This is a genomic window from Wolbachia endosymbiont (group A) of Rhinocyllus conicus (assembly GCF_947250775.1).
Lineage (GTDB): Bacteria > Pseudomonadota > Alphaproteobacteria > Rickettsiales > Anaplasmataceae > Wolbachia.
In genome coordinates, this window is the sequence record NZ_OX366349.1 from 980414 (window position 1) to 1095756 (window position 115343).

Annotated in this window: 92 protein-coding genes and 9 pseudogenes (2 of these 101 running past the window's edge); 42 read left to right on the top strand and 59 right to left on the bottom strand. The window is 34.3% G+C overall.

What is annotated here, in order from left to right; all coding sequences use genetic code 11:
* The 7 genes from OOK92_RS04935 to OOK92_RS04965 all read left to right on the top strand — a co-directional run.
* Positions 1-1616 carry the 3' portion of a phage tail tape measure protein gene (locus tag OOK92_RS04935; protein ID WP_264735411.1) on the top strand. The gene continues 676 nt to the left of window position 1, outside the view, so 1616 of the gene's 2292 nt are visible here — the last part of the coding sequence; the start codon falls outside the window, past its left edge; it ends in the stop codon at positions 1614-1616.
* The gene (locus OOK92_RS04940; RefSeq protein ID WP_264735412.1) at positions 1616-1963 is read left to right on the top strand and encodes a phage tail protein; all 348 of its coding nucleotides are present in this window, start codon (positions 1616-1618) and stop codon (positions 1961-1963) included. The genes OOK92_RS04935 and OOK92_RS04940 overlap by 1 nt, the downstream gene beginning before the upstream one ends.
* Positions 1964-1989: 26 nt before the next feature.
* On the top strand, positions 1990-2169 hold the full coding sequence (locus OOK92_RS04945) for a tail protein X (RefSeq protein ID WP_264735413.1): 180 nt from the start codon (positions 1990-1992) through the stop codon (positions 2167-2169).
* A complete protein-coding gene (locus OOK92_RS04950; RefSeq protein ID WP_264735414.1) occupies positions 2166-2357 on the top strand; it encodes a hypothetical protein in 192 nt (63 codons plus the stop codon). Before OOK92_RS04945 ends, OOK92_RS04950 begins: the two co-directional genes overlap by 4 nt.
* A gap of 212 nt (positions 2358-2569) precedes the next feature.
* Positions 2570-3466, top strand: coding sequence for a phage late control D family protein (locus tag OOK92_RS04955; RefSeq protein WP_264735415.1), 897 nt, complete (start codon positions 2570-2572; stop codon positions 3464-3466).
* 48 nt (positions 3467-3514) lie between these two features.
* Positions 3515-4033, top strand: a complete 519-nt coding sequence (locus tag OOK92_RS04960) for an ankyrin repeat domain-containing protein (RefSeq protein WP_262986489.1) — start codon at positions 3515-3517, stop codon at positions 4031-4033.
* A gap of 67 nt (positions 4034-4100) precedes the next feature.
* The gene (locus OOK92_RS04965; protein WP_264735416.1) at positions 4101-4319 is read left to right on the top strand and encodes a hypothetical protein; all 219 of its coding nucleotides are present in this window, start codon (positions 4101-4103) and stop codon (positions 4317-4319) included.
* Here the strand turns inward: OOK92_RS04965 and OOK92_RS04970 are convergent.
* A pseudogene (locus OOK92_RS04970) lies at positions 4310-4828 on the bottom strand (phospholipase D family nuclease); the annotation flags it as partial. The gene OOK92_RS04965 and the pseudogene OOK92_RS04970 overlap by 10 nt on opposite strands.
* On the opposite strand from OOK92_RS04970, the gene OOK92_RS04975 reads away from it, so the two are divergent.
* A complete protein-coding gene (locus OOK92_RS04975) occupies positions 4815-5726 on the top strand; it encodes a patatin-like phospholipase family protein (RefSeq protein ID WP_264735417.1) in 912 nt (303 codons plus the stop codon). The pseudogene OOK92_RS04970 and the gene OOK92_RS04975 sit on opposite strands and share 14 nt — an antisense overlap.
* Positions 5727-5778: 52 nt before the next feature.
* Here the strand turns inward: OOK92_RS04975 and wmk (OOK92_RS04980) are convergent, their stop codons facing one another.
* The 7 genes and pseudogenes from wmk (OOK92_RS04980) to wmk (OOK92_RS05010) form a co-directional block, all read right to left on the bottom strand.
* Complete coding sequence (gene wmk, locus OOK92_RS04980; protein WP_406722695.1) at positions 5779-6630, bottom strand: WO male-killing family protein Wmk; 852 nt, start codon at positions 6628-6630, stop codon at positions 5779-5781.
* Between the two features lie 113 nt (positions 6631-6743).
* Entirely contained in the window at positions 6744-7658 is a 915-nt protein-coding gene (wmk, locus tag OOK92_RS04985) for a WO male-killing family protein Wmk (protein ID WP_264735419.1), read from the bottom strand.
* Between the two features lie 65 nt (positions 7659-7723).
* Positions 7724-8866: a hypothetical protein gene (locus tag OOK92_RS04990; RefSeq protein WP_264735420.1), complete on the bottom strand. Its 1143-nt coding sequence runs from the start codon at positions 8864-8866 to the stop codon at positions 7724-7726.
* Between the two features lie 102 nt (positions 8867-8968).
* Positions 8969-9127, bottom strand: a pseudogene (locus OOK92_RS08415) (JAB domain-containing protein); the annotation flags it as partial.
* Positions 9103-10791 (bottom strand): recombinase family protein, encoded by a 1689-nt coding sequence (locus tag OOK92_RS05000; RefSeq protein WP_264735421.1) that lies wholly within the window; start codon positions 10789-10791, stop codon positions 9103-9105. The pseudogene OOK92_RS08415 and the gene OOK92_RS05000, both read right to left, overlap by 25 nt.
* Before the next feature lie 198 nt (positions 10792-10989).
* Positions 10990-11583 carry a JAB domain-containing protein gene (locus OOK92_RS05005; protein WP_264735422.1) on the bottom strand — a complete coding sequence of 198 codons (594 nt, stop codon included), beginning with the start codon at positions 11581-11583 and terminating at the stop codon, positions 10990-10992.
* Positions 11584-11754: 171 nt separating this feature from the next.
* Positions 11755-12681 (bottom strand): WO male-killing family protein Wmk, encoded by a 927-nt coding sequence (gene wmk / locus OOK92_RS05010; RefSeq protein ID WP_264735423.1) that lies wholly within the window; start codon positions 12679-12681, stop codon positions 11755-11757.
* A 97-nt stretch (positions 12682-12778) separates the two neighbouring features.
* On the opposite strand from wmk (OOK92_RS05010), the gene OOK92_RS05015 reads away from it, so the two are divergent.
* Positions 12779-13660, top strand: coding sequence for an Rpn family recombination-promoting nuclease/putative transposase (locus OOK92_RS05015; protein WP_264735424.1), 882 nt, complete (start codon positions 12779-12781; stop codon positions 13658-13660).
* A 370-nt stretch (positions 13661-14030) separates the two neighbouring features.
* Positions 14031-15034 (top strand): annotated as a pseudogene (locus OOK92_RS05020) (IS630 family transposase).
* A gap of 46 nt (positions 15035-15080) precedes the next feature.
* Here the strand turns inward: OOK92_RS05020 and OOK92_RS05025 are convergent.
* The 4 genes from OOK92_RS05025 to OOK92_RS05040 all read right to left on the bottom strand — a co-directional run bounded on the left by OOK92_RS05025 (position 15081) and on the right by OOK92_RS05040 (position 22713).
* Complete coding sequence (locus OOK92_RS05025; RefSeq protein WP_264735425.1) at positions 15081-15302, bottom strand: hypothetical protein; 222 nt, start codon at positions 15300-15302, stop codon at positions 15081-15083.
* Positions 15303-15307: 5 nt separating this feature from the next.
* Positions 15308-16169, bottom strand: a protein-coding gene (locus OOK92_RS05030) for an IS630 family transposase (protein ID WP_264735426.1) whose coding sequence is annotated in 2 segments (ribosomal slippage) — positions 15308-15845 and positions 15844-16169 — 864 coding nt in all. Because the reading frame shifts where the segments join, the coding sequence is not laid out codon by codon here.
* 57 nt (positions 16170-16226) lie between these two features.
* The gene (locus tag OOK92_RS05035) at positions 16227-16433 is read right to left on the bottom strand and encodes a latrotoxin-related protein (RefSeq protein ID WP_264735427.1); all 207 of its coding nucleotides are present in this window, start codon (positions 16431-16433) and stop codon (positions 16227-16229) included.
* Positions 16434-16497: 64 nt separating this feature from the next.
* A complete protein-coding gene (locus tag OOK92_RS05040) occupies positions 16498-22713 on the bottom strand; it encodes a tetratricopeptide repeat protein (RefSeq protein WP_264735428.1) in 6216 nt (2071 codons plus the stop codon).
* Positions 22714-22988: 275 nt separating this feature from the next.
* On the opposite strand from OOK92_RS05040, the gene OOK92_RS05045 reads away from it, so the two are divergent.
* The 3 genes from OOK92_RS05045 to OOK92_RS05055 all read left to right on the top strand — a co-directional run bounded on the left by OOK92_RS05045 (position 22989) and on the right by OOK92_RS05055 (position 27810).
* On the top strand, positions 22989-24197 hold the full coding sequence (locus OOK92_RS05045) for a leucine-rich repeat domain-containing protein (RefSeq protein WP_264735429.1): 1209 nt from the start codon (positions 22989-22991) through the stop codon (positions 24195-24197).
* A gap of 193 nt (positions 24198-24390) precedes the next feature.
* Positions 24391-26469, top strand: a complete 2079-nt coding sequence (locus tag OOK92_RS05050) for an ankyrin repeat domain-containing protein (protein ID WP_264735430.1) — start codon at positions 24391-24393, stop codon at positions 26467-26469.
* Between the two features lie 96 nt (positions 26470-26565).
* Complete coding sequence (locus tag OOK92_RS05055) at positions 26566-27810, top strand: ankyrin repeat domain-containing protein (RefSeq protein ID WP_264735431.1); 1245 nt, start codon at positions 26566-26568, stop codon at positions 27808-27810.
* 191 nt (positions 27811-28001) lie between these two features.
* Here the strand turns inward: OOK92_RS05055 and OOK92_RS05060 are convergent, their stop codons facing one another.
* Positions 28002-31643 (bottom strand): ankyrin repeat domain-containing protein, encoded by a 3642-nt coding sequence (locus tag OOK92_RS05060; protein ID WP_264735432.1) that lies wholly within the window; start codon positions 31641-31643, stop codon positions 28002-28004.
* Positions 31644-32019: 376 nt separating this feature from the next.
* Here OOK92_RS05060 and OOK92_RS05065 point away from each other — a divergent pair.
* Positions 32020-32782: pseudogene (locus OOK92_RS05065) on the top strand (transposase family protein).
* A 507-nt stretch (positions 32783-33289) separates the two neighbouring features.
* On the opposite strand, the gene OOK92_RS05070 reads toward OOK92_RS05065, so the two are convergent.
* A complete protein-coding gene (locus OOK92_RS05070) occupies positions 33290-35551 on the bottom strand; it encodes a hypothetical protein (protein WP_264735433.1) in 2262 nt (753 codons plus the stop codon).
* Between the two features lie 18 nt (positions 35552-35569).
* On the opposite strand from OOK92_RS05070, the gene OOK92_RS05075 reads away from it, so the two are divergent.
* Entirely contained in the window at positions 35570-35719 is a 150-nt protein-coding gene (locus OOK92_RS05075; RefSeq protein ID WP_264735434.1) for a hypothetical protein, read from the top strand.
* A gap of 142 nt (positions 35720-35861) precedes the next feature.
* On the opposite strand, the gene OOK92_RS05080 is transcribed toward OOK92_RS05075, so the two are convergent.
* The 26 genes and pseudogenes from OOK92_RS05080 to OOK92_RS05205 form a co-directional block, all read right to left on the bottom strand.
* Entirely contained in the window at positions 35862-38024 is a 2163-nt protein-coding gene (locus OOK92_RS05080) for a cell envelope integrity protein TolA (RefSeq protein WP_264735435.1), read from the bottom strand.
* 145 nt (positions 38025-38169) lie between these two features.
* Complete coding sequence (locus OOK92_RS05085; protein ID WP_264735436.1) at positions 38170-39660, bottom strand: recombinase family protein; 1491 nt, start codon at positions 39658-39660, stop codon at positions 38170-38172.
* A gap of 2 nt (positions 39661-39662) precedes the next feature.
* Positions 39663-40094, bottom strand: a complete 432-nt coding sequence (locus tag OOK92_RS05090) for a DUF2924 domain-containing protein (RefSeq protein ID WP_264735437.1) — start codon at positions 40092-40094, stop codon at positions 39663-39665.
* Positions 40095-40098: 4 nt separating this feature from the next.
* On the bottom strand, positions 40099-40572 hold the full coding sequence (locus tag OOK92_RS05095) for an ankyrin repeat domain-containing protein (protein WP_264735438.1): 474 nt from the start codon (positions 40570-40572) through the stop codon (positions 40099-40101).
* Between the two features lie 38 nt (positions 40573-40610).
* A complete protein-coding gene (locus OOK92_RS05100) occupies positions 40611-41330 on the bottom strand; it encodes an ankyrin repeat domain-containing protein (RefSeq protein WP_264735439.1) in 720 nt (239 codons plus the stop codon).
* A gap of 189 nt (positions 41331-41519) precedes the next feature.
* Positions 41520-42660: pseudogene (locus tag OOK92_RS05105) on the bottom strand (phage tail protein).
* Positions 42660-43460: a baseplate assembly protein gene (locus tag OOK92_RS05110; protein ID WP_264735440.1), complete on the bottom strand. Its 801-nt coding sequence runs from the start codon at positions 43458-43460 to the stop codon at positions 42660-42662. Before OOK92_RS05110 ends, OOK92_RS05105 begins: the two are co-directional and overlap by 1 nt.
* 2 nt (positions 43461-43462) lie before the next feature.
* Positions 43463-43798, bottom strand: coding sequence for a GPW/gp25 family protein (locus tag OOK92_RS05115; RefSeq protein WP_264735441.1), 336 nt, complete (start codon positions 43796-43798; stop codon positions 43463-43465).
* Positions 43799-43805: 7 nt separating this feature from the next.
* Positions 43806-44897 (bottom strand): PDDEXK nuclease domain-containing protein, encoded by a 1092-nt coding sequence (locus OOK92_RS05120; protein WP_264735442.1) that lies wholly within the window; start codon positions 44895-44897, stop codon positions 43806-43808.
* Positions 44881-45135 carry a PAAR domain-containing protein gene (locus OOK92_RS05125; RefSeq protein WP_226080738.1) on the bottom strand — a complete coding sequence of 85 codons (255 nt, stop codon included), beginning with the start codon at positions 45133-45135 and terminating at the stop codon, positions 44881-44883. The genes OOK92_RS05120 and OOK92_RS05125 overlap by 17 nt, the downstream gene beginning before the upstream one ends.
* Positions 45132-45596 (bottom strand): phage baseplate assembly protein V, encoded by a 465-nt coding sequence (locus OOK92_RS05130; protein ID WP_047759504.1) that lies wholly within the window; start codon positions 45594-45596, stop codon positions 45132-45134. The genes OOK92_RS05125 and OOK92_RS05130 overlap by 4 nt, the downstream gene beginning before the upstream one ends.
* The gene (locus OOK92_RS05135) at positions 45583-46056 is read right to left on the bottom strand and encodes a hypothetical protein (protein ID WP_253308731.1); all 474 of its coding nucleotides are present in this window, start codon (positions 46054-46056) and stop codon (positions 45583-45585) included. Before OOK92_RS05135 ends, OOK92_RS05130 begins: the two co-directional genes overlap by 14 nt.
* Complete coding sequence (locus tag OOK92_RS05140; protein ID WP_264735443.1) at positions 46053-46565, bottom strand: phage tail protein; 513 nt, start codon at positions 46563-46565, stop codon at positions 46053-46055. Before OOK92_RS05140 ends, OOK92_RS05135 begins: the two co-directional genes overlap by 4 nt.
* Entirely contained in the window at positions 46558-46875 is a 318-nt protein-coding gene (locus tag OOK92_RS05145; RefSeq protein WP_114517895.1) for a head-tail joining protein, read from the bottom strand. Before OOK92_RS05145 ends, OOK92_RS05140 begins: the two co-directional genes overlap by 8 nt.
* A gap of 96 nt (positions 46876-46971) precedes the next feature.
* Positions 46972-47283: pseudogene (locus OOK92_RS05150) on the bottom strand (major capsid protein); the annotation flags it as partial.
* A 14-nt stretch (positions 47284-47297) separates the two neighbouring features.
* Positions 47298-48300, bottom strand: a protein-coding gene (locus tag OOK92_RS05155; RefSeq protein WP_264735405.1) for an IS630 family transposase whose coding sequence is annotated in 2 segments (ribosomal slippage) — positions 47298-47789 and positions 47791-48300 — 1002 coding nt in all. Because the reading frame shifts where the segments join, the coding sequence is not laid out codon by codon here.
* A gap of 83 nt (positions 48301-48383) precedes the next feature.
* Positions 48384-49079: pseudogene (locus tag OOK92_RS05160) on the bottom strand (major capsid protein); the annotation flags it as partial.
* A 37-nt stretch (positions 49080-49116) separates the two neighbouring features.
* Positions 49117-49485, bottom strand: a complete 369-nt coding sequence (locus OOK92_RS05165; protein ID WP_264735445.1) for a head decoration protein — start codon at positions 49483-49485, stop codon at positions 49117-49119.
* Positions 49486-49552: 67 nt separating this feature from the next.
* Complete coding sequence (locus OOK92_RS05170) at positions 49553-50587, bottom strand: S49 family peptidase (RefSeq protein ID WP_264736360.1); 1035 nt, start codon at positions 50585-50587, stop codon at positions 49553-49555.
* Positions 50587-51994 (bottom strand): annotated as a pseudogene (locus tag OOK92_RS05175) (phage portal protein). Before OOK92_RS05175 ends, OOK92_RS05170 begins: the two are co-directional and overlap by 1 nt.
* Positions 51995-52219: a gpW family head-tail joining protein gene (locus tag OOK92_RS05180; RefSeq protein ID WP_174516715.1), complete on the bottom strand. Its 225-nt coding sequence runs from the start codon at positions 52217-52219 to the stop codon at positions 51995-51997.
* Positions 52209-54047, bottom strand: coding sequence for a phage terminase large subunit family protein (locus tag OOK92_RS05185; RefSeq protein ID WP_264735446.1), 1839 nt, complete (start codon positions 54045-54047; stop codon positions 52209-52211). The genes OOK92_RS05180 and OOK92_RS05185 overlap by 11 nt, the downstream gene beginning before the upstream one ends.
* Positions 54044-55519: an ankyrin repeat domain-containing protein gene (locus OOK92_RS05190; RefSeq protein WP_264735447.1), complete on the bottom strand. Its 1476-nt coding sequence runs from the start codon at positions 55517-55519 to the stop codon at positions 54044-54046. The genes OOK92_RS05185 and OOK92_RS05190 overlap by 4 nt, the downstream gene beginning before the upstream one ends.
* A gap of 3 nt (positions 55520-55522) precedes the next feature.
* Complete coding sequence (locus OOK92_RS05195) at positions 55523-56002, bottom strand: hypothetical protein (protein WP_262986513.1); 480 nt, start codon at positions 56000-56002, stop codon at positions 55523-55525.
* Between the two features lie 28 nt (positions 56003-56030).
* Positions 56031-57251, bottom strand: coding sequence for a DNA modification methylase (locus OOK92_RS05200; RefSeq protein ID WP_264735448.1), 1221 nt, complete (start codon positions 57249-57251; stop codon positions 56031-56033).
* A gap of 113 nt (positions 57252-57364) precedes the next feature.
* Entirely contained in the window at positions 57365-57829 is a 465-nt protein-coding gene (locus OOK92_RS05205) for a RuvC family protein (protein WP_264735449.1), read from the bottom strand.
* 217 nt (positions 57830-58046) lie between these two features.
* Here OOK92_RS05205 and OOK92_RS05210 point away from each other — a divergent pair, with 217 nt between their 5' ends.
* A complete protein-coding gene (locus OOK92_RS05210; protein WP_264735450.1) occupies positions 58047-59279 on the top strand; it encodes a hypothetical protein in 1233 nt (410 codons plus the stop codon).
* On the top strand, positions 59245-60360 hold the full coding sequence (locus tag OOK92_RS05215) for a hypothetical protein (RefSeq protein ID WP_264735451.1): 1116 nt from the start codon (positions 59245-59247) through the stop codon (positions 60358-60360). The genes OOK92_RS05210 and OOK92_RS05215 overlap by 35 nt, the downstream gene beginning before the upstream one ends.
* Before the next feature lie 1228 nt (positions 60361-61588).
* On the opposite strand, the gene OOK92_RS05220 is transcribed toward OOK92_RS05215, so the two are convergent.
* Genes OOK92_RS05220 through OOK92_RS05245 form a run of 6 tightly spaced genes read right to left on the bottom strand, consistent with a single transcriptional unit; the run spans position 61589 to position 67594 of the window.
* Complete coding sequence (locus OOK92_RS05220) at positions 61589-63670, bottom strand: AAA family ATPase (RefSeq protein ID WP_264735452.1); 2082 nt, start codon at positions 63668-63670, stop codon at positions 61589-61591.
* 35 nt (positions 63671-63705) lie between these two features.
* The gene (locus OOK92_RS05225) at positions 63706-64902 is read right to left on the bottom strand and encodes a helicase RepA family protein (protein WP_264735453.1); all 1197 of its coding nucleotides are present in this window, start codon (positions 64900-64902) and stop codon (positions 63706-63708) included.
* On the bottom strand, positions 64887-65378 hold the full coding sequence (locus tag OOK92_RS05230; RefSeq protein WP_065095312.1) for a hypothetical protein: 492 nt from the start codon (positions 65376-65378) through the stop codon (positions 64887-64889). The genes OOK92_RS05225 and OOK92_RS05230 overlap by 16 nt, the downstream gene beginning before the upstream one ends.
* Positions 65379-65410: 32 nt before the next feature.
* Entirely contained in the window at positions 65411-66217 is an 807-nt protein-coding gene (locus OOK92_RS05235; protein ID WP_065095313.1) for an AAA family ATPase, read from the bottom strand.
* Between the two features lie 23 nt (positions 66218-66240).
* On the bottom strand, positions 66241-67053 hold the full coding sequence (locus OOK92_RS05240; protein WP_065095314.1) for an ATP-binding protein: 813 nt from the start codon (positions 67051-67053) through the stop codon (positions 66241-66243).
* Between the two features lie 52 nt (positions 67054-67105).
* Positions 67106-67594, bottom strand: coding sequence for a sigma-70 family RNA polymerase sigma factor (locus OOK92_RS05245; protein WP_065095315.1), 489 nt, complete (start codon positions 67592-67594; stop codon positions 67106-67108).
* A gap of 251 nt (positions 67595-67845) precedes the next feature.
* On the opposite strand from OOK92_RS05245, the gene OOK92_RS05250 reads away from it, so the two are divergent.
* The 18 genes from OOK92_RS05250 (at position 67846) to OOK92_RS05335 (ending at position 81983) form a co-directional block, all read left to right on the top strand.
* Complete coding sequence (locus tag OOK92_RS05250; protein ID WP_264735454.1) at positions 67846-68529, top strand: hypothetical protein; 684 nt, start codon at positions 67846-67848, stop codon at positions 68527-68529.
* Positions 68530-68535: 6 nt separating this feature from the next.
* Complete coding sequence (locus OOK92_RS05255; RefSeq protein ID WP_264735455.1) at positions 68536-70464, top strand: DUF4815 domain-containing protein; 1929 nt, start codon at positions 68536-68538, stop codon at positions 70462-70464.
* 14 nt (positions 70465-70478) lie between these two features.
* Positions 70479-71663, top strand: a complete 1185-nt coding sequence (locus OOK92_RS05260; protein ID WP_264735456.1) for a hypothetical protein — start codon at positions 70479-70481, stop codon at positions 71661-71663.
* A 5-nt stretch (positions 71664-71668) separates the two neighbouring features.
* Complete coding sequence (locus OOK92_RS05265; RefSeq protein WP_264735457.1) at positions 71669-71869, top strand: hypothetical protein; 201 nt, start codon at positions 71669-71671, stop codon at positions 71867-71869.
* On the top strand, positions 71866-73122 hold the full coding sequence (locus OOK92_RS05270) for a hypothetical protein (RefSeq protein ID WP_114517475.1): 1257 nt from the start codon (positions 71866-71868) through the stop codon (positions 73120-73122). The genes OOK92_RS05265 and OOK92_RS05270 overlap by 4 nt, the downstream gene beginning before the upstream one ends.
* Before the next feature lie 10 nt (positions 73123-73132).
* Complete coding sequence (locus tag OOK92_RS05275) at positions 73133-73696, top strand: hypothetical protein (protein ID WP_264682431.1); 564 nt, start codon at positions 73133-73135, stop codon at positions 73694-73696.
* 33 nt (positions 73697-73729) lie between these two features.
* Complete coding sequence (locus OOK92_RS05280) at positions 73730-74896, top strand: phage tail sheath subtilisin-like domain-containing protein (RefSeq protein WP_264735458.1); 1167 nt, start codon at positions 73730-73732, stop codon at positions 74894-74896.
* A gap of 11 nt (positions 74897-74907) precedes the next feature.
* The gene (locus OOK92_RS05285) at positions 74908-75414 is read left to right on the top strand and encodes a phage major tail tube protein (RefSeq protein ID WP_226080574.1); all 507 of its coding nucleotides are present in this window, start codon (positions 74908-74910) and stop codon (positions 75412-75414) included.
* Positions 75415-75475: 61 nt separating this feature from the next.
* A complete protein-coding gene (locus OOK92_RS05290) occupies positions 75476-75676 on the top strand; it encodes a hypothetical protein (protein ID WP_007303020.1) in 201 nt (66 codons plus the stop codon).
* The gene (locus OOK92_RS05295; protein ID WP_226080572.1) at positions 75660-75941 is read left to right on the top strand and encodes a type II toxin-antitoxin system RelE family toxin; all 282 of its coding nucleotides are present in this window, start codon (positions 75660-75662) and stop codon (positions 75939-75941) included. Before OOK92_RS05290 ends, OOK92_RS05295 begins: the two co-directional genes overlap by 17 nt.
* A gap of 83 nt (positions 75942-76024) precedes the next feature.
* Positions 76025-76282 carry a phage tail assembly protein gene (locus tag OOK92_RS05300; RefSeq protein WP_007303022.1) on the top strand — a complete coding sequence of 86 codons (258 nt, stop codon included), beginning with the start codon at positions 76025-76027 and terminating at the stop codon, positions 76280-76282.
* 109 nt (positions 76283-76391) lie between these two features.
* A complete protein-coding gene (locus OOK92_RS05305; RefSeq protein ID WP_264735459.1) occupies positions 76392-78665 on the top strand; it encodes a phage tail tape measure protein in 2274 nt (757 codons plus the stop codon).
* The gene (locus OOK92_RS05310; RefSeq protein WP_264736384.1) at positions 78665-79012 is read left to right on the top strand and encodes a phage tail protein; all 348 of its coding nucleotides are present in this window, start codon (positions 78665-78667) and stop codon (positions 79010-79012) included. Before OOK92_RS05305 ends, OOK92_RS05310 begins: the two co-directional genes overlap by 1 nt.
* Entirely contained in the window at positions 79009-79218 is a 210-nt protein-coding gene (locus OOK92_RS05315; RefSeq protein ID WP_264735352.1) for a tail protein X, read from the top strand. Before OOK92_RS05310 ends, OOK92_RS05315 begins: the two co-directional genes overlap by 4 nt.
* The gene (locus tag OOK92_RS05320; RefSeq protein WP_264735460.1) at positions 79219-80169 is read left to right on the top strand and encodes a phage tail protein; all 951 of its coding nucleotides are present in this window, start codon (positions 79219-79221) and stop codon (positions 80167-80169) included.
* 33 nt (positions 80170-80202) lie between these two features.
* Positions 80203-80733, top strand: a complete 531-nt coding sequence (locus OOK92_RS05325; RefSeq protein WP_230609188.1) for an ankyrin repeat domain-containing protein — start codon at positions 80203-80205, stop codon at positions 80731-80733.
* 66 nt (positions 80734-80799) lie between these two features.
* Positions 80800-81027, top strand: coding sequence for a hypothetical protein (locus tag OOK92_RS05330; protein WP_264735461.1), 228 nt, complete (start codon positions 80800-80802; stop codon positions 81025-81027).
* Between the two features lie 20 nt (positions 81028-81047).
* A complete protein-coding gene (locus tag OOK92_RS05335) occupies positions 81048-81983 on the top strand; it encodes a patatin-like phospholipase family protein (protein ID WP_264735462.1) in 936 nt (311 codons plus the stop codon).
* A 39-nt stretch (positions 81984-82022) separates the two neighbouring features.
* On the opposite strand, the gene wmk (OOK92_RS05340) is transcribed toward OOK92_RS05335, so the two are convergent.
* The 6 genes and pseudogenes from wmk (OOK92_RS05340) to OOK92_RS05365 form a co-directional block, all read right to left on the bottom strand.
* Positions 82023-82916, bottom strand: coding sequence for a WO male-killing family protein Wmk (gene wmk / locus OOK92_RS05340; protein WP_264735463.1), 894 nt, complete (start codon positions 82914-82916; stop codon positions 82023-82025).
* Positions 82917-82965: 49 nt separating this feature from the next.
* Positions 82966-83880 carry a WO male-killing family protein Wmk gene (wmk, locus tag OOK92_RS05345; RefSeq protein WP_264735464.1) on the bottom strand — a complete coding sequence of 305 codons (915 nt, stop codon included), beginning with the start codon at positions 83878-83880 and terminating at the stop codon, positions 82966-82968.
* A gap of 95 nt (positions 83881-83975) precedes the next feature.
* Complete coding sequence (locus OOK92_RS05350; RefSeq protein WP_264735465.1) at positions 83976-85163, bottom strand: hypothetical protein; 1188 nt, start codon at positions 85161-85163, stop codon at positions 83976-83978.
* 107 nt (positions 85164-85270) lie between these two features.
* The gene (locus OOK92_RS05355) at positions 85271-85927 is read right to left on the bottom strand and encodes a JAB domain-containing protein (protein ID WP_264735466.1); all 657 of its coding nucleotides are present in this window, start codon (positions 85925-85927) and stop codon (positions 85271-85273) included.
* Positions 85928-86112: 185 nt separating this feature from the next.
* Positions 86113-86457: pseudogene (locus OOK92_RS05360) on the bottom strand (WO male-killing family protein Wmk); the annotation flags it as partial.
* 26 nt (positions 86458-86483) lie between these two features.
* Complete coding sequence (locus tag OOK92_RS05365; RefSeq protein WP_264735467.1) at positions 86484-87062, bottom strand: XRE family transcriptional regulator; 579 nt, start codon at positions 87060-87062, stop codon at positions 86484-86486.
* A 61-nt stretch (positions 87063-87123) separates the two neighbouring features.
* On the opposite strand from OOK92_RS05365, the gene OOK92_RS05370 reads away from it, so the two are divergent.
* Complete coding sequence (locus OOK92_RS05370; protein ID WP_264735468.1) at positions 87124-88017, top strand: Rpn family recombination-promoting nuclease/putative transposase; 894 nt, start codon at positions 87124-87126, stop codon at positions 88015-88017.
* 319 nt (positions 88018-88336) lie between these two features.
* Here OOK92_RS05370 and OOK92_RS05375 read toward each other — a convergent pair whose 3' ends face one another.
* The 3 genes from OOK92_RS05375 to OOK92_RS05385 form a co-directional block, all read right to left on the bottom strand.
* A complete protein-coding gene (locus OOK92_RS05375) occupies positions 88337-99301 on the bottom strand; it encodes an ankyrin repeat domain-containing protein (RefSeq protein WP_264735469.1) in 10965 nt (3654 codons plus the stop codon).
* 22 nt (positions 99302-99323) lie between these two features.
* Positions 99324-100637 (bottom strand): hypothetical protein, encoded by a 1314-nt coding sequence (locus OOK92_RS05380; RefSeq protein ID WP_264735470.1) that lies wholly within the window; start codon positions 100635-100637, stop codon positions 99324-99326.
* A gap of 630 nt (positions 100638-101267) precedes the next feature.
* A complete protein-coding gene (locus OOK92_RS05385; protein ID WP_264735471.1) occupies positions 101268-102689 on the bottom strand; it encodes an AAA family ATPase in 1422 nt (473 codons plus the stop codon).
* A gap of 114 nt (positions 102690-102803) precedes the next feature.
* On the opposite strand from OOK92_RS05385, the gene OOK92_RS05390 reads away from it, so the two are divergent.
* Positions 102804-102944, top strand: a complete 141-nt coding sequence (locus OOK92_RS05390; protein WP_264735472.1) for a hypothetical protein — start codon at positions 102804-102806, stop codon at positions 102942-102944.
* Positions 102945-103060: 116 nt separating this feature from the next.
* Here the strand turns inward: OOK92_RS05390 and OOK92_RS05395 are convergent, their stop codons facing one another.
* Entirely contained in the window at positions 103061-103735 is a 675-nt protein-coding gene (locus OOK92_RS05395; RefSeq protein ID WP_319803909.1) for a septal ring lytic transglycosylase RlpA family protein, read from the bottom strand.
* 26 nt (positions 103736-103761) lie between these two features.
* Here OOK92_RS05395 and murC point away from each other — a divergent pair, with 26 nt between their 5' ends.
* Genes murC through cgtA form a run of 3 tightly spaced genes read left to right on the top strand, consistent with a single transcriptional unit; the run spans position 103762 to position 107583 of the window.
* The gene (gene murC / locus OOK92_RS05400; RefSeq protein WP_264735473.1) at positions 103762-105303 is read left to right on the top strand and encodes a UDP-N-acetylmuramate--L-alanine ligase; all 1542 of its coding nucleotides are present in this window, start codon (positions 103762-103764) and stop codon (positions 105301-105303) included.
* A gap of 4 nt (positions 105304-105307) precedes the next feature.
* Positions 105308-106573, top strand: a complete 1266-nt coding sequence (gene eno, locus OOK92_RS05405; protein ID WP_264735474.1) for a phosphopyruvate hydratase — start codon at positions 105308-105310, stop codon at positions 106571-106573.
* Positions 106561-107583: an Obg family GTPase CgtA gene (gene cgtA, locus OOK92_RS05410; RefSeq protein WP_264688220.1), complete on the top strand. Its 1023-nt coding sequence runs from the start codon at positions 106561-106563 to the stop codon at positions 107581-107583. The genes eno and cgtA overlap by 13 nt, the downstream gene beginning before the upstream one ends.
* Positions 107584-108690: 1107 nt before the next feature.
* Here the strand turns inward: cgtA and OOK92_RS05415 are convergent.
* Together OOK92_RS05415 and OOK92_RS05420 are read right to left on the bottom strand one after the other, a co-directional pair.
* Entirely contained in the window at positions 108691-110781 is a 2091-nt protein-coding gene (locus tag OOK92_RS05415; protein ID WP_264735475.1) for a PD-(D/E)XK nuclease domain-containing protein, read from the bottom strand.
* A gap of 8 nt (positions 110782-110789) precedes the next feature.
* On the bottom strand, positions 110790-112262 hold the full coding sequence (locus OOK92_RS05420; RefSeq protein WP_182183394.1) for a hypothetical protein: 1473 nt from the start codon (positions 112260-112262) through the stop codon (positions 110790-110792).
* Positions 112263-112670: 408 nt separating this feature from the next.
* On the opposite strand from OOK92_RS05420, the gene OOK92_RS05425 reads away from it, so the two are divergent.
* Both OOK92_RS05425 and OOK92_RS05430 read left to right on the top strand, forming a co-directional pair.
* Positions 112671-113588: a DMT family transporter gene (locus OOK92_RS05425; RefSeq protein ID WP_264735476.1), complete on the top strand. Its 918-nt coding sequence runs from the start codon at positions 112671-112673 to the stop codon at positions 113586-113588.
* Between the two features lie 47 nt (positions 113589-113635).
* Positions 113636-114943, top strand: coding sequence for a UDP-glucose dehydrogenase family protein (locus tag OOK92_RS05430; RefSeq protein WP_264735477.1), 1308 nt, complete (start codon positions 113636-113638; stop codon positions 114941-114943).
* Between the two features lie 17 nt (positions 114944-114960).
* On the opposite strand, the gene OOK92_RS05435 is transcribed toward OOK92_RS05430, so the two are convergent.
* Positions 114961-115343 carry the end of an MFS transporter gene (locus OOK92_RS05435; RefSeq protein ID WP_264735478.1) on the bottom strand. Its footprint extends 763 nt past the window's final position, so only the last 383 of its 1146 coding nucleotides appear in the window; its start codon lies beyond the right edge, outside the window — the gene reads right to left on this strand; its stop codon occupies positions 114961-114963.

The window sequence follows — 115343 nt, forward strand, 5'->3', positions numbered from 1 at the left end:
CCTTGTCAGCTGCAGAATTAGCACAAATAGCTGCAAGTGGTGGTCAGCTTGGTATTGACAAAAATGATCTTATAAAGTTTACAACAGTAGTTGCCAAAATGACCACAGCGTTTGATATGTCGGCAGAAGAAGCTGGTAATGCTATTGCGAAAATATCCAACGTCTATGGAATTAAAGTTGATGGTATGGAAAATGTAGGTAACATAATAAACCATCTCTCAGACAATACCGCTGCTAAAGCACAAGAAGTGGTTCTTACATTAAATAGAATTGGTGGTAATGCTAAACAGTTTGGTTTAGAAGTTGATCAAGCAAGTAGCTTAGCAAGTACGTTCATAAGTTTAGGTAAACAACCTGAAAAAGCAGCAACTGCTATAAATAACTTTCTTAGTAAACTACAGACTGCAAGAGAGCAAAGTCCTGAATTTCACGATGCATTAGATGAGATGGGAACAAGTATAGAAGAGCTCGAACAAACCATTAAAAAAAATCCTCAAGAGGCAATATTACAATTCCTTGAAACTTTAAAAAGAATAGACGATCAAGAGCGTGCCGGTATTCTTATGAATCTATTTGGCGCTGGGTTTCAAGATGACATTGCTCTTTTAGTAGGAAGCTTAGACATTTATAAGAAAGCTATTGAACAGGTAGCTGATAAAGGAAAGTACCGCTCCTCAATGCAGAAAGAATTTGAAAATCGGGCAAACACTACAGCTAATAAATTACAATTACTTAAAAATGCAGTATTTGAAGCTGGCATGAATCTAGGGTCAGTGATGTTGCCTACTTTAAATTATGTAGCTGGAAGTTTGAAAGCAATAACAGAGCGTATAGCTTCTTTTGCAGAAAAATATCCAACTTTAACTACGGTAATCATGAGTACTTTAGCAGCTTTGATAAGTTTGAAAGTCTTAGTAGTGGGAGTAGGCTATGGAATTACTTTATTAGGAAGTACAATTTTTGGTCTTAAAGCAACGATATTGGCAACATTTTCATTTTTATCAGCTATAGTTTTTCCTGCAGTAATAACAGGGCTAAGAGCAATAACACTCGCTGTAATGACTAACCCAATCGGACTTTTAATAGCGAGTCTTGTTGCTGGTGCAGCTTATGTTCTAACTAACTGGCAAAAAGTGAAAGACTTTTTCTCTAGCTTTTGGAAATCACTCATTGAACCTATAGGAAAAGCTTTTTCATGGATGGGAAATACAGTTAGTAGCATATTTGCTGAGAATAACCCGATTAGAAAATTTGAAAATAATGGAAATTTTGTTAATAAGCTTTCTAAAAATAGCATTTTCAGTAACGGAAACCCATTGACAAGTAATAGTGCTATTAAACAATTTTCAGAAAATAGTAAAGGCAATTTTGAGAGTTTTAAAGTTAAAGGTGTTATAGAAGAAAAAAGAGCTATAGAACAAGAAGAAGTTGAGAAAGCATTCAAGAAAAGTAGATATGAAAATAGGGAATCTAAAGTATATAACCAAGCATTCTATCAAACGTTTAATATCAACATTAAATCTGAAGATGTGCGCAGTGTTGCTGATGCAGTAATAGAACGATTTAGAGAACAAGCACGTGGGGCACTTTTTGACATAGTTGAAGAGTTACATTGATGTTGCTTGGAAAATGTAAGCTTGAACCAACAAGCCTAAGATACAGTAAAGAAGAAAGGTGGTATACAATTGAATGTATTGAAAAAACGTCGCTACAAAACATTGGTTCAGGAATTGAATGTATTGATCTAACAGGAGTGATTTATTCACGTTATCAGAGTAATGGCTTAGAACAGCTAAAAAATATACGTGATACTCAAGAACCACACGTTCTGGTTGATAATTCAGGAAATATACTTGGGAATTTTGTTATTATTAATGTAGAAGAAAAACAGATATTATTTTTTCCTGATGGAAAACCAAGAAAAGTTGAGTTTATTTTGAAGTTAAAAAGTTACAGCAAGTGATTTATTATTACACTAAAGAAAACGAAATGTTAGATGAAATTTGCTGGAAACATTATGGATACAGTAGTGAAGCAGTGGAGGAAGTATTGCTTGAAAATCCAGGACTTGCAGAACATGGAAGTTTTTTGCCCGCTGGATTGAGAATTAAGCTTCCTAAAATTCAAAAAATACCGAAAGAATCTGTTATAAACATTTTAGATGAATGACACCAGATTTTGATATAGTAGCAAAAAATAACCCAGTAACAGAGCTTTTAAAAAAGAGTTTAATATTACTACGTGTCACTGATGGATGGCTTTGTTGCATCGCTACTTATGAAAGGCTAACTATAGCTAGGATTATAAGCAACCTATTGAAAATCTTGTTTTTTTGCAATCAATCTGATCAAATTTAAGAATAGTAATTTATTATTTATATTAATAAACTTAATTCTATTGAAAATAGCTAAAGCATTGAAATTCTTGAATTTTAGCCGGATTAGTGAGTGGTAGTGAAATTTCTTTTACTCAAATTTAGGTATTCACTGACCGTTCTTGTTATAAATACCAGAATAATAAGCTACTGATATTCTCCATCTTTTTTATCTTTAATCCATCATAGCTAGCGATGCAACAAAGCCCTGATGGATCAGGTACTACAAGTGACGAAGCTGAGATATGTATTAATTATAGTTCTAGCGCTTTAGAACTTAAGGGTAATTTACAGGTTTTTCTAGGATATAAAGAAACAGGTTTATTACCTATGGGGGTATATAAGGCAAATCAAATTACAATACAAAGTCCACCACAAACTTTAAGAATAAAATGTGACGCTGCAAGTTTAAGAGGATCATTAAAGGAAAGAAAATCAAAGGAATGGAAAGACATTACCTTGGGAGATTTGATTAAAGAAATAGCACAAGAACATGGGTATGAAGGTAAAGTCGCTGAAAGATTTGAAAATATATTTATACCACATACCATTCAAGCAGATGAAAGCGACATGAGTTTTTTGGAAGGATTAGGCAAAAAATATGATGCACTAGTAAAACCAGCAGGAGGATATATAATTTTTATTCCGAAGGGAGAAGCAAGATCAGCGACTGGAAAGATGTTAGGTACAACAGTATTAACACCTAAAGATATTATAAATTGGGAGGTAAATTTTAATGTGCGTAACAAATATGGATCTGTTATTGCAAAATGGCACAGTTATGAAAAGGGAGAAACTATAGAAGAGAAAGTGGGAAATGAGGGTCCAAGTTATACCCTGCAAACGCTTTACTCTACCGCAGAATCAGCAATTAGTGCAGCAGCAGCTAAGTTAAAACAACTAAAACGTAGTACATCAAATTTAAATGTAACTGTTCCTGGTAATCCAGAATTATTTGCAGAAGCTAAGATCAGCCTTTCAGGATTTTGTCAGGAAATTGAAGGTGAATGGGTAATTAGCAAGGCAGAACATATTCTGAATAATAGAGGATATCAAACTATAGTAGAGGCAACAGTGAGCAAAGCTGTTTAAGTGAAACTTAAGCAAATGGTCATTTAATTCCAAATAAATATATAATACATGAACATAAATTCGATCATATATAAAAATAGACTAATTTTATTAATAGCACTAGCAGTATGTATTGTAATCGTATGTATTTCCTTATCTGAAAAGAGATATAAAGATAGCATTACTAAATTAGAGATTGCATCTGAAACTTGTGACCTAGAAAATATCGAGCTCTTGATACAAAATAATGTAAATATTGGCGAAAAAGCATTGCATTATGCTGCAGAAAAAGGATGTTTAGAAATTATAAAATTTTTAGTAGAAAAGGATGTTGATATAAATACTGCCAATAAATTTAAGCGAACAGCACTACATTATGCTGCAGATAATGGACATTTAGAAATTGTCAAATTCTTATTAGATAAAGGATCAAATCCTATAGCTACAGATCGAGATGGAAGAAGACCAAGAGATATGGCTGTAGTGGAATTGCGATATGATAAAAACAAAGGCAAAACATATAGAGAAATCATAAAGCTACTTGCTAAAGCAGAGGATCAATACGAATCAACAAAAAGTAATCACTAAAGCTGTAAGTTTTCTATAATCTATACATAAATTTCTAAAACTATCCATAACAAGTTAATATTTTCACATGAAAAAGCAAAAAATCCCAATAGCGTTAATAATAACAATAGTTCTACAGACTGTAGGATTCATATGGTGGTTGTCCAAGCTAGACTCAAGGGTACAGCTTCACGATAAACTTATTGAATATGGTTTAATGGAAAAAGTGTTAGTACTTGAGGAAAGGGTAAAAAATCTTTCTGAGGAATTAGATGAATTCAAAGATAACTTAAAGTCTGGTGTATAATGCTTAGACTGCGATTGGCGATTTTTCCAATTTTTGACGTATTGTTCAACTAGTGGAGAATCTCCTGTTATGATCAGTAGGTTTTCAGCATTTCTTTGCTGAGCGGCATCTGAAAAGTTAAATGATCCGGTTATGATTTTTTGCTCATCAATAATAATTACCTTGCTATGAGCAATAGCGGGTTTAAAATCAATCCATATCGGGATTTTGTGCTCAAATAATTCGTTAATTACACTATGTTTTGAACTAGTTTGTGATTCATCTAGAATAACCTTAATATCAACTCCACGCTTTTTAGCTTGAACCAAGGATTCAGCAATAGGCTTTGAGGTAAATTGGTATGCCTGAACCAACACGGATTTTTTAGCATGATCCACAGAATCAATTATTAGATTGGTGCAATTTTCCCCAGGAGTGAAACATACAGTAGTAGTTGGACAAGAAACACAACCTGATAAAAGTGAGCAAGTTAATAGAACTAATAAATATCTAATCATGACTAAATACATCCTTTCAGTTGACGGAGGAGGCATAAGGGGCATAATACCAGCCATTATTCTAGCAGAAATAGAAAAAAGAACAAGAAGAACTATAGCTGAAATCTTTCACTTAATGGCAGGAACCTCAACTGGTGGAATTGTTGTAGCAGGATTATGTAAAAAAGATAAACCTCAATATTCTGCTAATGATTTAGTCGAGTTCTATCGGGAATATGGACCATATATTTTTAAATCTTCATTTTTGAGAAGATCAATATTTTCTTGGCTTAATTGCACACAATACCCACATAAAAATATTGAATCTGTACTGGATAAATATTTTGGAGAGGATATTCTAAAAAACACATTAAGTAAGGTACTGATAACAAGTTATGATATTCACAATAATCGTCCATTTTTCTTTAAAAGCTGGAAAGAAGGTAATATTAAGCTGAAAGATGCACTCAGAGCTGCAACGGCTGCACCCACTTATTTCATACCAAAACATCTAAAAATTGATCAGATAGACAGAGTATTAGTGGATGGAGGGATATTTGCCAATAATCCAGCGGCTTGTGCATATGCAAGTGGTAAGAAATTGTTTCCTAATGATGATATTCTACTGTTATCGATAGGTACTGGCAGAACAGATAGAAGCATAGAGTATGCCAATTCAAAGAGATTTGGAAAAATAGGCTGGATAAAACCTTTGTTAAATGTGATGTTTGCCTCTGGATTGGACTGCGTAAATTATCAGATGAATCAAGTAATAGGCAATAGATACGTAAGAATACAATCGCAATTGAAGCTAGCGTCGGCTGACATGGATAACATTACATCAAAAAATATCAAATTTCTTCAACAGGAGGCAAAGGCAATGATAGAGGACAATCAGAAAGTGATAGAAAAATTCTGTATAGAAATATAAAATATATAACTACTTTTACTTATATCTTAATATATTATTTCTCAGTAGCCAACTATCTTTTTTCACACTCACTCAACTCATCAGCAGTTAGGCCACTTGCTCGCACAATAATATCAATAGAAATATCTGCCTTTGCTAGATTTTTTGCAACCTTGATTTTTTCTGCTTTTTTAACTTTTTCCTTGCCATTTTTCATTTCTTCAGATAGAGATTTGACTAATGCATCTAATAATTCTTGTTCTCTGTACTCATCCATTAAACTCAATAGCTTTTTGCTTTCTCTTGTTTTAGGTAGCAGAGCTTTAATATTCACTGATAATTCTCCTGCTATTTCATATAATTTATCTAATGATATGGCAGTATACCCTTTTTCATATTCGTGTATTTCCTTGAGTGTTACACCAACTTTATCCGCCAAATCTTTTTGAGTGTATCTCCTTATCAATCTCCATTCTCTTATTCTTTGCCCTACTCTGTAGTATATAGAATCAGTGCAGACTTCTTTCTCTGTATTATCATACTCGTAAATAGATAAGCCGGTTGCTTGGGAAATTATGTCAACTGAAACTCCTTCTTTAACTAGATTTTTTGCTACTTCTAATCTTGCCTCCTCTTGATTGATTTTCTCGCTAATATGAACAAACCTGATTAATGAAGGTACTATTTTGCCTAACTTTTGATTCTCATATATTTTTGTTAGATAGAGTATTTCTTCGTCTTCATCTTTATACTCTCTTACTGTTATTGGTCTAGGTAATAGATCTACAGCATTAACTGATAATACTCTTGCTATTACATATAGTACTCCAATTGGAATAGGAGTATAACCATTCTCATAGCTGTTCACTTCTTGGTATGTTAAACCTACTTGACCTGCTAATCCTATTTGAGTATGACCTCGCATTAACCTACAATTTTCTATTCTTTGCCCTATTCCATAGCTAACATTGCTTGCAGAAACAAACACATATACCTCCTTTTAAGAAAAAAACTTTATTACTATAATTTTTTTACGAGCTATCCATCTAAAACCATATCAATAGATAAACCTACCGCTTGCAAAATAATATCAATAGAAATTCCCCCTTTTACTAAATCTTTTGCAACTTTGATTCTTTCCGCTTTCCTCACTTTTTCTTCACAAATCCTTATACCTTCAAACAGAGACTCTCTTAATGCATGACGTAGTTCTTGGCTCTCAATTTCTTTGTATTCTTTAATCAAATCCTGTAGCTCATTTTCTACTTTACTACCTTCATCTATTAGTAGATCTGTAATATTAATCGATAACGCTTCTGCCATTTCATATAATTTATCAAGTGGAACAGCAGTCCTTCCTTGTTCATAGTTGCTTATTTCGTGACGTGTTGTATTCATTTTCTCTGCTAAATCTTTTTGAGTATACTCTCTCACTAGCCTCCATTCTTTTATCTTCTTTCCTATTTTGTAGTAGATAGAACCCGTTTTTTCTTCAATACATTCATCAGCAGAGAGGCCAATTGCTTGTGAAACAATATCAACAGAAATTCCTGCTTTAACCAGACCATTTGCAATTTTTATTTTTTCCGATTTTCTACTACTTTTTTCACTGACTTGGACAAATTTGGTTAGCAAACAAAACATCTTACGTAACTCCTGATCGTTAATCTTCTTATATTTTCTTATTAGGTTTAATATTTCTTCTCCCTCATCTTCAAGACAGCTTTTTGATACAGGAATAAGATCCGTAATACTGATTGATAGTGTCTCAGCTATAGCATACAACCTTTCAATTGAAATTCTACGGTTCCCTTTTTCATATTGCAGTATTACCCAGTACTTTACACCAATTTTCTCCGCTAAATCCTTTTGAGTATACCCTCGCTCTAACCTCCAACTTTTCAATTTTTGCCCTACTTCATAGTCTAGACTTTTTTCCACGCAAAAAACCATATATATAATATTTTCTACTATAGCTCAAAGGCTCCAGTAAACTCTGGAACCTTAAAATAAATGAATTAAAGTTCCCTAAAGGTTTCTTTACTACCTCCAAATACCCTATTTACCCATGAAGACGGAGACAATACTTCATCATTGCTAATCTCTTTTATAGCATACTTTTCACTCCATATGCCACATCTAGTGAAACTACCTCTCTCTACTGCTTCTTTAAGTTTTACTCCCCCAAAGAGGCAATTTTTTCCTATTTCTTCGCCTCTTTTTTGTAACTCAGCCCACATTTCCTTGTTTTCTACTCTGACTTGTACTTGATCATATTTTTTTACATCGTGGTACAATATAACATTTAGCTTACCAATGCTCGTAGGAAATTCTAATACAATAGAGCTTCCATCTGACATATCAGTATAGTTTCTTATATCTCCTTTCTCGCTTTTAACCTCTACTGCATTATTGCCCATTCTTAAAATTAAACCTCTGTTTGCTTCCAGTATTTTGGCTACCTCTACCTTGCTATCATCAGAAAATTCTATATATGATGTTGTATTGTCTATCTCGAAATCTATTAAGGATCCTTCTTGAATAGCACTTTCGCCAGCTTTTTCTAGTTCTTCTAGTTGCTTATCTATCTGTGGCTGAACTTCTGATTGTAGCTCATCATAGATTTCACCTATCAGTTTATTCTGCAGTAAAGTATCATGAAACTCTGCACCGCTTAGCATTAATTTACGTATTAGCTTTTTTCGATCACTTTTTTCTAATCTGTGAAAATGTGTACCTAATACTACATATTCTGCGAAACTCCATTCCCCATCATTACATGCATTTAGCCTTGCTCCATCACCTATTACTTCATCTATAACTTTATTCATCTCTTTTAAACTTTTTGCTCTTACCACAGCACTTTTAAGCCAGCTCAACTTTTCTGCACTTGGCTTTATTTTTTGCAAAGCTGAAGCAAATGGATTCAACCCTTCTGGATAATCTGCTTGATTACTCAAAGGTTTTGTGCCATATATGTAGTCAAGTCCTTTTCCATAGTTGATTTTGTTTTCGTGAACGTTTCTGCTAGGGAAAGGCATTGTATCTTCCGGTTTTATCTCCTTCTGATTATTAATTTTGCTCACAAACTTAGACTGCTTTATATCAACGCCTTCAAGAGCACCAAATATTTTCTTCAATAACTTGTCTTTACTAGTCATATAACCCCCATATTAAAAATACTTTTTAAGTATATAAATCTTAGTTTATACATTCTATTACTCAGTATAAATTATAATGAGTAGATTTGCAAATACTTTCTACTATAACAATCCGTTCTCTCGAAAGCTGAAATAGCCTCCACTTGTGATGATAATATGGTCAAATAATCTAACGCTTACAGTACTACATGCTGCTGCTAAGCTCTTCGTTACTTCTTGATCTTCTTCTGATGGTTCTAAGCGTCCCCCAGGATGGTTGTATTACCCCGCCAACAATGTTGCAAATTTTTCTTTTCTTCTCGATTATTTCCAGGAGAGTTTGGTAGCTCTTTTACACGAAATACCACATTTACGTCCTCAAGGTTAATTTCAATTCTCTTGACTAACGTTCTAATAATATCACGTTTAGTTAGCCAGTCTGCGTTATCAAGGTTTGATGTAATATTGGAAGAAAAGTCTTCTAAATTGGTTACAACCAAAGTTAATTCCTGTTTTAATTTCTTTTGATCGAATATCCTTTTCTTCTCCTCTTCAATTGTTTTTAAACTTTGTTTCATTGCTTTAATTCGTGGTTCAAATTCTTCTTGATTAATATATTCTTGAGCATAACTATCAATAAGTCTAGCAATACCACGTTTTAATTTATTTTCTTGTTTCTCTAGTAAATCGCTTTTTTGATCCCATGATGATTTTTTAAGCTCTGAAAGTCTACGCCTGTATTCTTCTAAAACCCTATTTGGATTTTTCAATAAATGCTTAACCTCTTCCCAAACGGCTGTTTCTAATGCATCTGTACGAATGTGTTTATTATCACAAATTTTATTACCACCAAAACGGTAAGAATCTCTACCAATACAACGATAATAAGCATAATGATCAATTTTTTCTCCTCGCTTATTTCTTACAGGACTTCCGTAATATGCATAACGACAACGCTTACATACGATTAAACCTTGTAGTAAATATTTTGCTCCTCTTTCTCTTGTCCTTGCTATTTTTCTATTCTCAGCTAATTGTTCTTGAACTATATCAAATACATCTTCGTCCACTATATTTGGCACTTTAACATAAATCCAATTTGCTTTTTCAACAGAATAGGTAGAGTAATTATCTTTCGGTTGTTCACAAGAATGTTTCTGTGGTCTGATATGTTGTAACTTTATACCTACTTTTGTTTTACCAAAAGCCGCTTGTCCTTTGTAAGCAGGATTTTTTAACATACCCCAAATCACACTTCTATCCCAGTACTTTTTTCCTGTTCGTGTTATAATAGACATAGTGTTTAGCCGACGACACACTTCCCCAATACTTGTCCTTTCTCTTCCTATCCACAAAAATACTTTCCTAACAACATTAGCTTCTTCTTCGTTTATTTCAAATAAAGCTTGTCCTCCTCCCATATATTTATCTATATAACGATAACCATAAGGAGCTCCTCCCATTACGCTTACACAACCTTTATTAGCTGCATAAATCTTTCCGCGACGACTTCGTTCCATAATTTTCGCTCGTTCATATTCTGCTATCATACCTTGCATTTGTAACAGCAATTGAGATTCTGGATTATCGTTAATCTCATAATTTAAGAAAACCGTTTCTGCTCCTGCTTTCTCAAATTCTTCAAGTAATACCATTTGATATGCATATTTTCTAGATAAGCGATCAGGTGAATGAATGTAAATTCTATCAATTTTACCTTCTGTTACTTTATCACGTAACTTTTCTAGATCAGGACGGACTAGATTAGATCCACTGTAGCCATTATCAATAAATTTATACTCACTTAATAATTTGTATCCATCCGTACTAATTTGCTTCTCTAAAGCTGCAACTTGACTTGCTATTGTATTTTCTTGTGCTTGTTTCCCCGAAGAAACTCTTGCATATAAACTCACTGTTACCATTTGATCCTCCTTGAATCCCATTTTTATGTTTTAAATTTTTTTGGCTTACTTGCTTTGACACGGCTTTTTCATAAGCATCTAACAAATACTTTTCTGCCAACCGGTTAGTTTCATAGCTACAGCTAATCCGTATAGCTAATCTCTTATTTCCCATGAACTTTCCTTGAAATAATATGTTCATATCATTCATTGAAACTGATGGTTAATTGATTGTTGGCACTATAAATAAATGGCACTCTTGTTTTTGGACATAGAAGTTTTCGAGAAATGCTTTTCTCTAATTTTACGTTTTTTGCAACATTGTTGGCGGGGTAGTGACATTATTACTAATGTTGCATTCTTTATTAATGCTTTTCTTATAATTTCCTTTATGTACACCGGTGCTTTTTCCATTTCACCAATATAGGATTCTTCTCCGATTAATTGGCGCCTTTTATTCAAGTACAGTATTTTTACACATTCCCTCTCTGCATGACCTATACTTACGTTCAAGTATTCTACTAGCCCTTGTAAGTCCATGATTGGTTCTCCCTTGAGCTTTTCTCTCAGTACCCTTTCTAGTGTTTCCTTAACGCACATAATCATTGCTACTGCAGAATCAGTTACTCCTTCTATGACTTTCAGGTCATCCATTTCTCGACCTAAAATCCTTCCTACTCCTGCATAAGTATTCACCAGATTTTTAGCAATTTCTTGAGCTTGTGGCCTTTCATGTACTGCACTTAGAAATGTTTCCATTATTTCACGATCAAGTAGTGCTTTGCCTTTGCTTTCTAATATTCTGAACTCTATTTCCTCTTTAATTTTATTCATATAATTTACCCTTCACTAACAACAAACTTTTTTTAAATATTTACTGCTGTTTTTTTATCAGCATTGGCATAGAGCCATAGCTTCCGAGTGAAGTCAAATCAATTTTTCAATCTTTTTTACTTATTTTTTCATGAATAGGTGAAGATATTAATATATAGTGATTTTTTTATTTTAAACTTGTTGAATTTTGCCTAAAGAGAGGCCTGTTATTTGCAAAATAATATCGGTAGAAATTCCTTTTTTAACTAAGTTCTTTGCAATTTTGATTCTTTCTTCTTCTCTAATTTTCTCCTCACAAATTTGTATGCTTTTAAACATAGATTTTATTAGTACATTACGTAGTTCTTGGCTCTCAATTTCTTTGTATTCTTTAATCAAATCAGGTAGCTCATTTTCCACTCTACTACCTTCATCTTCCTCTATTAGTAGATCTGTAATACTAATCGATAATGTTTCTGCTATTGCATATAATTTTTCCAGTGGAATGGCCACACGTCCTTGCTCATAGTTGCTTATTTCATCACGTGTTGTAACCATTTTCTCAGCCAAATCCTTTTGAGTATACTCTCTCACTAGCCTCCATTCTTTTATCTTCTTTCCTATTTTGCAGTATATAGAACCTATTTTTTCTTCAACACATTCATCAGCAGAGAGGCCAATTGCCTGTGAAACAATATCAACAGAAATCCCTGCTTTAACCAGGCCCTTTGCAATTTTTACTTTCTCTGCTTTTTTACTACTTTTCTCACCAACTCGGGTAAATTTTGCTAGCAAGTAAAACACCTTGCGCAACTCTTGATCATTAATCGTTTTATATTTTCTTACTAGATTTAATATTTCCTCTTCCTCGTCTTCAAGGCGGATTTTTTCATTTGATACAGGAATAAGATCCGTAATACTAATTGATAACACCTTTGCTATAGCATATAACTTTTCAATCGAAATTTTACGTATTCCTTTTTCATATTGTAGTACTATTTGATATGTTACACTGATTTTTCCCGCTAAATCTTTTTGAGTATATCCTCGCTTTAGCCTCCAGCTCCTTACTTTTTGTGCTATTTGGTACCTTATGGAAACAGTAGTATACTTTGCCATACAGAAATAAATATTATATAGGTTAACATAAATCAAGATTGTTGAACATTTCTTCAAAATTGTGTATAATTATTAATGCTTTTTATCTTACTTTCTCATGGCTTTTTCTAAATTTCTTGATGCACGCAACGATTATGCCTTCAAAAGAATATTTGGCACTGAGAAAAACAAAGATATTCTCATTCATTTCTTGAACGATATTTTAGGCTTTACTGGCTTAGCTGCTATTCACGATGTTGAATTCTTAGCTACCATTTTGGATCCTGAGATTGCCGCTAAAAAGCAAAGTATTGTCGATGTTCTTTGTAAAGACTCTCAAGGTTCAAGATACATTATAGAGATGCAGTTCACTAAGACCAAGGGCTTCGAAAAACGTGCTCAATATTATGCTGCCAAAGCCTACTCAAGTCAAGCTGATCAAGGTGATGATTATCATAACCTTAAAGAAATTATCTTTATTGCTGTTGCTGATTGTATCATCTTTCCAGATAAGTCTGAGTACAAATCTAATCATGTCATTTTAGATCAAAATAGCTTCGAACATGACTTAAAGGATTTTTACTTCGTATTCATAGAACTACCTAAATTTACAAAGACAAAAGAAGACCAACTAGAAAATATAGTAGAAAAATGGTGTTACTTTTTTCGGTATGCAGGAGAAACGAGGGAAGAGGATCTAGATAAGATAGTTGGTAGTGACGTAATAATAAAACGAGCTTATGAAGAGATGAATAAGTTTAATTGGTCAGAAGAAGAGTTACTAGCATATGAACAAATGAAAAAACGCATAATGGATGAGGTAGCTGCTTTAGCTCAAAAATTTGATGAGGGTCTTAAAGTTGGTCAAGAAAAAGGTAGACAAGAAGAAAAAATCGAAGTTGCCAAAAACTCACTCAAGGCCGGTGTCTCTATAGATGTTATAGCTCAAATTACCGGTCTCTCTCATTCTGAAATTTCACAACTCAAAGAAAAAACATAAATACTACAACTTATTCACTTCAACATTTATGAAAATCTTTCTTAAGTTAAACATACCCCATAATTAAGAGTCTAATGAACTGTCTAAAACAGCTATAAAGATAGCACACAGAATTATATAAATTACTATCATAACGTTACCCAAACTTCTATATCAAAGCTACTTTAGTATTAGGACCATCAAACTTGCTACTGGTTTCCCTCATTATTTTGGCTACCTTTACTTTAAATTCTATTATAAGCTTTTCACTATTTGGCATATTATATCTTCCATATTCTCACCTACTTATACCAATTCCCACTATATAAAGAACAGATAGACAATAATGGGAAAGAAGTGATACTAAAGTAGATAAAATAGAGAGGTATAAATGGCATTAAGGTCAAAACTATTAGACGAAAAAGTTGTAAATTTGGCGAAAGAAATGTTAAAAAAGGTCAGAAATAACGCATATGTTTCAAAAAAGTTACAAGCGGTGATAGCAGGAAAAGAAAGTAGTATAAGCGCTGTTGCAAGAATATGTAAAATTTCAAGGACTGCTTTGACTGAATGGATAAAGCATCTAAAATTTGGTAGAGAAGAAAGATTATTTGCCCCGTCTCCAGCGGCGAAGAAAAAGCAAATTAAACAAAAATCAACGTGAGCAAATTGAAATATGGGTAGAAAGAAATCCAAATATTACTATTAAGGAAGTGCAGATAAAAATCTCAGAGGAATTTGGCCTAAACATTAGCAAATCAACAGTGCACCGTGAGATACAAAGGATGAAATTTTCTTATATAACACCGAGGCCAATGCACCATAAACAAGATAAAAACAAGCAAGAAGAGTTTAAAAAATACTTCAATAAAATAGTCAATTCCCACCCTGAAAAAGAGGTGTTTTTTTGATGAATCACGATTTGGAACTCATTCAAAAATCGGACACGGATGGTTTAAAAAAGGAGTCAGAACGCAGGTTAAAATGAAAATTGGTAGACAAAATTTCTATATCTACAGTGCGGTAAATCCAAGAATTGGTAAGAAAATTAGCCTACTTGCTCCATATGTAAACACTGATTGTATGAATATATTTCTGGAGCAGATGTCGAAAGATTTAGGCACGAAAAAAGCCTTTCTTGTAATGGATTGTGCAAGTTGGCATAGATCAAAAAGTTTGAAATTTCAGGAAAACATTACCATTATATACTTGCCTCCTTATTCACCGGAACTGAATCCTGTTGAGAGGTTGTGGCAATATATCAAACACAATACTTTACGTAACAGAGTCTACGATACCATAGGCTTACTTGCAGATGTTCTGTGTAATTTTATTGTCAGTATTTCCAGCACTACTATTAAACGAGTTTGTAATGTTTCTTATTTGTTCGATTAGTAATGGAATTTGGTATTACTCAAAGTATTTCCAAGCTTGGTTACTCCTACATCAGAAAGACAAGTTGATACTTTCTCCTTTTTGAATAGCTTTGAATAGAAGCATTACTTAAATAACTTTGAGGCTCTAAACTCATTTGCTTTACACCATCAACTTCTAATGTATCATCTCCATTGTGTAATACCTGCTCTATTGATTGATTTAGCAGCCCCTTATTAAATTGAGCTATAAACTTGTCAAATCTCTTCGGACTTATAGCTCTTCTCATAATAGTCAGAATAAAAAAGCAGAATCAACAGCTTGACGGAAAGACTTAAAAATAGGGATATTTTTTCTAGCTCTGTTCTTTATAGCAAACCACTGATGCTCAATTTCGTTAAAGTCTGGAGAATATGGAGGAAGATAAAGAATTTCAGCACCAACTCCTTTAGCAAGATTATCTATTTTTTTAGATTTATGGAATGTAGCGTTATCAAGAACTACAGTTTGGCCAGACCTTAAAATTGGAGTTAAAAACTGCTCAAACCAAGCCTCGAAAACATCCTTATTGCAATATCCTTCAAAGGTCAATGGAGCAATAATTTTCTCTTTATTTAGAGCTGCAATCATACTGACGCGCTGAGTTTTTTTACCTGATTTTAGTGAATAAAACCTCTCTCCTTTTCTGCAGTATCCGTATGGGTAGTCTTCTGTATTATCTATTCCAGATTCGTCAATATATACAAGATTTTCATGACGTTTTGTTGCTATAACCTTTGAAAAGTGAGCTCGCTTCTCTTCATTTCTTTCTTTATATCCGTAGGTCTTTTTTTCTTGTAAATCCAATATTTTTAAGTGCACGGTGAATCGTTTGTCTACTGATATTGCCCCAGAGTTTAGCCATCTCTGACTGAGTTTTGCCACCATAGTTTTTTGCAAATTTGCTAAAAACATTCCAGTCAGTAATTTTATGGTTATATCCTACGCTTCCAGGCTTTTTTGACTGAAAATCTCCCGTTTCCTTACGCCTTTTCTGCCACTCATATAGAGTCGTTTTCCCAATTTTAAATCTCTCGGCAACAGTTGCTCTACTTTCTCCTTCATCCAATGCTTCCATTGCTTTTTTCCTTAAGTCGTAACTATACGCTGCTGGCATACAAACCCCACTACCATAAATCCATATCTTAACTTATTTGGATTATTATGAGAAGAGCTATAATTTACCAGCTTCTTCACCAGGACATACTTTCTCTACATACGAGTTTAAAATCCCTGAAATCTCATCAAATTTACCACTCATGATTTTTCCTGTAACTTCTTTCTGTATTTCCATAAAATCAATATCCAATCGATGCGTTGATATTTCGCTATCCCTTGCAGCTTGCTCTATTACTTTCTCAAATCCCTTTGTAATATTCAATGCATAACCCTGTGCTTCTCGTGGAGATATAGATTGATCTGTTGTAGAAATATACTTTTTTTATCTACCTCTTTCCTATACTTCTAGAAGAAGCTGTATGCTTTTCTGTTTCTAAATTATCTAGACTACTAGAGGGACGAGAGCTAGATCTTGAAGGATGCATGTCACTACTTTTGTTTTTTACCTTCTGCCCTTTGGAAGTACATTTAGATATATCTGTAGCGCTAAACTCATCACTGACTGATTTACTAGTACGCAAACTAGTACGCGAAGATGATCGACTGAATCCAGATGTACTTCTACCCTGAGTTGAGGAAAAAGAACTTAATCTTTCTACTCTTCTACCACCATTGCCCAATCCTGCCACTGCAGAAACATTTTGCTGTGAACTACCGGAACTTTGTTTTTGTTCTGTTCTACCGGATACGCTACTCGGTAATTTGGCTATTTTACCTCCCTCACTGATACTCTGCTCTGAGAAAGCAGAAAGACCACTCTCGAAGCCAGATGATGAACTCAAACTTGAACCATAACTACTCTTACCTTTATCTACTATTGGTACATTTTGAAAATTATTTGATACAGATTTTGAGGAAGGTTCTATTTGTTTTTCGCCAGGTTTTATAAACAATTCTTTTCCCTGTTTTTTTGATACTATATCAATATTATGTTTAATTGATGCAGCATAATGATGACTAGGGCCTAACTTATTAAGCATTTCCTTGAAAATGTCTAAAGCCTGCTGAGATTCGTCTATTGTGTAAAGCAGTACTGCCATATTATGGCGAGCCATTATAGTACCATGATGATTATAACCTAGAACACTTTCTCTTCTGTCAAATACTTCCCCATAGGTTTCAAGAGCACCTTTGTACTCACCCTTTTCGCACAACTCTGCTGCAAGATTAAAACATTGACCTAGAAGCTTACCATTGTCTGGTATATCATGCACAAACAAAGATAATCGACGGCTAGATTCAAACATTCTGCTACCCCTGCTATTTAACGCAGTACTAGTATCTGAATCAGTATTGAAGAATTCACTAGCGTTGACAAAAGGTCCTAGCTCACTATCATCTTCAAAATTAACAGCCGTACTAGCAGCTCTTGGTCTAGATAATAGCGCTTGATTACTATTTGACGGTATAGTAATTTCCTTTACCTTTGAAGATGGAGTTGAAGGATACTTAAAAACATCAGACGTACTTTCATCCAGACTCTGTAATTGTAATGTTTCAGCAGCCGAACGTCGTCTACTACTTGTTGACTTAGTAGCACTGATAGATGAGAGACTACTAGAACGTCTTCTTTGTACATCAATACCCATTTTACTTAGCTCTGCTATTAGTGACAACATTTCCGCTTGTGAAGAACCATCTAGTTGTTTCTCAACTTCTTCTTCTAAATTGTAACATAGTTGCTGTAGTGGTAAAAGATCTTTCTCATTAGGAGATGATATGTTGTTTAGTTGTTGCAGCACAAGTAACAGGTTTTGCGATTGTTGAATAGTTATTTTGCTATCTTTTAAGTTCCTACGTAGCTGTTCTAGCATAGATGGTAACTTTTGAGCATATAACTTATCACTACCCTTTGTTTTAAGTACAGAACCCACATATTTTAATGTTTGTAGTACATCACTTAATAGATTTTTAGAACATTCTTTGCCTTTTTCTATTGCTTTTTCTAACTTTTCCAATTGATTTTTGTCACAATTGTTTTGTAAAATACCCCTAGCCTTTTGTTCATCATATTGTACATAAGGATTACTCTTGTTAATGTATTCATAAGCAACAAAAATCGATACTTTTTCTTTGAGATAATTTTGTTTCAAACTCTTATCATCATGCATTACATTTATAAAATCTTCTAAATAACTCCAATAATTATTGGATCTAACAAACTCATACCCCTTTTTAAAAAGCAATATCCCTAAGAGAAGCATTGCTTCTGGATGTTTACAACTAGCAGCTTTACTAAGCAAATCGTGAACTTTTTGTTCCTTTTTAACTTCTCTTTGATCAAGTCTACCGTTGAACAGCGCAACCGCATACGAATATTGCGCATCAGAAAAAGATTTGCTAGATAATTGTCGAAACAGATACCCTGCAGTAACAAGATCTGTTTTATTTGATACCATATCTTTTGCCAACTCATATTCTACATGATCGATCATCGATTCTAATTCTTTCATTCCTTTCTCTTTTCCTACCATCTCCAGATAATCACTTGAATCAGCAAAATCCAAATTAGCTGCTCCAACACAAGCCAAGAGATTGTGCTCTGCAATCGGACCTATAAAAGGGGTATTTTTAGTACTCCGCAAGACATCAGCGAAATGCATTTTCCATGACTTTTGCGATGTATGTTGAATCACTTTGCAATAATTTCCTACATTGTATAATTCCATAATTCCAAGTATAAAACTATTCAAAGGGGAAAAAGACCTTCCTGACTTAACCATACATTCAACAGCTTCTTTGACCACTTCTTGCGGAGCACAGTTTACTCCCAACATTGTTGTAGTGATATTACCTTCCATAGCTTCCTTAAACTTTATTATCGCATATGCGTACATTCCACATTCAAATCCCTTAACTGCCGACTCACGAATCTTATTTTTAGCTCGACTCTCGTCTCCTTCTTTTAGCAGATCAAGTCCTGTAATGTAATCTTGCATGCCATCTAGATAAGGATCATCTTCGCGCGATTCATCCCTTGAATCATTTATACTAACTGATGAAATATCTAGTGAAGTACTTGATGAATTATTCAATGATGAGCGATCCATTTCTGTATTTTGACCTTCCACCGATAACATAGAAGAATCTATAAATTTATTATAATTAAACACCTTATTTAGAAACGCTTTTCTATATCTCTCACAATGAGCATCCTCTAAGTAACTAACTTTTGGTAACCGATCATCAGATGACTTTTTTCGCAATGACTCCCGCTGCTTAGAGCGGATCTTATTTAATATTCCCCCTTGTTGCGATTTCTCCATTCTAACCCCCATAGAACTATTTCTTACATTCAGGTAGTAAAACTCTCTACCCGTATTTACGCTATAACAAGGATTTCCACCTTGTACACAATTATTTTGCATAACACCTTCATTATTTTTTTCTGCCACTCTTGAACCAGCTAGATTTGATGCAGAACAGCTCTTTTTTGATGCGGCAGAAGGTATAGATTTTCCTCCTTGACTTATAGGTACTGTACTGCTTTGTGGATCATGATCAGCAGATGATTGTCGACTTGATGAACTAATACTCTTCTCTGATCTATTGCTTAAAGTCTCTTCAACGCCTTGTGAATTTCTAACTAATGCATCATCACTATTTTCTAGTATACTTCTTTCTAGTAAAAAACCTTTTTCCACACCAAAAAACTGTAAAACATCAACCACATTTTCATGAACTTTCTCACCCTCTAGCAATTTTTCCATGGGCTTTTTACAGATAGCAGCACAAACTGCCTTTAACTTATCTAAATTCTCATTCACAACTTTTGCTAATACTTCTCTAAAGAACCAGTTATTAGACAAATGAGAACATGAGTTCAATAATTGGATTAATTCTAATATTGTGCCGTTTATAGATTCTCCACTATTTATCTTTTTATTTAATTCATTAAGTTTCTTTTCTTTTTCACTCTTCTCCAGTATTGTGGTTTTTAGTGTAAATGACTCGCCTTTCATCGCTTTATCTTGATGCTTAAAAAACAGTGTCGATATTAAAGCACCTACTACAATTGATCTTAGTCTTACTTCCCCTTTTTCCTTTCCTAGTTTCTTTAGCTCTTTCATTATTTTCTCTTTGCTAACAATGTGTTTATCCGTTATCTCTTTTTCTAGACATTCTAGTTGATACATGAGATCTTCTTTCTTCATTTCCTTCATGTCTGTCTCTATTCCTTGATCTAATAAATTTTGTACATAACCTTTGTAAAATTTTTTATCTTTCACCCATGAACTTATTATATCTGCTACTGTTTCTTTTATCATATCGTAGGCTGCAAGAAATTCTTGGTTCTTTTGAAACGCTTCCCATTTCATTAAGCGAATACAATGATAAATATCACCACCTAACATTACTAATACTGTATCTTTGTAACCTAACTTAATTGCTTTCTTTAAAAACTCTTCTACAACTGAAACTTGGTAACCAAGGATTCTTTTGTTGGTTCTAGCTTGGTTGCCATCAAGGTACTGCTCTCCATTACAAAAAACATGTGCGTTTCCATACATTTTTTCTGCAATACACAGCACTATTTCAGGAGAACATGGCTGGTTAATTACATATTGTAATAAGCCTATTAGTTTTGAATAACCAGTAAAAGTTTCACTCCATTTGTACTGCCCTTTTATACTTGTGTTTCTTTTTATATCTTTCTTCTTTTTTTGACAAATCATTTCCAATAACTGCACATTACCTTTTTGACACACAAATTCTACAATTTCTTTACGTTTCTCTTTTGTTATTCTGTCGTTAATAAGCTCAAAGCTTAGAAATATATCTTTTACATCTATATTAGCCGCGGTACCATCAGCAAGAATATCGATTCCTTTTTTTATCTCACTCACTGCCTTAGATATTAAATCCTCTTTATCTGTAAGCTCCTTCTTTTGCTCGAGATCACGTATAATCTTTCTCGTCAATCCACTAAAAGCTAATTCATCACTACTACAACCCTCTTTTGCTTTTTTTCTAAGATGCATCTCATTTACATCTTCCATAAAATAATCACCAATACTAGCACAACTACTTGGAATTTCTGACGTTGTAATTTGACTAGGTAATACTTTAACATCAGCAAACTTTAGAACATCGATCACATTTTCATGAATTTCCTCACCATTTAGCAATTCTTCCATTGACCCCTTACATATAGCAGCACAAACTGCCTTTAACTTATCTAAATTCTCATTCGCAACTTTTGCTAACACTTCTCTAAAGAACCAGCCATTAGCCAAATGAGAAGCTGAGTTCAATAATTGAATTAATTCTAATACTGTGTCATTTATAGATTCTTCACTATTTATCTTTTGATTTAATTCGTTAAGTTTCTTTTCTTTTCTTTTCTTTTCCCGGACTGTGGTTTTTAGTATAAATGACTCGCCTTTCATCGCTTTATCTTGATGCTTAAAAAACAGTGTCGATATTAAAGCACCTACTACAATTGATCTTAGTCTTACTTCCCCTTTTTCCTTTCCTAGTTTCTTTAGCTCTTCCATTAATTTTTCTTTGCTAATGTAGTCTTTGTTCATTACCTTTTTTCCTAGATATTCTAGTTGATATATGAGATCTTCTTTCTTCATTTCCTTCATGTCTGTCTCTATTCCTTGATCTAATAAATTTTGTACATAACCTTTGTAAAATTTTTTATCTTTCACCCATGAACTTATTATATCTGCTACTGTTTCTTTTATCATATCGTAGGCTGCAAGAAATTCTTGGTTCTTTTGAAACGCTTCCCATTTCATTAAGCGAATACAATGATAAATATCACCACCTAACATTACTAATACTGTATCTTTGTAACCTAATTTAATTGCTTTCTTTAAAAACTCTTTTATAGCTGAATCTTGGTAATCAAAGTTTCCTTTCATCTTTTCAACTTGCATGCTATCAAGGTACTGCTCTCCATTACAAAAAATATGTGCGTTTCCATACATTTTTTCTGCAATACACAGCACTATTTCAGGAGAACATGGCTGGTTAATTACATATTGTAATAAGTCTATTAGTTTTGAATAACCAGTAAAAGTTCCTTTCCATCTGTGTTGCCCTTCTATATTACCGCTTCCTTTTACATCTTTCTTCTCTTTTTGACAAATCATTTCCAATAACTGCACTTTACCCTTTTGACATACAAATTCCACGAAATTCTTACGATCTGATTGTTCTATCAGATCATTAGCCACTTCAAATAATGCAAATATCCTTCTTGTATCAAACTTTGCGTATTCTGTATTTTTAGCTAAACATAGTTCGTATGCTAGCCTAATTAGTAGTTCAGACTTATTTTGGAAAGCCAGATCTGGATGTTCTTTCATCCACTTTTTCGCATTAATATCCAAACCTATTTTTTTTTCTAATAACTCATACCAACGTTCTCCTTCTGCTTCTGCAGAACTTACAACTGGTGGTTCACATCTATCAGTAGATTTACTTCCAGTTTCTTTAGCAGATGTCTTGGAAGATTTTTGCCTTTTTTTGACCGGCTTAGATGCCTCATCTCCCTTGGAAGAAGAGGAAGTTTTTGAAGTATTTGGCATAGTTACCCCCTTGCTATGAATAAAAAAAACACTGTATATACCATAAAAAACTAATAACCCAATATACTTTAGGCATATCTTTAAACCCTGTCAATTAGCTTTGCAAACCCTCACTTTTTTGTGATTTTTGGAAAAAGTAAACAATAAAATCTTTTGTGAAGCTAATTAGCATGATGTTTTTGCTGAAAATATTTTTTAAAAAAGTGGTTGATTTATGGTTTTACTATCCTAATAATAGTATTAATATAAGTTATGTAATGTTGTGTGAGGATAAAATGGATTTTGATCAATTCGTTCAAGATGATTCTTTAAGAATAAATGCTAAAGGTACTGTAGTGGACATAGAAAGATTGGTAAGCTTTTTACAAAATAATACACACATTAAAAAGCTTTCTCTAGTCGATTTAGATATTGGTGATGAAGGTGTAAGAGCATTAGCTAATGCTAATCTTATAAATCTTACTTCTCTTCATCTGGAATGGAATAAAATTGGTAATGAAGGTGCAAAAGCTTTAGCTAACGGCAATCTTATAAATCTTACTTCTCTTCATTTAGAATGGAATAAAATTGGTAATGAAGGTGCAAAGGCTTTAGCTAAGGGCAATCTTACAAACCTTACTTCGCTTACTTTGGTAGGGAATGAAATTGGTTATATAGGTGCAAGAGCTTTAGCTAAGCTTTCAAATCTTACTTCGTTTACTTTGGTAGGGAATGAAATTGGTGTTAAAGGTGCAGAAGCTTTAGCTAAAGGCAATCTCACAAATCTTACTTTTCTTCATTTAGAATGGAATAAAATTGGTAATGAAGGTGCAAAGGCTTTAGCTAAGGGCAATCTTACAAAGCTTACTTCTCTTGCTTTAGGATGGAATGAAATTGGTTATATAGGTGCAAAAGCTTTAGCTAACGGCAATCTTACAAACCTTACTTCTCTTCATTTGAAATTGAATACAATTGGCGCTGAAGGTGCAAAAGCTTTAGCTAACAGCAATCTTACAAATCTTACTTCTCTTCATTTGATGGTGAATGGAATTGATCATAGAGGTGCAAAAGCTTTAGCTAACGGCAATCTTACAAATCTTACTTCTCTTAGTTTGGTAGGGAATAAAATTGGTGATGAAGGTGCAGAAGCTTTAGCTAAAGGCAATCTTACAAATCTTACTTCTCTTGATTTGGGATGGAATGAAATTGGTGCTAAAGGTGCAAAAGCTTTAAGTGAAGCATTAAAAGATGGTAAGCTTCCAAATCTTACTTCTCTTGATTTGGGATGGAATGAAATTGGTGCTGAAGGTGTAAAAGCTTTAAGTGAAGCATTAAAAGATGGTAAGCTTCCAAATCTTACTTCTCTTGATTTGGAATGGAATGAAAAAATTAGTAAAGAGAAGCAAAAGGATTCTAATGTAGGTAAATGGGCTATTGTTAAGAGTACACTTTCTGGTATATCTACTGCTAAGCATTCTACAACGTTGCAGGCTTCATCCAAATGATTAAGTATACACAACAAGCTCTTCTTTGTAGTAATCCAGCATAACGCAGAATTGGCCTACTTTTGCCATATGGACTGCTGATCTTCTATGAAAACTCAAACATTGCAAAATAATAAAAATATTATGTTGAAATTAGCTTGAATAATATTATATATTCTACATAATATATTATCTGTTTTGGTTAGGGAATGGTATGGCTTCTACAAAGTTAAAAGAACATTTTTTAAAATTTAAGCAAAGGTTAGAAACAATAAAAGAAGGAGAGGAATTAAGTACTGAGCAAGAGTATTTTGAAACAGATGAACTATTTGATGATGAATATGAGTTAATTAAATCAGAACATCTATTACAAGTTCTGTGTAATGATCCGTTAGAAACCTTAAGAAAGCGAGGATACTCAGAGAGTGAGATAGATGAAATATACAATCAGGGTGATTCTTGGTATACTCAAATGACTATGCCGACACTTAAAGATAATGTACCACCATCTTTAATGGATAGTCGAGATTCATTACGTAAACAAGTGTGTGTTTGGTTTACTGAAGAACATAAACTTACAGAAAGTGAAGAGGAGTTAAACAAAGAGCTACTAAATATTTTAAAGTATCTAGACTGGTATGATGAAAGTGTTCCCTTTGATTATGATAATGGTGGTGTTTATGAGCTTGAAGAATTTTTAAAAAATAATAAAAGCAATCCGGATCTAAAAGTTGTTCTTAACCTTAAAAGAGGGGAATCTGATGCAACAGTACTGCATGCGGTTTCAGGGGCTCATATATATGAAGTGGGTCGCAATCAGGAAGATCAAGCTGTAAGTTTGCTCTTGGCAGCAGGAGCAGATCCCAACGCAAAAAACATCGAAGGAGAGACGCCTTTGCACTATGCTGCTGCTAGTGGTAATAGTAAAGGTGTAAGCTCACTACTTCGGGGAGCAAATATATTTGATAGACAAGGAAAAACTCCACAACAGGTTGCAATTGATAATGGTCATTACAATGTGGCAGGGCTTCTTTTAACTAAAGAACAAGAGGAGTTGCGTAGAGAGTTATATAACATTCTTGTAATTCCTATATTCGGCCCTATTCACCTCAATAAAACTTTAAAAGAGTTTTTGGATAAACACAAGAGTAACCTGGATCTAAAAGTGGTGTTAAATATTCGGAGTGAAAGAGGTGAGTTAGAAGTTCTTGAGTGTGCTGGAAATATTACTTATATTGATAAAGCTATTGGTGCAGAAATAAGAGACTTATTTTTGAAGGCAGGTGCATCATGTGATGTACCTCATTGCATAGCAGAGGAAAAACGTCCCCTCGTTTTATGGCACCATTTAATGCCAGATCAAAAGAAAAAATTAGATGATTTTTTAGACAGGGTATCTAAAGCTGAAGATATGGACAAACTAGAAAAAGTTGTAGATGAGGCAATCAGATCTGGAGTGCGGCTAAATTTTAACAAAGACTTTTCTCCAGAAGACCCTATTGCATGTAACTGGTATAGTTTCACAGATTATGTGATAAAAAGAATTGGTGAGTTAAATAAGTTAAAAAGGAATTCTGAAGTTGCTAGTGATATAGTGTATAATTTGGTATCAGCAGGGGCAGTATTGTATAATGAAAATAGTATTGATGTAATTAACGAACTGGAATTAGAATTTAAGTATCATAAAAATAATATCTTTTATGCTTATGCGAGCTACGTCGATAATGCTTATAAACTTGTTAAAGTTGCAAGAAGTGCAGCCAATAATAAGCTGAATGATGTAAGAATGGATAACACTGTTCTTTATTTGGAATATTCAGAAGATAGCACAATAAATGTTGCAATGATCACAGATAAAGTAAGAGATCTAGAGCTAAATCAGAAAGAGGTAGGATATAGAAGAAGTATAATAAAGATCGGAAAAAGCGAGGTGGATATTATAACAGAAAATGGTATAAGGAATTACACTAACCTTGCAGATAATAGTGATATAGTGTTAACTTTCCCTACCAGTCAGGGAGAGTTAGAAGTTAGATTATATCCTGATAAGCAAAATGAAGGTCAAATAAGGGTAGAAGTAAATAATCAAGATCTGCTAGAGCAATTAAAAAATTGTGGAGAAAAATTAGGTAAGAATTGTTTACTTGGTGGATATTCGGTTTATGATGCTATTGAGCAGGGGTATTTTAAAAGGTATGGAAAACCTAGTCAATCTCATAGTACATCTAAAACTTGGGCAGATAAAGTACAAGAATCAAGGAAAAGTCAGCGTGAGGAGATATTAAATTTATGAGCAAAAAATGAAGCGAAAGATATTGGCTTTGCTATTTCAAAAACATCTTGCTTTATTTTATTATTTTAGTAGTAGTATAATATTTTGGGAGGATTTATGCATAATGCAATAGAACAAAACAACCTTAGTAAGGTTAAAGAGCTTGTTAGAAATGGAGCAAGTATTCACACTAGAGATGTAAGTGGCAGAAAGCCTATGCATTCAGCTGCCAAGTTTGGTCGTAATAATATTATAGAGTTTTTGTTAAGCAAAAAAGTAAGTATTGATGATGTTAACAGTAATGACAGTACACCACTACACTTTGCTGCTGGATATGGTCAGTTAGATACTGTAAAGTTTCTTGTAGGCAAAGGAGCTAACATTAATTTTAAGAATAGCATTGGTGGCAGAAAACCTATACATGATGCTATCATTGGAGGTCATAAAAATATTGTGGAGTTCTTATTAAGCAAGGGAGTGAGTATTAATGATGCTGATGAAATTGGTAGAACCACATTACACTATGCTGCATCCGAGAATAAATTAGAAGTGGCAAAATTTCTAATTGATAAAGGGGCTAATATTTATGCTAATAATACTTGTGGTCAAGAGCCTATGCATCTTGCTGCTTACGCAGGGCACGTAAATATTATAGATTTGTTCTTAAGTAAAGGAGTAAGCATTGAAAATACCGATAAAAATGGTTTAACTCCACTACACTATGCTGCTCGATTTGATCACTTAGATCTTACAAAATTTCTACTTAATAAAGGAGCTAATATTCATGCTAAAACCATTAAGGGTCAAAAACCTATACATCTTGCTGCCCGCGGAGGATACAAAACTGCTAATACTGCTAATATTGTAAAGTGCTTCTTAAGCAGCGGAGTAAGTATTAATGATACTGATACAAATGGGTTAACTCCGCTACATTATGCTGCTAAACATGCTGAATTGGAGGCTGTAAAACTGCTAATAGATGAAGGGGCTGATATTCATGCTCAAACTGTTGATGGTCAAAAGCCTATACATCTTGCCGCTCGCGGAGGAGGACGAACAACCCCTAATGTTATAGAGCTATTCTTAAATAAGGGAGTAAGCATTAATGAAATTGATGCAAATGGTTTGACTCCGCTACACTATACTGCTGGTGTTGATGGGTATTTTAAAGAAATCACTGCAAGGTTTCTAATTAATAGAGGTGCCAATACTCAAGTTAAAGATAATAATGGCAAAACACCTTTAGATCTTGCTAGAGAAACTGGACGTATGGGAATTGCAAGTATGTTAAGTACTACAAAAGTGACGGATGTATCGTTACAACAGCACTCTGCATCAAGTAAATTTCTCAGTAGAGTTTGAGAAGGATAACGGGAGAAAAACTTTATCTATTTAAAGTAGAAAATTATCATAAATTTTATGTTAATTTAAAACTAATTAGTGTTAAAAATTTAAGTGATCTAGCTGTTTCTAATAACCACAATCAGCATACGCGAGAACAAGTTTTTTTGGGATGGGTTGGTCTATTGCATAGCATCAACAAGTTTTTAGATTCAAATAATTTGTACTGATGGACATTGTTTTGACTCATAAGAAACATTAGATAACTTACTACTTACATACCATGATGCTAAACCTACAGCAGCTGCAAACACTGCGATTGAAGCTATAATAGTTAAAGTAGAGGGTACTGCAAGGTAAATTATTGCTAAACCTAATAAAACTCCACCAACTAATATACAACCACCAATTATATATTTCCTGTTAGATTTCTGAGCCAGGCTTCGATCTTCACTCGCAGTACTTCCTGGTTGTAGTATACTTACTGGTAGTGATTTACTTGTTGTAGTTACCTTGCTGCCCGAATTAGAAGTATTACTAGCTACTATAGATCTTGTTCTTTGAGGCTGGTTCACTTGAAAACTAGAAGTTGAGCGTTTTATGATATTCTTCTTACAAGAACTCCAATGTTCTAATAATTCTTTGTCCTCGTTAAGTAGAAGAGGCATTTCTATATTAGAATCTGCTTTTAATAGCCATTCAATTAAAAATTTAGCACAACTTAGGTCGTCATTTTGAGCGGCCAAGTATAAAGGTGTGTGACCTTCTTTATTTCCACCTGTAACATTTGCTCCATTTTCTATTAGGATTTCTGCAAGTCCCCTGTAACCATTCTTACAAGCAGCGTGGAGAGCTGTGTTCCCATGATCATCTTGAGCGTCAACTTTCGCTCCTTTTTCTATAAGCATTTCCAATACTTTATTGGCCTCTGGAGTAGCTCTTCTTTTACAAATAGAAATTACTAGATTAAGTTTATCATCACTAACATTTAATCCATTTTTTATAAAATAACTTAATATTTCTGGATATATAAGAGCAAGGCGTATAATAAATCCTCCGTTTTCGTCAGGATTTGCATAATTAATATCTAGTTTTTCTATTTTACTGATAGCTTCTTTTATATTACCTTCACCATCTGCCAAACCGTCAATAGCACAAACAGCTCGCATGTGGTATTCTTCCTGCAATTTAAATGCAGGAGATTCTTTTTTAACGTGAGGTAATTTAACTCTAATATCTCTAGATTTGTGTGCGTAAGATTCAATATCTTCTATGACTTTTTTATATTCATCCTTTGTATTCTGTTTTATAAATATAGGATCTTTATACCTCGAATCTGCATTCAATAACTCATCACCACAAATTGGCTGTGTTTGAATTATTTTCCTCACCCACAAGACTAATGAAGGAATTCCATCATTAATATAATCCCTAACTTGTATACTTGCGTTCTGAGACTCTAACATTTCTATAACCCCATCTATTACGTTATCAGCAATGATGCAATAAGTATGAAAATTTTTAAGTTTCGAGTAAGCACTCTTTAAAACTTTAGTAAAGAGTTTCATAGAAATTTCTTTATTGAAACCATAATTAATATTTATATTTTTAAACTCCTTTATAATATAAGAATCCACAGCATTAATATAATTCCAAACCCTTGGTTTTAGTTTCAGTATTTCTCTTTCTTCCTCATACTCATTAATGGTCCCCATTATGAAATCACAGAGAGCTCTAGATTTTGCTTCAATAATATAGTCCATACTTATTATATATTCTTGGTAGCTATCTAGTAATGCTTTACATAGATCTTTGCCTGAAAGATTAACGATATTAGAAACATTTAAGAAACTTTTAGTGGTTGTGAACAGATCGAAATAACACAAACCACTGCTACTTACATTCCTTCCAATTCTTCCCATAAGTTGAAGTAAAAACATAGGGTCTAAAATATCCGAGAAAGAAGTTATTATAGCAGCGGCACTGTTCAACCTTGGAGCATCAATGCCAATTCCTAACTCTTTAGAAAGAGTAACAGGAACAAACCCTGCTTTAACCATATTTAGAAGATTTGCATTTTTTTTACTTGTATAGCATAATCCAAAACTATCTTGAAAATAACTTAAGCATAGATCGTTTTCACAAAAGGCTGTGAGCTTAGGATAGGTTTTAAACATATGTTCGTGAAATTTTTTATCACCTGGATAATTACGTTCTATACTTTCTTGATATTGAACTTCAATAGTGTCTAATGTACATATAGATCTTGTAAGCTCTTTGTTATAAGGTAAATTATCATGTTGGTATTCATGGTCAACATAATCAACAATACCATATTTATCCTTAATAAATTTACTCACCTCCTCTTCTCTAACTTCCATTCCACTTTTCTTATACTCATTGAAAGTGTCAATTATGTTGTGCAGTTTAATTGATCGATATAATTTCTTGCCAACTTCAATGTTCAAATTTTCATTTACTAATGATTCTATCTCACTGTCTTCTAAACCTAATTCCAGTTCACGAATGGCACTCACAAATGATTTTCTCTTCTCTTCTTTTCGATTTTGTTCTCTTTTACTAAAAAAAATATTTTGTCTAATTTCGAGTGAATCTCTTTGTTCAACTGCAATAAGAGCGGTTTTATAAGCTTGACTATCCAGGCTCTCATTAATCAAATTTAGGAATGAATTAGACAAATCTGACATCTCTTTCCGTTCCTCCTGAAATTTAGCTATTGCATTATCACAAGAGCTAAGTTTTTCATGAGTATTATCTACTTTTTTTATGTATGCTTCTATTACGCTCTCTCCTAGAAATTTAATTGGATCAAGGTATACTCTAGGCAACTTTCCAATTCCAAGCTCTGCTCTTTCTTTTGGAGAAAGTAAGATTTGATTTCTGTCTGATATATTAAATTCTTCGCTTAAAAATTTATCAGGCGTTGCTGTAAAGATTGCAATAGGATTGTATTTTGATATTTCTTTTGCGCGAGCTAAATAAACCACGTTACCTTTTAAATTTGGAGCTTCATCGGTAAGAATCAATGCTGGTTTACTTTTATTTTTACCATATGTGTTATTAAGCAAATTCCATTCCGTGTTAAACACTTCAGAAAAAGTTGTAGTTGCATACTCAGCATTTGTTTCAGAAAAAGGTTCAGCAAATTCTTGTGCAACTTTATTAGGCAAAAACTCTTTATCAAAATTACTTGCTTGTTCTTTTAAAGCCTCTGTTGGTACTACTGTAATACATGGAATACTTGCAAGATAACAGGAAAGTTTCAACATTGCTATATCACCTGTTTTACCTGAACCTGTTGCCATATTATTTGCTAATCTCAGTTTTTCTTGCAGTTTTGTATTTGTATCTTTTAATATTTTTATCACTCTATAAAAATTTGCAAAACGCAAACTAAAGGGAACTTTCTTGCCCTGGCCGCCAATTTTTAAATCTTGATTTCTAGCTTTATCTTTTATTTCAACAGCAAATGCATGATTATTGTTTGAACTCTTTTCAAAAGATACTTTGCTCTTAGCCCATATTTCAATTACGTTCTTCCCGTTATATTGACTTATATCTTTAATTTTTGGACTATCATAATTACCTATAACTTCAAGATTATATTTGTTATTTTTATCCTCTTTTATAGAAATACTATATTCTTTACCTTCTAAACCAAATTTAACTTCATTTTGATTTTGATCAATTGCATAAGAGATTGCTGACTTCAATGATTCGCTGTTTTCTAGTTTTAATTCGTTTAACTTATATAAAAGTAAATAGTTATTGTATACATCCACCGAAGATTTGAGCAATTTATCATTAATGACCTGTTGTTCCGAAATTAACATAACACCCCCATTTTTATAGCCCTTCTCATAAGGGTTGTATATACTAATGATAGCAAGATTGAATTCCTTAGTCAATTAAACGAAACACCTTTCTTTAACATGTCAAAATTAATCTTATCAGAGAAAGTGGTGAAGAAGTTAGGAATATTTTTGTATCCATTTAGCGTAGATATGTTTTTTATAAAAAGGATGATATTTATCAGAAGAATCTTATTCCTTTTAAAGAATAAAACTATCATAAATTTCTCTAGACCTACTGCAAAAGAGAGAGATAAAATAGTCTGAGTGAGGTGGAAAGAGAATAGGCAAATTTGGTGAGGTAAAAAATGAACTTTAATTACTATAACATAAGGAAGTACCAAGGAACTTTCGTAACATAAAAGGCCTAACTACAGAAGAGTTTGAAAAGATGGTGGAAAAAGTGAGTCCTGAGTGGAAAAAGTTGAAAAACAGAAAAAGTGCCATGACAGAAGATCATAGCTAACAGCTTTGGAAGAAAAAATATTCTGCGTAATTCTGTACTACCGCACTTACATAACACATAGATTTTTAGAGTGCTTGTTTAACGCACACAACATAAATATATGTAGGTTACTGAAGAAAATGGAGCCATTGCTTGCAAAAAGAGTGACTATAACAAAAGATAGACGTATAACACCAGAAAAAATACTAAAGATTCTGGCTGATGTGATGGAACAACCAATGCAGAAACCAAAAAATAGTCAGAAACAGAAAAAATCATATTCAGAAAAAAAGAACCAACACTATGAAAACTGAGATTCTTATGGAAGAAGGTGGAAGAATTTTATCAGTGTCAAAGTCACACCGTGGCAGAATTAATAATTTTCGTGTAAGGAAACAGTTACCAATCGATAGCTTGAAATATGCTGATTCTGGATATTAAGGTTAGCAGAAATAATGCTGTAATTCCATACAAAAAGCATCATAAAAAGCCATTAACTCCACAACAGAAGGAGCATAACAGAAGGTTAGCATCTTTTAGAATGAGAGTAGAAAGATAAGATTCACGAAATAAAAATATTTAAAATTATGTCATATGTTTACCGAAGCTTTCAGAAGAAATACAATTTGAGTTTAATATTATTGCTGGCATCATAAATCTTAAGCACACCTTTTAGCTACCCTTGATTCTATCCTTCCTTTTTCTTACTACTTGATTCGCGGCAGATCTTCTGTTATTTTGAAATAAATTACTATTAATTTATTAAAAAAATTATTAAAAACGCAAACAATGCAACCGTTTTCAGCAATTAAAAACAACAAGTGTGAGAACAAGTTTTTTTGGGATGGGTTGGTCTACCAAATGATACATACGAACTTTTTTATATGGCAACTTTACTATACGCAAAAATCAGCCATATTGGCTCACTTTTACTAAATCTACATACGAACTGTTTTGCCTGATTTTGTTGCAAAAATTGCAAGCTTCTACTTTTATAACCTTATTTTCACGCTGCTTGTTCTCACAAATATACGATCTTTTTTGCAATTTTAGAAAGAGTCAATAATTGAATTTTTTGTGATGCTAAATGAGAGAACCTTTTGAAAATATTCTACCAATAAAAAAGCTTGTAACTCCTACCTAGTGCTCTCTCTTGCATACTTGAAAAAACCACTCAAAAAACTTATACACCAGCCCCACTACCTTTCCCAATTCCTGCACTTGCACCCTGACTTACATTTACATCATCCAAAGCAGTATCTGGATCTACCCCCATTCTTCTTAATATCTCTTCAAGTCTAGCTGCTCTTTGAGCCTCTTGTTCTGCCCTTTGAGCATTTTGTTCTGCCTCTTGCTCTGCCCTTTGTCTTGCTTGAGCTTCTTGTTCTGCCGTTTGCTCTGCCCTTTGTCTTGCTTGAGCTTCTTGTTCTGCCCTTTGAGCTTCTTGTTCTGCCGTTTGCTCTGCCCTTTGTCTTGCCTGAATTGACTGTTCGATACTTTGTTCTGATGCTCTAATTCTAATTTCTATTTCTTCTATGCGCCTCCTTATATCATTTGATTCTTCTATTGCTTTTTTTGTTCTTTTCTTCTCTTTTTCAAAAAAGGTTTCTTTTTTCTCAAACTTTTTTTCAAGCAAATCTGTTAACTGATTTAGCGCAAAAACTGATATATTTCCTATTTCTCTCCTTTTTAGATTGCCGCCGTTGTAATACTTACCTACCACCTCTTGTAACCCTTTGCAATTTTCCCTATTATAATAGTAATTTACCATAAGGTTTGCAAATTTGAATAATTCCTGACACGAGAGCTTTTTTATATACTCCTTACTTATTTCAGTAAATTCAGTTTCATCTGCTCCTAACACAAATTTCTGTTGCTCAAAAAAATCACTATTATCCCAACGGAAACAATTTTCTATATTCTCACACAATTTTACTATCAATTTGTAGTATGAATTTATTAAATCAGAATACTCCAATATTGGCTCTACAAATACTTCATCAGGTTGTACTTTATCTTTTTTGTGACTCTTCAATATTTTGTATTGTGCTTCACCCTCTTTTAATAACTTACCCACTTCCAATTTTATTATCTCCAACTCTTTAGAATTTTTACATTCCTTACTTAACGATTTTAGATTTTCTATCCAAATCTCTTCATAGAATTTTTGATACTCTTCATTACGTTGTTCAAATTTCTTTCTTATCCCTTTTGTTGAGTCAAGAATGTTTCTTGCTTCTCTTATAGACATTTCCTTATTAAGTATCTTTTTCAAAAAACCTAAGTTATTTTTTAATGGCTTTATATAGTGCTCTCTTACTTCTTCCAAATATTGATTCCTTGATTCCATTAACCTTCCTTCTTCCCAATACGCTATATAATGCAACTTATTACATGCAGCTATATTGATTAGCTTAAATAAATCTTGACCGCTATTAATTAGATTGACTGAAATTTCTCCAAATAATCTATATATGTAACCATACCCTTGCTTTTCTTTCATTACATAATCATGTACATTATTTAGCGCTTTCAGTATTGCATTAATTTTCTGTTGTATACTATTTGCATTTTGTATACCTGCTTGCACATCTGGATGATACTTTAATGACAGTCTCTTAATATCATTAATTCTATCCTTAGCATATCTGTTATGTTCTTCTTTACTCTTTTTACCCGCTTCTACATCTTTCAGGCTTATATCAAGATTCATTAGCAACCATTTTAATTCAAATGATTCCAGTAATTTATTTAAAGTGGCATTAGAATCATTATCAATGTTATTACTTAAAATAACTGCCCTAATCAGATTACTAAACTTACCTGCTATTGCTAGCGTCCCTACTTCTGCATTATTTCTACCAATAAGATAAGAAGAACCTGCAGCTATTATCCCTGCTATACCCATTGTTACTCCTGCCCCTAATGTCGTATTTTCTACTCCTAACGCTGTAGCTACTCCTCCTAATACTTTTTTTCCTACATTTAGCATACATCCCTCCTTTGTTAGCTGTTGATAATTATAAATATATCCATATTGAACAATATTCCATTGATGTACTATCACATTTGTAAATACACTAAGCATTAACCTCTGCAAAAAAGAGTAGCTATCGTAATTTATCGCTCTTTCCCACTGTTCTTTAGTCAGCTCAACATCTTTTATTTTCTTACTCCATGGCCACCACCAATACACTTTCATTTCACCAAATGCTTCAAGTAACATCAGGCTTTCATTTTCTAATACTTCACCATCTTTATTCTTTTGTAGTAGTACCTTAGAATCAAAACCTTTTTGTTTGCATAAATGCTCAAATAAAGTAGGACCAAACTCCCACAAAAGTACCCGATATTTTCTGTGTTCAGAAAAACGTCTAATTATATTGTTTTGCCATAAAGGTAAACTAACACTACCAAATGTATATTCAGGAAAAATTGGTTCCATTAACCTCTCTCAACTTCTGTGCTTCCACCTTGGCTTACATTTACATCATCCAAAGCAGTACCTGGATGGCTTTGTTGCATCGCTACTTATGAAAGGCTAACTATAGCTAGGATTATAAGCAACCTATTGAAAATCTTGTTTTTTTGCAATCAATCTGATCAAATTTAAGAATAGTAATTTATTATTTATATTAATAAACTTAATTCTATTGAAAATAGCTAAAGCATTGAAATTCTTGAATTTTAGCCGGATTAGTGAGTGGTAGTGAAATTTCTTTTACTCAAATTTAGGTATTCACTGACCGTTCTTGTTATAAATACCAGAATAATAAGCTACTGATATTCTCCATCTTTTTTATCTTTAATCCATCATAGCTAGCGATGCAACAAAGCCTACCTGGATCGACTCCCATTCTTCTTAACATCTCTTCAAGTCTAGCTGCTCTTTGAGCCTCTTGTTCTGCCCTTTGAGCTTCTTGTTCTGCCGTTTGCTCTGCCCTTTGTCTTGCTTGAGCTTCTTGTTCTGCCGTTTGCTCTGCCCTTTGTCTCGCTTGAGTTTCTTGTTCTGCCCTTTGAGCATTTTGTTCTGCCTCTTGCTCTGCCCTTTGTCTTGCTTGAGCTTCTTGTTCTCTACTTTGCTCTGATGCTCTGTTGCTAGCTTCTGATTCTGCTAGTCTTATACTCACTTCATCTCTCTCTGCTTTTTCTACCTCTTCAAACTTGTTTTTTGACCATTCTCCTACATCTGTACGATAACCAGGTCCTGTTAATATTTCCTCCCATGCTGGACTCCAGGTTATTGTACGGGAAATATATCTACAAAACCTAGCAATATACATTGATTTAGGCAGGTCATTATAATCATATAAAAGCGTGAGAAAGTTCTTATACAACTTCTTCAGATATGGATTGTTAGATTTTCTTGCTTCCTCTTCTATCTCACTTATATAATCCACTATTACTCTATCACATCCTGTTCTTATTGCTAAGTAACCAACCTCGATACACTCATAAAGTTTGGCATATGCCTCTTCACGATCTTTTTCAGATGGCTCAGCTTTACCTACAAAAAATTCTAAAATTGAACCAAAAAATGAAGTATTACGAGTATTAATATTTTCTACGCAACTTTTTAATAGACTCATGAACTCTCTTTCACCCTGACCACCTATCTCATTTAGTAATGGCACCTTCTCCCCACTTTTTACAAAAGACCCGTCCTCAGAAGGAGTTTCTGATACTAGTTTAAGTAAATCTACTTCTTCCTTTCCTACAATCGAAAAATCAAATAGCAATTTATGAACCTTTCTCATTACTGTAAAAATCGATTTATCTATTAGAGCTTTATATTCTCCCCCCAATCTTTGCAACCTCTCCTTTACTGTAATTGATTGATTCGTTCCAGAATCTATAATACAACTTGCTAATAAAGATGAACCGTTAACTATCAACACACTTATGATATGCATACTAGGTTGATCTTTATCAGCAGCATATTCCATATACTCTTTCAAAAGTTGATGCCGATTGTTTTTCTTGACCTCTTTCTTTATTCTTTCTTTTATTATTCCAATCTTTTGCTCCTTATCTCCTTCTATGTTGTTAAATTCTTGATATAAAGGATGATGTCCTTCTTCAATTGCAGCATTAAGTACGTTATCGATTAATTTATCATAGACTTCTTCAATAAATTCACCATTACGTATTCCATTCACTACTTCTTTACTAATACTGGTTAATATCGATCTTAATTTATTATCACCATCCCTTAAACCATCAAGCTTTTTTACTAGTGATTCATTACCTTCATACAAAAGACGGATTGCCTGACCATTTCTAATTCTCAACTGATATTCTTGAGTAATCTTTGTATACATATCACCATATACTTTATTATAATGATCGGATACATCTAACTTTAATACTGGCTGCAAAGCAAGGTTGCTCTTAAATGCTTCAGTAATTTCCTTTAAATACTTATTCCCTTCTGTATAATCATCGCCATCATAAGAATAAACAAATCTTCCTGCTGGATCAAACATGTCTTGCACGTTGAATACTTGATATTTATTTTCTACAGTTTCATGCTTAAAACCCTTATATCTTTCTAGTATTTCCCGCTCCACATTTTCTAATTCTTTATTTACTTTTTCTACATCATAATTACTCGCTCTTACATCTAAAAGTTCATCAGGCTGTGCAATGTTACTTCTGGTCGGTAACCTGCCATGTATAAGACGGCCGAAGTTTTTGTCTAAAACTTGTTTTTGTGCAGCAATTATATTAATAGGCAACTGATATTTTAAAGTTTGAGTTATTCCAATAACTTTATAAGAAAGTATGGAGTGAGTAAGCCAATCTTCCCATAATTGACAATATTTAGTGCTCAATAATATCTGCAGTAACTTAGGATCATTTCTATCTATCGCTGCTTTTACCTGTTCACTAAATTGCTTGTCAAAAAAATTAGGCATACTACCTCTCTAGCTATACAATAAGCATACCTTAACTATCATTAAACCACAAATCAACAACTTTTTTTTTGCATAAATTTTTAATAAACAGAAGTGTTTTCTTTTTTGAACGTTCCCTCAGTTCTTCTTGTTACTTTTATAAACGTTACGATGCTAATCCATAAAATTTCTCCACTTGCTCACTCCACAGCATCGGTATTTCTCTTAAATCAACTAACTTCAAACTCCTTGGCTGCCTCCCATTTACTATATCTTCTTTAATTTTTGGTGCTAAATAATTCAACCTTAAAATTTGTTGTATACGTCTTGTACCTATATTAATTTTGGCACTCAGCTCTTTCACACTTGAATATTTTCCCTCTTCTAGTTGCCGTTTCCACAAATGAGCTCTTACCACTGCTTTCAGTAGTACATTATTTGTTTTTCCTTCTGGCTCTACTACTGTACATTTGTTTCCTTTCTTTTTTATTGGTATAAATTCCACCTTATCCTCTGAACTCACTTCTATTCCATCTTCTTTTACCATTACTCCCTTTATTAACTTTTTCACTACTTCTTTCTGCTTTCCAAAACTTAAATTTTCCCATTTCTCCACCTTTTCTCCCCATTTTTCATATAGGTGTTCTCCTCTCTTCATTACTTCTTTTTCTACTTCTCCGGCTACTACTGTTCGATTTACTGATTCACAACCTTTTCCCCTTAAATGATTGTTGCATACGTAATATCGATATCTCTTATTCTCTTTTTTTGCATACGTCAGCGTCATATTTACATCACAGCTCTTGCATTTAATTATTCCTCTAAGCAATGCTTCCTCATATTTTGCTTTTCTATATGGTTGATTCATTATCAATTCCTGTGCTTTTTTCCACTTTTCCTCTTCTATTATTGCTTCATGCTTTCCTTCATACTCTTTCTCATAATGTCTGATTTTTCCCACATATATTGGATTTGTTATTATTCTTCTCACTGTCGCTTTTTTAAAGATATCTGATTTTCCTTTCGTACGGTACCCTTGGCTATTTAACTCTCTCGCCAACTCTGCCATTGACTTCAGCTCCAAATATCTTTCAAATATGTGCCCTACTATTTTCGCTTCTTTCTCATTTATTATTAATTCTTTATCTTTTACATCATACCCTAGCGGCAAAGTTCCACCCATCCATAACCCCTGCTCTTTTGATGTTGCTATTTTATTTTTTACTCTCTCTACTATCATCTCTCTTTCTAGCTGTGCTGCTCCTGATAATACCGTTTGTACAAACTTTCCCATTGGCGTATTATTGTCAAATATCTGCGTTACTGCTACAAAATTTACTCTATGTCTTCTAAAAAATGATGTAACTTCTATGCTGTCTTTTGTTTCTCTTGATAATCTATCTAGCGTATATACTACTACACAATCTACTTCTCCTGCCTTTACATCTTCAAATAATTCCTTTATTGCTGGTCTTTCTAAATTCTTTCCTGAGAAACCTCCATCATCGTACCTTTTTGCCAATGCTACCCAGCCTTCTCTGCTCTTTATGTACTTCTCACATGCTACTCGCTGTGCATCAAGACTGTTAAACTTTTGTTCTAGTCCATCCTCATTTGATTTTCTTGTATATATCGCGCATCTTACTTCTTTCAGCATTTTCAACTTCCATTTTTATCACGCATTCCAAACAATAAAGGTCCGTTGTAACTCATTCCCATTATTTTTCCGGCTACTGCTGACAATGACGTGTAAAACTCTTCTCTGTAGATTAAACCCTTATCTGTTACCATTACCGCATGCGTTTCTTCCCCTCTCTCTAATATTAGCTCTGTTCCTGCTACTGGCAGTTTGTCACTACTTATTCTTTTTCCCTTCTCTAGCCGATCTGCCAGATACTCTAGTCTTTTTAATCCTTTTCTTGACATTTCTCCATACGCTTTTTCCTGCATTCTATAAGCTAATCTTGGTATCAGATATTTCTTTGAGTATCTAGGCGCTTCTTCTCCATGTACCTTCTTCCATATTCTTCTCAACTCTACCAACGCTTTTTTCTCCAAATTCATTACTTTCTTTTCTATTTCTTTCTCCATATTTTTAGCCCTTCATAAATAGCTTTTCAATTCTGTCCGTTTCTTTCTTTAATACCTCGGTTATCTCTTTACTATTTTTCGCATAATCCATTGCTGTTATTCCGAACTTATCTTCTTGCTCTATTTCTGCTCTTGCTTCCACTAACTCTTTTACTATTTCAACTTTCCCCACCATACATGCAAGGTGCAATGGAGTGCATTTATTGCCATACTCTTCAGCATTTACATTCCCTCCTGATTTTATCAATTCCCTCACGACTTCTAAACGTTTCTCCGTTACCGCTAGGTGCAGTGCCGTATATCCTCCTATATCTGTTGCATTCACATTCGCTCCTTTTTCAACTAATAATCTCACTGTTTTTGCGTCTACTGCGTAATGTAGAACTGTTCTGCCTTTTTCGTCTCTTGCATAAATACTTTTAAATGAGTTCTCTAATAATTCTTTTGCTGATTTATTAAATTTGCCAATCTTTAACATAATCCACCTCACCTTTTCTTTAAAATCAAGTCCCCTTTTTAAGCCTTTCTTCCTACTACATTTTCTACCTCATCTATCATTTCGTTCACTTGGCTCATTATTTTGCTTGCTAAATTTTTACATTCTTCCTTTATTAGCGATTTGTCTCTCTTCCTTATTTCTCCTATCTCTATTATTTTTAGCTCCGGCATGTAGCTCCCATTCAACATGTCTGCTATTTCTCCCACTAGCCCCTCTATTCCATAGCACGTCAGTTCTCTACTTTTTGTTATTCCTCCTTTTTCTCTTAAAAATTTACTTGCCTTTTCACTTTCTTCGCTATCACATAAACAATACTTTTCACTTTCCCAGATGTAATACATTGGTGTTGCACCATATTTATTTAGTTGATTAACTTCAGCCCCTGCTTCTACTAGCTCTTTTATTATTTCAACTCCTGCTCCTCCCATCTTGCACGCAGAGTGGAGTGGCGTACATCCAGTGACATATTGAGTGGCATTTACTTCTGCTCCTTCCCTTAGCAGCACTTTTACATTTTCTAAACTTTTTGCGAATACTGCACAGTGTAGTGGCGTATAACCATTTTTATCTCTTGCATTAACCTCTGCCCCTTTTTTTATTAATAATCTCACTGTTTTGTAATCAGAGATTTCTACTGCTTGGTGTAATATCGTCTCTCCTTCTTCATTTCTTTTATTAATGTCTTTAAATCCGTTACTTGATACTTCTTTAAAAAACTTACTCTTGCTAAAACTCATTTCATACCTCACAAAATTAGCTTTTCTAGCACCAGATAAATTTCTTATATTTACCTGCTGCTATTCAAGTCATGTCCTTTTTAGCATGAGAAAGCAAGTCTTTTTCTTTTTATTTCATACACTTTAACCTATTATTAATATAATATATGAGGATCTAAATATAAGTGCTTAACTTATTAGACATATTACTTAACTATTTTTCCAACTTCTGTGTAAATGTCGATGTTCATGCCACTTCAGTACTCCCGGGTAAAATAACTAAAATGTGCTTTTCTAATTCGTGTATTGAGTCTTTTTGCTCTGAATCCAAATCATTTTTATAGTAAACGTTGTGTTCTGCTAAAACATATTTTCTGACCTTCTGATCTGTATAATTTTCTACTTTATAGTTGTGAGTAACGCTAAATCTTTCTAAAATTGGCTTGTGTTTTAAATTCCAATATTGCCCTGAAAGTTTATCGCTTCCCAATACAAATTTATTTCCTCTTTCTTCTACGCTACTAACTGGAAAGCACGTATTTATGTCTCCTAAATCCCAACTGTCTGATAATACTATCTGCGCTTTTGCAAATTTAATCGATGGTAATAAACTCTGTGGTAATGGATATAGTGCTTTTAAGTTGTACCACAAATGATCTCTTTCATAGATGCCTTTATAATCCCTTGTGTGAGGCTCGGTTTCTCCAAGGATTCCTACATCTAGGCGATATATATCATTGCTTAAAGCTCGTTCATAATGATCGCGTAGATAGTTTTCTATAACCCTAATAACTGGACCACTAGACCTGAAAAAATTTACTCTTCCAAATGATAACACTGGTCCATCTTTTTCTATTTTTACCCCTGAATAATCAGAAAGAAGATCTCCAAATAAACTCTCATCCAATATAAATCTCTGCACATTATAATAATCGTTAAAAATCCTCATCAATCTGGATCTTACAGGCAGTGATAGTTTTGCCAGCTCTACTACTGCATCCACAAAAAAGTCATTTGGAACATCTTTTATTCCTATCTGTAATTCAAAAAAGTGCTTGCCAGGTGGCTCCTCAATAATTGTAATATCTTCTATATTTGCCCATTTTAGTGCTATTTTTAGTGATGCTGGAGTTCCTCTCAGTCTTTGAAATTTTACTCCTTCTACTACGGCTTTTCTTCTATCTTTTACCCAACGCAGTATCTCTTCTAAACCATATTCTTCTATTATCCACGGCAATGTTTCTTCTTTAAGACTAAACTTAAATCCTCTGATACAGTTTGGATCTACTTTATAATCTATCGCATCTACTAGCGCTCTTTCCTGCCTTGTTGCATTTGGTGGCAGTAACATTAATTCAACTCAATCTTTAAATTTCTCAAATTTGCACATTCATTTCCCAGAACCACAACATCCTCTTTTGGCTCGATTAATTCTACGTTTTCTACACCATCTACAAATAAATTCGCTATTATCCATGATCTTGTAACATTCCATCCCAGCCTTCTACTTGCTTCAAACTTCTTGATGAACTGTTCCTTAATTTCCTCCTTTGATATTACAGAACTTATGCTCATTCTGCTGTCAATATCTATTTCCGTAATATTGCAACCAATTACTGTTACTGTATCTGTTAAAACCCTTATATCATCTCTATTAACTTGCTTTCTTACAATTTCAAGTAGCTCTTCTAACACTATGCCAGTTATGGATAATTCTGTTGATAAGATTGAAATTTGTACTTTCCCTGGTATAGGTGATTCTACTAGTGCATCTTTTACTCTACTATCTGCTGACAGTGCATGATATTTATAATATTCCTTACTTCCTCCTGTTGACCAACCTGCTATCTTTGCTTTAATTCTTTTTCTAAATCGTTCGTCCTCTTCTTCTTTTTCTCTCTCTACTCCATAAAACTCAGCTAAATTATCAAGATCTTCTCCTGTCGCAAATTTTAGTAAATTGCTCTTTACTGATTCATTTATTCTTTGTCTTAGTAACAATTCCCTCCATGCTGCTACTTCTAATACCTTCATCGCTGGGTCACTTTCTACTAACGCTGAAAAGGTTTCATCTCTACACACTAACTCCTCCTTCATTCTGGAAAAGATTTCCTCATAGCTTAGTTTTTCAATAATATTAGATGTCTGCATTTCTAAACAACTACTCCACTAATACCTATGAATTTGCCTTCTGAAAGATACATACCTTCAAGTACAAGAGTCATTTTTCCTTCTTTAGCTTCAGCAATCTTTACTTTTTCTAACTTAAATCTCTTCTCAAATTTCCCCAGTGCTTCTGCTGTTGCTGCATAGATTTCCAAAGTTAAATCTCTATTTATTGGCTTATCCACCAATTCAAATAATCTTGAGCCATAATCTCTCCTCATTATTCTACTGTTTACTGGAGTGGTCAGTATATCAATTATCGATTGCTTTAAGTGCTCTATTCCTTCTAACGCTTTTCCTGTTTTAGCATCCATTCCTCTCATATATTTTTCATGGCTCTGACTTAATACTTGCATGTTTTTCACGTGCTATAGAAATAGCCTTTCTCAACTTCTTTTCAAGAATTTCTTTAGAAGGAAGCTGTGTTAAATACTGTGCAACATGAATATTAGAGCCTTCGAGTTCAAGATATTCTATATCCTCTTGATCCTTATCAGCACATAAAATAATCCCTAACGGTTTTTCTTCACCTGCTTTTCGTTCATTTTTATCTAACCAATTTAAATACCATTCCATCTGTCCTTTATAAGCTGGTTCAAAGCGACCTATTTTTAGTTCTATTGCTATAAGACGTTTTAATCCTCTGTGAAAAAATAGCAGGTCCAAATACCTGTCAGTTGTTTTAGTACTCATCCTTTTTTGACGTGTTACAAAACAAAAATCACTCCCAAACTCTTGTAAAAATTTTGTCAATTCATCCAAGATTGTATTTTCTAGATCAGTCTCACTATAACTTGATGGCAATTCCATGAAGCTAAGGAAGTATGGGTCATGAAAAATGAATTCTGTTGCTAACATATTTTCTTCACGTAAATTTTTTATACTCCTTCTTATAAACTCTTCAGGTTTTTTTGCTAGCGCTGTACGTTCATACAACATAGTATCGATTTTACTACGTAGTGCTCTAACACTCCACCTTTCAATACGACACATTTCTATATAATAATTACGCTTCAGCTCATCAGAAATTGCAATAATTTCTACAAAATGTGACCAACTCAATTGTTGTGACAGTGTCGCGACAATTTCTTGATCAGAAAAGAATTTAGAAAATTGCACCATACGAAATAATGACGCTCTATCAAAACCACGTCCATATTTAATCTGAAGTTCTTTTGCAAGTTGGGAGATGATTTGCTTCCCATAATCTGCACGTTTGTGCTTTAGAATATCTTGATCAATTCTGGAGCCAATTTCCCAGTTTAACAATACTAGAGTAGAATTGAATTGAACAGAAAGATGATTCTTTGCTCTATCTATTAAATTACTAATGTCTCCTAATAGGCTAGTAGTTATATCCATATTCATAACTTTACTTTTGGTAAGTATAGCAGATGGTTTATTTTTATCCTGAAAAAACATTACTACTACCACTTATTACTTTAGAACCACAAGATATTGAATCTCCAACTCTTCCTATACTATAGCCATTTGCAAACACTTTTTTTGATCCTTCAATTAATACTCTACCTTCTGTAAAATTATCTCCTTTTCGGCAAACTGGCTTACCATTTACAAAAACATTGTTACTGCCGCTAATGCAGAAATGTGGTATAGCTTCTCCACAGCAGTCTCCTAACCTCACTATTCCTTTGTTCAATTTAAGTCGATCCTTTCTGCTTTCAGTTTGATTCCACTTTTTGTCATTTCTATCTCTGATTTTCCTACTTTGAAATTTAATTTATCCACTACAGAAATTTCAAGATTCTTGCTCTCTTTGTCATACAATAACTTTGTTCCATCTTGAAATACTAAACTGTTAATCATTTCACTATTCTCTGGAGCAGAATAATTTTGCTGATATATTCCAGCTAGTACTACTCCTAATGATAACTCTCCCAATGGTGACAATATTACTACCTGTTCATTTATGCTTGGTGGTAGCCAGCTTCTTTCCTCTCCTGCTCTAGAAGTTATCCATGGAAGAAAATCTGTTAAAAGTTCTCCTATCTTCACTCTTACTTTTGCTTTCTCATAATCTACTTCTTTTACAACTCCTATTCGTACAATGTTTGCTAACTTTCTTTGCAGCTCTGAAATAGCAAAATTACTCTCTAACATTTTCTTCTATTATAATCGTATGTGGCTTAATCTTATTTTCTGTCCATATCGATTTACCTAAATGAAGCTGATGACTCCAATCAACCATCCACACCAAATATGCATCTAATTCGGGTCTAAATCCGTCAATTTCTGCAGAGATAAATTCTCCTGGTGAAACATTTTTTATATTCCATGTATTTTTGTTTACAACTTTTGCCACCTCGGCAGCTAATGTTCTGACAATAAGAGGAGCATTTTCGATTGTGCTATCAACTACTATTCTAGCTTCAAATCTTGCTTTCAGAGCTAATTCTTCTGTTCCTGGATCTTTTCCTTGCTCTAGACTTGATAATTCTATAAATACTGCCGGTGCTACTAATTCTTTCCTTATTGCTGGATATACTTCGCATGTTTGTATCGCAGAAATTTCTTTCTTCAGCGTGGTACAAATTTTATCATGTAAATCTTTCAAATTCATCCTTTATAGCTCAATTCACGTTCAAAAAATTTTGTAAACACTTTCTCAACCTCATAATTAACAAGATCTCTCATTACTTTTGATGCTTCTGGTTCCAATGGCAATTTAACTTCCTTTATTGGCAATGCTGCTCTTCCTTCACGTTTAAACATACCGCTATTTCCTTTTGGCATAACTGCTGCAAATCCTCCTATAAACTCATGCTTTCCTACTTTCGATCCTCTTCTTGTTTTTTGTATCTTGCCAATTGTCGATGCTCTAATGCCATAGAGATTTGCTCTAATCAACACGTCTAATCTGCTAGTTTTCGCCTTAAAAATTCTTAATCTCTTTCTTATCAAACTTAATTTTATCTGCTTTTCCTCACTGATTTCCTTAGCTGCTTGCGCTTTTAACCATAGTGCCGTTTTGTTTAACGCTTTTATAGCTGCCAGTTTTATTTTCTGCTCTTTTCTTTCAATAGTGGAGATTATTTCATTAATATTGTTACTAATTTTAATATCAAACACTTTCTATTGCTTCAATTTTCCATATTTCACTCGAAGAATCTTTTAACGGTGGTTCAAAAATCTTGTAGAACCTTTTTTCAATCTTGATATAATCGCCTATGCTAAAGGAAGTAACGTCCTGATCACGTATTTCTACAGAAGCAATTTGCTGAGTTAATGCTCCATCTGCACCTAGAGAGTACGTAGTCTCAGGACGTTTTATTAGCACTTTTATTCTACGAATACCCTCCTTATTTCGATTACAATATATGGCTTCCACTCCTAGATGCTTAAAACAATCCTCCAATAATCGCTTAATATTCTCTTGCATATTTCTTTTTGATATACTAACCTTTACATGCTAAGAAAGCGCATACCGGTAGAGTCGTTCTGTGCCTCACCAACTTGTAATTACTCTACCAGTATGTTATGCTATAGCGACTTTTACTAATACGCCAGGTCTATGGCACATTGGCAGAGGATTTGACTGCGTATGTAAATCAGTTCCTCTATCAAACCTCCTTGGTTCTTGTTTTGCATAGAGTGGCTGTCCAAGAGTATTTACTGTCTCATTAAAGTCTGCTGGTGCAAAATATGTTGTAAATGTGCTCGCTGTTCCTAGTGGAAAACAGTGCCCTGTATCTTTGTCAATAAATCTTCTCACGGCTCCTTCAGGATCAGTTGCTTGCCCTCTATATTCCTCAAATGTGATTCCGCAGAACGTAAATCCTGACCTCATACCAAATTCCATTACTAATCGAACAAATAAGAAACATTACAAACTCGTTTAATAGTAGTGCTGGAAATACTGACAATAAAATTACACACAACATCTTCAAGTAAGCCTATGGTATCGTAGACTCTGTTGCGTAAAGTATTGTGTTTGATATATTGCCACAACCTCTCAACAGGATTCAGTTCAGGTGAATAAGGAGGCAAGTATATAATGGTAATGTTTTCCTGAAATTTCAAACTTTTTGATCTATGCCAACTTGCACAATCCATTACAAGAAAGGCTTCTTTCGTGCCTAAATCTTTCGACATCTGCTCCAGAAATATATTCATACAATCAGTGTTTACATATGGAGCAAGTAGGCTAATTTCCTTACCACTTCTTGGATTTACCGCACTGTAGATATAGAAATTTTGTCTACCGATTTTTATTTTAACCTGCGTTCTGATCCCTTTTTTGAACCATCCGTGTCCGATTTTTGAATGAGTTCCAAATCGTGATTCATCAAAAAAATACCTCCTTTTCAGGGTGGGAATTGACTATTTTATTGAAGTATTTTTTAAACTCTTCTTGCTTGTTTTTATCTTGTTTATGGTGCATTGGCCTTGGTGTTATGTAAGAAAATTTCATCCTTTGTATCTCACGGTGCACTGTTGATTTACCGATGTTTAGGTCAAATTCCTCTGAGATTTTTATTCGCACTTCCTTAATAGTAATATTTGGATTTTTTTCTACCCATATTTCAATTTGCTTACGTTGATTTTTGTTTAATTTGCTTTTTCTTCGCCGCTGAGACGGGGCAAATAGTTTTTCTACTCTACCAAATTTTAGATGCTTTATCCATTCAGTCAAAGCAGTCCTTGAAATTTTACATATTCTTGCTACAGCGCTTATACTACTTTCTTTTCCTGCTATTACCGCTTGTAACTTTTTTGAAACATATGCATTATTTCTGACCTTTTTTAACATTTCTTTCGCCAAATTTACAACTTTTTCGTCTAATAGTTTTGACCTTAATGCCATTTAAACCTCGCTATTTCACTTACTTTAGTATAGCTTTTTTTCCATTATCTTCTATCTGTTCTTTGTATAGTGGGAATTGGTATCATATCGTTCCTTAGCGCTGCTCCTTCTTGCCATCTTTCATATGCTTCTTTCACTTTACTATGCGAAGTTAATGCATCAAAAAACTCAGGGCTTACCAAGGCATGAATTCCGGTCATATATTCACCACTTAGATTATCTTCTATATGCCGGAGTACTTCCAGACACTTACGCTTTACATCTGTTGTTGCTGTTCCAAGGGCAAAATTTACTACTTTTGGTGTAATTTCAAATTCGTTGTACAGATTTAATAATTCTGACCCGTCAGCATCTAAAATTATTCCTTTCAGCGCTCCCATTCGTAAATGCTCTAATGTTATTGCGTGTTTGTTTCTCATTAGCTGTAAATGGTCAGTTATTACATCTGCCAGCGCTTTCAGTTCACTTTCTGATCCAAATGCCCTTATTCCCTGTACTTCCTCTGGTAACACTACATCATCATGCGGAATATGTGGAATCGTAAATGTTCTTACCTTTCTTTTTCCTCTTTTTCCTACTGTTGCTGGCGCCCCTGGTACTTGCGTTGGTAATAAACTTAATACTCCGTTGTGTTCTTCTATGGTAATATGTCTAAATCTTACTGACCTACTTGGAAACAAATTTAGATTTTCAACTCGTCCATAATTTATCGGCAATATATTCATCGCATTTGTTAGTGCCGTCATGCTAAATGCTGTATTTGTAAATGGATTTTGCATTTTTTACTTTCCCCCTTTTGTGTTTTTAATAGTTTTTTTAAGCTCCCTTGCGGATGATGATCCCTCGTCCTTCAAGTTGCTTTATTGCTGCAGCTTTCTGCTCTTCAGTGATATTTGCTGGCCACACAATTGCATGATCTGCTAGTATTGCACCACGAGTAATAATTACTGCTTTAGCATTTTCTGTCGCATTTACATCACTTACTACTGCACCTATCGCTGTTTGTGTACCATCTGTGGCAGTTGGATTTATTATCTTAACCATGCTATCTTTATCGAGAGCCACTACTGTACCAAGCTTTAGGTTCTGCCCTTTTGCTACTGTTATCTGATCTCTTGAATATAGACTTGATGTCTCATACTTTAATAAGTCACCCAGATTATTTTGTTCGCTTATACAACTCATAAATTTCTCTCCTTAACTGCTTACCGCCGCTTTTATCAATGCTATATACGGCGGTTATAAAAATACTTTAACTCCTACGACTTTTCGCTACCTGCATCATCAATTCTTCTCCTGAATTCTGTGGTATTGCACTCAGTATCTCTGTCTTCTTTGTTCTCTCTGCAAGTAATTCCATTAAAACTTCCCTAGCTTGCTCAACACTTACACTTTGCTCAATAAATTCTCCTATCTTTTCTGGCATCTTCGATAAATTACATAAACGTATTAATTCAAGAACTTCAGTACGATACTTGGTTAAATTATCAGTTTCTAGGTCATTTGTAGTTTGTTCATTCATAGTAATACTCCTGTTTTTATTAATAGATGAAAGAATTGTCATTCCGTCTGCAAGGCCTATTTCTACTGCTTTCTCCCCAAAATATAGCCCTGCCTCTGTTAATCGAATCTTTTCAATTGAAAGACCTCTGTTCCTTGCTATTAGCTGCAAAAACATTTCATATAGTCGGTCTACTTCTTTTTGTAAGCTTTCCAGACTTTCAGACGTCATTGGCTCATGTGGGTTTAAATCATTCTTTCGACTACCAGCAAAGATTGTGGTGTACTTAATACCTTGCTTTTCATCAAACCTACTTTGATCTATGTGACTTGCTATTACTCCAATACTTCCTACTCCTGAAGTTCTACTCACAAATACCTTTTCAGCGCTAGAGGCTATAGCGTACGCAGCAGAATATGCATCATCATTTGCTATTGCAATAATTCTCTTTTTTGTTCTTGATTCATAAATAAAATCAGCTAGGTCAAATATACCGTTTACCTCTCCTCCGGGGCTATCTATTTCCAGCATAATTGTCTCTATGCTACTATCTGCTAATGCTTGTTTAATTTGTTCTTCTATTTGCTCATATGATGTCATCCCGAGCATTTCATCAAACGCACCTGGTTTTTTAGTCAAGATTCCATGTATTGCTATAATTGCAGTTCTTTCTACGTTACTTTTGATGGAGTGCTTTATGTTTTTAAACGTGGGATGTTTTTGATTGTTTAATGACAATAGCTCAAAACTCCTTGGTTCAAGCATTAATGGTTTTCCTAAGAGCATCATAATCCTTTACAATCAGAGTCAAACATTAAGTTGAGACTATTTGCACGTTTTTGATCTTCTGCTATTTCTTGATCTATTTCTTCAACATCGTAACCCATTTCTGATACTACTTCCGATCGACTCTTAAATCCATTTCTTACTGCCATTTGCTGCGATTGCTGGTCTTTCAGTGGATCCACCCAATCAAATCCCTGTGGTATCCATTTTACTTCTTCTTTCGCTGCTTTTACTACTTTTTCATCTATACTCAGTTCTCCACAAAGCACTGCTAATTCTAGCCATCTATTCCAAATAGGTCTACAAAACTGGAACACTATCACGTTATGCTGTAACATTGCGCACCTTCTGCGAAACTCTATCAACCCTGCCCGAATGGATGAATAATTTAACGCTTGTTAAATCTCCTGTTAGCTGCTCATATGTTATTCCTGTGCCTATTGCTATTGCCCTGAGTTGCTGTCTTATAAACGCTTCATAACTTCCTCCAACATCTGACGGTTCTGAAAATTTTATGTCTTCTCCTGGGTCTAAAAGCTGCATTGTTCCTGGCTCTAAACCTGATAATGCTACTCCTTGCTCATTCGCTTCGCCTTCTCCTAAAATATTTGCCTCAGGATCAAGTCTTGTAATAAACCCTGCAAACATTGCTGCAGTTTTCTTTCTTACCAGCTCTGCATCATCATATTGATCAAGTTCATAAAGCTTTAGCAGTATATTAGAAAGCCATGGCTCTCCTCTAATTTGCCCAGGTCTTAAAGGTTTGTAGATATGTAAAACATCATTTGCCGGTACTCTAACTGATTCTCCAAACGAACCTTCACCTGGGTGCTCTCTAAATAAGTAATATGCTTCTCTTTGACCAAGTCGGTTAAATTCAATGCCACTACGAATAATATTGCCATTTGCAAGTGTTTGATTGCTCTTATTGTCTAAATGTTCAGACTCAAGTACTTGTAATTGCAGAGGTACACATAGACCATCTTCAGGTTTTCGGATCCGCAGACGTACAAAACATTCTCCTCCCTCTATCATACTCCTACATACTAGAGCTTGTAATCCATAAAAATCACTTACTCCACTACTGTCTGCTTCATCTGTCCATCTTAGCCATAATTCTTGCACCTTCCTTCGAAATTCTCCATCTCTTGCTTTTGATTGTGGTTTTATTCCTGTTCCAATAGAGTTACTTACTATTGTATCAATGATATTTGCTGCATATGGATTTTTTCTCACCATATCACGTGATCTACTACGTAAAGTTTCAAGGTTTTGAGACAGCAAATTGTTTATACTTCCTAACTCTGGTTGAAAGTGAAAAAATCTTCTTCCTGAGCCTGCTGCATCCCATGCAGAGCTTTTTATCTTTGGTTTGTTAAATAATTGCTTGAAGGTTTTGAGCAGCATTTATAAAATTCCCTTACTCGTTGAAAAAACAATTTTCCTCTTTGGCCTCATGCCTGCAACTTTTAACCCCGCTTTTATTCGTTGCCTGAGCTCCAATAAATCCTTTATTTGAACTTCCCCGTACCGCACAACATGGTCACCATATGCAATTGAGACAACTCTTTCTCCGCTTTGCAGTTTTTGAATTGCTTTCTCAACTTGAGTTAAATATTTTTCACTGTACATTTTGATTACCAAGCCACTTACTCTGTCTTACTTTTTTAGGCTTTTTGCTTTCCATTTTTCCACTCAAACTATTCCATTTACTCTCTGGCCAACGATCAATTCCAAGCGCAATAGATGCTGCTCTCGCATAAATTCGGCAATCCAGTACTTCATTTCTTTCTCTTACCTTTTGCCACTCTTGTTTGGTGTATCCTTTTACCACTTTGCTGACTAATTGCTCTGAAGTTAGCTGTTTAAAATATTCAGGTGCATACTCCGGAAAATGACAGTATCCAGGTAGAGCTTTTCCCTCTTCTTCTTTTAAAATATTAAGTAATTGAAAAAGCTCTGACTTTAATATCGATACTCCAACTGGCCAGAGCTTTATTCCTCTCTTTAGCTTTTGACCACCAACTGTTATATCTACTCTACTTGGACTGCTAAGTGGTACTAGTGCTTTATTTACACCTTTTACTGCCATTACTCTTCCAGAGCCTTGATGACCTCTTACCCAGTTATATACTTCCTGCGTTGCATACCCAGCATCAACCGCCATCATACTTATCATATATTCAAGACCATTTTCACCAATAAAATGATGATTTAAGAGCTCAGAGAGTTTTCTCCATACTTCTCCACCCCCAGTATCTCCTTCAAATACTTGGTAGTCTATTGACCAACTTTCACGGCTTTTTCCCCAGGCTACAACTTCTACTTCTAAACGATCTTTTTGAACATCAACACCTGCAGTAAGTACCACTTCTCTCTTAGGTACTGTGCCTACGGGAAAAAATTCTCTTCTGTTGAATAATTGCTTCCAGTCTGGTACTTCTCCCTTATCTACCCAGGTTTCTCCAAGCGTTGTGTTGATCCAAACTTTCAGTAATTGTTCACTTTCCTTTGCATGCAGAAAATCCTCTACTGCTTGTTGCCAACTATACCAGCCAACTGGACTATAAAGACTTGAAAGATGAAATCCTTTTTTCTCACCTTTTACTCTATTAGTAGGCCTCCATTCTCCACGCTCAAGCATCTCTGTCTTTTGATGATTTTCTATCTTTTTACCACATTCTATACACATATAGTGTGCTGTATTTGGATTTTTATCTTCCCATTTAATTTGTGGCCATTTTAATATTTGGTAATAATTACAATGTGGACATGGTACAAAAAAGTATCTCTTATCTGTTGCTTCAAATTCTTTCTCAATTCTGCTTATTCCATGAATCGTTGGTGTTGATACTAAAAAAATCTTTCGCCGTGCAAATGTATTGGTACGAGCTATGCTGAGTAAAACTGGATCTCCTTCTCCACCTGAGTCTCCTGGATAGGCATCTATTTCATCAAGAAAGAGATACTTTACTGGCATAGATCTCAGTCCTACACTGCTGTTTGCTCCAGTTATTACTACTATTCCACCTGGAAATTCCTTACTCTGCACAGTATTGCCTGAATCTCTTGATCTTGGGTCTTTTACTTTACTTTTTAAACATGGTGTACTTTCAATCAGTGGCGCAAATCTTCCCTTTGACCAACGCTTTCCCATTTCGACTGTTGGCTGCACAACTAACATTGGACCTGGTGTTTGATCGATGATATAGCCTATCCAATTGTTACCAGCTTCTGTTCCCCCAATCTGCGCTCCTTTCATGAATACTACTTTTTCTGCTGGTGAGGACGGAGAAAGTGAATCCATGATTTCTTTTAAATAAGGAGTTCTTTCCGTTCTCCATTTACCTGGCTCTGATGCTGCAGTTGCTGCTAAAACTCGATACTCATTCGCCCACTCTGATACTTTAAGCTCTGGATCTGGTTTTAAACCTTCAGAAAAAGATGTGGCGTATATCATATTGCTAGCTCTTCACCATCATTAGATGATATTTCCACATCACTTAAATTAGGACTACTTGTTTTCTCACTTTCGAGTTCAATAAACATTTTCTTTTCAAGCGCTTCTTCTATATACTTCTGAATTAAATTACTCATTATTATTGCAGCTATGAGTGCAACTATTCCCACCATTACCGCAGCTATAATGTTAGGGTAAATTCCCACTATCGCTATTGCACATACTGTTATAGAAACACAGATGATATTGATGCATTTCTTTATTTTTTTGTCTGCTATTTTCCTTTCTTCAAAATATTTATTGCTCAATAAATGAAATGTTGGAAAGTTGTCATTTTTTCCAAATAAAACTATATCCTTTTCCTTGTTTAGTAACTTTACCAGTTTTACGTTATTTGTTGTTATTGCGTACTCAAAAACATCTGTAGCATCTGCTCTTTTCTTTAGCAGTAATTTTACTATATTAAAATGCCTATTTATTGCAGCAAGATATACTGCTGATTCTCCTTGATCGTTTAAAACATCTACTTCAACTCCTTCTTTTAAAATCGCCCCTAGAATCTCCCCATATCCTTTTTTTGCTGCTAAGTGAAGTAAATTGTTCTTCTCTACTCCATACCTATTACTTATTAAAGCTTTTACTATTTCAGATTTGTTCTCTTCTTTCGCATAACAAAATGGTGTCTTGCCATTATCATCTTTAATCAAAGGATCTATATCCTCTCGGGTTAGTAATACTTCTACTGTTTTAAGTCTTTCAGCGTAATGTAGTGGTGTTTTATTTTCATAGTCTTGTAAATTAACTCCAGCATTAGGAACATTTATTAAGCATCTTACAATATCTAAACATAAGTCTCTTTCGTCGTAATTACTGCCACTTATAGCTACGTGCAAAGGAGATAATTTCATTGCATTTCTGCCGCTACCAGCTATATTGACATTCGCACCAAGATTTGAAAGTAATTTTACTACTTCTAGCTTCTTGTTGTTTACTGCATAATGCATTGCTGCATGATTTCTCACGTCAAGAACATCTTTATCCGCATTTCCTTCTCTAATTAAAATTTCTACTATCCCTTCATGTCCAGCTCCTGCCGCTAAATGTAACGGTGTATGTAGTAAAGCATTCTGCTCATTAACATTAACTCCTTTGTTGAGTAAAAACCTTACAGCATTTGCTTCATTCAACATCGCAGCTAAATGAAGTAAGCTATCTTTCTCCAATCCATATTTGTGATTGATTAGTGCTTGTAATATCTCTTCTCTTGCACAAGAGAGCGCACTTTTACCATCATCATCAGTGATCAGTGGATTAATATTTTTCCTATTTAGTAAGAGCGCAACCATACTAAGCTCGTTAATTTCTACTGCATAATGTAGCGGTGTCTTTCCATTTAATCCTCTAACATTTACATCCACTCCTTGCTGATTAATGAGACACTTTATTAATTCTAAACTTAAGTTAGCAGACATTATTTAAAACTTAATATTAGATAATTCTTGTAATGAGTTTGTAATCTCTTCGGTTAGCGCCATATGAATCTTTTCAGTGTCACTCAGTGATGCAAGCAGTGCTGAAACTCTATTTGGAATATTAAGCAAATTATTACGGACAACTCTTGCTACGTTAAATGCCTCACTTTTTACTTCTTCTACTGCTACAAGTTCTCCTATCTCAGCCTTAGCTTTTGCCTCAAGCAATTTGCCACGTTCCATCTCATTTTTTATTCGCGTTTTTAGCAACATTGTGGAGAGGTTACTTGTATTTTCGTTTTCTGGATTTTTCCTCCTCAGTGGCTGACTTGGATCTCGTATTGCTGCCACTGCTTCATTTGCTTGTTCTCTATTTACCAAACCATTCTCCAACTCAATTATTCCTTTTTTTACTAAATAACAGACATATTGCTTTGAAACTCCTATCTCTCTTGCCCATTCCGTTTGTGTGATTTTTTCCACTCTTTTCCTCCTCTCTTTTTGCTCCTTTTTACGAATTTTCTTCTTGAATTTCTGCAAAAGTTTTGCCAGTACCAGAAAGAATTGCCTCCCTACCTGTGTATATTTGCCAACGTTTTATGGTGACATCTACAAATTTTGAATCTAGCTCTATTGTTCTGCAAATTCTTCCTGTTCTCTCACATGCAATTAGTGTGCTGCCAGAACCACTAAATGGATCAAGTACTATGTCTCCTGATCTGCTGCTGTTTACTATTGCTTTTTCCATTAGCTCTACTGGCTTCATCGTTGGATGTAGTGTATTGTGTGTTGGCTTATCATAAAACCACAGATCACTTTGATTTCTACCTCCATGCCACTCACGTTTATTGCCGCTTTTCCATCCATAGAGCATTGCTTCGTATTGTCTTTGATAATCTGATCTTCCTAGCGTAAAGTGATTCTTCGCCCAAATGATAAAAGTTGACCATTTTCCTCCCGCTTCCTCAAATGCTTTTTGCAACGTTGAAAACTCTGATGATGATGCACAGATGTAAATTGCACCTTTAGTATATGCTAAAATATGAGTACAAATATCATAGAGAAAAAGCTCATACTTTTCACCTTGATTATCGTTTAGTATCTTTTTATCCTCTCTTTCTTGACTGCTACCATAATCAACGTTATATGGAGGATCACAAACAGTAATGTCTGCCATTTTATCATCTAACAGCGCTTTATATGATTCAACTACAGAGCTATCACCACAATAGATTCGATGATCACCTAAAATCCATAGATCACCTGGTTTTGTTATTTCTACCTTTTTGTCATCAACAACTAAGTCAGAAAGGTCTTCTTTTTCACCATCAAAATCATCGAGAAACCGTTGAACTTTTTCCAATTCAAATCCTGTCATTTTAAGGTCAAACTGCAAATCTTCTAGCTCTTGAATTTCTACCTTTAAAAGATCATCATCCCACTTTGCCCAATTAGCTGATTGATTGGCAAGTAACCGAAAAGCTTTAGTTTGTGGTTCATTTAAATTATCACTTAAAACCACAGGAATACTTTCTATACCAAGTTTTCTTGCTGCTTTAAGTCTTAAATGACCATCAACCACAGTACCATCGCTTTTTGCAACTATTGGTATACGAAAGCCGAATTCCCTGATTGAAGCACACATTCTATTTACTACGTCATCATTTTTACGAGGATTACGCTTATATTCGACGAGGTTTTCAACAGGATAGTAGTGGATTGCTAAATTCATATAATTTAAATCCTTAATAATTAAAAAGTTAATATTCAAAATATGTCTAACACTAGAAAAGGCCTGAGGTCAAACCCACCAAACCCGCCATTATGGCTGAAAGGACCCACTTTTTATGGTATTTTTAATACATTAAAATCTTTACTGAAATTCATAGCGTAGAACATTAATGCTAAAGCATCCGCTTCATTATCATCTCGAGGTGAAAAACCTTTTTCACGTATCGCTTCAATAACTTCACTCTTACTTGCATTGCCTTTGCCTGCTATAAAGCGTTTTATAGTTTTAACATTAACACCTTTGTATGGCACATGATGTTCTTCACACCAAGCAGACAGCACTGCAAGAAAACCACCATAGCAATGAGCTGCATCAGTTCCTAGATGTCTTCTTACTTCCTCAAAATACACTGCAGAAATGTCTCTCAAAGAATTAAGCCAATTACGAAAATTCAAGAAGCACATGCCACCTCCACTGAAACGACTACCATGAAAGCCTTTGCTTCCACTTTCAATTATTCCATCTGTTAGAATTGCCCAGCCCGTTTGCTTGCCAAGGTCCAGTGTTAGGATTGACATTTATATTCAGAATTTGTTTCGCTAGAGTGCTATATAATATATATTCAGGATTTGAAAAATTTTTGTCCAAAAAATCTTCTTCTTAAGCAAACTTTTTAGAAAAAACTTGGTTAAAAATCAGTAAACAGCCCTTGCATAATTATTGGTCAAGACTTTCAGATTTCTATCTTAACTATTTAAATAGTCTATTATGTTATCATGGTGTGGTTAGTTTCTTATGAACATTTATCCAAATCGTAAATTTTGGGAAGATGATTTAGAAGTCCCTGTTAACCATTTGCTTGACCGTTTTCACAATACAAAAATACGTCAGTCTTGGATAGATTCACTTTCTGGTAAGCAATTAAATATTATTTTTCAAAACTCCTTTAAAGATAAATTAAATGCTCAACTCTTTGATGATGAAAGTTACGATAATACATCTGTACAATACAAACGTAAAGTGATTGCTAATTATTCCGATTCTCTCGTTACTTACTACTTGATTACCTGTTTTGACCGTGCAAAACTAGAAGTTACTGTCAGTGAAATTGCAAGATCTGCATTAACTACAGAACTCATGAAATCCTACCTTGTAAAAAATAATAATAAATATGATAAGAAGTCTTTGCTGTTTCTACTGTTTCATGCAGATTACAATCTTTTAAAGTCTGTCTATCACTTTGAAAAAATACAAAGAAAGAGTTTCATGTCTTTTGCCTTACAAAAAATACCAAGACGACCAAGTACTCCATTTAAGGACTTTATCTCAGAGGAAATCATACAACAAATACTGAAAGAAGATAACATTAAGAGAAATGACAGTTTCGAGAATCAACTACAAGGTTTCTTCTATCATCAGAATCGTTTATATGTGTTAATACGAAAAGCTAGCGATATAGATTTGTTGTTAAATTCAAACAAAGTTATTCATGGCCATAAGGCAGAGTGGATGATTTTGGATTTTCTACTAAATGGCACTCAGGTAGATCTTGGTGCTAGAAATATTGATCAAGCTATAGAAATAGCAAATAGCATTGCAAGTTGTTACTTTGGCTGCGAATGTATTTTTGTAGATGTGCAGGATAAAAACTTCGCGGAACAGGTACATAAATTTATAGAAACTTGTATTAATGAATCTGATTCAAATATTCGTGTTTTTGAGTTAAAGTTTCAGTCAAATCGTTTCAATTACAGCTATACTAATATCACTTTGACTGTTGCTCCATATGATCCTATTGCACCGGAATTGCATGTTTTAAAGCCATTTGTAGGAGACATAGTGCCATTTATAGAGTCGATTAAAGTAATATTTCAAGGTAAAAAGATAGGCTTATTTTTCAAGCGAAGTGATGAGTATATAGCAATTTACTACTCTGAACATCCTCTGAATAAAAGGGAAAGAGAGGATTTTAAAGCATACATAAAACAATTTTATGGTCTTACAATCTTGCCAAGAGCAAATCTCTGATCTTCTTAATTCTAGCAGCTCTTGGGTTAATCCAAATCAAAATTACATCGAAGCAGCAAGGTATTTGTCAGATCTTGAATTAATTAAGATGCAAGAGAGGTCTTACATTATCTGCTCTCGTAGACAAGATAAATTAGATTGGCCCAATATAGTTGATCCATACTGTAACAATGAGATTTTCATTGATGAGGACTTTAACGAAGAATGCGATAATATAATTTGTGAAAACTGCAACCGTGATATTTTACCTAATACCTATAAGAAGCAAAGATTTCATCGCTTATCTGTATATTTAAACCCAGAGAAAATCATGCATTGGTTTGAAGGTCAGCTAAGTAATACGCATTTCATGTGGCAAAAGGTGGAAAGAGGAGTTTATCATGTTGGTGACCAAGGTCAATTTGTAAATCTCATTGTTCTTGATTTTTGCACCAATCCAACATTCTTAACGATAGATAAGCTTAAAGCTAATCCAACTGTATTAATAATACTGAGAAAAAATCCATCAAACATACCTCTTGATTTGCCCATAGTAAAAATGGTTGACCTTTTCTTTCAGCATCAGACTTTAATTGAAGTATTTCAAGAAGCAGTACAAAGAGGAGTACCAGAGTTAATACCAAATACTTCAATGCAAATCTTACATACTGCACTTAATCTAATTGAACCTCCTAAAGAGAAGGAATTACTAAAGTTGCAATTGATAGAGGGCTCACTTTACGTAAACAATATAGAGATTCTAAATAAGAAAGCTGTAGCATGTATGAAGGTTTTTCGCATATTATTTGAACAATTTTTGCATGATTGTAAAAAAGAATTACCTCCTGAAAAACACATGTTGCTTAGCATAACTGAAATAGAAAAGCGCCTAAATCTTGATCCAGAAGCAGATCCAGAACATCACATCAGAAAACCACTAAACACAATCCAAAGAACAATAAAAACCACCTTAGCTAAAAAGTTAGGATTAAACATCGAACGTAATGATGTGATTCAAACAGTTGGTTGGCCTGGATCATCGCGTAAAGATTATGGCTACCGTATTAACCCTTTCACTGTGCTGATAAAAGTAGTTCGTTAAGTTTTTAGTAGATTAAAGTCTCTCCGGTTCAAATCACCTATAAATAGTTTCTCAGTTCCCATTTTACAGTTGGAGCAGGGCTAGTAGCTTTTGGTTTTATATCACCTGCAGCATAGGTGCTTTAACTGCTCTTCATATTGCCTTGCATTGACAAATTTTTTCCTTCAAAGAAGATTCACTCGTTGAGATTTCCAAAATGGCACCATGCAAGCCTGCTAAAAACAGTATTCACCTATTGTAGATAAGGTATGTTTTTTGTCTCTTTCAGGCTTTTGTTTTTTCTTAAGTCTTTACAGCTAAAATAAAACGTGATATGGCTGCACAAGGTTTTCTATTGAGTTAAGCTACACATGCCCCTCATTGGGTTTTTAATGTAGTTTACAAGAGTTCTTTGGGTTAAACCTATAAATTTGGGTCCACCAAGTGGTATAATTACTCTAAAAAGCATTAAAAATAGGAATTAAAAAAATAGACTGTTATCAAGATGAATTTTTCTTCAACTGCTTCTGTGCTAATAATCACAATAGATATATTACATACTACTAATATGTAATATATTATATATATAAAGGAATCTGCCATTCTGCCAACTTGCTCAAATCAGCCATAGAAGGGAACTTTGGAACATATTTCAAGTTGGCAACTTTCTGCCATTCTACCAACTTATTACTTTTTCTAAGCTACTGATTTTCTTATATTTTTATCAATTTTAAGTTGGTAGAATGGCAGATTCTTCAGTTTGCCAACTTGCCATCTTGCCAACTTAATATATAATTCTACTATCTCCTTTTGCAATGTTATACATTTCTTGGTTTTTAGCTGTTAACTGCATTTGGTAAAAGATAATAATTTGGAAATTTTTGGTATAATCTGTGCTCCTAGGTCCTGATCTTTCTCAAGCAGCTCATTGAAATAGTATTTTCTCTCCTCTCTTTAATTCCTTAGTCCTACTATATTCAAATTTTCAGATATTTTTAAAAGGCTTGCCAGACATGTTTATATCTGTTCTATAATTATCTTTTTAGCATTTGTATTTACTTTGCTATTTTGTTGAATGGGTATTTACTTCCAAAAAATTTTTGTTTCAGACCCCTAATTCGTTTGCTATCTATAAAGAGGCTATTTGCTTCTTTAGCTTTCCTATAGATGTTATCTATAATGAAGATTGAGTAACATTATATTTTCATTATACTAATAATAATTAACATTGTATATTATCTTTCCCATATTATTTCTCAGAGTTATATAAGACCCATACATCCCTATTTTCCACAGGTAGAGTCGCTCCATTGTTTGGTACAAGATAGTAATCTGGTTTTACCAATACATACTGATTTTCAGCAATTTTTAGCTCCATGTCTTTTACACATAGGTAACCATGCTTCGATCTTGTGTTTGATAATCCATATTCATCACACTTCTTGAAAAATTTTATATGACCTATCATTGCAAGATTACTAATTCTTTCACGAATGCTACGATCACTACCAAGTCCGAACTTTCCTTCAAAACACTTTGCAAAGCTAGCTGCAGTATATACTTCTCCTCTATACGCTTCATTAGAGATTAACTCTAAAATTATATCACATCTTCTTAGACGTTCTAAATCCAATTTAGTATTATAGCTAGACCTTACTATTCTTTCTGAATTTAATGTATCATCAGATTGTACAAACGCACCGTTATGCCAATAAAATGAAATCTTTTCTTCGTTAGATGCAGAATAATTTGACTTCTTACGGCAAAGTACTCGTTCATTACCAGAAGCATCAGCTTTATCTGGCTTTGACAAGTACCAACGAGATCTTACTGTATTATTCCACGCAGTTGAACCACCTGTACCTGTTTTACGTATTATTCCTGAATCAGAAGGATGAGCACATAATAATACAGCTCCTTTTATTACTTTCACTATTTTTCCACAACAACTTTGAATAAATTGTCTCACATGAGAGCGATTGTTTTCATTGCCACCAAATAAGTCTGCTGCTGTATCTAAAACTACTAGCTTTGGTTGAAACAATTTAATATCTTCAAGTAATTCTTCAAAGCAATGAGTTAATTTACCTATATCTTTGTTATCAAATATCATGAGTAGATTATCTTTCCACACTCTCGATAAAAAGCCAATATTATCATGAAAGTCACAGGATTCCATATCTAACTGATATAATCTATTTATAGCACACTGTCTTCGCCACAGCTCTTCTGTATCATCTTCACAAAATACACCATATGTCTTCATCTGCTCAATTTCCATTCCCAACCAAGATTTACCTGTGCTCGCTGCTGTCATTAGTTGTTGAGCAAGTAGAGACTTTCCCATACCACCATCACCGTAGAGAGCCGTAACACTTCCAATAGGAAGCCAATCTTTAACAATCCATTCTCTTTCTGGAGCAATATTAGCCCAAGCTCTGGTATCTATTCTCAACGATTTTTTTGAAGGAGCCTTTTTTGTACTAAGGATGAACTCTTTAACATTTACACCTTCTTTCACGCAATCAGCAGCGTCCCAACCCTTTGGTTTATCTTTAGGTATTTCCAAAATGCAAAGTTCTTCAACTCCAAGACAAGTAAGTTTCATAGCAGATTTTTCAGCGTATTTCTTACCTGCTTCATCATTATCTGGCCATATAATAATGTGTTTACCTTTAAGTGGAGTCCAATCTGTTTTTTCAATAGGTGCATTTGCTCCAGACATTGCTGTTGTTGCAGTTATTCCTTTCTCTATCAGCGCTTCTGCACATTTTTCTCCTTCAACAAGAATAACTTTATCGGACTTCAAAATACCTGGAATATTATAGAGTGGCCTTATCTTCGGTGCACCAAAGTCGGACTTTTTTATATCAAAAGGAAGATATCGCTTCCCATTATCATCATCGTAACGATAGATTCTAACAATAGCTTGGCCGTTTTCACCGTAATAATCCCAATATGCAGTTGGACTACTTGAAGTTTTGAAATGACCAAGCCACTCAGCTATAGAAGCCATTACTTCAGGAAACTCTATTCTTGTACTTTTTCTATTTACTCCCGCCCAAAGGTCGATAATGTCACCACCTTCTCCTGTTGCAAAATCATGCCATAGGCCAGCTTCACTACCACTTAATTCTACTACTAGACTCTTTCCTTTATCACCTTGTACATTGCCTACATAAAACTTATCACCACGAAAAGTTCCTCTTGGTAATAGATATGAAAGGCATGATCTGATATTTAACAGAAGCTGAGCTTTAAGTTGTTCTTTTTCTACTAACGGTGCATTTTTTCGTGGAGCTGCAGTATTAAAATCACAATAGATACCCATAAAATCTCCAATATATTTAAAGTTTAGAAATTTGGTTAAGCTGTGGCTATCCAGCGTCCGTTAACCATGTTTATGAATTTTGTTGGTATTGGTTTGCCGTTTTTAAGTTCGTACATCAATTGCAGAGTATTCCTTTCTGGCCTAAATATCATTACTCCAGATGTATATAAACTTCTTAAAACATTAGCACCACTCAATGCTTGAAATGGATTCTTTTTTAACGTGATTGTTGACACTTTTTTGGTGTAATGTGTAACTATTACTCCAGCAGCAGGATTAGTTATAGAGCGTAGTTCATCAATACTATTTTGCAGAAAAGAGATCATACTCCTATAATCAAAAACAGAGTCTATTACTATAAGATCAACTGTTTTTACCTCGAGATTTTCCGACATAATTTCCTTTATTTTTTCCACATTCAAAGTTAACTGTACTTTTTTAGTAATAACTAAGTTTTCTGTTCCTTCATCAAGGATTTTCTTGCTGACTCTTAACTTCTGTAAGCGCTCTCTTATGTAATCATATTCCATTTCATTCTGTAGATAGAATATCTTGAGTGGCTTTGCAGGCTTCATACCAAGAAATGATACTCCAGCAGCTAAATGTACTAACATGGAAAGTAGAAAATTACTTTTTCCTATTTTTGGAGTTCCACCTATAACTAAAAGACCACTTGGAGTTAGAATTCTTGGGCCTATTATATCTTTTGGCATTGGTGATTTATCATTCAAGTAATGCCTTGCTGAAAACGATGTAATTTTATGTTCTGTTGTGTTTTCTTTAGTATTTAACCACTTCTTAGCGGAATTTATATCACCTTTAACTAAAGTCCAAAGATCGATAATATCACCACTGATTCCTTTAGTAAAATTACGCCAGTTTCCAGTTTCTTTACCTACTATTTTAACTGTAATCGTATTCCCATCAAAATTGCCAACATAAGTCCTCTCTCGATAAAAATTACCGTTTGGAATTAGGTAAGGTACACACTTCTTAATATTATCAATCAATAATCCTTTTATTTCCTTTCTCTGCATAAAACCCCCATACATACTTTTCATACGTTTAGAGCTGAGATTAGCTAGCTCACAAACAGTTTCAAAAGACTCTGAATCAAACCATTTAATTGCTTCTTTCTTTAGCTCTAGATTTTTTCCTGCTGCATCTTTGATAGCTCTCTCAATTACAGCAATCCAGAGCTTCTCTTCGTCGTACTTCAAAATGGCAACCAATCAACTTCAGATTGTTCTGGAGTAATAACCGTAGCAATCTTGTTCTTTTCTCCATACCGATCAGCTTCAATACCAACTTTTGCAGTAAACTCTACCCCGTTAAAGTCAGCTATAGAGTTGACTTTTCTAGCAATAGCTGCTTTTTCTGAAGTGTCATTTGAATGAATGTTCCGTGCTGACTCCAAAATACTTCTAAGCATAGAACGACCAGATTCTCCCCAAGTATCTTCTCCTTCAACTCTTGCTTTGCCACTTTTAATACCAATTACTTGAAAAATCTTGCGTTTTGCATATGGACCTTCAGTGACAGTAAATTCAACGTTTAAATAGATGCTGCCAGTAGTGTAGCTTTTAGTGAACCAATTTTCATAACCTCCTGGTTTAATTGCCATTTTTACCTTGACTATTGTACCTTTTGGTATTAAATTACTCTGTAATTTTGCAGTATTAAAATCAGTTAAAAAATCTGTTAGCATATTGTTCCCTATAAATTAAGTAAAAAAAAGAATCAACTCCATTGGTCTACAAGTTTCCAACGACCATTTATCTTATCGACAAGCTTGCTTGCCACACGTTCACCATTTCGCAGCTCAAACACTATTTGACGGGTAGTGCTTTCTTCATCATGAGCAAACATCACCATGCCAGTGCTATAAAATCCACGTAAAGATCCAGCACCGCTTAGGCCTTGAAATGGATCTTCTTCCAGCATCTTTTTGGATAGTTTTTTTGTGTGGTGGGTAAGGATTATACCTGCATCTGGATTAATAATGTTCCTCAGTCTTTCAAGCGTTTTTTGCAAAAAGAATAGCATAGCGCTGTTGTCATTTTCATTACCATATTCACTTGAGTTAAAAATGTTACGAAGAGGATCAATCGCAATAATATCAGGTTTGAAACGCTCTTTAACGGTGCTTTTGATCTCATCTATTTCTTCACTGCTGAAAGATAATTGCACTCTTGGCGTGATAATTAAGTTATTGGCAGCTATATCCAAAAGTTCTTGGTCGAATGTCAGTTGCTGTAAACGTTCTTTCATGTATTCATACTCAATTTCAGTTTGCATGTAGAAAATTTTCATAGGACGACTAGGAGTCATACTGAGAAATGAAACTCCGGCAGCCATGTGAATCAACCAGGAAATAAGAAAATCACTCTTGCCAATCTTAGGTGGGCCACCCAGTACCAATAGACCTCTTTTAGTTAGAATCCTTGGTGCGATTATATCTTCTGGTATTGGCGATTGATCATTCAAATATTCTTTCACACTGAAAAAGGGAATTTTTTGACCGATATTGAAAAAGCTTTGTTCCATAATAATTATTCTCCAATTTTTAATTAAGCAATAGGAGCCAAAGTTTTGGCTTTAATTTTCGCAAGTAATTTACCCAAATGTGGTTCTTCAACCATATTCAGGCAGCCACTTCGATCTTTAGCTGGGTATCCCCAAGTATTAATAGTCTGACAGATAAATGAACGTACTTCTGTGCCATTATCTTTCTTAATTCCAACCATGCTGATCACCTCATCAACAATACCTGGAATCTCACTAGCAGTTTTAGCTCCTTCACATTGAGGTAGCCAAGTTGGACGATTGCAGTCATCGAGATATTGACCTAATGTGCCAACTATGATGATGTCTTTATCTCTGATATGTTGAAACTGATTGAGCCAAGCCATCATCTCTTGAGCAAGTAACCCATAAGCAGCTCTTTTGTCTTCTTTTCCCGATCTATCAGAAAAACACTCAGGTTGCATCCTTGCCCATAAAAGACATAAACGTGAAGCAACGGTTATACTATCTACAAAGATGCATCGGTATTTAGAAGTCTCAGAAAGAAGATCTTTATACTTGCCAGATACATGTTCATGGTGTTTTTGACTGTATGCTTGGTCAGATTTCAGCGCAGGGTTTGGACCACCAATTAGGCAGGCAATATCCCGAGCTTGATTCCAAGTACGAACACTAATAGAATCTCCCTGCCAATCTTGAACAGCAAGCAGACCTGCTTCAAAGTCAAGACATAGTGTTGGTTCACTTATAGTCTTTAATAGGCTGGTTTTACCAATACCGTAAGGACCAAAAATTACTACTTTTATGCCTGTAGTTGTTTTCAATCTTTCATTATTGTTTAAAATTTTAAAAGTCATTTATTCACCTCAATGGTATATGTTATATATTCAGGAAAGGTAGAATTTATGTTCAATTTTTCTTTTTGCTCTTGTAGTAGATGGAAGAGAGTTTTATACGTATTTTTCTTACCATAGTATTTAAAGTAGTTCTTGATATGTTGTTCATCTTAGCAACTTCATATAAGTTAAAGTACTTGAGTTGTTCGCATATCTTTTGCATCTTTCTTGGTAGCGTTGAAATCATGTAATCTACATCAGTACGTTTTGCTACTTCATCTTCAAAAGCTTCTGTTTTCTCAATATTGACGTAGTTATTAATGTTGCGTTTAATACATAGTTGTTTCTCCAATAAGTTATTGGCACGACGTTCAGTTAATCTTGCTACAAAAGTGTTAAAGCTACCTTTACTTTCATCATATCTATCAAGATAAGTCCAAATTTCACAGAAAAGTTCTTGCTCAAGATCTTCATGAGTTTCATGAGCAAAGCATTCAAAAAGTTTTAATCTCTTAGCTTGATACCGTATATTTTGAACAACTATGGCAGTTTTTAGTTTCATAACTTTTCCCTAAAACAATTAATGCTTTAAGGATGAGAACTTATAGGTGCACTTTGTAGGACAGGAGCAAAAATAAATAATACAGATGCAATTTTTAACCTATTGATATTCTATTGTTTTTTTTCGAGAATAATACAGTTCGATTTTTAAATAATACTGCAACAAAAAATTAGGCAAAAATTCATTTTTTTTGGACAAAAATTTTCCAAATCCTGAATATATATTATATAAGCCTTTCAAACTCATCACAGGTGTCAATTCTTACACAATCAGGAAGAGCAGCAATAGCAGCCAGCATAAAAGAGCAAGTTATACATCTTGCTTGGGGTAGTGGTGATGCCAATTGGGAAAGTAGCCATCAGGTCGAAAAAGTTTTTATTGAGGGTGAAATAGCTCTAAATCACCATACTATTAAAGATGTAAGGGTTTTTACAGGACAAACAACTTATCAGCCAAGTATAGATTATATAGTTGATAGCAGTAGTGGTGTAATAAAACGTACGGAAAATAGCTCTATCAGGGCAAATAGTGCAGTTACTGTAGAATATAGTGAAAGCACACCACCAGAGCTGATAACTTCTGAAAAACTGCTCAATGAGCTTGGCAGACGTACTGCGAACGAAGTACTCTTCTGCACAAGTGATGAGAATGGAGAGCTTTTGACCCCAACAGGGAGGTTTAGGCCCTCAAATGTACCAACCAATAACTTGTACCTTAAATTTACTTTCGATTTCACGGACGCAGCAAATCAAGTTATCAGGGAACTAGGAGTTATGGTTGGTACTAAAATAAAAGAAGGATTACCTGAAGGACAGAGATATTTTGAACCTCAAGATATAGAAGACCCAGGGATCTTATTAGTTTTAGAACATACCGTACCACTTATCAGAACATCTGCAACTCGGGAAACTTTTTCATTTGTTGTAACTTTTTGAAACAAAATGACCTTAAATAGTTATTATAATCGCTTTAATCCTGACAAAGAATACGAAAAAAGCTTATTTCTTGCTGGAAGAGGTCTACAGTCAGCAGAATTAAACGAGACGCAAGAATATGCTCTTTCAAAGCTCAAAGGTATAGGTGATGCAATATTCCGTGATGGTGATGTTATAGCAGGAAGCAATTGTATTATAGATAGAGAAACTGGTAAAGTTATACTTGAGAGAGGAAAAATCTATCTTCGTGGAGCGGTGAGAAAAGTAGAGGAAAAAGAGTTTATTATTCCACTGAGTACTACAGTTCGCATAGGTGTTTATTATCTAGAATCTACGATTACAGAACTTGAGGACGAAAATCTTCGTGATCCTGCTGTTGGTACAAGAAATTATCAAGAAGTTGGAGCTGCAAGGCTTAGAGCTACTATCACTTGGGGTTATCAATCTGAAGGTCTTTCTCCACGTTTTTCTGAAGGAGAATTTTATCCAATTTACAATATTGAAAATGGGATACTGATAGAGCATTCACCGCCACCACAAGCAAATATAGTAACTACCGCTCTTGCTCGTTATGACAAAGAAGCAAATGGTTCCTATGTTGTAAATGGCCTTGAAGTAATGTTCCTGCAAAAGGAAGAGGGAGAAGGAGGAAAAAAAATATTTGTGATTAATGAGGGCAAAGCTCATGTTGATGGCTATGAGATTGAACTTCCTCACAGTATTCGTGTTTCTTTTGATGAAGATCCAGATATAAAATCAGTTGAATCAGAACCACATACTTTTCAGCCAAATAGCCAAAGGGTAATGGAACTGAAGGTTAATGATTTTCCAATAAGTGAAATTAAAAAAGTAGATATAACTGTTCAAAAAACCATTACCATTACTCATGGTTCATATTCAGGAGCTGTTGATCCAATACCTGACTCTGCAGTACTTGAAATTATTCAAATTAAACAAGGTAATGTTATTTATGAAAATAGTGTAGATTATAAACTAAACGCAGGAAATATTGATTGGTCATTACCCGGCAAAGAACCAGCTCCTGGAAGTAGTTATCAAATAACTTACCGCTGTCGCACTCATGTAAGCCCTGAAGATATAAGTGAGCAGGGGTGTAAAGTAAAAGGAGCAGTTGATAACAGCTTGGTTTTGATAGATTATACCTGGAAAATGCCCCGCTTTGATTTAATTACTATCGATAGCAAAGGGGTGGTAAGGAGAATAAAAGGAATTTCTCACCCTTGGCAACCATCGATGCCTAAAGCTCCCTCTGGACAGCTTTTGCTCTGCTACATTCATCAGACATGGAAAAAAGGCGAAGGGGTAAAAATAGTGAATAATGCTATTCATGCTGTACCGATGAATGAGCTTGAAGCAATGAAAAAAGGAATAAATGATCTTTATGCGCTGGTTGCAGAGGAACGTCTACGCAATGATGCAAATTCAAGAGAACCTACCACCAAAAAAGGAGTATTTGTTGATTCGTTTTTTGACGATGATATGCGTGATCAAGGAATTTCGCAGTCTGCAGCGATAGTAAACAAAGAATTAATTTTACCTATAGATGTGGAAATTATTGATGTTGAAAGAGGTAAAGAACCTTATCTTTTACCTTATAAACTTGAACCGGTACTGGAGCAGCTTTTACAGACTAAAGGAGAAAAGATTAATCCATATCAAGCTTTTGATCCAGTCCCGGCACAAATTACTCTAAATAAAAACATTGACCACTGGACAGAGGTTACCACTAATTGGAAAAGTCCAATAACCAGGGTATTTAATGTTAAAGAAACAACAGAATTGCTGTCAAGTACTTCATACGAAGCTGAATTTATGAGAGAAGCAGTACAGAATTTTGAAATTGAAGGTTTTGAGCCAAGTGAGAAGCTTAAAGAGATAAAATTTGACGGAATAAACATTCAACCTATAACTTAAAATTGGAAAACCAAATGTTAACAGCTAACAATCAGGGAAAATTAAAGGGAAAGGTGAAAGTACCAGCAAATATTCCAGCCGGTACTAAATTAGTGCAATTTTACGGGGATAAAGGAAGTTATGGAGAAGCAACTTATACTGGTAAAAAAACAATTACCATAGAGGAAAGAAGAAGAGTTATCGCAGCAAGAAGAGTTGATCCTTTAGCGCAAACATTTACTCTAAATGAAAGTAGGCACATAGGAGGCGTGGAGCTATGGTTTGTAAATAAAGGCAAAAAACGTGTTGTTGTGCAGATTAGAGAAACAGCAGTGGGAATGCCCTCGCAGACTGTCATTGCTGAAAGCTATATTGAGCCAAAAGATATAAAGATAGATGGCACAGCAACACGTATAGAGTGGTCACCAGTGTTTTGCCATGTAGGAGAGGAGTATGCAATAGTACTGCTTACTGATGATCCTGGTACTGCAGTAAAGATAGCAGAACTTGGCAAATATGATGCAGTAAATAGCCGTTGGGTAACAAGTCAGCCATATCAAGTAGGAGTATTACTGTCATCAAGCAATGCAAGTACTTGGACTCCACATCAAAATTTAGATTTAACGTTTCGATTACTAGCTGCAAAATTTAGCGAAGTTTCTCATGTTATTGATCTGGGAAAAGTTATTGCAAACAATACTTCAGATTTAATTGTTTTAACGAACGTCGAAAAAGTAGCATTTGATACTAATGTAGAATTTATCTTAACAGATGAAGAGGGAAGAGAAAACTTTTTGTCTGATAATTTGCCGCTCGCACTGCGTGAAAGATTATCTGGAGAGCTAACGGTAAAAGCAAGCCTAAAAGGAGGGCGAGAAAAAAGTCCAGTTCTTTATCCTGGGTTACAGTTAGTTATGGGTAATCTTTCAGAGTCTGGAGATTATGTTACAAGAAGTATTACAGCAGGAGCTAACACTAAGATTACCATAACATATGATGCGCTAATACCTGGCACTGCAGATGTTAAAGCATATGTACAAAAAAACGTGGATTGGCAATTAGTAAATTTAACCTCGGGAAAACCTATTGGGGAAAATTGGGTGGAGAGAACTCATGTACTATCAAATTTTAATGCTAGTGAGACTAGAGTAAAATTAGTTTTGAGTGGTACGGTTGTCTATCGTCCAAAGGTAAAAAACTTGCGGATTGTTATAACATAAAAAAAATGCCAAATGATAAAACAAGCAGAGAGTATCCATTACCTCATCCAGAAAATACTGCAGTGGAAGATGTAGTACGTATTCGAAGAGCTATAGAAAAAATAAATGAAGATATGAGTGAGAGAGAAAATAAACATAATCAACTGAAAAGTAATTTTGAACGATTTAGATTTGAAGATTTTTTAAATTTATGGGGTAATGAATGACGATTGCCAAAGAAGTAGTTTATGCATTACATCAGAGACTAAAAGATTTATCCGTAAATGCTACCCCTGATCAACTCGCCTATCTTGCAAAATCTCTAGAGTCTATTGCTGGGCAAAGTACAGTACTTGATATTGTACAGATGACTGATGCAAAATTAAAAGAGCTTCTTGACAGTAGCACAAGTCATTTAAATAAATTAGATAGTAGTAAAAACAATGCATTAGCGGCAATCTCTGAATTAGAAGGAAAGTCGTTAAAGAAAATAGATGAAAAAGGAACAACAAATTTATCACTACTTGATAGCAGAAAAGATTCACATGTTGCCACCATCAATAATGCCGGAGACTTAAATAGCATAAGAAACACATTAAATAGCCTTAAAGCCATAAGCGATATACCAACTGGTTCATCAGTTATGAAAGAAATAAAAACTAGAGAAAAAACACTCACAACCAAATTTGATTCGATTAATGACGTACCAAGTGGTTCATCAATCATGAAAGAGATAAGAAAGCGCAATATGGTTGAATCTGGGTCATTACCATTTTTATTTGGCGTTTTGAGTAGGAATAATGACTATAACTGGGGAAGTGGCCATTTTACAACTGAGCTTGGTAAATGGTATATCGATACGTCATACACTAACAATATGTTTAGCCTTATAGTAGGTTGTCATAACTATAGCACAAATTATGTTTCATTTTATGAGCCACCAAATATGCATTTTATGCAGGGGAAAAATGGAACATTTATCTATAGAGAGTTATATTCACGTTATACAATTTCTTCAAATGAATACTCCTATCCATATGCACTGCTGGGGGTAATGTTTGTAAAAAACACTACAAGCAGCAACATAACAAGAACATTGAATTTTGTTGGTTCAGCATATTGGAGTTCACAATATGAAGGAGCAGGAGCATTTGTAGGAACGCCTAATAATACCAATACTAATAAAGGGCAAATATCGTCAATTAGCTGGCAGAATATTTATAATTTAGGAAGCTCAAGTAGTGGATTTTCTAATTCAGGTAGCGTAATTATTCCAAGCAATAAAACAGTAGCAATCTTATTTTACACATCACCGTATTATTATACGAGTAGCAATAATTATTACACTCAATTTATGCAATGGGGAGTATACAATTTTCGCAGCAATTTTTTAACTACAGGACTTGAAGTAGATGTGGAGAGAACGCTAAAAGCTTGGCAATGTCCAGGATTAGAACGAACTGATCAAATATGGCAATGAGGAGGAATTTGTGACTATTTATATACGTTTTGAAAACCACAAGCAGATTGAAACAACAACACTTGAAAACAAGCCAACTGGAAATGATTGGTATGAAGCGCCAAAGAATTTTGATTGGCAAAAAAGTTATTGTTTAACAGAAGGAGGAGAAATTGCTCAGCGTACTAAAGAAGATATACAAAAGGAGTTACTGGATAATGCGAAGCTTTGTGCATTTGATAGTATGCGTTTCTATTATGATAATCATACTCACCAATATGCAGGTCATTCTCACCAAAAAGCTAAATCTTATGAGATTCAAGCGAAAGCCGCAAAAAGCATTCTAGCAGCACCAGAATCTATAGATGAAAAAGATGCAGAAATTATAGAGCCTTTAGCAAAAGTACGAGGAATTTCAGTAGTAGAGATGGCAGAAATGATTCAGGAAAAAGTGAAAAAAGCAGTAAAAGCAATAATTAAATGTGAAGAATTGATGGATATAGCTGAAAGAGAAATCGGTGAAGCTAAAAGTAAAGGAGAACTGCAAACTTTGCTAGATGATTGTAAACAAAAAATGCAAAACCTAGAAAATTAAATTCTTTTCAAAAATCAGCGTACAAGGAAAAAAATGACAGAACAATTTTTACACGGAGTAAATGTTATTGAGGTAACCTCAGGAGCAAAAACAGTACGTACAGCTAAATCATCAGTGATAGGTGTAATTGGTACTGCACCTGAAGCTGATGAGCAAAAATTTCCACTGAATAAACCGGTACTGATAGCAGGAAGCTTAAAAGAAGCAGCAAGACTTGGAAAGAATGGAAGTTTACCTTCTGCAATAAACGGAATATTTTCCCAAATTGGTGCAACAGTAGTAGTTATTCGAGTTGAGGAAAGTGATCCAAAATTAAAAGAAGAAGAGACGCTGAAGAATATAATTGGCGGTGTTGATGAAGAAACCGGAGAATATCTGGGCGTACAAGCATTCCTTAGCAGTGAAAGCATAGTTCATGTTGCGCCAAGAATACTGATTGCACCTCAATTTACTCACCAATTACCAGAAGATGGCAAAAATCCGGTGGTTGGCGCTTTGATTCCTATAGCAGAAAAGCTGAGAAGCATAATAGTAGCAGATGGACCAAATACCAACGATGAAGAAGCAATAAAATGGAGAAAAAGTGTAGGCAGCTCAAGAATTTACGTCGTTGATCCTTGGGTGAAGGTATTTATTGAAGGAAAAGAAGAAATTTTGCCTCCAAGTTCATTTGTAGCTGGTTTAATAGCGAAAGTAGATAGCAAGCAAGGATTTTGGCACTCACCTTCAAATAAAGAGATAAATGGTATTATTGGAACAAGCAGGCCTATTGATTTTACGCTCGGTAATATAAATTGTAGAGCAAACCACTTGAATGAAAATGAAGTAACAACGATAATTCATCAAAATGGCTATAGGCTTTGGGGAAATAGAACATGTTCAAACGATTCGAAATGGGCTTTTCTATCAGTAAGGCGCACTGCAGATTTAATTAACGATAGTTTACTTCGAGCTCATCTCTGGGCAGTTGATCGCAATATCACAAAAACTTATATAGATGATGTGATTGAGGGGGTGAATTCCTATCTGGCAAGTTTAAAAGCACAAGGAGCAATTATCAGTGGAAAATGTTATGCAACTCCAGAACTCAACACACCGGCAAACATTGCAAGCGGGAAAGTGTATTTTGACTTTGAGTTTACACCACCATATCCGGCAGAACAAATAACATTCAAATCTCATCTCGTAAATATAAGTTAGGAGAAAGCAAAGTGTTACCGAAAATACTGAGAAATTTTAACGTATTCGTTGATGGTCGTGGTTATGCAGGAAAAATAGATGAAATAACCTTGCCAAAACTTACCATAAAAACAGATGAATATAGAGCTGGTGGTATGGATATTCCAGTAAATATTGATATGGGCATGGAAAAGCTTGAAGCAGATTTCACTTTTTCTGAATACGATACAGAACTCTTTAGGCTATTTGGTCTAATAAATGGGAATTCAGTTTCTTTGACACTCAGAGGTGGAATGCAAGGAAGTGGAAGTAATGATATTGAAGCAGTAATAATCAATTTAAGAGGCATTTTTAAAGAGTTTTACTTTGGCAACTGGAAACCTGCTGAAAAAGCAACGCTGAAGTGTACTGTAGCTGCCCATTATTATAAACTTACGATAGGTGGTAATGAATTAATAGAGATCGATGCTGAAAATATGATTAGAAAGATAAATGGCGTTGATCAAATGGCCTTGCTACAAACGATTCTAGGGATCTAATATGGTTGACAAAATTACATAAAAATGTTAAAATATAAGAAGTTGTAGGTATATAGTTAATATGGATTCTAAAGCTCATACAAATTCCATAGAGCAGCTAACTGGTTTACTTGTTAGTGTAGCACAATCTCAAGACAAGTCCGTTTTAAAGTTATTAACTGAATTAATGGAAGAAGAAATTGAAGATATGGAATTATCTAAGATTGCTGACGAACGCTATAAAGAAAAGAGGGTTAAACATCAAGATGCCTTCTGGGATTAAGCCTTACAATATAGACTATTCAGAATCTGTTATAAAGAAAGACATTCCGGCTCTTCCAGCAAAAGTAAAGTTAATGATTAAGAAGGCAATAATGGAACGTCTAACAGCTGATCCAATTGGACTTGGAAAGCCATTAAAGCATAACTTAAGTGGACAACGTAGTCTACGGGTGAGTACCTATCGTATACTTTATTATATAGATGTACCAGAACATACAGTAGTTATTACTTCAATTGAACACAGAAAAGATTCTTATCAAAGCTAATCCTATTTATAGCACCATACAAAGAAATTAGTTATGTAAAAGCCGATATAGACTTTTATTTAATTAACTTTTTAAGGAGGAACATGCAAGCTATAACACTTAATAACCCAATAACAGTTGATGGTATTTCTGTCTCAGAACTTACTGTTAGACGTCCAAAAGTTAGAGACTATTTGGCAATAGAACGCCTTAATGGTAGTGATCTGAGTAAGGAAGTAACTTTGACTGCCAATTTGACATCAGTTGCAAAAGAAGCGATTGAAGAGTTAGATATTGCTGATTATGTGAAAGTTCAAGAGGTATTAAAGGATTTTTTTTCACCGATTATCCAAAAAACTTGAGATTAGAAGTATTAATGTTCAGCTCTGTTGTAGGAGGCGGGGTTGAACAAATACTTGATATGGAGATTAATGAATTTATCTTATGGCATAAAGCAGCGAGGAAGGTACAATGTCAACATTATCTATAAAAATCGGAGCAGTTTTAGATGGCAGTTTCAGTACTGTAATAAAAGGAAGTAGCAGTCAACTTACTCATCTTGGTGAGAATATAAGAAAGCTTGACTCATCTTTAAAATCAGTATCAAAGTTTAAGCAGTTAGGTCATGATGTTTTGACTAGCAAGAGGTCATGGAAAGGCTTTGAAGATCAAGTAAAATCTTTAGCTAAACAAATGAAGGCAATAGAGAAACCGAGCAAAACTTTAAAAGCAGAATTTGACAAGGCCAAAACCTCTGCAATAAAAGCAAAAGAAGCATATTTGAAAAAGAGAGATGCTTTGCATTCATTTAATGAAGAAGTAAGAAAAAGTGGAAGAAATATTAAGTACTTAGTAAGTGACCAACATAAACTTGGCTCTTCTATTGAAGTATTAAAAGGTAAGTATGGTAAGCTTGGATCTGCAATACGTAGTCACCAAAGTTTTTTAGCAAGCAAAGCACATTTTAAGTCACAAATTATAGAGACTATTGGGCTAGGTCTTTCGCTTGCAGCTCCAGTTAAAGTTGCGATTGATTTTGAATCGGCTATGGCTGATGTTAAGAAGGTAGTAAAGTTTGATAATAAAAAAGATGAAGTAACTAAATTTGCTGAAGGGTTAAAGGAAATGTCAAGAACAATACCATTATCAGCCGCAGAATTAGCACAAATAGCTGCAAGCGGTGGTCAACTTGGTATCAAGAAAGAAGATCTTTTTAAGTTTACAGAAACAGTAGCAAAAATGTCTACAGCATTTGATATGTCTGCAGAGCAAGCAGGTGATTCCATAGCTAAACTTTCTAACGTTTATGGAATTGATGTTAGTGAAATGGAGCATGTTGGTAATGTAATCAACCACTTATCAGATAACACTGCTGCTAAAGCAAAAGATATGGTTGAAGCTCTAGCAATAGTTGGTGGTACTGCAAAGCAGTTTGGATTAAAGTTTGAACAAACAAGCAGCTTAGTAAATGCTTTTATTAGTTTAGGTAAACAACCAGCAAAAGCTGCAACTGCTATAAATGCACTGCTTAGCAAACTTCAAACTGCTGAAGGTCAAGGAAAAGAATTCAAAGCAGCACTAGAAGAAATGGGCATAACCGCGGAAGAAATGGTACAAAGGATCAGTGAAAGCGGAGAAGAAGCACTACTTCACTTTTTTCAAACTCTAAAGAAAATGGATAATCAGGAACGTTCTACAATCCTGATGAAACTTTTCGGTCAGGAATATCAAGATGATATTGCATTATTAGCTGGAAGTTTTAATAAGTATGAGGATGCAATAAAGTTACTGGCTAATACAGAAAAGTACGGAAGCTCTCTGCAAGAAGAATTCAAAAATCGTGCAGACACTACAGCTAATAAATTACAATTACTTAAAAATGCAATAGTTGAAGCTGGCATGAATCTAGGGTCAGTAATGTTACCTACCTTGAATTATGTAGCTGGAAGTTTAAAAACAATAACAGAGCATATAGCTTCTTTTGCAGAAAAATATCCAACTTTAACCACGGCGATCATGGGTACTGTAGCAGCCTTGATAAGTTTAAAAATTGTAGCAGTAGGACTAGGATACGGATTTACATTGCTAGGAAGTACGATTTTTAGTCTGAAAGCAAACCTACTTGGAGTATTTTCATTTTTATCAGCTACAGTTTTTCCTGCAGTAGTAACAGGACTAAGAGCAATAACACTCGCTATAATGAGTAACCCTATAGGACTTTTAGTTGCTGGACTTGTTACTGGTGCAGCTCTTGTTATAGCTAACTGGCAAAAGGTGAAAGACTTTTTCTCTAGCTTATGGAAATCGATAATAAAACCCATAGAAGAAGCTTTTTCATGGATAGGTGAAAGTATATTTGGAAAAGTATTGGGAAATAGCCCACTGAAAGAGTTTGAAAAAAGAAAAACTGAAGTAAAAGCAGTGCACACTCCCCTAAAAAGTAATATTCTCAACAGTGGAAATCCTGTGCTAGGTAACAGTATAATTAAAGAATTTTCAAAGAGAAATAAAAATAGCTTCAGAGTCAAAAGCCTTATTGAGGAGACAGAGAGCGATAAGATATTTGCAAGGAGTAAGTTTGAAAATAAAGAACAAAATAAAACTCAGAACATCACTAATAATTACACTATCAGCATTAAAGCAGAACCTAACCAAGATGTTCGTAGTCTTGCAGATGAAGTAATAAAAAGGATAAGAGAAAAGTCACGTGATGTTTTATTTGATACGGTAGAGACATTTTATTGATGCTATCTCTTGGTCCGTATAAGTTTGCTTCCACAAGTTTAAAGTATAGCAGAGAAAATCGTTGGAGCACGATTGAGTGTATTGAAAATATGCCACTATTACAAAATATCGGTCAAGGTGTAGAAAATATAGATTTAGAAGGAATGATTTATCTGCATAATCTCAACGTGCTAAATCAATTAAAGAGTGTGAAAGAAACTGAAAAACCACATATTTTAGTAGATAGTTTAGGTAATATTTTAGGACAATTCGTAATTACTAGGTTAGAAGAAAAGCAGATGTATTTTTTACCTAATGGACTACCAAGAAAAGTTGAATTTAGTTTGAGTTTAAAAAGCTATAGATGACTATATACTATGTGAGTAAAGAAAATGAGATGTTAGATCTGATTTGCTGGAAACATTACGGATTTACGGATGGAGTAGTGGAATTAGTACTAGCAGAGAACTTAGGTTTGGCAGAATACGGAAGCTTTTTGCCTGCAGGATTAAAGATAAAGCTTCCTACTATTCAGAAACCAGTACAAAAGTCAAAATTAAAGGTCTGGGAATAAATGCAGCCAGATTTTATAATAGATAAATGTGAATCAATTAAAGATAGAGTCATATCATTGCGCCTTACAGATGAATCTGGAACAATAGACGATGTAGTTGAAGTGTGTATTGATTACAGGGATGAAAACATAGATATTCCGAATGAATTAAGTATCGTTTTAGGTTACAAAGAAACTGGAGTAGTACCTATGGGTGTATATACGGTTAATGAAATTACGGTGCAGAGTCCACCTAAAACCTTACTAATAAAGGCTCATGCAACAAATTTAAGACTATCATTAAAGGAAAAAGTATCTAAAGAATGGAATCAAATTACTCTAGGTAACTTGGTTAAGGAAATAGCAGAAAAACACGGATATGGGTGCAGAGTTGCAGAAGAATTTGAAAATGTGTTGATTCCACATATTAACCAAACAGAAGAAAGTGATATAAGTTTACTAACAAAAATAGCAATAGAACGCGAGGCAATGGCAAAGTTAGCTGGCGGATACATACTCTTTATTCCAAAAGGCAAAGCAAAATCAGCAACTGGAAAAGTTCTAGGAACAACAACGCTTACACCTCAAGACACGATAAATTGGAAGGTTCACTTTACCGTGAGTAGGTACAACTCAGTAATTGCAAAATGGCATAGCTATGAAAAAGGTGAAACTATATCAGAAATAGCTGGTTCTGGTAGTCCAAGTTATACTATACAAACGCTTTACTCGAATGTAGAGTTAGCATTAAGTGCAGCAAATGGTAAATTAAAACAACTCAAGCGAAATAATGCAGTGTTGAATATCAATATGCCTGGTAATCCAGAACTATTTGCAGAGGCGAAACTTAATTTGTTAGGGTTTCATCAAGATATAGACGGTGAATGGATAATTGACAGAGCAGAACACATGTTAGATGGTTCAGGTTATCGCACTATGTTATCAGCATCAACGTTAAGAAAAAATCAGTAACCCAAATGTTTAATGTTGAAAAAAGTATTGAATATGAATAGAGACTCAAGAAATAAGCTACATTTTTGGTGGTTTATAGTAACAGTAGTATGTGTTATTATTACTTATTGCTATATGAAAGCAAAAGCTACAGATAATTATAAAACAATATTACAAATTGCATCTGAAAATTGTAACTTAGAGATTGTTAAATTCTCAGTAGAAAATTTGTTAGATACTAGCGTACAGATTAATAAGTTAACAGCATTACATCATGCATCTGATTCTGGGTGTCTAAGAATTGTTGAGTTTTTAGTGAAAGAAAAAGCAAATATAAATGCTACAGGTGGGTATATGGGATGGACAGCTTTGCACCATGCAGCAGATAAGGGACATTTGGAAATCGTTGAGTTTTTACTAAGCAAAGGAGCAAATCCTACAGCTACAGCCCAAGACGGAAGAAGACCTAGAAATATGGCTGTAGTGGAATCGCGACACAATAAAAATAACAAACATTACGATAAAATCATAAAGCTACTTGCTAAAGCAGAGGATCAATACGAATCAACAAAAAGTAATCACTAAAGCTGTAAGTTTTCTATGATCTCTATATAAATCCTCAAACTATCCATAATAGATTAATACTTTCACATGAAAAAGCAAAAAATCCCAATAGCGGTAATAATAACAATAGTTCTACAGACTGTAGGATTCATATGGTGGTTGTCCAAGCTAGACTCAAGGGTACAGCTTCACGATAAACTTATTGAATATGGTTTAATGGAAAAAGTGTTAGTACTTGAGGAAAGGGTGAAAAATCTTTCTGAGGAATTGGATGAGTTTAAATTACACGTTCTAAGCGGAAAAATTAAATCTTAATACCCTTACCTAAATTCATAATGATTAAATATATTTTATCCGTTGATGGAGGTGGAATTAGAGGAATCATTCCTGCCATTATTCTAGCAGAAATAGAAAAAAGAACAAGAAAGAGAGTAGCTGAAATCTTTCACTTAATGGCAGGAACCTCAACCGGTGGAATTGTTATAGCAGGATTATGTAAAAAAGATAAACAAGGAAACCCTCAATATTCAGCCAATGATTTAGTCGAGCTTTACCAAAAATACGGGTCATATATTTTTAAATCTTCATTTTTGAGAAGATCAATATTTTCTTGGCTTAATTGCGCACAATACCCACATAAAAATATTGAATTTGTACTGGATAAATATTTTGGTGATGATACTTTACAAAACACCTTAAATAATGTACTGATTGCAAGTTACGATGTTCACAATAATTGCCCTTTCTTTTTTAAGAGCTGGAGAGAAGATAGAAATTTTATCAAATTGAAAGATGCATTACGAGCTACAACTGCAGCACCTACTTACTTTGTACCTAAATATCTTAAAATCAACCAAAAGGAAATGGTATTAGTGGATGGAGGGGTTTTTGCCAATAATCCAGCGGCTTGTGCATATGCAAGTAGTAAAAGGTTATTTCCAAATGATGATATTCTACTGTTATCGATAGGTACTGGAAGAACAGATAGAAGCATAGAGTATGTTAATTCAAGAAGATTTGGAAAAATAGGATGGATCAAGCCACTACTACATGTGATGTTTTCTTCAAGTTTAGATGCAGTAAACTATCAACTTAATCAAGTTATAGCTGATAAATATATACGTATACAATCGCAATTAAAAATAGCATCAGCTGAGATGGATAATATTACATCAAAAAATATCAAATCTCTTCAGGAGGAGGCAAATGCAATGATAGAGGAAAATCAGAAAGTGATAGAAAAATTCTGTATAGAAATATTAAATATATAACTATCTTTACTTATATCTTAATATATTGTTTAACACAATTCAATTTTCACACTCATCAGCAGTTAGGCCACTTGCTCGCAAAATAACATCAGTAGAAACACCCGCCTTCACTAGATTTTTCGCAACCTTGATCTTTTCTGTTTTTTTTACTTTCTCTTTGCTATTCTTCATATCCCTAGATAAAAATTTCTTCACTAATTCTTGCTCTTCAGTTTTTCTTAGTAAATTAAGTAGTTCACTATCTTCATTTGTTTTAGGTAGCAGAGCTTTAATATTCACTGATAATTCTCCTGCTATTTCATATAATTTATCTAATGATATGGCAGTATACCCTTTTTCATATTCGTGTATTTCCTTGAGTGTTACACCAACTTTATCCGCCAAATCTTTTTGAGTATACCTTCTTATCAATCTCCATTCTCTTATTCTTTGCCCTATTTTGTAATATATAAAATCAGTGCAGATTTCTCTCTCTGTATTATCATACTCATAAATAGATAAGCCCGTTACCTGGGAAATAACATCAGTAGAAACTCCTTCTTTTACTAGATTTTTTGCTACCTCTAATCTTGCCTCTTCTTGATTAATTTTTTCGCTAATATGAACAAACCTGACTAATGAAGGTACTATTTTGCCTAACTTTTGATTCTCGTATATTTTTGTTAGATAGAGTATTTCCTCGTCTTCATAGCTGTCTTCCCTTACTATTACTGATTCAGGTAATAAATCTACAACATCAACTGATAATACTCTTGCTATTACATATAGTACTTCAATTGGAATAGAACTATACCCATTTTCATAGCTGTTTACCCCTTGGTATGTTAAACCTATTTGACCTGCTAATCCTATTTGAGTATGACCTCGAATTAACCTACAATTTTCTATTCTTTGCCCTATTCCATAGCTAACATTGCTTGCAGAAACAAACACATATACCTCCATTTAAGAAAAAACTTTATTGCTATAATTTTTTTACGAGCTATCCATCTAAAACCATATCAATGGATAAACCTACTGCTTGCAAAATAATATCAATAGAAATTCCCCCTTTTACTAGATCCTTTGCAACTTTAATCCTTTCTATCTCTCTCACTTTCTCCTCACAAATACGTATTCCCTCAAACAGAGATTTTATTAGTGCATTACGTAGTTCTTGGCTCTCAATTTCTTTGTATTCTTTAATCAAATCAGGTAGCTCATTTTCTATCTCATCTCCTGTGAGTTCAAGTAGGTCCATAATGTTAATTGATAACACCTTTGCTATTCCATATAATTTATCAAGTGGAACAGAAGTCCTTCCTTGTTCATAGTTGCTTATTTCGTGACGGGTTGTATTCATTTTCTCTGCTAAATCTTTTTGAGTATACTCTCTCACTAGCCTCCATTCTTTTATCTTCTTTCCTATTTGGTAGTAGATAGAACCTGTTTTTTCTTCAACACATTCATCAGCAGAGAGACCAATTGTTTTCGAAACAACGTCAACAGAAATTCCTGCTTTGACCAAACCTTTTGCAATCTTTATTTTCTCTGCTTTTTTACTACTTTTCTCACTAACTTGAACAAATTTGGTTAATAAACAAAACATCCTACGTAACTCATGATCGTTAATCTTTTTATATTCTCTTACTAGATTTAATATTTCCTCTCCCTCATCTTCAAGACAGCTTTTTGATACAGGAATAAGATCAGTAATACTGATTGATAGTGCCTCAGCTATAGCATACAACCTTTCAATTGAAATTCTACGGTTCCCTTTCTCATATTGCAGTATCACCCAATACTTTACACCAACTTTCTCCGCTAAATCCTTCTGAGTATAACCTCGCTCTAACCTCCAATTTTTTACTTTTTGCCCTACTTCATACTCTAGACTTCTTTCCACGAAAAGAACCATACATACAATATTTTCTACTATAGCTCAATTTTGTTAAGGCTCCAGATATAATGGTAAAAAAAACCTCTGGAACCTTAAAGTTGCCTGTAGACGCATTAAAGTTCCCGAAAGGTTTCTTTACTACCTCCACATACCCTATTTACCCATGAAGACGGAGACAATACTTCATCATTGCTAATCTCTTTTATAGCATACTTTTCACTCCATATGCCACATCTAGTGAAATTACCTTTCTCTACTGCTTCTTGAAGTTTTACTCCCCCAAAAAGGCAGTTTTTTCCTATTTCTTCGTCTCTTTTTTGTAACTCAGCCCACATTTCCTTATTTTCTACTCTCACTTGCACCTGATCTGCCTCTTGGTACAACACAATATTTAGCTTACCAATGCTCGTAGGAAATTCTAATACAATAGAGCTGCCATCTGAAATATCGGTATAGTTTCTTATACCTCCCTTCTCACTTTTAACCTCAACTGCATCATTACCAATTTTTAAAATATTACTTCCTAACTTTCTGTTTGCTTCCAGTATTTTGGCTACCTCTACCTTGCTATCTTCAGAAAATTCCATGAAAAGCATTTTGTTATCTATTTCGATATCTATTAATGCTCCTTCCTGAACAGCACTTTCACCAGCTTTTCCTAGTTCTTCTAGTTGCTTATCTATCTGTGGCTGAATTTCTGGTTGTAGCTCATTATAGATTTCACCTATCAGTTTATTCTGTAGTAGAGTATCATGAAACTCTGCACCGCTTAACATTAATTTACGTATTACCTTTTTACGATCAACCTTATCAAATTTATGAAAATGTGTACCTAATACTACATACTCTGCGAAACTCCATTCCCCATCATTACATGCATTTAGCCTTACTCCATCATCTATTACTTCATCTATAACTTTATTCATCTCTTTTAAACTTTTTGCTCTTACCACAGCACTTTTAAACCAGCTCAATTTTTCGCTTTCGCTTATACTTGGCTTTATTTTTTGCAAGACAGAGGTAAATGGATTTTTATCTTCTTGATCACTTATAGGTTTTGTGCCATATATGTAATCAAGTCCCTTTCCGTAGTTGATTTGAACGTCTCTATTAGGGAAGGGCACTTCTCCAGGTTTTTTAGCCTTATTGGTTTTGCTTACAAAGGTGGACTGCTGGTTAACACGACCAATTCCTATAATAGCATTTAACATCTCACCTTCTGATAATTTATCAAGATCAACGTTTAATTGATAAGTACCTCCTTTCTTATCATCAAAAGGTACAATTATTTTATTACCCATATTATCCTCACTATTAAAAATACTTTTTAAGCGTACAATAAACTTTATTATTATACATTCTATTACTCATTATAAATTATAGTGAGTAGATTTGCAAATATTTTCTGCTATAACAATCCGTTTTCTCGAAAGCTGAAATAGCCTCCACTTGTGATGATAATATGGTCAAACAATTTTACGCTTACAGTACTACATGCTGCTGCTAAGCTCTTCGTTACTTCTTGATCTTCTTCTGATGGTTCTAAGCGTCCCCCAGGATGGTTGTGTGACATTATTACTAATGTTGCATTCTTTATTAATGCTTTTCTTATAATTTCCTTTATGTACACTGGTGCTTTTTCCATTTCACCAATATAGGATTCTTCTCCGATTAGTTGGCGCCTTTTATTCAAGTACAGTATTTTTACACATTCCCTCTCTGCATGACCTATACTTACGTTCAAGTATTCTACTAGCCCTTGTAAGTCCATGATTGGTTCTCCCTTGAGCTTTTCTCTCAGTACCCTTTCTAGTGTTTCCTTAACGCACATAATCATTGCTACTGCAGAATCAGTTACTCCTTCTATAACTTTCAGGTCATCCATTTCTCTACCTAAAATCCTTCCTACTCCCGTATAAGTATTCACCAGATTTTTAGCAATTTCTTGAGCCTGTGGCCTTTCATGTACTGCACTTAAAAACGTTTCCATTATTTCACGATCAAGTAGTGCTTTACCTTTGCTTTCTAATATTCTGAATTCTATTTCTTCTTTACTTTTATTCATATAATTTACCCTTCACTAACAACAAACTTTTTTTAAATATTTACTGCTGTTTTTTATCAGCATTGGCATAAAGCCATAGCTTCCGAGCGAAGTCAAATCAATTTCTCAATCTTTTTTACTTATTTTTTCATTAATAAGTTAAGATATTAACAGATGATTATTTTATCTAATTGAAAATTAATTCTTTATGTAAAAGAAGTTGTTACTATTTTAGAAATAACATCAGTAGAAAAACCTAACTTGAGTAAATTATTTGCAACTTTCATTCCCTCTATTTTATCAATCTTCTCTTTGTAAATTTGCTTTCTTTGCAATAAAAATTCTACCCATATATTTAGCTCATCTCGTGATTCTTGATTGTCAATTTTTCTATATTCTCTTGCCCAACTTAATAACTCATTTTCTGCTTCGCAATCATTTTCTTTGTATTCCTTTATCAGATCTTCAACATCCACTGATAATTCTCTTGCTATCTCCCACAACCTTTCACTTAAAAGAGTAACGCTACCTTGTTCATAGTGATGTATCTGTGAGGGACCTACATCTAGCTTTTTTGCTAATTCTTCTTGTGTATATCCTCTTCCACTTTTTTATCTCTTGTCCTCCGTTTGGCTCGTATCTCTCTATTATCAGCATATTCCTTAGTTGATAAGCCCGTTGCTCGATAGATAATGTCATTATCAAACCCCGCCTTAACTAGATTCCTTGCAATTCTTATTCTTGCTGCTTTTATATTACTTTCTTCCTCAGTTCGGATAGATTTGGTTAATGCATAAATTGCTTTTCGTCCTTCTATTTTTTTGTATTTTTCTATGAAATTATACATTTCCTGGCTCCTAGCTTCATCAAAACAACTGCTCTCTTTTAGTACTTTTCGTCTTGGAAGGAGATTTCTAATAGGGATTGATAACGACTCTGCTATGATTTTTAACTTTTCAACTGGAATGCCACATGTTCCTTGCTTAGCAGCGTGTGGTAGTTTATGCTTGTTTTGTCTACTAAGTCTTTCAGAGTATATTTTCTCTTTAACCTCCAGCTTTTTACTTTTTGTGCTATTTTGTATCTTATCGAGATATTTGCCATAAATATTATATAGGTTAATACTACCAAATAAAGATATACAAAATGTTTGCATTTTAGTTGAATATTTCTTCACAATTGTGTATAATTATTAATGCTTTTTATCTTACTTTCTCATGGCTCTTTCTAAGTTTCTCGATCCAAAAAATGATATATCGTTCAAGCGCATCTTTGGCACTGAAAAAAATAAGGACATTCTTATTCACTTCCTTAATGATATCCTTGGCTTCACTGGCAAAAGTACAATAAAGGATATAGAGTTTTTAAGTACTATTCAAGACCCTGACATTGCCTCTAAAAAACAAAGCATTGTCGATGTTCTTTGTAAAGATGAAAATGGGCTGCAAGTGATAGTCGAAATGCAGGTCGCTAAAACCAAAGGCTTTGAGAAACGTGCCCAATATTATGCTGCTAAAGCTTACTCAAGACAGGCTGATAAAGGTGATCAATACCATGACCTTAAGGAAATTATCTTTATTGCTATAGCAGATTGTATACTGTTTCCTGATAAGTCTGAGTATAAGTCAAAGCATACTATTCGCGATGAATATACTAATGAGCATGATCTAAAAGATTTTTACTTTATATTTATTGAGTTGCCTAAATTTCCAAAAACCAAAGAAGATCAGCTTTCAAGTATAGTTGAAAAATGGGTCTACTTCTTTAGATATGCAGATGAAACTAGTGAAGAAGAGCTAGAGAGAATAATAGGAAGTGATCTAATAATTAAAAGAGCATATGAAGAACTAAATAGGTTCAACTGGTCAGAAAAAGAATTTATAGCCTATGAACAAGAGATCAAGCGTATTCGTGATGAACAGGCTGTCCTTGCTCAAAAACTCGATGATGCTAAACAAGAAGGCATCCTAATCGGCCATGAAAAAGGTAAAATTGAAGGTAAAATTGAAGTTGCAAAAAACTCACTCAAGGCCGGTGTATCTATAGATGTTATAGCTCAAATTACCGGTCTCTCTAATTCTGAAATTTCACAACTCAAAGAAAAAACATAATTATTCACTTTAACATTTATGAAAACCTTCTCTAAGTTAGACATATTCCCTAATTAAGAATCTAGTGAACTGTCTAAAATGGCTATAAAGATTGAACATAGAATTATATAAATTACTATCATAACGAAACCCTCCTATTCAGCCTTCCATATCAAAAATACATACTGTAAGTTTAACACGGAGAGTACATTACCACTTATTTCCTAATCTCAGTCTTGTACCTCTAATTTCTACTTTATCTATCTATAACCCTCAAACTTGCTACTGATCTCCCTTCTGATAAAGTTGAAGAGTTAAACAGAATGACATCCTTTTTTACTTATTTGGTAAACCATAAAGTACCTTCAATTCTTCCTAAAGTCTCAGCTCTAACTTTTTCAGCATGCAGCATTCCCTTTTGGATTTTCTTAGGTAATGGCATATTGTTAAATTTCTGATTTGTCGCTTTCATGGCCAACATGTTCAATGCAAACAATGTACTTGGTACATCAACTTGCACTGTAGCTCTTGTTAAATGCGCATGTTTAGAATTATGAGAACTTTGCTGGTTTTGATGAAAACCTTGTTGTTTTTGATTTGCACCACCTATCATTTTTCTACTATCTATTCTTTCATTACTAATCTTTTCAGACCATTTATTGTTTGCACTAATCATTGGTTTGTATTGGTTACTATGTTCATAGGAGCTGTTATCAAACTGTTTATGATTTACTATGTGCTCCTTTCTTTCACTAATCTTTTTAGATCGATCATCAAAGTAACTATGGTTTTTGTTGCCATTGTAAGATAAAGTAGGTTTTGACTTATTATGTAAAACCCCTGACTTCTGCTGTTTTTCATTACTTATAATTTTGGATTGATTAACACTCCCGCTAATAACACTCTGTTTATTGTTTATTTTGCTTTCATATTGTTGTTTTGCTTGCCTGTCATTGCCACGTTTTTTGCTGTAGGCACCGGCATTCTTATCATTACCTTTACGAGCATCATACTTTGACATATATTGAAATTCCATCTCTTGTGCTTGATCATAGCTAGGCTGTTTTGATTTCCATTGATTGCTTGAGTCCATTTGAATATCTGTAAGTTTAGAATCTTTTAATTCTTTAGCTGTACCTCTGTATAACCCATTTACTAAATCTGATGCCAATTTTCCACCTTTTTCTTTTGCCCAACCACACAAACCATTTATCCATGAAGATGATCTTGTGCCACTACTTGCTACTGAATTTAGGGATTCACTTGGCAAATGACGGCGTTCGCGTCGTGCAGATCTTTCTTCCTCGAGTCTTTCTTTTAAATAGTTCACAATACTACTATGTCCTTTATCTTTAGCAATATCTAGTGGTGTTTTACCGTAATCATCTGTAGCACTGAGATTAGCACCAGCATCTACAAGAGACTTCACTATATCAAGTCTATCGGTGCCAGCAGCATAGTGTAAAGGTGTCCAATGACCTTTGTCTTCAGCATTAACATTAGCATCATGACTAAGAAGTAACTTGACTGCATCTAGCCTGTAGTTTGCAACTGCTCCATGTAAAGGAGTTGCTTGATATTCCCCATTTTCAGTTTCAATATTAGAACCATTGTCAAGAAGGAACCTTATTCTATCTAAATTACCTATTTCAGCAGCTGAATACAGTAGTGTACTGCCGTCCTCGTCCTTAGTATCAATGTTAGCACCCTTGGCAATGAGACCTTTAGCTTCATTAAAACCACCACCTTGCACTGCAGCTAACAATTGCCTATTTAGACTTGACTGTGTTTGTTGTAAGTACTCTACAACATTATTATGTCCTTTATCTCTAGCAATGTCTAGAGATGTTTTACCACTATTATCTTTAGTATCAACATTAGCTCCACTATTTATAAGATATTGCAGCACATCTAAATGACCACCCCAAGAAGCCAAGTGTAGTGGCGTCTCGCCATTTCTATCAGCCTCATTAATACTCGCTCCTTTCATGAGGAAAAGTTCTATAATTTCTTTATCATTGTTCTCAGCAGCAGTATACATAGGCCCCCTACCATAGACACCTTGAATATCCTTGTGATTATTCATAACAGCAAAGTGCATAGGAGTTCTGCCAAGTATATCTTTAGCATTCACATTAGCTCCCTTATCAACTAAAAACTTAGCGATATCTGAATGACCTTTCAATGCAGCCCAGTGTAGTAATGTGCAGCCATATTTATCAGTCGCATTAACACTCACATCTTTACTAACAAGAAACTCCACTGTGCCTAAGTTACCACTCCAAGTATAATAAAACCCGCCATGCGTTCTGTCGTCAATATCTTTAGCAATAAGATCATTGATTGTCTTTAGATCCTTTTCATTTTTTACAGTAAGTAACAATTCTTTATCTAAGCGTGTTTGCATAAAAACTTCCATCATTGTATTAGAATTAGTATCATCTGCCTCATTTTCGGGAGTTCTACCACTGTTATCCTTGACATCGATGCCAGCTCCTTTACTTATAAGATACTTTACCATACCTAAACGATGATAAGACTGTGAAGCATAATGTAGAGGTGTTTTACCATCCTTATCTTTAATATTAACATCAGCACCCAGATTTATGAGATCTTTTACTTTACTAAAATCACTATCTTGCACTGCAGCCAGTAATTGCTCATTTAATTGAGCTTGTTTTAAGTATTTTACGACGCTATCATACTTTCGGTTGATGGCGATATCTAGCGGTGTTTTACCATCCTTATCTTTAGCTTTGATATCTGCTCCCTTACTTGCAAGATACCCCACTACATCCAGATGGCCGCCACCAGAAGCCATGTGCAATGCTGTCTGCCCATCACTATCTTTTAGATTAACATCAACTTTCTCCTCATCTATAAAATACTTTACCACATCTAGCTTACCATTGTAAGCAGCATAGTGCAGGGGAACTCTACTGCCATTATCTTTAATTTCTAAGCTATTTTTTGCATCTGCTACAAAATATTTTACTATATCCAGATTACCACCATAAGCAGCAGAATGCATAACAGTCATCCCATTACTATACTTAGTATTCAAGCTAGCCCCTTGACTTACAAGATCTCTAACTTCATCAAAATTACCATATTGTGCTGCAATAAGTAATTCTTGATCTAGCTGCACTTGTTTTAAATACCCTACAACATCTTCATGTTTTTGATCAGTAGCAGCATCCAGCGATGTCTCACCACCTTTGTCCTGAGCATTAATGTCAGCTCCCTTTTCTACAAGGTACTTCACTACACCTAAGTGACCATTCCAAGAAGCACAGTATAGTGGCGTTCTACCATACCTATCAGTATCATCAACGTTCATTCCCTTACTGAGAAAAAACTCTATGATGTTTGTATTATTATTTTCAGCAGCAACATGTATAGGTTTCCTACCAAAAATATTCTCAGCACTAATATCAGCTCCCTCCTTGACTAATAACTTAGCATCATCTAATTGACCTTCCCATGCAGCTAAATGTAGTGGTGTCCAACCATTTTCATCTGTAGTATTAACATCAACACCTTTTCCAAAATGGCTATTCACGGAAACATCGCAAACAGGAGGCTCTATTATGCTTTGATTAGAACTAAAAGCCCCACCAGTATTGTCCACAGCGCTTGTACCTTCAACCTGACTTCTACCTTTTCTTACAGTAGATCCACAATCTTCTATTCTCCATACACCTTGTGTAACCTTGCCCCCCGGAACCCAAGTAAATACTCTTCTCCTATCTTTGTCATATTTAGCATAATCAGCAGCATACAAATACTCATTATGCTTAACATTCCTTATATTACATTTATCACCGTTAGGCTCAATCTTCCATACACCTTGCGTAACTTGTCCCCCTGGAATCCAAGTAAATACCATTCGTCTATCATTATCATAATTAAAATAATTACTAGCAGCATATAAATGTTCATTAAACTCAACATTTACTATACGAAAGCTATCACCATCAGGCTGAATCTTCCACACACTTTGTTTATCATTTTTCCCAGGAACCCAAGTAAACGCTCTCCTCCTTTCTGTGTCATAATTAAAACAATCAACAGCAGCATATAAATATTCATTTTGATAAGTATTTTTAATACATACTTTTGATGCAAATACTATATTCTTTACTGATTCTGGTAATTTACTTTTTAGCCTTTCAAGATCAGATCTTTTTTCTGAATCGAGACTAGAATATTTATCAAAACTCATTGCCTCTTTAATAGAGTAAGCTAACTTAAATATTGCACTATTATTTAAATCATCATTTCTTTGCATTGCATCAAACACAGCTACATAACCTGATATACGCTGACCAGCATTATTATGACTGCGTACATAACTTAATGTTTCTTTCGTATCTACCCTCCCATACACATCATTTATAACTCCTTTAATTATATCATCAAACAGCTTTCCATCTGATTTATAAATTTCATTAGCAAGTTCATTAACTGAACTATACCTATTACGCAACATGCCATCCTTTAGCTTCTCTTTTGCTACACTTTTTATTGAATATCTTAACTTCTCTACAAAAAACTCTGCCCATCTTTTTACATTAGGTGCAGTATCTGCTTGGTTAATAATTTCCTTCTTTACGCCCTCAACTACTCCCATCATCTTATATGGGTCGTTACCTTTAGCTTCAATACTAGCATTCTTATCAAGGAAGAATTTGACCATCTCTAAATCACCGTTGTAAGCAGCCATACGTAGAGGTGTTCTACCATCACTATCTCTAGCTTGAATATCAGCACCTCTATCAACAAGAAACTTAGCTATATTTAATTTATCTTCCTGAACAGCTAAGTGAAGAGGATGGACGTCTTTATCTTTAATACTAAAATACTTTCTCTCAAAAAGAATTTCTACTATGTCCAATCTACCTTCTTGAATAGCCATATATAAAGGTGTTAATTCATGCTTACTTTCAGTATTAATACTTTCAATTTTTCTAATTAAACCTTTAGCTTCATTAATATTGTTTTGCACTATAGCATCAAACATGTGCTCCTTTAATAAAGTTACTTTCTCCTTATTAAAGTCCTCTATAACATCTTTCGAATTACAAGCAGAGACTATGCATTTCAAATTAGAAACCATCGTATCATTAAAAGCAAACATCATTTCTCTTGCTGGTTGATAACTATTCCAATTCTCTACTTTTGCAATGGTACTATTTCCATATGATAGCACTAAACTACCATCAGCAATCTCCATATCAAAACCCAATATAGACTTATCTCTAAAATCAACCAACCCAACATCATTATTGTCAATAGGTTGATTATGATAAATCTGTAATCCTTGTTCATCTGGCTGATAATATCTGAAAGAGTTAGGATCCATCTCTACATGCTCAAGCTTTGAATTTGTACTATCAATTTTATAAAGCTCATTGTTCATTCGTAATACAACTTGTTGATGCTCTAGACTTTCAAAATAATCAACTAAACCAATAGATAAAGACCATTTAGTACCTTTACTACCAAGTACTGTAATATCTTTTATCTCTAAACTGTCCTCTGTAAGGTCAGAGATTGATTGGTTATAACATTCATTTATATAACTCCTTTCACCTTCTTCTATACCTATACTATCAATATCTGTTACATTCAACTCAGCAAAATCGATAACATCGTAGGGTATACTTTGGTAAGGTGTTACTTTGTTTTTTATTTTTAGATTGAGCCTTATCGGCGATGATGAAATTTCCCTGCTTAATTCATGATCATATTCTGGTAGCTTGATGATATACTTATGTTGAAAATTTTCTCCTTCTACTGTCACATCCTGAGGATGGTTACACGCCATAATATAGTTATTATAATTAAGCTCTCCTCCGTTTCCACGATATTTCTGATAACTGTTTGCTATATTAGAACCACTGGGGCTAAAATCAACAATTACCTGATCTGAGTACATACCTGCAATTATCACTTTTTCACTAGGTATTCCCATGTAATTTTTGGTAACTTCTATTTGAGATATTGGTATGTCCAAATTACTCTTACTAGCAATATCTTTTGCAACTTGATAAGTATTAGTCAATTCTTGATCTAGAATACTTGCTTGTATAAATGCTCTTAACTTTTTTTCGCTATTTTGTATTATCTCTCCACTAATATCATTTCCTGAATTTTTCAATTTTTGGTATCTAATATCTTCTACTGTATCAGACAAAGACTTATCTTGTATTGCAACAGATTCTGTTATTCCATTGCAATTTACTTCGATTGATAGATTGTTAAAATCACCGATTTTAGTACTTGTAACAATACTTTGCATATCATCAGCTAAAAGATCTAAGTTATAGCCACTTTCCTCTATATTTTCATTTATTCTCCACTGTGTGATATTAGCAACTTGAATCCTTATTACGTCAATATTTCCTTTTATTTTTCCTGTACTACCTAAATCACTTACTATCCTAGCATTATCACTATCTTCATTAACAACAAATATTGTCTGCTTTAATCCCCTGTGATGCAGATTTTCTTTGTTAACTACTCTAACTTCATAATCTTTGTCTGTACAGTTAGATGAATTCTGCCAAATCTCTGCGTTTTTCACATTAATCAATCTTGTTTCACAATGAGTAGTAATATTTTGCTTGTTGTCAGAATTAGATACGTAGTTATATGTGTTAACCAATCTTATGTTATTGCTGTTACTATAATTTATAATTCCGTTGTGCAAATCAGCAACGATATCATTAGCTTTAACACTCATTACTACAGTATTTTCTTTTCCTGCTCCACCTTCAAGAGTACCAGATATAGAATTATTAATAATAAAAATAGTTTCATTATTTTTTGAGCCAATATAACGTATATCACTGCCTTCTGGAATATGCATTACCGCCGGATAATTTGCTGCTGCTGTTAATGTCCTTGGCCCTGAAATATACAGTACCGAGTCTTTAGGGTATGTTCCCTTTTTTATAAGGGAAGAATCTTTCCTTTTTGGATTAGTAAAAATAAAAGGTTTACCTGAGAGAGTAAAGGTCTCTTGACAATTCCTATGGATTTTGTTGATATTGCATGGAAAAAATCCACCACCCTTTTCATTAATTATTTTACTGCACTGAGATTTTTGTGTCGGTTTTCTTAATGGTGCATCTATAATTCTTAAACCAAGATTTTCGTACTCATATTTTGTTAGATGAGGAATATGTTTTGCATCTGTATTAACAACATAAACCTTCTTTTTATCTATATCTTGATCACATTTAGGATTGTTTTTTATGTTACAGATAAACCTTTCCCAACCTTCATTCATAACCAAAGTATAAGATCTCATAGGTAGTGTTTTAGAGATATCGAGGGAAGATAAATCTTTCTCCGCATTAGAAGCTGTGTTAACATTACTAAAAGAGATGTTATTGTATTTTTCTTCTAACTCACACGTCTGATGACAGAACCCCGTGAACGCTGGACCCGGTTGACATATACGATCTGCATCTCTAATTATCTCACTATATTTTTCTTCAATAGAGATTACATATTGTACAATTGCAGCTATATTATAATTATCATCTAACAATTTAATAGCTACTTCTTTTACATGGTTTAAATAACCTTTTACTCTAATTATATCCCCATATTCCTTTTCTACATCTCTTCCTGTAAAAAACTTGATCACCTTTGCAAAAAAGACTTCTGCCTGCTCATTACCAGGTAACAGAGGTACTTGTTCTGCTATTGCTTTTGTATATTCCATTCTTTCATGGATTTCTACACCAATTGTTATCAATACATCAGCAGCCATAGTAACTACTGCTACCCTTCCTAAAACTTTGCCTGCAGCAGATAACCCTCTTAAAATCTTAGTAGTAGCACTTACACTTTTTATCGTAAAACTAACTCCTGCACTTATAGGCCTTATACTCATGCTTGCTAGTTTTATACCACTACTAGCTGTCCAATAATAATTTAATGGATGATTATTACCTTGAGCTATTTCATTTACACTATATCCAAATTGATAAGCGATAGTCGCAAATGTAATACTTTGAACTACAGGATTACTGATAACCTTAACAAAAGCTTGACGTGCAGGCCCTGGTATTTTACCAATCAGTTTTCCTACTTTACTATTAGGAGAAATACTTATACTCTCTCTAACATCATCCATAGCATCTAGTATGCCATTGATACCAAACACTTGCTTCAGAGCATCATTATCATGCCGTCCAAGTGTTGTTGCATCACTTATGCTATCAAACAAGTCATATATGGCCATGAGGGAAAAAAACTTTCCACCTTTTGCTCCTTTTATTTTTGCTGAATCAAATTTATCACGATCAAATGCAATTCCTTTTTCTTTAAGGCTGCTTTCTACATTACTAATATAATCTGCAAAAACTTTTTCACCAAGATCATCAAAATGACTTTTAAACCTATCGAAAGTATCTTCTCTAACTTCTTTTGCTAATAAGCTCTGTTTAATTTCCTTTACAATATCATTGTAATCTTGATTAGTTTGAACATCACCTATGTCTTCAATGTATTTTTTATTCTCTAACAACTGCTTATCATTTGATAGTTGATGTAATTTATCAAAGACTACCTCTTTTCCATCTTTAAATATACTATCTAATTTTATTCTATAATCATCAATTTTTAAATAATATTCACTACCTTGCTCTTTAATTTCTTCTATTATCGCATACTCTTTATCGCTGCTTACTTTTAACTTTATCTCAAGATTTTCCTTATCCAGTATATAATTTTCTATACTTTTAATATTTGTAGCGTTATCTATTATTAATTCTTTACCATTACCGTCATTGTCCTTGAATTTTATATTCACCTTATCACTATCAATACTCACTTGAGGAGAATCTATAGTTATAATTTTTGTGTCATAAGCTTCAATACCAGACAACTCTTTAATAAGTTTTTCCTTTTCTTTCTCTGTAATCTTTTCTTCATCACGTGAATCTATACAGACCATACCTGTACTGCGCTGTTTCCTTCCTTTAGAACATTGCTGCTGACTAATACTAAAGATAGAACTATGAACTACCTTAACAGGAGTAAACGCATCTTTGCTCATTAAGATAAGGGAATCTGCATTATTCGCACCTTTATCAAATACAACACCTATAAAATCTACTTTTTTCCCATCTGTCAGCGTCTTATAAGTTACACCTTTCTTATACTCATCGGCTATTTGTTTGTTTGCCTCATCTTTTAATGCATCAGCTGTCTTGCCTTCCCTTGGTCCTTTAAGCTCTAACCCTACTGGATCGTATTCTTTAGCACTGCTAGCTTGATCTGCAAATTTGATACCATGAACCAGCATATCAATACGTTTTCCTCTGCCTGTTTGAAACTCAGTTAATACTAATGCCCTGTTTTCTTGTAGTTCTCCTAGCTTTATATCACTATAGTGGCTAAATGCTCCGTGAGATATAGCTTGAGTATGCGCTTCCTTTTCTATTAGAACCTTAAAAGGTAGCACTGTCTCACCTAATTTTCCAAATAACTCCTTATACTTGCCTATTGATTGAGATTGATCTTGTGAAGAAGCAAGCTGAGACTTCAATACCTCATCAAATGTTTCCTTTAACCCAGCAGGATAAGGAATGTTTTTCCACTCTCCACCAAAAAAACTTTTTCCCTGCCTATACTTATCCAAGGAATTATATCTATTAACCTTCTCTACATCGAAAAAATCTGATCTTCTTTCCTCTTGTAAACTTATACATACTTCTGTTATTTTACTGACTGTTGGTAGGTTAATGGGTATTTTTTTCTCACTAAACTCTCCTTTTCCTCCCTCTCTAATGTGAAAGATAAACACCTCTTTATTCTGCCCTTGATTTCCTTTAGTCAGCATGAATGTTGTCACAGGCCTTTCAGTTGATTGTGCACCAGACCTTGTAGAAGAAGCAAGTGGGTACTCATTATATAAAAATACAGATTTCTCTAAATCAATATCTACAAACTTATCAGCAAGAAGAAGTTGCCCTAATAAAAATCTACTAAAGTAATTACCTCCTTTCTCTGGTGTACCAGGAAATGTATGGTAAATACGTTCTAGTGGCTGTTTTATCTTTTCTGTTATATCAGTAGTCGTACTTCTTTCACCATTCCAACTTGAAGTTACTTCTAAAAGCTTCTGTATTGTAGGTGGAGCAGGTTCCCTTTCACGAGGTGGAGATATATACATTGAAAACTTTTCAGTTGAATCCAAATTTAACCCTACACAAAGCACATTATCTGAAACGGTTAAAACACGCATTGTGTTTGGCTGAAAACCTTTTGCATAATCTTTTGCTTGCTCTAATGCATTACCTGGCGTTGTACCAGCAGCTGTTCCTGCTTTTAATTCAATAATAATTGGAACAGCGTTTAATGACCTATCCTTGCCACGAGGCACTAGAACAATATCAGCATAACCTCTCCCTGCAAATTGCTCTAAGTAAACCCTGAGATTATACCTATAGCGGAAATTCACTAAAGCTCCTGCTACAAATCCATGATGTGCTGCTTCTTTTACTTCTTGACCATAGACAAGTGAATCCTTATGTTCAGAGTGAATTTTACTAACTTTTTTTAGAATATTTTCAACAGGTTTTTTCACTTTTTCCACATCAGGATTAGTCAGCTTTGCTATATCACTTTCTGGATTATTCCATAATCCCTTTTTTATTTCCTTAAACTCATGTATTGTAGAAGCATCATTGTCCAATTTATTATTTTCCACATTAACAGATATTCCTGCCATTTTCCCTTTGGCATCTTTTTCTTTAGTGATTTCTACTAATCTCACACCTAGCTTACCTTGATCTCTAGCTAGCCTCACAACGTTATTCCTGGCGACTTTAGTATTGCCTAATATCTTATCTAGCTCACCATAACTAAACTTTTTTCTTGTGCTACCAGATTCTGCAATAACAAAGAGCTTTACTTTATCAGCAGCATCTTCTGGGCTTTTGATTTCTCCTTTTTTAATAACAGCTACTTTTAGAGTCTTTGAGCTGTCAAAACTAAAATATATTTTCTCAATATTCAGCTTTGTTGCAATTTCCGTGTCTACCAAAGTAGAAAAGCTTCCTAAAAAGAAATGAGGAAAAAACCCTTCTTTACCTACTGAATGTAAATACGATGGAACCTGGTCAACATACGATTGAAACCTTGCTTTGAAAGATTCAAAATCACTCCCTTTTGGAACTGAAGTACTTGGGCCAGCTTTTACTGACTCTCGAATTAGTAGCTCTATTAATTCAAAATCCTGCACTCCTTGATTATCAACTTCTCCTTGTTTTCTTTTAGGCATATAACCCTCCTTTTAGATCTCTTTAATGATCACCTAACCCCACATAAGATTGATCATGCACTTTACTGAGCTCTACCTCAGCTAAATCACCACTTGGGCCAGGTATGTTTTTTTGATCGAGTTCTTTATCAGCAGACTTACCATAGCCTAAAAACTTATTTAATGATTGATTATCTCTTTGTTCTAATATAGAATGTATACAGTTTGCTTTCTCAGAAGACATAAACTCCTTGATTTGCTTAGAATTAGCCTTATCTAACATTGCCCACACTGGCTTCATAAAACCTTTTTCAACCAAATGTACTGAAAATTTTCCTTGAAAAGAAGAATCTTCCATCATTTCCTCGTCCAATGTGAAGGTACAATGATTATCAAATCCTTCTTTTTTCCACATATGCATAAAAACCTCCACACCAGCACCTAAATAATGCTCTGGACAGTCCTTTATCATGAATTTCAACCAAAGAGAATAATCATCTTCTGAAATTTCACTTGATTTTAAACAATCAAATAATTCCTGAAATTTATCAAAACTAAGCACGTCCTTCATTCTATTTAAAGATCCATAATAACCATTCTTTTCTAAATCTCTTTTCAAAAGCTCTGGATATTTATCAGGACTTATCTGACTTAAACAAAATTCAAACACATCGGGATAGCCATTATCATGTGCTGCATGCACTGCAATTCTCATGAAAACTTCATCTTTCTCTTGAGCACTTAACTCACTTTCAGGTAATGATTTTATCTTATTCCAAAAGAATTCTACTGCTTCTACACGTCTTCTCCTCGAACTTATTGCTGCACGATGTAAACCAAAGACATAAGGATGCTGACCTTTTAGATCTAACTCTGAAATGTATCCACTAATGAAATGTGACCAAAATTGCATCATTGCGTCTGTACACCAACTTCCACTTATTCTTTTTGCTAGCTTTTTTAATGCGTCTGGGTCACCGTCTTTCACTTTATGCTTCTGTTTAAAATGTTCAAATAGAGAGATTATGTCTTCTTCTAAGCAACACCAACATGCGATTTGGTAAAGATAAAAGTCCTCTAATGGATTGCTTGTGCCTTTCCAACTCTGAGGTTCAATCACCTTTTTAGCAACTACTCTTCTATTAAGCTTGATACCATGTATTGTATCGGTTTTTTCCCAACATTCTTCATTTGATAACACATCTAAAAAGAATGGAAGTTTTGTTTCACCCCAGGTATCAAATAAAGGCAAAAATGCACCGCACCAGTTTTCTAATTGAAGTTGTTTAGATTCTTTATAAGGATCATTATCTTTAATAATAAAGAAAACCGCTTTTCTGAGTTCATCATAGTCCATAATTCTTACCTCACAAACAAAACCATATTAAGATACAGAGCTATAATAATTTATAAATTCCATATCAACTCTGACATCGTACTCCACCCTTAAAATTTGTCAATTAATATTGTAGGAATTTTTTCTAACCAAAAGTAATATTTCGATAAAAGCGTTTTAACAGGCTCAATATAAGGTCTATTATTTGCTTTTAAATTCTATTTTTATCATAAGCTTGCCTTAATTATTCCACAAGTAAATTAATATTAATTTAGCAAGATATATTACCAAGATCTCAAGTAAAATAAACATTTCCAACACTCAAAACCAAGGGCGGTGAGAGCTTTTTGTTTTGGGATGGCATGGTCTGGGCACTGGGATGACAAAAAAAGGGGCTACTTGGATGACACCCTGACAATCGTCATCCCGCTGCTTGTTAGCGGGATCTATGTGAGATACCGCGGCGGTATGACGGTTAATTATTCCGCGCGGGATGACAAGAAAGGAGCAGCAGGATGACACCTCACCATGTCATTCCAGCGCGTGGCACACATCTGTACGAACATTGTTATAATAAGAGTTCATGAAAGATGTCATCTGGAATCTTGTTCCAATGTTAAACAACACAAAGTTGAAAAAGTAGAGCAAGAATTACTTACAATTCAATAATTCTCCAAAATCAATTATGTTTGAAAAGTAATCACTATCTATAACGTCATCACTCACACCGTTAACGTGAATAAGGACTGGACGACATGAAAAGCCTTTTGGACGCTTTAGTGTATCTATTTTCTTTTGTACTTCTTGTATTATTGAATGACCGATTTTATTTTTTGAGAATTTGATTTCGCAAATGTAGAGTGTGTTAAACCTTGTTTGAATCATGTAATCAATTTGACAACCAGCACCTGTCTTCCTCTGAAAAAATGGATTTTCGCTTACTATTCCATCAATTCTCAAGATATTATGTATGCTCTTTCTATTGTTAAGCACCAAATTTTCAAACTGAAGTCCAATAATTGTATGCCACTCTGGTAGAGATGTAAGTAACCCTATAGAGTAGGTGTCGCGATTAATTTTTCCTAGATTTTTTTCAATATATTTTAGATAAAACCTTAAATAATTATCTTGAAGTCTGTACTTCCTGAGTCGTGAATCAGTACCCGTTTTTATATCCCAAGTGTGATCCTTTGCAATAAAACCGGCAAGCTCGAGCTCATATAGATACTCAGAAATGCGTCCGTGTCTTGCAATGTTTAAAGCAGTACAAATTTCTTCCTGTTCTTTAGCTCCAGTAGAAAGAGCTCTCACTACTTGCTTATAAAAAGCTGTTTTTCGCATGAATAGATCTGAAAATATTTGGTCAAACTCCTCAACTAAAAACCCACCTTTTGTAAAACAAAGCTTTTTAATATTTTCTTCAGTACCATGTTTAAAATTTACCTCTTCTAAATATTTTGGAATTCCACCGGTTACTGCAAGCACCTTAAACTTTTCGTATGCTGAAATATTTTTTGGCCAAAATTCATTGCAATCAGAAAGTGATAACTCCCCGAGTGTTAAAGTCAACGATATTCTTCCTACAAAACCAGTACTACTAAGTATATTTTTTTCAATCCAGGATGAAGCTGATCCACAGACAACAAAAATTAGCTTGTTATTATTTTTTAGCTGTGTATCCCAAAAATTCTTTATTTTGCCTAAAAAAGTTGGATCTTTTGAGCCCATCCAAGAAATTTCATCAAGGAGCAATAATATTTTGCCAGATAGTAAACGTTCACCAACTGCCCATAGTAAGTCACTCCAGTCGTCATATCTAGCAAAAGATGTATTAAATTGTCTAGCAACTTGTCTAGAAAATTCATTAAGTTGGTGGGATGTTGTAGTATGCTTTTCTGGCGGCAAACCTATAAATGAGTAATATTGCTCGAAATGCTTACCAAACTCTTGAATTAAACGACTTTTTCCTATACGACGCCTTCCTTTGACTACTACAAAAGATGCAGTGTTTTTTTCCGTAAGCTCCAGCAGTTGCTTCAACTCGGTTTGCCTACCAATAAATGATGGAGACATAAAATACAAAATATAAATCTTTGTCTCCATTATACACAATGAAATTGGAGACGTAAATAAGTAAATTTTGATCTTTGTCTCTATAGTGCTATAGCTAAACTGACTTACGACAATTTGAAAAACGACAAATTCGTCATTCCGCTACGTGTTAGCGGAATCTATGCTGGGATACCGCGAATGAATCGCGGTATGACGGTTCGCGGCGGTATGACGGTTCGCGGTGGTATAGTAACTCGTCATTCCGCTACGTGTTAGCGCCGCGGCGGTATAGCTATAAATTGTTGATATCTTTTTTATATTACATTTTTAACTTACAATAGTTAGCCAGCGTTTCTTACATTAACCAAATCTTTCGAATTCTGCACTCACCACTACCTATAACTCACTTTCACGCAATATTGATCGTTCTTAAAAAGCAATCTAACATTTTTTATTCCTTGATTGCGAAGCTTTGATGCAGCTGATTTAGCAGCCTGAGCACTTTTAAAAAATGCAACATATCCCTTACTTTCTGCACTGTCTTGTTTTGGGTGACGTTTCTGCATTTCTTTTTCATATTGCTTTCTGTAATGAGGAGTATTTTGTATCAATTGTTCTGACATCTTTCTTAGGTATTGGACTTTTACCTTTGCAAGCCCTACTTTATGAAATCCTAAGACTTGAGCTGCTTTTTCTGATAAGTCTATTATTCTGCCTTCAATAAAAGGCCCTCTATCGTTAATCCTTACAACAAGCTTTCTTCCATTTTCTAAATTAGTGACAAGAGCAAAGCAGGGTAGGGGCAAAGTCTTATGCGCTGCAGAGATCAAGTGACGGTTAAACACTTCACCATTTGCTGTAAGCGTGCCATGATCTTCTATTCCATACCACGACGCTATCCCTATCTCTTCATAGTGTTTACAGTTTTTTGGATAATAAGTTATACCATTTATTGTGTAGCTGCAGCCAATTTTATAATGACCTGCAGTGCAATTAAACCTGTTGCTAAAACTGCAACTACTCATCAAAACAAATATTAGACATAGGAAGGCTAGGTTTTTTATCATTGTATTCGGTAAGAGGGTTCGATACTATGAGGATTTTAAATTATACTATAATAAATTTAGTAATGAGTAAACATCTACTGCTAAATATTAACAAAACTCAAAAAAGAATAATACATATAATTGGTATAGGTGGAATCGGAATGAGTGCCATTGCTGAAATTCTTCACAATTCCAATTACAAAGTTCAAGGCAGTGATGCACAATCAAACAACAATGTAGATAGATTACAAAGGCTGGGCATAGAGGTTTTTATTGGTCACAATGCTAATAATATAAGCCAAGCTCAAATAGTTGTACATTCTTCTGCGATAGAATCTGATAATGTGGAGTTAGTAACAGCGAGAAATAACAATAAAACCATTTTGCATAGATCAGACATACTTGCTGAAATTATGAAAGATAAATATGTGATAGCAGTTTCGGGTTCAAGTGGAAAGACGACAACAATGGCTATGATTGCTTCTATTTTTGATCATTCTAATATTGATGCAACTGTAATTGTAGGAGGAATACTAAATTCGTATCAGAGTAATTCAAAACTTGGAAAGAGTGACATTTTTTTAATCGAAGCTGATGAGTCTGATGGAACCATGCTAAAAATTCCTGCAAATATTGCTGTCATAACGAGTATTAACGACGATCATATGGATCATTATGGTACATTCGACGATATTAAAAATGCGTTTTCTCAGTTTATAAGCAAAGCAGGTTTTGCAGTTTTGCCTGATTCTGTAGGCATTAATTATGATGCAAGTAACTCTATGATGTTTGGGTTTGAAAGTGGTAACATTAGAGCCAGCAACATCGAACAACATAATAACAGCATGGAATTTGATGTGTTGAACAACTGGATTCCAGCATCAGCTACTTGCATGACAAAAAAGCAGGTGTCATCCCATCACCTTCTGTCATCCCATCACCTTCTGTCATCCCATCACCTTCTGTCATCCCAGTGCGTGACACTGGGATCCAGAAACATAAAAAATGTAATACTAGCAAACGCAATAGGGATGCATAAGGTCAGCAACGCCTTGGCTGCAATATCAGTTGCGATAAAGCTCGGGATTAGCAATGCAGAGATTAAAAAAGGCCTTTTGGAATTTCAAGGAGTAGCAAGAAGATTCTCTTTGATTGCCAATATTAAAGGTGTTAAGTTAATTGAGGATTATGCCCATCATCCAAATGAAATATATGCAACTTTAACGGCTGCACGTTCGATTACTAAAGGAAAAGTAATAGGAATTATCGAACCACTTCGTTTTGCTCGCGTTCGTAATTTTTTTGGTGAATTCATAAGGATCTTTATGATGTTTGACTATGTAATCCTTACTCCTATTCATCCCCCAGAAGACAAGCCTATTCCTGGTTGTGGGATTGATGATATACAAAAAGCTTTAATCAGTAATGGGTTTAATGATGTAAAAATTATGAATGATGCTCTACTCATTTCACATTTTATTAGTGATTTGACAAGTCCAGGTGATATAGTATTATTTATTGGTGCTGGTAGTAATATAGCTAAATTGGCAAAGGAAACTGCAGCACTTGTTGCGGAAGTTAAGGTTTAATGCGATGAATAAGATAATCAACAACGTATTTGCAAGAGAAATTTTAGATAGCAGGGGTTACCCCACTGTTGAGGTGGAAATTGAACTCTGTGATGGAGCAATAGGTAGGGCCTCTGTACCTTCTGGAGCTTCAACTGGTAAATTAGAAGCCTTGGAACTCAGAGACCAAGATGAGAAAAGGTATTGTGGTAAAGGAGTGATGAAAGCTGTTCAAGCTGTAAATGGAGTGATAGCAAATGAAATCATTGGCATGGATGCAACAAACCAAAGTGCAATTGATAAAGCATTAATTGAACTAGATGGAACAAAAAATAAATCTAAACTTGGAGCAAATGCAACTTTGGGTGTGTCTCTTGCGGTTGCAAAAGCAGCAGCAAACAGTTTCAAAATACCGTTGTATAGATATTTGGGAGGAGAGCAGATGCCGGTTCCACTCATTAACATAATTAATGGTGGAGTACATGCAGACAATAAGCTCGATTTCCAAGAATTCATGATTCTTCCGGTCGGTGCTGAGACTTTCAGTGAAGCAATCAGAATATCTACGGAGGTGTTCCACAACTTACGTAGCATTCTTAAGAAAAAGGGTTATAGCACAAACGTAGGAGATGAAGGCGGTTTTGCACCAAATATTGAAAGTACTGAAGAAGCACTTGACTTGATCATATACGCTATAGAATCAGCAGGTTATTCAGCGCAAAGTGATTTTGCACTAGGCCTTGATGTTGCTTCATCTACTTTTTATGAAGATGGAATTTACAAATTTGAAAATAAAGAGCTTACTTCAAAAGAATTGACTGAATATTATTGTAATCTTGTGGAAAGATATCCAATAATTTCTATAGAAGATGCAATGAGTGAAGACGATTACGAAGGTTGGAAATTACTTACTGCAAAATTGGGGAGTAAAATTCAATTGGTTGGGGATGATTTATTTGTTACAAATTGTGAACTAATAGGCAAAGGAATAGAAGAAAAAATGGCAAATGCTGTACTGATCAAGCCAAATCAAATAGGGACGTTAACAGAAACTTTTGCTGCTATTGAAATGGCAAAATCAAACAACTACAAAGCTGTTATTTCTCACCGCTCAGGTGAAACAGAAGACACAACAATATCTCATATAGCAGTTGCATCAAATTGCGGGCAAATAAAAACCGGGTCGCTGTCGCGTTCTGATAGGCTCGCAAAGTATAACGAGCTAATCAGAATAGAAAGCGCATTAGGAAAGGATGCTAAATATTATCGTGGGTTAGCATGGGTTTTATAGACGAAGTAAAATTGTACTTAAAAGCCGGTGATGGTGGTGACGGTTGTGCAAGTTTTCGTCGAGAAAAGTTCGTTGAATTTGGTGGTCCAAATGGTGGTAATGGAGGAAAGGGTGGAAACATAGTTTTCATCAGCGACGCTAATCTCAACACTTTGCTTCATTTTCGTTATAGAAGACACATTAAAGCAGATAATGGGAAAAATGGTGCAGGCAGGGATAGATCTGGCACAGCAGGGAAAGACGTTATACTTCGAGTTCCAGTCGGTGCACAAATAATTGATGAAGAAAGTGAAGAGATAATAGTAGATCTTGACAAGCCTGGTATGGAATTTCAAGTAGCACAGGGTGGAAAAGGTGGACTTGGAAATACTAATTTTAAATCTTCTACTAATAAGGCACCAAGACATTTTACTTACGGTCAGCCTGGCGAAGAAAAACATGTATTATTAAAACTAAAAGTTTTATCAGATGTTGGAATTATTGGCATGCCAAACGCAGGTAAATCAAAATTTTTGACTCGCTGCTCAAATTCCGATACAAAAGTAGGCGATTATCCATTTACCACCGTAAGACCCCACTTAGGTGTGACAAAAGTGGATGATAGCGAAGTTGTAATAGCAGATATTCCTGGAATAATTACTGATGCTCACCTTGGAGTTGGGCTCGGGCATAAATTTTTAAAGCACATAGAAAGGTGTCAAATTTTACTTCATTTAATCGATGTAACTCATGATGACGTTGTTTCGGCTTATAGTTGTATCCATAATGAATTGGAACTTTACAATAGTGATCTTGTTGAAAAAGAAGAGATTGTAGTATTAAACAAATGCGACTTATTGAGGGAAGCAGAAATTCTGGAAAAGAAGAATCACCTAGCTAATTATCTCAATAAAGAAGTGCTGTGCTTATCAATTAATGGTGATTTACAGCCTATTTTAAGATTATTAAGTGAAAAATTGAAAAAGAGTAATTCTAAGGAAATCGATGTATATGATCCTTTTAAGATGTGAATTTCATTTAGATAATTGATGTTTTTCATTTATTTTATCATATAACTAGAATATATGTGTACGAACGTTTGTTTTTGAAGGTGATTTGCACAGTAAATGGTCAGCGCGTGACGCACTGCCCAGTTCATGTTAGCTATAAATATTTAAGAAATTTACCAAACGAAAAAAAAGGCAAAAGAAGCCCTAGTCATTGTCTATTTTCAGTATTGGCGTTTTTTTATGTTTTAAACGTCTAATAACCGCGACTCAGCTGCTTTTTAATGCAACTAACCTTTAGTCATAAATGTTTAAGAAATTTACTAAGCAGAAAAAAAGGCAAAAGAAACCCCGTGTTAGCTAGTTGTCACTCTCTAATCCTGCAAATTGGCGTTCTATACTGTCTCAAACGCTTTATAAGCGCGTTTCAGCTTATATAGGTAAAAACCTAGAAATGTTGTGAAGACATAAGGTGCACATAGTGCAAAAAATTAAAAATAAGACGCCAACTACGTTGTTTTCTTGCTGTTTAATCTGCACAGATGAAGATAACTGAATACCTTCATTTTCATGATATGTATAACAATGTTACAAAAAATAATATCATAGAATTCAGTAGAATAATTCCTAGAAAACCCCTACATACTAAAAAAAGCAAAATGCTGTTAAAATGAGCTTAAGAATAAATAGCAAACATCTAACATAACAATTCTATTTGTAAATCAGGTGAGGCTTATCCTATAGAAAGCTTTCGAACTACGCAAGCGTATCTTTTGCCTTTAGTATTTCTTTATTGTTTAAGATAACTGTCTGAGCTCCTCTGCCTTAGCATTATATCTCCACTTTCTGCAAGTTATTCCATTAAGTAGTAAAAATATTAGACTTGCCGCAAAACTAAGAAAAAAAGACCAAAGATAGAGCAGATTGAACTTACAGTAAAAATAGAACAAAAAAACTCCAACAATAAATTATACAAACTTCATCAGGTTAACTTTAACTTAAGAAAACATAAATCAAATTTTCTTGCTCAAAGACCTTGCTTTTTCTCCAACCTTACTCAAACGTACTCTAGCTTAATGCATAATTTTACCCATAAACAACCTTATCTTTGGTACTTTTATTAGTTACAAGTCATCTAGAAAACCCAGATGCTCTACGAAGCCCACCAATCAATATCAGATCCTGCTCTTGTCCTACAGCATTTAATATAGCGTATAACAAAACCATCGCATCTCCCCCAGTAATACGCTTGCATCCTCCACAAAATTCGTATTCACTTAACTGTCGATTTGCCTCCACCCTTTTTCGTTCAACTTGTTCTGCGGTGTTAGCATACTTCAACTCTATTCCAATTGGATGAGTATCATCATTTTCCGCAGATTTTGATAATACTAGGTCTATTTTCCTTCCTCTCTGTAGCTGGAACTCAATAATTACCTTGGCAGGATTATCGCAACTTTGAAATATCCCACGCAACAAAGCCTGAAATTTAGCTTCATTGTTCACGAGTAGACGGTTTCCATTTAATAACGGAGACAACAGACGAGAAATCTCATTAAATAAAACTTCATACCTAGCCCTGTACTCACCATTAACATTACCATCATTACCAAAATTAGGCTCAGCACTCATCAACTGATCTGCAAGTTGATGTAAATTCCTAACATTACCCATTTGTTCTGAAAACCTTCCCTCGAAATAACCTTCACTATGAGAACGTGAGTAAGCACGTAGTGATTCGAATTTCTTTGCAGAAGCCACTTCCAGATGACCCTGGACATCTACTTCACAAAGTACTTGACGCACCTTAGCATCATCTGTGGCTTGAGGCAGTAACGACAGGTTCAATGCCTTGTCTGGTAAAGTCTGCCACTTTAAACGACGAAAAATGTGAAGCACAACAAAACCAATATTTGATAAAAATAGAGCTAAAGTTAACGCATGGCTTACAATATCTGCTGCATCTCCCCTACCACCTGTACGTTTCATTTTCTCTCCCTGAGAGTGGTTAAATAGATACTTGGTAACCCTTACCTCCCGCCCATCATTTGTTTCTAAGTCCCTCCTTGTAGATAAAACATTTCCAAAAACAAACGATGACGTACAGGAAAAAGTGTTACAATGAGGCGATTGAGTGAACTCTGATGCTATGGGTTGTAAAAAACGTTTTACATTTCCCCTAACTCCATTTCCATGAGGATGTAGTAAACCCGGTATTAAGGAAAGACCACCTTCTGAAAAGGCCTGCACAGAAGTTCGGAGACCAGCACCTCCACGTAATTGAAAATTTAACGCTACACAAACAGCACTTGGTGATGAGGTATGAATAGGCAAAGACGAAACAGAACAACTTTTAGCATAATCTTTAGCTTGCTCTAATCCTTCCTCATCACCAACCTTCAACTCAATTATAATTGGAACCGAATCATTTGTCTGATCAACACCACGAACAAGCAAAACAACATCTGCATAACCTTTTCCTATAAGTAGCTCTGGGTAGAAATCAGCCACAGCTCGGTATCTAAAATTTACTAAAAACCCACACAGAAAACCGTGGTAATCAGACTCTGCACGAAACACTAAGCTATCTTCATGTTCATCATGGATATCAATAACATATTCCAAAATTCTTTTAACATTAGTACGCACTTCTCCTGTATCATCATTTGCCAACTCACTCATCAGGTCTAACAATTCACCTTGTTCTCTGATTGGGTTAATTTCATGAAAAATTGGAGCTCCAGGTTCATCACGTTGAGGAAATCTATCTATTTCATGAATAAACCTACATTCTTCTCCAAACCGAAATATTTTATACTCTTCCCAATCCAGATCCTCATCTTCCTGTAATTCTTGTGGAAGATTCTCTTCTACCTGCTGCTTCTCTTCTGCACTAAACCTTGACCCAGGGCTGTTCTCATTATCAGCAAAAGTATAACACCTGACTATTCTTCTATTTTCTTTATTAGTGAGAACAGCAACTTTTAGATTTCCATAATTGTCAAAACGAAAATAGACTCTTTCATCTTCAACTAATATACCTGCATCATGTGCAGTAGAAAACATACCAAAAAAGAATGTAGGAAAAAAGCCAGGCTTATTAGCCGAATGCAAAAAAGATGGACAGTTGTTTAAAAAACCTACAAATTGTCTACTAAACTCATCACAACCTCCACTTAATAAAGCCCTAACTAATTCACGATCTTCATTATTACCATGCATAAATACTCCTATTTGTTAACAACTGCAGCAGGCGAAATACTAACATTAGTACCCACTAACGTAGATTGAGGACCTTCAGTGCTAGCAGAGAATAAATTCAAATTTCTCGCTGACTTACACAACTCTTCTATTAAATTGCAGGAGCTAGTTGCATCTATCATCTTAGAATTCCTTGTTTTATCTAAACTATTTGCTATCCTCTCTTTTAATGATTTAAAGCTTTTGTCTGAACAACAATCTTTAGCAAACTTTAAAATACTCAAGACCAAATCAACTTTTTCACCATCGCCAGCACTTTGAGTATCCTTGCTGTTCTCCTGATCTACAATCAAATTTGAAATTGCATTTTCCATTGCAACAAAAGCAATCCTATCTTTAAAAGGATCGACAACATTTATTTTATTTTGGTTAAATACACTAGATTCCCAAAGACTGCTAATAGCTGACCTTGCTTCATTCCTGTTATCCAAGTCATAATCTTTAGAAACTACAACAAATGAAAGCGATGAGAGAAGATGTGCATATCCTCTAGGTGAAAGCATTTTCTCTACTTCAGATCTTGAACATCCCTCGCTCAAGTACTGGATAACATACTTAGTTGTGCAAAGAAAACCGTGCTCTACTAAGTAACTAAGAGGACGATAGATCACACCCCTATCTTTCTTATTCGGTAGCCCAAGTAGTGACTTATGATCTACTTTTGCGCTTATGACTTTACCTAGAAGGGAATTTAAGGTAGAAGCAAGTTTATAGCTAGATTGCAATGGAGATAATTTTGCAATAGCAGAAACTAGCAATTTTTCTCTCTCTTCTTTCACTAATTTTTCTTCAGAACACAGACGATTATAGAAGTGTTCCACTCCCTTACTCCACTTGAAATCTACAGCCTTATTAAATCCATCTTCTGCTTCTATATTTTCTCTAAGGTTACCTGATTCTTGATCAATCCAGAAATTGAAAACAGGATCACGTCTTCCCATGGAACTTAACAATTCAACTCTTGCAAGCTTATCACTGCAAGCTAAATTCCTATCTTCCTCACATGCACCTTTATGAGATAAGTCAGATCTAAAAGACTCTAACGCCTTGTCAAATAATTGCTTAATTTCACTCTCTACACACTCAATACATGCTATTTTATATATAGCAAATGGATTCAACACACCTGATTTAGCTAATTCTCCTACCAATTTAGCAACATCTAGTGTCGCACCTGACCAACAAGATTCATCACGAAACGCATTACATAAGAGGTCCGATTGCTCAACGGTTAGACCCTCTACTGTTACAGGGTGAGCCTTGACCCATTCCTCAATAGCTGAAGTTCTATCACCTTTAACAACATCCTTCAGCTTACTTATTACTTTGCTAGAGATAATCTCTTTATTTTTTTTAGGATCAGAACTGAGACGAGATCTTTTGCTTGGGCCTGCATTACCCTTCAAATCTTCCGTTCCACGTTTAGTTTTACTTTTTGGCATCTAATTACCTCAAAATCAAATATTCAATGAAGGTATTATACAAGCATTAGAATAATATATAAATCGAAAAATTAGTGTGCACCTAAATTTAAGCAGTAATTATAGACCTGCTGCAAAAGAGGAGATATTAAAGAGAGATGTAGCAAGAGGGAATGAGCTTAAATTATCAAATTAACGTTATTCTACTTTACCTCACTAGCATTTTCCTTACCTTGAGCCTTACTATTACTCACAAATATAAACGTTCGTTACATAGCTCTTAATATGTCTAAAGAGACGAAATTTCCCGAATTATTTATAATGAACCCTTACGATCACATTCTGGGGACGTACATCAGAAAACTTTTATATTATTAGTTTTGTAGTAAAATTATATGAGTACATCGTATCTATTAAATCAGAAGCTTTATGGATTACAGATTGAGAGCTTATTTGTTTGGGGTTATCTGGTTTATACTTAGCTTACTTAGTAGTGTAGCTAATGATACTATATCAAAATATCTAAGTTTACATCTTCAGAGTTTTGAAATAACTTTTTTCCGCTTTCTGTTTACCACTATTACCCTTGTACCTTTTATGTTTTACTATGGAATAGAAGCTTTTAAAACAAGTCAAATATCTATTCAAATAACTAGAGGTGCACTTTTGTTTTGTGGAATGGTCTTATGGACCTATGGATTGACTACTTTCCCCATAGTAACTGCAACGATTATAAGTTTTTCTATACCATTATTTGTTATACTTCTTGCAATCCCTTTACTAAAGGAAAATATAATTTGGCAAAGATGGATAGTAACTATTATTGGTTTTGTTGGTATTGCTATTGCTACCAAAGCTCATAGTGAAGATTTTAATCCTAAAATTCTTATTTTTATTGTATCTGCATTGATCTTTGCTATATTAGATATACTTAATAAGAAACTTGTAATAAAAGAGTCAGTAATAAGTATGGAGTCAGTAATAAGTATGTTATTTTATTCAACTCTAACGACAACTATTTTTTCTACTCCACCTTTGTTATTTTATTGGCATATGCCTTCCTTGTCAGAATTAATATTACTGCTGATTTTAGGAATAAGTTCAAACCTAATTCTGTTCTTCATGTTAAAAGCTTTTGCTCTTACTGATGCTACTGCACTTGCACCTTATAGATACATAGAGCTAATAATTTCTGCAATAGTAGCATACGTTATATTTAATGAATTACCTGATAAAAGTGCTTTATATGGTACTTTGATATTAATACCATCAACCTTATTTATAGCTTATTCGGAAGGTAAGGCAATTAAGAAAAATAATGTAACAACAAAAGTTTATAATTGTTAATGGTATTTATTTTAGATGCTAAGCTATATTTTTAAGGTGATAATAAAATGCACATAACTATTATAGGAGTAGGGTATGTAGGCTTAGTATCTGGTACAATGTTATCGGAGCAGGGCCATAAAGTTGATTGCATTGACATAAATACTGAGAAGATTGAACTTTTGAAATCAGGGAAAATTCCCTTATATGAACCTGGATTAGCAGATTATTTAGAGAATAATATAAAGTCACAAAGGATAAGATTTTTTGATTCGTATTTTCAAATAAATCCCAATACAGAAGTAGTATTTGTAACTGTAGATACTCCATCAGACTCCCTAGGAAATGCAAATTTACAGAATGTATATAATGCAGTAAGTGAAGTTTCTGAGAGAGTTAATCAAGATTGCTTAATAGTGATAAAGTCAACTGTTCCTCCTGGTACTGCAGAAAATATACATAATTATTTATCTAATAAGGGCTATAACTTTGATTTAGGAGTTAATCCAGAGTTTCTCAAGCAAGGCTCTGCAGTATCAGATTTTTTATACCCAGATAGGATAATAATAGGAGTAAAAACTAAGCTAGCTAGGGCAAAACTAGAAGTTATATATAGATCATTTATAGATAAGAATATTCCGTTAATAGTCACTGATACAGTTACTGCTGAAATGATTAAATATGCTTCTAATGCCTTTCTAGCAACAAAGGTTGCTTTTATCAATGAGATGGCAGGTTTATGTGAGCTATTAGGAGCAGACATTGACCTTTTAGCTAACAGTATGGGAATGGACCATAGAATAGGTAAGGAATTTCTCAAAGCTGGTCCAGGATTTGGAGGATCATGTTTTCCTAAGGATTTGTCAGCTTTATTAAGGCTTGCTGAAGACTACAATGTTAAGCTACAAATTTTAAATTCAGTTAAAGAATCTAACTATAATCATATAACAAACATTGCTAAAAAGGTAGAATATGTATTAAATGGAGTCCAAAATAAAAAAATAGCAATATGGGGGCTAACTTTTAAGTCTGGTACTGATGATGTAAGAAATAGCCCAGCTATAGATATTGCAAAATTGTTAGTGAATAACAAGGCTAAAATTACTGCATATGATCCAATGGGGATGGATAATGCTAGGCAAGTTCTAAAGGATATAGAGTACGCAGACAATGCTATAGGGGCTGCAAGAGACGCGGAAGCCTTATTATTATTAACGGAGTGGAAAGAATTTAAAAATCAAGATTTTGCAAGTTTAAAGAGTATTATGGCTGCACCTAATGTTTTTGATTTCCGTAATTTATTAGATAGCGAGCTATTACTAAGATATGGTTACCATGTTTATTCCTTGGGTAAAAAATCTATCTACAAAGTTTAACTGTTGAGAAATTTTTTTTACACCGCTTTACTTAGTTTTTTTAGATCTTTGCTTGATAGTATGGAAAAGCAAACGAGTGCAACAACAGAGCAAATAGAAAAAAATGAAAACATAATACTGTTACCACAGTGCTTAACAAGTACTCCTAAGAGCACGCATGAAAATATTGAACTTGCAATATACCCAAATAATCCTGTTAAGCTTACAATTGCACATACATTATTTTGTGGAGCAATTTCTACAGCTATAACACCTGTCAGTACTTGCACTCCAAATATAAAGAATCCTGATAAGATTGCACAAAGGTTCATAAGAATTATGTTTTGACCAAAGTTCATTGCAATAAAAGTGAGTGCTATACCCAACATATAAAGTGATGCCAGCAAGCTTCTATTTTGAA

Excerpts from the sequence above, each read along its gene's own strand:
- OOK92_RS04975 (WP_264735417.1), top strand. The coding sequence starts at position 4,815 with ATGACTAAATACATCCTTTCAGTTGACGGAGGAGGCATAAGGGGCATA.
- OOK92_RS05240 (WP_065095314.1), bottom strand. The coding sequence starts at position 67,053 with ATGACTTTTAAAATTTTAAACAATAATGAAAGATTGAAAACAACTACA.
- OOK92_RS05070 (WP_264735433.1), bottom strand. The coding sequence starts at position 35,551 with ATGGAACCAATTTTTCCTGAATATACATTTGGTAGTGTTAGTTTACCT.
- OOK92_RS05040 (WP_264735428.1), bottom strand. The coding sequence starts at position 22,713 with ATGCCAAATACTTCAAAAACTTCCTCTTCTTCCAAGGGAGATGAGGCA.
- OOK92_RS05320 (WP_264735460.1), top strand. The coding sequence starts at position 79,219 with ATGCAGCCAGATTTTATAATAGATAAATGTGAATCAATTAAAGATAGA.
- OOK92_RS05280 (WP_264735458.1), top strand. The coding sequence starts at position 73,730 with ATGACAGAACAATTTTTACACGGAGTAAATGTTATTGAGGTAACCTCA.
- OOK92_RS05385 (WP_264735471.1), bottom strand. The coding sequence starts at position 102,689 with ATGTCTCCATCATTTATTGGTAGGCAAACCGAGTTGAAGCAACTGCTG.
- OOK92_RS05115 (WP_264735441.1), bottom strand. The coding sequence starts at position 43,798 with ATGAGAGGAATGGATGCTAAAACAGGAAAAGCGTTAGAAGGAATAGAG.
- OOK92_RS04990 (WP_264735420.1), bottom strand. The coding sequence starts at position 8,866 with ATGACTAGTAAAGACAAGTTATTGAAGAAAATATTTGGTGCTCTTGAA.
- OOK92_RS05370 (WP_264735468.1), top strand. The coding sequence starts at position 87,124 with ATGGCTCTTTCTAAGTTTCTCGATCCAAAAAATGATATATCGTTCAAG.
- OOK92_RS05380 (WP_264735470.1), bottom strand. The coding sequence starts at position 100,637 with ATGGACTATGATGAACTCAGAAAAGCGGTTTTCTTTATTATTAAAGAT.
- OOK92_RS05335 (WP_264735462.1), top strand. The coding sequence starts at position 81,048 with ATGATTAAATATATTTTATCCGTTGATGGAGGTGGAATTAGAGGAATC.
- OOK92_RS05060 (WP_264735432.1), bottom strand. The coding sequence starts at position 31,643 with ATGTTAATTTCGGAACAACAGGTCATTAATGATAAATTGCTCAAATCT.
- OOK92_RS05210 (WP_264735450.1), top strand. The coding sequence starts at position 58,047 with ATGAACATTTATCCAAATCGTAAATTTTGGGAAGATGATTTAGAAGTC.
- OOK92_RS05110 (WP_264735440.1), bottom strand. The coding sequence starts at position 43,460 with ATGCAGACATCTAATATTATTGAAAAACTAAGCTATGAGGAAATCTTT.
- OOK92_RS05145 (WP_114517895.1), bottom strand. The coding sequence starts at position 46,875 with ATGCAAGAGAATATTAAGCGATTATTGGAGGATTGTTTTAAGCATCTA.
- OOK92_RS05005 (WP_264735422.1), bottom strand. The coding sequence starts at position 11,583 with ATGAATAAAATTAAAGAGGAAATAGAGTTCAGAATATTAGAAAGCAAA.
- OOK92_RS05180 (WP_174516715.1), bottom strand. The coding sequence starts at position 52,219 with ATGTACAGTGAAAAATATTTAACTCAAGTTGAGAAAGCAATTCAAAAA.
- eno (WP_264735474.1), top strand. The coding sequence starts at position 105,308 with ATGAATAAGATAATCAACAACGTATTTGCAAGAGAAATTTTAGATAGC.
- OOK92_RS05245 (WP_065095315.1), bottom strand. The coding sequence starts at position 67,594 with ATGAAACTAAAAACTGCCATAGTTGTTCAAAATATACGGTATCAAGCT.
- OOK92_RS05310 (WP_264736384.1), top strand. The coding sequence starts at position 78,665 with ATGCTATCTCTTGGTCCGTATAAGTTTGCTTCCACAAGTTTAAAGTAT.
- OOK92_RS05230 (WP_065095312.1), bottom strand. The coding sequence starts at position 65,378 with ATGCTAACAGATTTTTTAACTGATTTTAATACTGCAAAATTACAGAGT.
- wmk (WP_264735423.1), bottom strand. The coding sequence starts at position 12,681 with ATGGCAAAGTATACTACTGTTTCCATAAGGTACCAAATAGCACAAAAA.
- OOK92_RS05375 (WP_264735469.1), bottom strand. The coding sequence starts at position 99,301 with ATGCCTAAAAGAAAACAAGGAGAAGTTGATAATCAAGGAGTGCAGGAT.
- OOK92_RS04940 (WP_264735412.1), top strand. The coding sequence starts at position 1,616 with ATGTTGCTTGGAAAATGTAAGCTTGAACCAACAAGCCTAAGATACAGT.
- OOK92_RS04945 (WP_264735413.1), top strand. The coding sequence starts at position 1,990 with ATGTTAGATGAAATTTGCTGGAAACATTATGGATACAGTAGTGAAGCA.
- OOK92_RS05200 (WP_264735448.1), bottom strand. The coding sequence starts at position 57,251 with ATGAATTTAGCAATCCACTACTATCCTGTTGAAAACCTCGTCGAATAT.
- OOK92_RS05085 (WP_264735436.1), bottom strand. The coding sequence starts at position 39,660 with ATGCTGAAAGAAGTAAGATGCGCGATATATACAAGAAAATCAAATGAG.
- OOK92_RS05130 (WP_047759504.1), bottom strand. The coding sequence starts at position 45,596 with ATGTTAGAGAGTAATTTTGCTATTTCAGAGCTGCAAAGAAAGTTAGCA.
- OOK92_RS05415 (WP_264735475.1), bottom strand. The coding sequence starts at position 110,781 with ATGCATGGTAATAATGAAGATCGTGAATTAGTTAGGGCTTTATTAAGT.
- OOK92_RS05300 (WP_007303022.1), top strand. The coding sequence starts at position 76,025 with ATGCAAGCTATAACACTTAATAACCCAATAACAGTTGATGGTATTTCT.
- OOK92_RS05355 (WP_264735466.1), bottom strand. The coding sequence starts at position 85,927 with ATGAATAAAAGTAAAGAAGAAATAGAATTCAGAATATTAGAAAGCAAA.
- OOK92_RS05165 (WP_264735445.1), bottom strand. The coding sequence starts at position 49,485 with ATGAGTTGTATAAGCGAACAAAATAATCTGGGTGACTTATTAAAGTAT.
- OOK92_RS04950 (WP_264735414.1), top strand. The coding sequence starts at position 2,166 with ATGACACCAGATTTTGATATAGTAGCAAAAAATAACCCAGTAACAGAG.
- OOK92_RS04960 (WP_262986489.1), top strand. The coding sequence starts at position 3,515 with ATGAACATAAATTCGATCATATATAAAAATAGACTAATTTTATTAATA.
- OOK92_RS05395 (WP_319803909.1), bottom strand. The coding sequence starts at position 103,735 with ATGATAAAAAACCTAGCCTTCCTATGTCTAATATTTGTTTTGATGAGT.
- OOK92_RS05365 (WP_264735467.1), bottom strand. The coding sequence starts at position 87,062 with ATGCAAACATTTTGTATATCTTTATTTGGTAGTATTAACCTATATAAT.
- OOK92_RS05190 (WP_264735447.1), bottom strand. The coding sequence starts at position 55,519 with ATGTCTGCTAACTTAAGTTTAGAATTAATAAAGTGTCTCATTAATCAG.
- wmk (WP_264735464.1), bottom strand. The coding sequence starts at position 83,880 with ATGGTTCTTTTCGTGGAAAGAAGTCTAGAGTATGAAGTAGGGCAAAAA.
- OOK92_RS05270 (WP_114517475.1), top strand. The coding sequence starts at position 71,866 with ATGACGATTGCCAAAGAAGTAGTTTATGCATTACATCAGAGACTAAAA.
- OOK92_RS05255 (WP_264735455.1), top strand. The coding sequence starts at position 68,536 with ATGACCTTAAATAGTTATTATAATCGCTTTAATCCTGACAAAGAATAC.
- OOK92_RS05185 (WP_264735446.1), bottom strand. The coding sequence starts at position 54,047 with ATGATATACGCCACATCTTTTTCTGAAGGTTTAAAACCAGATCCAGAG.
- OOK92_RS05290 (WP_007303020.1), top strand. The coding sequence starts at position 75,476 with ATGGATTCTAAAGCTCATACAAATTCCATAGAGCAGCTAACTGGTTTA.
- OOK92_RS05305 (WP_264735459.1), top strand. The coding sequence starts at position 76,392 with ATGTCAACATTATCTATAAAAATCGGAGCAGTTTTAGATGGCAGTTTC.
- OOK92_RS04955 (WP_264735415.1), top strand. The coding sequence starts at position 2,570 with ATGCAACAAAGCCCTGATGGATCAGGTACTACAAGTGACGAAGCTGAG.
- OOK92_RS05135 (WP_253308731.1), bottom strand. The coding sequence starts at position 46,056 with ATGAATTTGAAAGATTTACATGATAAAATTTGTACCACGCTGAAGAAA.
- cgtA (WP_264688220.1), top strand. The coding sequence starts at position 106,561 with ATGGGTTTTATAGACGAAGTAAAATTGTACTTAAAAGCCGGTGATGGT.
- OOK92_RS05080 (WP_264735435.1), bottom strand. The coding sequence starts at position 38,024 with ATGCCTAATTTTTTTGACAAGCAATTTAGTGAACAGGTAAAAGCAGCG.
- OOK92_RS05095 (WP_264735438.1), bottom strand. The coding sequence starts at position 40,572 with ATGTTAAAGATTGGCAAATTTAATAAATCAGCAAAAGAATTATTAGAG.
- OOK92_RS05425 (WP_264735476.1), top strand. The coding sequence starts at position 112,671 with ATGGATTACAGATTGAGAGCTTATTTGTTTGGGGTTATCTGGTTTATA.
- OOK92_RS05260 (WP_264735456.1), top strand. The coding sequence starts at position 70,479 with ATGTTAACAGCTAACAATCAGGGAAAATTAAAGGGAAAGGTGAAAGTA.
- OOK92_RS05045 (WP_264735429.1), top strand. The coding sequence starts at position 22,989 with ATGGATTTTGATCAATTCGTTCAAGATGATTCTTTAAGAATAAATGCT.
- OOK92_RS05325 (WP_230609188.1), top strand. The coding sequence starts at position 80,203 with ATGAATAGAGACTCAAGAAATAAGCTACATTTTTGGTGGTTTATAGTA.
- OOK92_RS05090 (WP_264735437.1), bottom strand. The coding sequence starts at position 40,094 with ATGGAGAAAGAAATAGAAAAGAAAGTAATGAATTTGGAGAAAAAAGCG.
- OOK92_RS04965 (WP_264735416.1), top strand. The coding sequence starts at position 4,101 with ATGAAAAAGCAAAAAATCCCAATAGCGTTAATAATAACAATAGTTCTA.
- OOK92_RS05315 (WP_264735352.1), top strand. The coding sequence starts at position 79,009 with ATGACTATATACTATGTGAGTAAAGAAAATGAGATGTTAGATCTGATT.
- OOK92_RS05350 (WP_264735465.1), bottom strand. The coding sequence starts at position 85,163 with ATGGGTAATAAAATAATTGTACCTTTTGATGATAAGAAAGGAGGTACT.
- OOK92_RS05420 (WP_182183394.1), bottom strand. The coding sequence starts at position 112,262 with ATGCCAAAAAGTAAAACTAAACGTGGAACGGAAGATTTGAAGGGTAAT.
- OOK92_RS05120 (WP_264735442.1), bottom strand. The coding sequence starts at position 44,897 with ATGTTTTTTCAGGATAAAAATAAACCATCTGCTATACTTACCAAAAGT.
- OOK92_RS05215 (WP_264735451.1), top strand. The coding sequence starts at position 59,245 with ATGGTCTTACAATCTTGCCAAGAGCAAATCTCTGATCTTCTTAATTCT.
- OOK92_RS05330 (WP_264735461.1), top strand. The coding sequence starts at position 80,800 with ATGAAAAAGCAAAAAATCCCAATAGCGGTAATAATAACAATAGTTCTA.
- OOK92_RS05055 (WP_264735431.1), top strand. The coding sequence starts at position 26,566 with ATGCATAATGCAATAGAACAAAACAACCTTAGTAAGGTTAAAGAGCTT.
- wmk (WP_406722695.1), bottom strand. The coding sequence starts at position 6,630 with ATGCGAGGTCATACTCAAATAGGATTAGCAGGTCAAGTAGGTTTAACA.
- OOK92_RS05205 (WP_264735449.1), bottom strand. The coding sequence starts at position 57,829 with ATGTCAATCCTAACACTGGACCTTGGCAAGCAAACGGGCTGGGCAATT.
- OOK92_RS05170 (WP_264736360.1), bottom strand. The coding sequence starts at position 50,587 with ATGCTCTTAGGAAAACCATTAATGCTTGAACCAAGGAGTTTTGAGCTA.
- OOK92_RS05050 (WP_264735430.1), top strand. The coding sequence starts at position 24,391 with ATGGCTTCTACAAAGTTAAAAGAACATTTTTTAAAATTTAAGCAAAGG.
- OOK92_RS05295 (WP_226080572.1), top strand. The coding sequence starts at position 75,660 with ATGCCTTCTGGGATTAAGCCTTACAATATAGACTATTCAGAATCTGTT.
- OOK92_RS05100 (WP_264735439.1), bottom strand. The coding sequence starts at position 41,330 with ATGAGTTTTAGCAAGAGTAAGTTTTTTAAAGAAGTATCAAGTAACGGA.
- murC (WP_264735473.1), top strand. The coding sequence starts at position 103,762 with ATGAGGATTTTAAATTATACTATAATAAATTTAGTAATGAGTAAACAT.
- OOK92_RS05235 (WP_065095313.1), bottom strand. The coding sequence starts at position 66,217 with ATGGAACAAAGCTTTTTCAATATCGGTCAAAAAATTCCCTTTTTCAGT.
- OOK92_RS05025 (WP_264735425.1), bottom strand. The coding sequence starts at position 15,302 with ATGAGAAGAGCTATAAGTCCGAAGAGATTTGACAAGTTTATAGCTCAA.
- OOK92_RS05220 (WP_264735452.1), bottom strand. The coding sequence starts at position 63,670 with ATGGGTATCTATTGTGATTTTAATACTGCAGCTCCACGAAAAAATGCA.
- OOK92_RS05430 (WP_264735477.1), top strand. The coding sequence starts at position 113,636 with ATGCACATAACTATTATAGGAGTAGGGTATGTAGGCTTAGTATCTGGT.
- wmk (WP_264735419.1), bottom strand. The coding sequence starts at position 7,658 with ATGGTTTTTTGCGTGGAAAAAAGTCTAGACTATGAAGTAGGGCAAAAA.
- OOK92_RS05265 (WP_264735457.1), top strand. The coding sequence starts at position 71,669 with ATGCCAAATGATAAAACAAGCAGAGAGTATCCATTACCTCATCCAGAA.
- OOK92_RS05000 (WP_264735421.1), bottom strand. The coding sequence starts at position 10,791 with ATGGGATTCAAGGAGGATCAAATGGTAACAGTGAGTTTATATGCAAGA.
- OOK92_RS05015 (WP_264735424.1), top strand. The coding sequence starts at position 12,779 with ATGGCTTTTTCTAAATTTCTTGATGCACGCAACGATTATGCCTTCAAA.